Annotated in this window: 100 protein-coding genes, 1 tRNA gene, 2 pseudogenes and 1 riboswitch (2 of these 104 only partly in view); of the genes and pseudogenes, 59 read left to right on the top strand and 44 right to left on the bottom strand. The window is 71.1% G+C overall.

Annotation, left to right across the window (positions count from 1 at the left end; translation table 11 throughout):
• Both RLT58_RS03930 and RLT58_RS03925 read left to right on the top strand, forming a co-directional pair.
• Positions 1–23 carry the end of a M14 family metallopeptidase gene (locus RLT58_RS03930; protein ID WP_311308971.1) on the top strand. It extends 1300 nt beyond the left edge of the window, so only the last 23 of its 1323 coding nucleotides appear in the window; the start codon falls outside the window, past its left edge; it ends in the stop codon at positions 21–23.
• A 74-nt stretch (positions 24–97) separates the two neighbouring features.
• Positions 98–1858, top strand: coding sequence for a BCCT family transporter (locus RLT58_RS03925; RefSeq protein WP_311308970.1), 1761 nt, complete (start codon positions 98–100; stop codon positions 1856–1858).
• Positions 1859–1888: 30 nt separating this feature from the next.
• On the opposite strand, the gene RLT58_RS03920 is transcribed toward RLT58_RS03925, so the two are convergent.
• Positions 1889–2812, bottom strand: coding sequence for an FAD-dependent oxidoreductase (locus RLT58_RS03920; RefSeq protein WP_311308969.1), 924 nt, complete (start codon positions 2810–2812; stop codon positions 1889–1891).
• Between the two features lie 120 nt (positions 2813–2932).
• Here RLT58_RS03920 and RLT58_RS03915 point away from each other — a divergent pair, with 120 nt between their 5' ends.
• The 4 genes from RLT58_RS03915 to RLT58_RS03900 all read left to right on the top strand — a co-directional run bounded on the left by RLT58_RS03915 (position 2933) and on the right by RLT58_RS03900 (position 8184).
• Complete coding sequence (locus tag RLT58_RS03915) at positions 2933–4570, top strand: ABC-F family ATP-binding cassette domain-containing protein (RefSeq protein WP_311308968.1); 1638 nt, start codon at positions 2933–2935, stop codon at positions 4568–4570.
• 221 nt (positions 4571–4791) lie between these two features.
• Positions 4792–6267 carry a chlorohydrolase family protein gene (locus tag RLT58_RS03910; protein ID WP_311308967.1) on the top strand — a complete coding sequence of 492 codons (1476 nt, stop codon included), beginning with the start codon at positions 4792–4794 and terminating at the stop codon, positions 6265–6267.
• Entirely contained in the window at positions 6264–6932 is a 669-nt protein-coding gene (locus RLT58_RS03905) for a GntR family transcriptional regulator (protein WP_311308966.1), read from the top strand. Before RLT58_RS03910 ends, RLT58_RS03905 begins: the two co-directional genes overlap by 4 nt.
• Positions 6933–6975: 43 nt before the next feature.
• Complete coding sequence (locus tag RLT58_RS03900) at positions 6976–8184, top strand: amidohydrolase (protein ID WP_311308965.1); 1209 nt, start codon at positions 6976–6978, stop codon at positions 8182–8184.
• 77 nt (positions 8185–8261) lie between these two features.
• On the opposite strand, the gene RLT58_RS03895 is transcribed toward RLT58_RS03900, so the two are convergent.
• From RLT58_RS03895 to RLT58_RS03865, 7 genes are all read right to left on the bottom strand, one after another.
• Positions 8262–9293 carry an ABC transporter ATP-binding protein gene (locus tag RLT58_RS03895; RefSeq protein ID WP_311308964.1) on the bottom strand — a complete coding sequence of 344 codons (1032 nt, stop codon included), beginning with the start codon at positions 9291–9293 and terminating at the stop codon, positions 8262–8264.
• Positions 9290–10366: an ABC transporter ATP-binding protein gene (locus RLT58_RS03890; RefSeq protein ID WP_311308963.1), complete on the bottom strand. Its 1077-nt coding sequence runs from the start codon at positions 10364–10366 to the stop codon at positions 9290–9292. Before RLT58_RS03890 ends, RLT58_RS03895 begins: the two co-directional genes overlap by 4 nt.
• Complete coding sequence (locus tag RLT58_RS03885; RefSeq protein WP_311308962.1) at positions 10363–11271, bottom strand: ABC transporter permease; 909 nt, start codon at positions 11269–11271, stop codon at positions 10363–10365. Before RLT58_RS03885 ends, RLT58_RS03890 begins: the two co-directional genes overlap by 4 nt.
• The gene (locus RLT58_RS03880; protein ID WP_311308961.1) at positions 11268–12242 is read right to left on the bottom strand and encodes an ABC transporter permease; all 975 of its coding nucleotides are present in this window, start codon (positions 12240–12242) and stop codon (positions 11268–11270) included. The genes RLT58_RS03885 and RLT58_RS03880 overlap by 4 nt, the downstream gene beginning before the upstream one ends.
• The gene (locus tag RLT58_RS03875; protein ID WP_311308960.1) at positions 12239–13849 is read right to left on the bottom strand and encodes an ABC transporter substrate-binding protein; all 1611 of its coding nucleotides are present in this window, start codon (positions 13847–13849) and stop codon (positions 12239–12241) included. The genes RLT58_RS03880 and RLT58_RS03875 overlap by 4 nt, the downstream gene beginning before the upstream one ends.
• A gap of 385 nt (positions 13850–14234) precedes the next feature.
• Positions 14235–16691 carry a Tex family protein gene (locus RLT58_RS03870; RefSeq protein ID WP_311308959.1) on the bottom strand — a complete coding sequence of 819 codons (2457 nt, stop codon included), beginning with the start codon at positions 16689–16691 and terminating at the stop codon, positions 14235–14237.
• A gap of 152 nt (positions 16692–16843) precedes the next feature.
• Positions 16844–17701 carry an SCO6745 family protein gene (locus RLT58_RS03865; RefSeq protein ID WP_311308958.1) on the bottom strand — a complete coding sequence of 286 codons (858 nt, stop codon included), beginning with the start codon at positions 17699–17701 and terminating at the stop codon, positions 16844–16846.
• A gap of 135 nt (positions 17702–17836) precedes the next feature.
• Between RLT58_RS03865 and RLT58_RS03860 the strand changes: the two genes are divergently transcribed.
• Both RLT58_RS03860 and RLT58_RS03855 read left to right on the top strand, forming a co-directional pair.
• Positions 17837–18820 (top strand): GlxA family transcriptional regulator, encoded by a 984-nt coding sequence (locus RLT58_RS03860; RefSeq protein ID WP_311308957.1) that lies wholly within the window; start codon positions 17837–17839, stop codon positions 18818–18820.
• 23 nt (positions 18821–18843) lie between these two features.
• Positions 18844–19506, top strand: coding sequence for a DJ-1/PfpI family protein (locus tag RLT58_RS03855; protein WP_311308956.1), 663 nt, complete (start codon positions 18844–18846; stop codon positions 19504–19506).
• On the opposite strand, the gene RLT58_RS03850 is transcribed toward RLT58_RS03855, so the two are convergent.
• Entirely contained in the window at positions 19466–20242 is a 777-nt protein-coding gene (locus tag RLT58_RS03850; protein ID WP_311308955.1) for an enoyl-CoA hydratase/isomerase family protein, read from the bottom strand. The genes RLT58_RS03855 and RLT58_RS03850 overlap by 41 nt on opposite strands.
• Positions 20243–20322: 80 nt before the next feature.
• Between RLT58_RS03850 and RLT58_RS03845 the strand changes: the two genes are divergently transcribed.
• Together RLT58_RS03845 and RLT58_RS03840 are read left to right on the top strand one after the other, a co-directional pair.
• A complete protein-coding gene (locus tag RLT58_RS03845; RefSeq protein ID WP_311308954.1) occupies positions 20323–20946 on the top strand; it encodes an HdeD family acid-resistance protein in 624 nt (207 codons plus the stop codon).
• 134 nt (positions 20947–21080) lie between these two features.
• Complete coding sequence (locus tag RLT58_RS03840) at positions 21081–21536, top strand: ATP-binding protein (RefSeq protein WP_311308953.1); 456 nt, start codon at positions 21081–21083, stop codon at positions 21534–21536.
• A 23-nt stretch (positions 21537–21559) separates the two neighbouring features.
• Here the strand turns inward: RLT58_RS03840 and idi are convergent, their stop codons facing one another.
• From idi to RLT58_RS03825, 3 genes and pseudogenes are all read right to left on the bottom strand, one after another.
• A complete protein-coding gene (gene idi / locus RLT58_RS03835) occupies positions 21560–22153 on the bottom strand; it encodes an isopentenyl-diphosphate Delta-isomerase (protein WP_311308952.1) in 594 nt (197 codons plus the stop codon).
• A gap of 145 nt (positions 22154–22298) precedes the next feature.
• Positions 22299–22802 (bottom strand): annotated as a pseudogene (locus RLT58_RS03830) (GNAT family N-acetyltransferase); the annotation flags it as partial.
• A 181-nt stretch (positions 22803–22983) separates the two neighbouring features.
• Complete coding sequence (locus RLT58_RS03825) at positions 22984–23925, bottom strand: cation diffusion facilitator family transporter (protein ID WP_311308951.1); 942 nt, start codon at positions 23923–23925, stop codon at positions 22984–22986.
• Between the two features lie 421 nt (positions 23926–24346).
• On the opposite strand from RLT58_RS03825, the gene RLT58_RS03820 reads away from it, so the two are divergent.
• The 19 genes from RLT58_RS03820 (at position 24347) to RLT58_RS03730 (ending at position 45518) form a co-directional block, all read left to right on the top strand.
• A complete protein-coding gene (locus RLT58_RS03820; protein WP_311308950.1) occupies positions 24347–26140 on the top strand; it encodes a DUF5941 domain-containing protein in 1794 nt (597 codons plus the stop codon).
• Positions 26137–26874, top strand: coding sequence for a phosphocholine cytidylyltransferase family protein (locus RLT58_RS03815; protein ID WP_311308949.1), 738 nt, complete (start codon positions 26137–26139; stop codon positions 26872–26874). The genes RLT58_RS03820 and RLT58_RS03815 overlap by 4 nt, the downstream gene beginning before the upstream one ends.
• Complete coding sequence (locus RLT58_RS03810; RefSeq protein WP_311308948.1) at positions 26862–27923, top strand: iron-containing alcohol dehydrogenase family protein; 1062 nt, start codon at positions 26862–26864, stop codon at positions 27921–27923. The genes RLT58_RS03815 and RLT58_RS03810 overlap by 13 nt, the downstream gene beginning before the upstream one ends.
• Positions 27901–28680 carry a CDP-alcohol phosphatidyltransferase family protein gene (locus RLT58_RS03805; RefSeq protein WP_311308947.1) on the top strand — a complete coding sequence of 260 codons (780 nt, stop codon included), beginning with the start codon at positions 27901–27903 and terminating at the stop codon, positions 28678–28680. Before RLT58_RS03810 ends, RLT58_RS03805 begins: the two co-directional genes overlap by 23 nt.
• 8 nt (positions 28681–28688) lie before the next feature.
• On the top strand, positions 28689–29561 hold the full coding sequence (locus RLT58_RS03800) for a glycosyltransferase family 2 protein (RefSeq protein WP_311314407.1): 873 nt from the start codon (positions 28689–28691) through the stop codon (positions 29559–29561).
• Positions 29562–29666: 105 nt separating this feature from the next.
• Positions 29667–30596: an ABC transporter permease gene (locus RLT58_RS03795; RefSeq protein WP_311308946.1), complete on the top strand. Its 930-nt coding sequence runs from the start codon at positions 29667–29669 to the stop codon at positions 30594–30596.
• A complete protein-coding gene (locus RLT58_RS03790; RefSeq protein WP_311308945.1) occupies positions 30589–31374 on the top strand; it encodes an ABC transporter ATP-binding protein in 786 nt (261 codons plus the stop codon). Before RLT58_RS03795 ends, RLT58_RS03790 begins: the two co-directional genes overlap by 8 nt.
• A 444-nt stretch (positions 31375–31818) precedes the next feature.
• Positions 31819–32739 (top strand): squalene synthase HpnC, encoded by a 921-nt coding sequence (gene hpnC / locus RLT58_RS03785; RefSeq protein WP_311308944.1) that lies wholly within the window; start codon positions 31819–31821, stop codon positions 32737–32739.
• Between the two features lie 29 nt (positions 32740–32768).
• Positions 32769–33689, top strand: a complete 921-nt coding sequence (gene hpnD / locus RLT58_RS03780) for a presqualene diphosphate synthase HpnD (protein WP_311308943.1) — start codon at positions 32769–32771, stop codon at positions 33687–33689.
• Positions 33690–33808: 119 nt separating this feature from the next.
• Complete coding sequence (gene hpnE, locus RLT58_RS03775) at positions 33809–35197, top strand: hydroxysqualene dehydroxylase HpnE (protein WP_311308942.1); 1389 nt, start codon at positions 33809–33811, stop codon at positions 35195–35197.
• Positions 35194–36297 carry a polyprenyl synthetase family protein gene (locus RLT58_RS03770; RefSeq protein ID WP_311308941.1) on the top strand — a complete coding sequence of 368 codons (1104 nt, stop codon included), beginning with the start codon at positions 35194–35196 and terminating at the stop codon, positions 36295–36297. Before hpnE ends, RLT58_RS03770 begins: the two co-directional genes overlap by 4 nt.
• 107 nt (positions 36298–36404) lie before the next feature.
• Complete coding sequence (shc, locus tag RLT58_RS03765) at positions 36405–38408, top strand: squalene--hopene cyclase (RefSeq protein WP_311308940.1); 2004 nt, start codon at positions 36405–36407, stop codon at positions 38406–38408.
• Entirely contained in the window at positions 38408–39067 is a 660-nt protein-coding gene (locus tag RLT58_RS03760) for a phosphorylase family protein (RefSeq protein ID WP_311308939.1), read from the top strand. The genes shc and RLT58_RS03760 overlap by 1 nt, the downstream gene beginning before the upstream one ends.
• A gap of 5 nt (positions 39068–39072) precedes the next feature.
• On the top strand, positions 39073–40092 hold the full coding sequence (gene hpnH, locus RLT58_RS03755; protein WP_311308938.1) for an adenosyl-hopene transferase HpnH: 1020 nt from the start codon (positions 39073–39075) through the stop codon (positions 40090–40092).
• 4 nt (positions 40093–40096) lie between these two features.
• A complete protein-coding gene (ispG, locus tag RLT58_RS03750) occupies positions 40097–41263 on the top strand; it encodes a flavodoxin-dependent (E)-4-hydroxy-3-methylbut-2-enyl-diphosphate synthase (protein ID WP_311308937.1) in 1167 nt (388 codons plus the stop codon).
• A 26-nt stretch (positions 41264–41289) separates the two neighbouring features.
• Entirely contained in the window at positions 41290–43218 is a 1929-nt protein-coding gene (dxs, locus tag RLT58_RS03745; RefSeq protein WP_311308936.1) for a 1-deoxy-D-xylulose-5-phosphate synthase, read from the top strand.
• The gene (locus tag RLT58_RS03740) at positions 43215–44612 is read left to right on the top strand and encodes an aspartate aminotransferase family protein (RefSeq protein WP_311308935.1); all 1398 of its coding nucleotides are present in this window, start codon (positions 43215–43217) and stop codon (positions 44610–44612) included. Before dxs ends, RLT58_RS03740 begins: the two co-directional genes overlap by 4 nt.
• 76 nt (positions 44613–44688) lie before the next feature.
• Complete coding sequence (locus tag RLT58_RS03735) at positions 44689–45297, top strand: helix-turn-helix domain-containing protein (RefSeq protein ID WP_311308934.1); 609 nt, start codon at positions 44689–44691, stop codon at positions 45295–45297.
• Positions 45298–45341: 44 nt separating this feature from the next.
• Positions 45342–45518: a DUF6126 family protein gene (locus RLT58_RS03730; protein WP_311308933.1), complete on the top strand. Its 177-nt coding sequence runs from the start codon at positions 45342–45344 to the stop codon at positions 45516–45518.
• 13 nt (positions 45519–45531) lie between these two features.
• On the opposite strand, the gene RLT58_RS03725 is transcribed toward RLT58_RS03730, so the two are convergent.
• Positions 45532–46344, bottom strand: a complete 813-nt coding sequence (locus RLT58_RS03725) for a tyrosine-protein phosphatase (protein WP_311308932.1) — start codon at positions 46342–46344, stop codon at positions 45532–45534.
• A gap of 177 nt (positions 46345–46521) precedes the next feature.
• Here RLT58_RS03725 and RLT58_RS03720 point away from each other — a divergent pair.
• The 3 genes and pseudogenes from RLT58_RS03720 to RLT58_RS03710 form a co-directional block, all read left to right on the top strand.
• Positions 46522–47256, top strand: a pseudogene (locus tag RLT58_RS03720) (alpha-galactosidase); the annotation flags it as partial.
• A gap of 261 nt (positions 47257–47517) precedes the next feature.
• Positions 47518–47704: riboswitch (cyclic di-AMP (ydaO/yuaA leader) on the top strand.
• Positions 47705–47709: 5 nt separating this feature from the next.
• Entirely contained in the window at positions 47710–48657 is a 948-nt protein-coding gene (locus tag RLT58_RS03715) for a M23 family metallopeptidase (RefSeq protein ID WP_311308931.1), read from the top strand.
• A gap of 183 nt (positions 48658–48840) precedes the next feature.
• On the top strand, positions 48841–49686 hold the full coding sequence (locus RLT58_RS03710; protein WP_311308930.1) for an SGNH/GDSL hydrolase family protein: 846 nt from the start codon (positions 48841–48843) through the stop codon (positions 49684–49686).
• A 14-nt stretch (positions 49687–49700) separates the two neighbouring features.
• Here RLT58_RS03710 and RLT58_RS03705 read toward each other — a convergent pair whose 3' ends face one another.
• From RLT58_RS03705 to RLT58_RS03685, 5 genes are all read right to left on the bottom strand, one after another.
• Entirely contained in the window at positions 49701–50591 is an 891-nt protein-coding gene (locus RLT58_RS03705) for an STM4011 family radical SAM protein (RefSeq protein ID WP_311308929.1), read from the bottom strand.
• A gap of 7 nt (positions 50592–50598) precedes the next feature.
• Positions 50599–51963 (bottom strand): STM4012 family radical SAM protein, encoded by a 1365-nt coding sequence (locus RLT58_RS03700; protein WP_311308927.1) that lies wholly within the window; start codon positions 51961–51963, stop codon positions 50599–50601.
• Entirely contained in the window at positions 51960–52772 is an 813-nt protein-coding gene (locus RLT58_RS03695; protein WP_311314406.1) for an STM4013/SEN3800 family hydrolase, read from the bottom strand. Before RLT58_RS03695 ends, RLT58_RS03700 begins: the two co-directional genes overlap by 4 nt.
• A gap of 37 nt (positions 52773–52809) precedes the next feature.
• Positions 52810–53955, bottom strand: a complete 1146-nt coding sequence (locus tag RLT58_RS03690; RefSeq protein ID WP_311308926.1) for an STM4014 family protein — start codon at positions 53953–53955, stop codon at positions 52810–52812.
• 86 nt (positions 53956–54041) lie between these two features.
• Positions 54042–54986 carry an STM4015 family protein gene (locus tag RLT58_RS03685; RefSeq protein ID WP_311308925.1) on the bottom strand — a complete coding sequence of 315 codons (945 nt, stop codon included), beginning with the start codon at positions 54984–54986 and terminating at the stop codon, positions 54042–54044.
• Positions 54987–55162: 176 nt separating this feature from the next.
• On the opposite strand from RLT58_RS03685, the gene RLT58_RS03680 reads away from it, so the two are divergent.
• Both RLT58_RS03680 and RLT58_RS03675 read left to right on the top strand, forming a co-directional pair.
• Entirely contained in the window at positions 55163–55489 is a 327-nt protein-coding gene (locus RLT58_RS03680) for a DUF8820 family protein (protein WP_311308924.1), read from the top strand.
• A 63-nt stretch (positions 55490–55552) separates the two neighbouring features.
• A complete protein-coding gene (locus tag RLT58_RS03675) occupies positions 55553–56554 on the top strand; it encodes a DUF6745 domain-containing protein (protein ID WP_311308923.1) in 1002 nt (333 codons plus the stop codon).
• A 49-nt stretch (positions 56555–56603) separates the two neighbouring features.
• On the opposite strand, the gene RLT58_RS03670 is transcribed toward RLT58_RS03675, so the two are convergent.
• Both RLT58_RS03670 and RLT58_RS03665 read right to left on the bottom strand, forming a co-directional pair.
• Entirely contained in the window at positions 56604–57194 is a 591-nt protein-coding gene (locus RLT58_RS03670) for a TetR/AcrR family transcriptional regulator (protein WP_311314405.1), read from the bottom strand.
• A 93-nt stretch (positions 57195–57287) separates the two neighbouring features.
• On the bottom strand, positions 57288–58496 hold the full coding sequence (locus tag RLT58_RS03665) for a glutamate dehydrogenase (protein WP_311308922.1): 1209 nt from the start codon (positions 58494–58496) through the stop codon (positions 57288–57290).
• A 237-nt stretch (positions 58497–58733) separates the two neighbouring features.
• Here RLT58_RS03665 and RLT58_RS03660 point away from each other — a divergent pair, with 237 nt between their 5' ends.
• From RLT58_RS03660 to RLT58_RS03615, 10 genes are all read left to right on the top strand, one after another.
• Positions 58734–59192 carry a PPOX class F420-dependent oxidoreductase gene (locus RLT58_RS03660; protein WP_311308921.1) on the top strand — a complete coding sequence of 153 codons (459 nt, stop codon included), beginning with the start codon at positions 58734–58736 and terminating at the stop codon, positions 59190–59192.
• Positions 59193–59291: 99 nt separating this feature from the next.
• Entirely contained in the window at positions 59292–60554 is a 1263-nt protein-coding gene (locus RLT58_RS03655) for an MBL fold metallo-hydrolase (RefSeq protein ID WP_311308920.1), read from the top strand.
• 118 nt (positions 60555–60672) lie between these two features.
• Positions 60673–61677 (top strand): ArsR/SmtB family transcription factor, encoded by a 1005-nt coding sequence (locus tag RLT58_RS03650; protein ID WP_311308919.1) that lies wholly within the window; start codon positions 60673–60675, stop codon positions 61675–61677.
• 114 nt (positions 61678–61791) lie between these two features.
• On the top strand, positions 61792–62505 hold the full coding sequence (locus RLT58_RS03645) for a C39 family peptidase (protein WP_311308918.1): 714 nt from the start codon (positions 61792–61794) through the stop codon (positions 62503–62505).
• Between the two features lie 52 nt (positions 62506–62557).
• Complete coding sequence (locus RLT58_RS03640; RefSeq protein WP_311308917.1) at positions 62558–63547, top strand: alpha/beta hydrolase; 990 nt, start codon at positions 62558–62560, stop codon at positions 63545–63547.
• 318 nt (positions 63548–63865) lie between these two features.
• Positions 63866–65776, top strand: coding sequence for a sensor histidine kinase (locus tag RLT58_RS03635; RefSeq protein ID WP_311308916.1), 1911 nt, complete (start codon positions 63866–63868; stop codon positions 65774–65776).
• Positions 65777–65783: 7 nt separating this feature from the next.
• The gene (locus RLT58_RS03630; RefSeq protein ID WP_311308915.1) at positions 65784–66218 is read left to right on the top strand and encodes a roadblock/LC7 domain-containing protein; all 435 of its coding nucleotides are present in this window, start codon (positions 65784–65786) and stop codon (positions 66216–66218) included.
• 2 nt (positions 66219–66220) lie between these two features.
• Positions 66221–66592: a DUF742 domain-containing protein gene (locus RLT58_RS03625; protein ID WP_311308914.1), complete on the top strand. Its 372-nt coding sequence runs from the start codon at positions 66221–66223 to the stop codon at positions 66590–66592.
• Entirely contained in the window at positions 66570–67337 is a 768-nt protein-coding gene (locus RLT58_RS03620; RefSeq protein WP_311308913.1) for a GTP-binding protein, read from the top strand. Before RLT58_RS03625 ends, RLT58_RS03620 begins: the two co-directional genes overlap by 23 nt.
• 20 nt (positions 67338–67357) lie before the next feature.
• Positions 67358–67921, top strand: a complete 564-nt coding sequence (locus RLT58_RS03615; protein WP_399131816.1) for a GAF domain-containing protein — start codon at positions 67358–67360, stop codon at positions 67919–67921.
• A 26-nt stretch (positions 67922–67947) separates the two neighbouring features.
• On the opposite strand, the gene RLT58_RS03610 is transcribed toward RLT58_RS03615, so the two are convergent.
• The 5 genes from RLT58_RS03610 to RLT58_RS03590 all read right to left on the bottom strand — a co-directional run bounded on the left by RLT58_RS03610 (position 67948) and on the right by RLT58_RS03590 (position 76030).
• Positions 67948–69885 carry a DUF2264 domain-containing protein gene (locus RLT58_RS03610; RefSeq protein ID WP_311308911.1) on the bottom strand — a complete coding sequence of 646 codons (1938 nt, stop codon included), beginning with the start codon at positions 69883–69885 and terminating at the stop codon, positions 67948–67950.
• A gap of 30 nt (positions 69886–69915) precedes the next feature.
• Positions 69916–72348, bottom strand: a complete 2433-nt coding sequence (locus RLT58_RS03605) for a polysaccharide lyase 8 family protein (protein WP_311308910.1) — start codon at positions 72346–72348, stop codon at positions 69916–69918.
• Between the two features lie 21 nt (positions 72349–72369).
• Positions 72370–73728, bottom strand: coding sequence for a M60 family metallopeptidase (locus RLT58_RS03600; RefSeq protein WP_311308909.1), 1359 nt, complete (start codon positions 73726–73728; stop codon positions 72370–72372).
• 158 nt (positions 73729–73886) lie between these two features.
• Positions 73887–74981 carry a LacI family DNA-binding transcriptional regulator gene (locus RLT58_RS03595; protein ID WP_311314404.1) on the bottom strand — a complete coding sequence of 365 codons (1095 nt, stop codon included), beginning with the start codon at positions 74979–74981 and terminating at the stop codon, positions 73887–73889.
• 62 nt (positions 74982–75043) lie between these two features.
• Entirely contained in the window at positions 75044–76030 is a 987-nt protein-coding gene (locus RLT58_RS03590) for a hydroxyacid dehydrogenase (RefSeq protein ID WP_311308908.1), read from the bottom strand.
• A gap of 340 nt (positions 76031–76370) precedes the next feature.
• Here RLT58_RS03590 and RLT58_RS03585 point away from each other — a divergent pair, with 340 nt between their 5' ends.
• The 5 genes from RLT58_RS03585 to RLT58_RS03565 all read left to right on the top strand — a co-directional run bounded on the left by RLT58_RS03585 (position 76371) and on the right by RLT58_RS03565 (position 83710).
• Positions 76371–77384, top strand: coding sequence for an ABC transporter permease (locus tag RLT58_RS03585; RefSeq protein WP_311308907.1), 1014 nt, complete (start codon positions 76371–76373; stop codon positions 77382–77384).
• 82 nt (positions 77385–77466) lie between these two features.
• On the top strand, positions 77467–78327 hold the full coding sequence (locus RLT58_RS03580; protein ID WP_311314403.1) for a carbohydrate ABC transporter permease: 861 nt from the start codon (positions 77467–77469) through the stop codon (positions 78325–78327).
• A gap of 51 nt (positions 78328–78378) precedes the next feature.
• Positions 78379–80052 (top strand): extracellular solute-binding protein, encoded by a 1674-nt coding sequence (locus tag RLT58_RS03575; protein WP_311308906.1) that lies wholly within the window; start codon positions 78379–78381, stop codon positions 80050–80052.
• Positions 80049–81515 carry a M1 family metallopeptidase gene (locus RLT58_RS03570; protein WP_311308905.1) on the top strand — a complete coding sequence of 489 codons (1467 nt, stop codon included), beginning with the start codon at positions 80049–80051 and terminating at the stop codon, positions 81513–81515. The genes RLT58_RS03575 and RLT58_RS03570 overlap by 4 nt, the downstream gene beginning before the upstream one ends.
• Positions 81512–83710, top strand: coding sequence for a right-handed parallel beta-helix repeat-containing protein (locus RLT58_RS03565; RefSeq protein WP_311308904.1), 2199 nt, complete (start codon positions 81512–81514; stop codon positions 83708–83710). Before RLT58_RS03570 ends, RLT58_RS03565 begins: the two co-directional genes overlap by 4 nt.
• Positions 83711–83768: 58 nt before the next feature.
• Here the strand turns inward: RLT58_RS03565 and RLT58_RS03560 are convergent, their stop codons facing one another.
• Positions 83769–84494, bottom strand: coding sequence for a TetR/AcrR family transcriptional regulator (locus RLT58_RS03560; RefSeq protein WP_311308903.1), 726 nt, complete (start codon positions 84492–84494; stop codon positions 83769–83771).
• A gap of 132 nt (positions 84495–84626) precedes the next feature.
• Between RLT58_RS03560 and RLT58_RS03555 the strand changes: the two genes are divergently transcribed.
• Entirely contained in the window at positions 84627–85574 is a 948-nt protein-coding gene (locus RLT58_RS03555; protein ID WP_311308902.1) for an NAD-dependent epimerase/dehydratase family protein, read from the top strand.
• 26 nt (positions 85575–85600) lie between these two features.
• Here the strand turns inward: RLT58_RS03555 and RLT58_RS03550 are convergent, their stop codons facing one another.
• Positions 85601–86503 carry a transketolase family protein gene (locus RLT58_RS03550; protein ID WP_311308901.1) on the bottom strand — a complete coding sequence of 301 codons (903 nt, stop codon included), beginning with the start codon at positions 86501–86503 and terminating at the stop codon, positions 85601–85603.
• Positions 86504–86564: 61 nt separating this feature from the next.
• Positions 86565–87266, bottom strand: a complete 702-nt coding sequence (locus RLT58_RS03545; RefSeq protein ID WP_311308900.1) for a thiamine pyrophosphate-binding protein — start codon at positions 87264–87266, stop codon at positions 86565–86567.
• Positions 87267–87403: 137 nt separating this feature from the next.
• On the opposite strand from RLT58_RS03545, the gene RLT58_RS03540 reads away from it, so the two are divergent.
• Positions 87404–87477 (top strand) — tRNA-Pro (locus tag RLT58_RS03540).
• Positions 87478–87600: 123 nt separating this feature from the next.
• Here the strand turns inward: RLT58_RS03540 and RLT58_RS03535 are convergent.
• From RLT58_RS03535 to RLT58_RS03515, 5 genes are all read right to left on the bottom strand, one after another.
• Positions 87601–88434, bottom strand: a complete 834-nt coding sequence (locus RLT58_RS03535; RefSeq protein WP_311308899.1) for a GntR family transcriptional regulator — start codon at positions 88432–88434, stop codon at positions 87601–87603.
• A gap of 95 nt (positions 88435–88529) precedes the next feature.
• Positions 88530–89852, bottom strand: coding sequence for an MFS transporter (locus tag RLT58_RS03530; protein ID WP_311308898.1), 1323 nt, complete (start codon positions 89850–89852; stop codon positions 88530–88532).
• A complete protein-coding gene (locus tag RLT58_RS03525) occupies positions 89849–91618 on the bottom strand; it encodes a condensation domain-containing protein (RefSeq protein WP_311308897.1) in 1770 nt (589 codons plus the stop codon). Before RLT58_RS03525 ends, RLT58_RS03530 begins: the two co-directional genes overlap by 4 nt.
• Complete coding sequence (locus RLT58_RS03520) at positions 91615–92925, bottom strand: DUF6271 family protein (RefSeq protein WP_311308896.1); 1311 nt, start codon at positions 92923–92925, stop codon at positions 91615–91617. Before RLT58_RS03520 ends, RLT58_RS03525 begins: the two co-directional genes overlap by 4 nt.
• Positions 92907–93980 (bottom strand): phytanoyl-CoA dioxygenase family protein, encoded by a 1074-nt coding sequence (locus tag RLT58_RS03515; RefSeq protein WP_311308895.1) that lies wholly within the window; start codon positions 93978–93980, stop codon positions 92907–92909. The genes RLT58_RS03520 and RLT58_RS03515 overlap by 19 nt, the downstream gene beginning before the upstream one ends.
• 357 nt (positions 93981–94337) lie before the next feature.
• On the opposite strand from RLT58_RS03515, the gene RLT58_RS03510 reads away from it, so the two are divergent.
• From RLT58_RS03510 to RLT58_RS03500, 3 genes are all read left to right on the top strand, one after another.
• Positions 94338–95177: an aminoacyl--tRNA ligase-related protein gene (locus tag RLT58_RS03510; protein WP_311308894.1), complete on the top strand. Its 840-nt coding sequence runs from the start codon at positions 94338–94340 to the stop codon at positions 95175–95177.
• A 127-nt stretch (positions 95178–95304) separates the two neighbouring features.
• On the top strand, positions 95305–95547 hold the full coding sequence (locus tag RLT58_RS03505; RefSeq protein WP_311308893.1) for an acyl carrier protein: 243 nt from the start codon (positions 95305–95307) through the stop codon (positions 95545–95547).
• 13 nt (positions 95548–95560) lie between these two features.
• Positions 95561–96220 carry a 4'-phosphopantetheinyl transferase family protein gene (locus RLT58_RS03500; RefSeq protein ID WP_311308892.1) on the top strand — a complete coding sequence of 220 codons (660 nt, stop codon included), beginning with the start codon at positions 95561–95563 and terminating at the stop codon, positions 96218–96220.
• 253 nt (positions 96221–96473) lie between these two features.
• On the opposite strand, the gene RLT58_RS03495 is transcribed toward RLT58_RS03500, so the two are convergent.
• From RLT58_RS03495 to RLT58_RS03460, 8 genes are all read right to left on the bottom strand, one after another.
• Entirely contained in the window at positions 96474–97091 is a 618-nt protein-coding gene (locus tag RLT58_RS03495; RefSeq protein WP_311308891.1) for a hypothetical protein, read from the bottom strand.
• A gap of 65 nt (positions 97092–97156) precedes the next feature.
• Positions 97157–97693, bottom strand: a complete 537-nt coding sequence (locus RLT58_RS03490) for a hypothetical protein (protein ID WP_311308890.1) — start codon at positions 97691–97693, stop codon at positions 97157–97159.
• A 400-nt stretch (positions 97694–98093) separates the two neighbouring features.
• Complete coding sequence (locus tag RLT58_RS03485) at positions 98094–100505, bottom strand: glycoside hydrolase family 2 protein (protein WP_311308889.1); 2412 nt, start codon at positions 100503–100505, stop codon at positions 98094–98096.
• A 128-nt stretch (positions 100506–100633) separates the two neighbouring features.
• Positions 100634–101473 (bottom strand): carbohydrate ABC transporter permease, encoded by an 840-nt coding sequence (locus RLT58_RS03480; protein ID WP_311308888.1) that lies wholly within the window; start codon positions 101471–101473, stop codon positions 100634–100636.
• Positions 101463–102416 (bottom strand): carbohydrate ABC transporter permease, encoded by a 954-nt coding sequence (locus RLT58_RS03475; protein ID WP_311308887.1) that lies wholly within the window; start codon positions 102414–102416, stop codon positions 101463–101465. Before RLT58_RS03475 ends, RLT58_RS03480 begins: the two co-directional genes overlap by 11 nt.
• A gap of 7 nt (positions 102417–102423) precedes the next feature.
• Entirely contained in the window at positions 102424–103683 is a 1260-nt protein-coding gene (locus tag RLT58_RS03470) for an ABC transporter substrate-binding protein (protein WP_311308886.1), read from the bottom strand.
• A 15-nt stretch (positions 103684–103698) separates the two neighbouring features.
• Positions 103699–105294, bottom strand: coding sequence for an FAD-dependent oxidoreductase (locus tag RLT58_RS03465; protein WP_311308885.1), 1596 nt, complete (start codon positions 105292–105294; stop codon positions 103699–103701).
• 44 nt (positions 105295–105338) lie between these two features.
• Positions 105339–106352, bottom strand: a complete 1014-nt coding sequence (locus RLT58_RS03460; RefSeq protein WP_311308884.1) for a LacI family DNA-binding transcriptional regulator — start codon at positions 106350–106352, stop codon at positions 105339–105341.
• 772 nt (positions 106353–107124) lie between these two features.
• On the opposite strand from RLT58_RS03460, the gene RLT58_RS03455 reads away from it, so the two are divergent.
• From RLT58_RS03455 to RLT58_RS03440, 4 genes are all read left to right on the top strand, one after another.
• Complete coding sequence (locus RLT58_RS03455; RefSeq protein WP_311308883.1) at positions 107125–108366, top strand: glycosyl hydrolase family 28-related protein; 1242 nt, start codon at positions 107125–107127, stop codon at positions 108364–108366.
• Complete coding sequence (locus tag RLT58_RS03450; protein WP_311308882.1) at positions 108363–108824, top strand: hypothetical protein; 462 nt, start codon at positions 108363–108365, stop codon at positions 108822–108824. Before RLT58_RS03455 ends, RLT58_RS03450 begins: the two co-directional genes overlap by 4 nt.
• Positions 108825–109016: 192 nt before the next feature.
• Positions 109017–109334 (top strand): hypothetical protein, encoded by a 318-nt coding sequence (locus tag RLT58_RS03445; protein ID WP_311308881.1) that lies wholly within the window; start codon positions 109017–109019, stop codon positions 109332–109334.
• A 5-nt stretch (positions 109335–109339) separates the two neighbouring features.
• Positions 109340–110305 (top strand): glycoside hydrolase family 26 protein, encoded by a 966-nt coding sequence (locus RLT58_RS03440; protein WP_311308880.1) that lies wholly within the window; start codon positions 109340–109342, stop codon positions 110303–110305.
• A 59-nt stretch (positions 110306–110364) separates the two neighbouring features.
• On the opposite strand, the gene RLT58_RS03435 is transcribed toward RLT58_RS03440, so the two are convergent.
• The 3 genes from RLT58_RS03435 to RLT58_RS03425 all read right to left on the bottom strand — a co-directional run bounded on the left by RLT58_RS03435 (position 110365) and on the right by RLT58_RS03425 (position 113551).
• A complete protein-coding gene (locus tag RLT58_RS03435; RefSeq protein WP_399130829.1) occupies positions 110365–111129 on the bottom strand; it encodes a D-Ala-D-Ala carboxypeptidase family metallohydrolase in 765 nt (254 codons plus the stop codon).
• A gap of 216 nt (positions 111130–111345) precedes the next feature.
• Positions 111346–111939, bottom strand: a complete 594-nt coding sequence (locus tag RLT58_RS03430) for a C40 family peptidase (protein ID WP_311308879.1) — start codon at positions 111937–111939, stop codon at positions 111346–111348.
• A 385-nt stretch (positions 111940–112324) separates the two neighbouring features.
• Entirely contained in the window at positions 112325–113551 is a 1227-nt protein-coding gene (locus RLT58_RS03425) for an ROK family transcriptional regulator (protein WP_311308878.1), read from the bottom strand.
• A gap of 198 nt (positions 113552–113749) precedes the next feature.
• Here RLT58_RS03425 and RLT58_RS03420 point away from each other — a divergent pair, with 198 nt between their 5' ends.
• Positions 113750–113882, top strand: partial view of a substrate-binding domain-containing protein gene (locus tag RLT58_RS03420; RefSeq protein WP_311308877.1) — the 5' end (the start) only. 881 nt of this gene lie beyond the right edge of the window; only the first 133 of its 1014 coding nucleotides appear in the window; its start codon is at positions 113750–113752; its stop codon lies beyond the right edge, outside the window.

Raw genomic sequence — 113882 nt, 5'->3', positions numbered from 1 at the left:
GTCAACCCGATACCGCTTGTTGATCCCGGAAGAAGTACGGCGCGTGTGGTACTGCCTACGGAGAGCGAAATTTCAGCTTCCGTGAAAGGTGCCATTCGTGTCGCAGGACGATCAGAGAACGGGCGGCAGGGGGGATCTGTCGGTGACGGCGGATCTTCCCGGTGATCCGACCCAGGGCCGGCGCCCCACGACCGACCGGGTGGTGTTCGGCGTCACCGCGGTCCTCACCCTCGCCTTCGTGGTCTGGGGAGCCACCGCCACCGACTCGCTGGAGACCGTGTCCAGCAAGGCCCTCAACGGACTCATCCACAACGGTGGTTGGGCCTTCATGCTGGCCGCCTCCGGCTTCGTGGTCTTCGCCCTGTGGCTCGCCATCAGCCGGTACGGGAAGATCACCCTCGGCCAGGAGGACGAGGAGCCGGAGTTCCGGACGGTGTCCTGGGTCGCGATGATGTTCAGCGCCGGTATGGGCATCGGCCTGATGTTCTACGGCGTCAGCGAACCGCTGGCGCACTTCACCGACCCGCCGCCCGGCACCCACCCCGCCGACGCCGCCGAGGCGATGCAGACGGCGATGGCCACCACCCTCTTCCACTGGACGCTCCACCCCTGGGCGATCTACGCGGTGGTCGGCCTGGCCATCGCGTACAGCACCTTCCGGCGCCGCAGGCGGCAGACCATCAGCGCGGTCTTCGAGCCGCTCATCGGCCCCCGCCACGCACACGGCGGCCTCGGCCGGCTCATCGACATCCTGGCCATCTTCGCCACCCTGTTCGGCTCGGCCGCCTCGCTGGGGCTCGGGGCGCTCCAGATCGGCAGCGGCTTCCACGAGCTGAACTGGAAGGAGAAGACCGGCACCGGACTGCTGGTCCTGATCATCGCCGTGCTGACCGTGGCGTTCGTCGCCTCGGCGATCTCCGGCGTCGAGAAGGGCATCCAGTGGCTGTCGAACATCAACATGGTGCTCGCCCTGATCCTGGCCGTCTTCGTGTTCATCGCGGGCCCCACGATCATCGTGCTCGACCTGCTGCCCACCTCGGTCGCCGCCTACCTCGGTGACCTCCCGCAGCTGATCGGACGCACCGAGGCCACCGGCAAGGGGAAGGTCGCCGAGTGGCTCGGGAACTGGACGGTCTTCTACTGGGCCTGGTGGATCTCCTGGACGCCCTTCGTCGGCATGTTCATCGCCAGGATCAGCCGGGGCCGGACCATCCGTCAGTTCATCGGCGGCGTCATCCTCGTCCCGAGCACGGTCAGCCTGATCTGGTTCGCGGTCTTCGGCGGCACCGCGATCAAGCTCCAGGAGGCGGGCAAGCTGAACGGGGCCGACACCCAGGAGGCCCAGCTCTTCGGCGTGCTCCAGCAGTACCCCGTCGCCACGGTGATGAGCGTCCTGGTGATGATCCTGGTCGGCATCTTCTTCGTCTCCGGCGCCGACGCCGCGTCCATCGTCATGGGCACCCTCTCCCAGAAGGGCATCCTCGAACCCGCCAAGTGGGTCGTCGTCTTCTGGGGCGTCGTCACCGGCGCGGTCGCGGCCATCATGCTGCTCATCGGAAACGGCAAGGGTGACGCCCTGGCCGGCCTCCAGAACCTGACCATTCTGGTGGCGGCGCCCTTCACCATCGTGATGATCGGCATGTGCGTGTCCCTGATGCGGGACCTGCGCGAGGACCCGCTGATCGTCCGCCGCGAGTTCGGCGTGGAAGCCGTCGAGTCCGCGGTGATCGAGGGCCACGCCAAGTACGACGGCGACTTCGAGATCCGCATCGGCCCCGGCGGCAGCCAGATCACCACCGGGCGCCACGACAGACCCGGCGATTCGAGCTCCGGTGGCGGCTCCACCGCCGCCCCCTAGAGTCTGTCCGGCCGCAGGGCGTACGGCGGCTCAGCCCACCAGCTGGGCCGCCGCCCGCGCGCACCCCAGCGCCACGGTCACCCCCGCGCCCCCGTGTCCGTAGTTGTGCACCAGCCGCGCGCCGCCGGGCAGCGCCTCCGCCTCGATCCGGACCCCGGCGTCCCGGGCCGGCCGCAGCCCCACCCGGTGGCCGATCACCCGGGCCCCGGCGATCTCCGGCCGCACCCGCGCGCACCGGGCCACGATCTCCTCGGCCGTCCGGGGATCGGGCACCGTGCTCCAGTCGTCCGCCCCCGCCGTGCCGCCGAGCACCAGCCGGCCCGGCTGCGGGAAGAAGTAGGTCGTCTCGCTCGACGCCGGGTCCGCCTCGGTGAACCACTCGCGGATCCCCGGGTTCTCCACCATCACCAGCTGGCCGCGCACCGGCCGCACCCCGGGATCCGGGACCAGCGCCCGCGCGCCCAGCCCCGTGCAGTTGACCACCGTCGACGCCTCCGCGGCCGCCTCGTCGAACGAGGTGATCCTGCGGCGCTCGACCGAGCCGCCGGCCGCCCGCACCTGCCCCGCCAGCCAGTCCAGATGGACCGGCATGTCGATCAGCGGCAGCCGGCACCGCAGCCCCTCGGCCGTCTCCCGGACGTCCCTGAGCTCCCCGGCCCACGGCCCGAGCGCGGCGAGGCGTTCACCCCGGTGCACCCCCTCGACCAGCCGGACACCGGTCTCCGCCGGACGGGCGGCCAGCTCCTCGTACCGCCGCAGGGTGTCCAGCGACCAGTCGCCGACCCGGGCCAGCGGCTCGATCCGGTAGGGCCACCACAGGGCGCCCGCCACCGCCGACGTCGTGGCCTCGGCCGGTTCCCGGGACCAGACGCGCACCCGGTGGCCCCGCTCGGCCAGCACCAACGCCGTGCTGAGCCCACTGACGCCGCCACCCACCACGATCACTTCCGTCACTGCCGCTCCACCCCTTCGCGCCGGTCCCCGTTCCTGGCGGGACGGTAGCCGAGACCGGGCGAGGGTGCGCGGGAATCCCGGCCGGGCCCCGCTCCGGCGCCGATTAGGATCAGTACCCTGATGACTGCCACCCTCGTCGCCAAGGACCTCGCCGCCGGCCACGGCGACCGCACGCTCTTCGCCGAACTCGACCTCGTGGTCGCACCCGGCGACGTGATCGGTCTCGTCGGAGTGAACGGCGCCGGAAAATCGTCACTGCTCCGGCTGCTCGCCGGCCTCGACCAGCCGGAGGAGGGCGAGCTGCGGCTCTCCCCGCCCACCGCCACGGTCGGCCATCTGCCCCAGGAGCCCGAGCGGCGACCCGGCGAGACCGTCCGGGAGTTCCTGGCCCGCCGCACGGGCGTTGCCGAGGCCCAGGCCACGATGGACACCGCCACCCAGGCCCTCGTGGACGGGGCGCCCGGCGCCGACGACGCGTACTCCGAGTCGCTGGAGCGCTGGCTGGCCCTCGGCGGCGCGGACCTGGACGAGCGGGCCGAGGAGGTCGCGGCCGACCTCGGTCTGACCGTCGGACTCGACCTGCCGATGACCGCCCTCTCCGGCGGCCAGGCGGCCCGCGCCGGTCTCGCCTCGCTGCTGCTCTCGCGCTACGACGTCTTCCTGCTCGACGAGCCCACCAACGACCTCGACCTGGACGGCCTCGAACGGCTGGAGCGCTATGTCTCGGGGCTGCGCGCCGGCACGGTCGTCATCAGCCACGACCGCGAATTCCTGATGCGCACGGTCACCAAGGTCCTCGAACTCGACCTCGCCCAGCAGCAGATCAATCTGTACGGCGGTGGCTACGCGGCCTATCTGGAGGAGCGCGAGCGCGCCCGTCGGCATGCCCGCGAGGAGTTCGAGGAGTACGCGGACAAGCGCTCGGCGCTGGAGGGCCGCGCACTGATGCAGCGCTCCTGGATGGACAAGGGCGTCAGGAACGCGCGCCGCAAGGCCACCGACTCCGACAAGATGGCCCGCAAGTTCCGCAGCGAGTCCAGCGAGAAGCAGGCCGCTAAGGCCCGGCAGACCCAGCGCATGATCGAGCGCCTCGACGTCGTCGACGAACCGCGCAAGGAGTGGGAGCTGCGGATGGAGATCGCCTCCGCGCCCCGCTCCGGCTCGGTCGTGGCGACCCTGCGCGAGGCCGAGGTGACCCTCGGGGACTTCACATTCGGCCCCGCCTCGCTCCAGATCGACTGGGCGGACCGGGTCGCCATCACCGGGGCCAACGGGGCCGGCAAGTCGACCCTGCTGGCCGCCCTGCTCGGCCGTCTCCCGCTGGACTCGGGGCACGCGAGCCTCGGCTCGGGCGTGGTCGTCGGCGAGGTCGACCAGGCGCGGAAGCTGTTCCACGGCACGGAGTCCCTGCTGGAGGCGTTCTGCGCCGCCGTCCCCGACACCGAGCCCGCCGACGTGCGCACGCTGCTCGCCAAGTTCGGGCTGCGCGCCGACCATGTGATGCGCCCGGCGACCACGCTCTCCCCGGGCGAGCGCACCCGGTCGGCGCTCGCCCTCCTCCAGGGCAGGGGCGTCAACCTCCTGGTCCTGGACGAGCCCACGAACCACCTGGACCTGCCCGCCATCGAGCAGCTGGAATCGGCGCTGGAGTCCTACACAGGGACGCTGCTGCTGGTCACCCACGACCGCCGGATGCTGGAGGCGGTCCGCACGACACGCCGCGTCGAGGTGGCGGCGGGCAGGCTCACGGAAAGCTGACGCGGGCCGGGCTCGCGGAGCCCGGCACCCCCTGTTGGTATGCCAGAGGGTTTCCAAGAGGGTGCCCCAACTTCATCTTCGTGGGAAGATTTCTGACATACCACACTTAACTCCTGAACGGGCAAGCACTTGGTATGCCAAGTGTTAGTGTCGCCTTGCTCCGGCGCGAGGACCGCCGAACGGCCGGGGCGGTCCGGTACACCGCACCCGCAGGAGGCCCCGTGCGAACCCGCTGGCGCGCCACCCACATCCTCGGCCACCGCGACGGCGGGCACGCGCTGCTGCGGAACGGCGAGATCGTGTGGGAGGACGACACGATCGTGTACGTCGGCACGGGGTACGACGGCCCGGTGGACGAGGAACGGGACCTCGGCGAGTCGCTGGTGATGCCCGGCCTCATCGATCTGGACGCCCTCACCGACATCGACCACCTCGTCCTGGACTCCTGGGCGCCCCGCGACCGCGCCGCCGGACTCCTCTGGTCCCAGAACTACTTCGACCACCGCCGCCGGGACGTCTTCACCCCGAAGGAGCGGGCCACCGTCCGCGCGTACGCGCTCGTCCAGCTGGCCCTGCACGGCATCACCACCTACATGCCCATCGCCTCCGAGGTCCACAGCGCCTGGGCGGAGCCGTACGACGAACTCGTCGCGACGGCGCGGACCTCCCGCCGCATCGGCCTGCGCGGCTACCTGGGGCCCGCCTACCGGTCCGGCGTCAACGTCGCCCTCCCCGACGGCGGCCGGGACGTCGCCTTCGACGAGGAGCGCGGCCGCACGGGGCTGCGGGACGCCGTGCGCTTCCTCGACCACACCGCCGCCCTCGGCGACCCGCTGGTCAACGGGGTGCTGCTGCCCTGCCGCATCGAGACGCTCACCGAGGACCTCCTGCGCGAGACCGCCGCCGTCGCGCGCCACCGCGACGTCCTCGTACGCCTGCACTGCCTCCAGGGCCTGACCGAACGGGACCTCGTACGGGAACGGCACGGCACCACGCCCCTCGGACTGCTCGAACGCACCGGGCTGCTGGACACCCGGCTCCTCGTGCCGCACGGCATCGTGACCGACCGCCACCCCGATGTGCACGGCGAGGACCGGGGTGACCTGGCCACCCTCGCGGCGGCCGGCGTCTCCGTCGTCCACTGCCCGCAGACCTCGCTGCGCTACGGCCAGGTACTGCACTCCTTCGCCGCCTACCGGCGGGCCGGGATCAACCTGTGCCTGGGCACCGACTCCTTCCCGCCGGACCTGATCCGGGGCATGGACACCGGCGTCCACCTCGCCAAGGTGACCGACGGACGCGCGGACGCCGCCCCCGCCGAGCACTACGTGGAGGCGGCCACGCTCGGCGGCGCCCGCGCCCTGGGCCGCACCGACCTCGGGCGGCTGGAGCCCGGCGCCCAGGCGGACCTGGTGGCCTTCCGGCTGGACGACATCCGCGACGGCGTCCAGGACGACCCCGTCCGTACGTTTCTCCTCAACGGCACCGCGCGGCAGGCCACCCACTCCGTGGTGGCGGGACGGCCCGTGCTGACCGACGGCCGCATACCGGGCATCGACCTGGCGAACCTGCGCCGCCGGGCCCAGTCCCTGTTCGAGACAATGCGCGCGGCCTACGGCGAGCGCGACCTGCACCGCCGAGGTGCCGGCGAGCTGTTCCCGCCGACGTTCCCGCCGTACGAGGAGACCTCACGATGACCGATTCACCCGAGTCCGGTGCCTCCCATGTCGACCACGCCGAACGGACGATCCGCGCCCGCATCCTGTCCGGCGAGTACCCGCCCGGGGCGCGCCTGCGGGAGCGCGAGCTCTCCGAGGCCCTGGGCTTCTCCCGCATCCCGGTCCGCGAGGCGCTCACCCGGCTGACGGGGGAGGGGCTCGTGGTGATCTCGCCCCGGCGCGGCGCGTCCGTCCGCAACCTTTCGCTGCGCGATGTGGCGGAGCTGTTCGACCTGCGGCTGAGCCTGGAGGTGTTCGCCGCCCGCCGGGCCGCGGAGGCCTGCGCGGGCGGCCGGGGCGGCGAACGGCTGCGCGAGCTCATGGAAGCGGCCGAGGACGCCACCCGGCGCGGCGACACCCAGGAGATCCCCGCCGCCAACACCGCCCTGCACGCGGAGATCGTCGCGATGACCGGGAACCGGCTGCTCCAGGACGCCCTGCAGCCCTCGCTCGGTCTGGTGCAGTGGCTGTTCACCCTCACCGGCGGACTCGACCCGCGCGTCCAGTGCACCGAGCACCAGGACATCTGCGCGGCGATCTACGCGGGCAAGCCCGATCTGGCCGACGCCCTCGCCTACGCGCACATCGAGCGGGGGCGCGGCCCCTCCCTGGCGGCCCTCGCCGAGGTGCTGCCGCCGGAATGACCCACAACTCCATACCGTGCGACCGAACAAGGAAAGGCACCACATGCTCATCACGAACGTCCGTCCCTGGGGCGGCGAGCCCTGCGACATCGAGATCAAGGACGGCGTGATAGCCGCGCTCACCCCGCACGACCCGAGCCGCGCGGCCGGGGACACCGTGGCCGGACGGGGACGGCTCGCGCTGCCGTCGTTCTCGGATGTCCACTGCCATCTCGACTCCACCCGCATGGGCCTGCCCTTCCGCCCGCACACCGGCGCCCCCGGTGTCTGGGGCATGACGATGAACGACCGCGCCCACTGGCGCGAGGACGAGTGGAGCGTCGCCCAGCGCGCCACGTACACCCTGGGCCGGATGATCGAGCGCGGCACCACCCGCGTGCGCAGCTACGCCCAGATCGACGCGGACTGCGGTCTGGAGCGGCTGGAGGGCGTCCTCGCCGCCAAGGAGGCGCACGCCGGACGGTGCGAGGTCGAGATCATGGCCTTTCCGCAGGCCGGTCTGCTCAAGGAGAAGGGCGTGCCGGAGCTGATGGACCAGGCCATGTCCGCCGGCGCGTCCGTGGTCGGCGGCATCGACCCGTGCACCCTGGACCGCGACCCGGTGCGCCACCTCGACATCGTCTTCGACCTGGCCGAGCGCCACCGGGCCCCGGTCGACATCCACCTCCACGAGCCCGGCGCACTCGGCGTGTTCAGCGTCGACCTCATCCTGGAGCGGGTGCGCGCCCTGGACATGGCCGGTCAGGTGACCCTCTCGCACGCCTATGAACTCGGCACCGTCGACGAGGCGACCACCCGCCGCCTCATCGAGGAGTTCGCCGAGCTGGACATCGCGATGGCGACCATCGCACCGGCCCAGCAGCAGAACGCCCTGCCGATGGCGCAGCTGACCGCCGCCGGTGTGCGGGTCGGCCTGGGCGAGGACGGCCAGCGCGACTTCTGGTCGCCCTACGGCAACGGCGACATGCTGGACCGCACCTGGCAGCTCGCCTTCACCAACCGCTACCGGGCCGACGAGCTGATCGAGCACTGCGTCGCCGTCGCGAGCCGCGGCGGTGCCTCGATCCTCCACGCGGACCTGCCCCGGCTGTCGTCCGTCGCCGACCGCCCGGGCCTCGCCGTCGGCGACGCCGCCGATCTGCTGCTGGTCGAGGGCGAGACGGTGGCGTCCGCCGTGATGGACCGCAGCGACGACCGCACGGTCCTGCACGCCGGCCGGGTCGTCGCGGACGGCCTGGAACTCGTCGGCTGACCCCGCCCACCACACGCCGGAGCCCGTCCACCGACCGGTGGACGGGCTCCGGCGTGTGCGGCGTCCGGACTCCGGGGTCAGACCGCCGCTACCGCCTTCGCGGCGTCCGGCACACTGCCGTCGTCCGCGACGAGATGGCAGGCCACCTCCCGGGGCGCGCCCCCGGCGGTCAGCGTGCGCAGCACGGGCGCCTCGGTACGGCACCGGTCGGTGGCCAGCGGGCAGCGGGTGTGAAAGTGGCAGCCGGGCGGCGGGTCCAGCGGGCTGGGCAGGTCGCCGCCGAGCACGATCCGGCGCCGGCCGCGCTGCTCGGCCGGGTCGGGCACGGGCGCCGCGGACAGCAGCGCCTGGGTGTACGGATGCTTCGGTGCGGCGAACAGCTCGGCGGCCGGGGCCTGTTCGACGATCCGGCCCAGGTACATCACCGCGATGCGGTCCGCGAGATACTCCACGGCCGCCAGGTCGTGCGTGATGAACAGGCAGCCGAAGCCCCGGTCGCGTTGCAGGTCCGCGAGGAGGTTGAGGACGGAGGCCTGGACGGACACGTCGAGCGCCGAGGTCGGCTCGTCGGCCACCAGGAGCGCCGGATCGACCGCCAGGGCCCGCGCGATGGAGACGCGCTGACGCTGGCCGCCGGAGAGCTCGTGCGGGTTGCGGTCGGCCAGTTCGGGCCGCAGCCCCACCTGGGCGAGGAGTTCGTCCACCCGGCGGGCCGCCTCGGCGCGGGTCGCCAGACCGTGCAGCCGCAAGGGCTCCGCGATGATCCGGCGGATCGTCATCCGAGGGTTGAGCGAGGACGAGGGGTCCTGGAACACCAGGTGGAAGTCCTTGCGCAACGGCCTGAGCGCGCGGGGCGGGAGCGCGGTGACATCCGTGCCGTTGATCTCCACCCGGCCGTCGGTCGGACGGTCGAGCCGGACCACACAGCGCCCCACGGTGGACTTGCCGCTGCCCGACTCCCCGACGAGGCCGACGACCTCACCGGGCAGGATCGTCAACGACACCCCGTCCACGGCCTTCACGGTGCCGCCGGCCCCGTCGAAGTGCCGCTTGAGATCGCGCACGGCCAGCACGGGGGTGACGGTCGGTGCTTCGCTGCCGGCGCTCATCGGACGGCTCCCTTGTTCGCGTCGGGCCGGGACGGGCCGGACGCGGCCGCTCCGGACGGGTGGTGACAGGCGGTCGGATGCGTGCCGCCGGACCGTTCGAGCGGCGGGCGGCCGGTCAGACAGATGTCGTCGGCCGAGGCGCAACGCGGCGCGAAACTGCACCCCTTGGGCTGCTCGCGCAGATCGGGCACGAGCCCGGGTATCTCGTTCAGCCGCGCCCGGCCGCCCGCGCCCCGGCTGCCGGGACGCAGGACGGCGCCGAGCAGCCCCCGGGTGTACGGGTGCTGCGGCGCGCCGAACAGCTCGTCCACCGAGGCCTGTTCGACGGGGCGGCCCGCGTACATCACCAGGACCCGGTCCGCCGTGTCCGCGACCACCCCGAGGTCATGGGTGATCAGGACGATGGCGGTGCCGAGGCGGTCCCGCAGCGAGCGGAGCACGTCGAGGATGCCCGCCTGCACCGTGACGTCGAGGGCGGTGGTCGGCTCGTCGGCGATCAGCACCGCCGGGTCGCAGGCCACCGCGATGGCGATCATGACGCGCTGCCGCATGCCGCCGGAGAGCTGGTGCGGATATTCGTCGACCCGCTTGCGCGGCGCGGGGATGCCGACGACGCCGAGCAGTTCGACGGCCCGCTCCCGGGCCTCGCCGCGGCTCAGCCCCTGGTGCCTGCGCAGGACTTCGGTGATCTGCCGCCCGATGGTGAGCACCGGGTTGAGCGAGGTCATCGGCTCCTGGAAGATCATCGAGAGACGGCGGCCGCGCAGCGACCGCAGCTCCTTCTCGGGGGCGCCGACCAGCTCCCGGCCGTCCAGGGTGATCGACCCGCCGACCCGGGCGGTCGGCGGCAGCAGCCCCATCACGGCCATGGAGGTGACGGACTTCCCGCAGCCGGACTCGCCGACCACCGCCAGCACCTCGCCGGGCGCCAGATCGTAGGAGACGCCGTCCACGGCGTGCACGGTGCGTTCGGCGCCGTGGAAGGCCACCGACAGGTCCCGCACCCGCAGCACCGGCTCGGGGGCGCCGGCCCCGGCGGGCCGGGGGGCGGTGGACGTTTCGACTTCGGTCACCGGGAACCTCCGCGGGGGTCGAGGATGTCGCGTACGCCGTCACCGAGCAGGTTGAACGCCAGGGTGGCGAGCACGATGACCAGGCCGGGGAAGACCGCCATCCAGGGCGCGTCCGCGATGAAGGGCTGGGCGCTGGAGAGCATCACGCCGAGCGAGGGGGAGGGCGGCTGCACCCCGAGGCCGAGGAAGCTGAGCACCGCCTCGCCGATGATGGCGGACGGGATGCCGACGGTGGCCTGCACGATCAGTGTCGAGGTGGCGTTGGGCAGGATGTGGCGGAACAGGATCACCCCGTCGCCGCCGCCGTTGGCCACGGCGGCGCCGACGTAGTCCAGATGCTTGAGCCGCAGCGTCTCGGCCCGGGTGACACGGACGATCCCGGGGATCTGCGAGATGCCGATCGCGATGGTCGCGTTCTCCAGCGAGGGCCCCATGACGGCGGCGAGACCCACTGCGAGGACCAGGAAGGGGAACGCGAGCATGGTGTCGGTGAGCCGCGAGACCACCGTGTCGGCGAACCGGCCGTAGTAGCCGGCCACCAGTCCGAGCGGGACGGCGACGACGAAGGCCAGCAGCACGGCCAGCACTCCGACCTGCATGGACGCGGTGACGCCGACCAGGACCCGGGAGAGCTGGTCGCGGCCCAGGTCGTCCGTGCCGAGCCAGTGCGACCAGCTCGGCTCCATCAGCGCCGCGTCGAAGTCCGGCCGGGCCGGGTCGTAGGGGGCGAGCAGCGGTGAGAGCAGCGCGACGAGCACGAACACCGCCGACAGCACCGCCCCCACCAGCGCCAGCCGGTTGCGCCGCAGCCGGCGCAGCGAGGTGAGGAGCCGTGCGGCACGGACGCCGGGCCGCGGCGCGGGGGCCGCGGCGGCGGGCGGCGCCGTGGACGGGGCGAGGGTCATCGGGAACCTCCGAGCCGGATGCGCGGGTCGACCACCGAGTACAGGAAGTCGACCAGCAGGTTGATCAGGATGTAGGCGGCCGAGGTGAACAGGACGACGCCCTGGACCATCGCGTAGTCACGGGTGAAGACCGCGTCGATGGTGAGCTTGCCGAAGCCCGGCAGGACGAAGACCTGCTCGGTGACGACGGCACCGGAGATCAGATGGCCGAGCTGGAGACCCAGCACGGTGATGACGGTGACGAGCGAGTTGCGCAGCCCGTGCCGGCCGATCACGGCGGCCGGGCCCAGCCCCTTGGCCCGTGCGGTGCGCACGTAGTCCGAGGACATCGCGTCGATCATCGCCGCCCTGGTCTGGCGCATCACCACCGCGGCGAGACCGGAGCCGAGCACCACAGCGGGCAGCACCAGCCGCCGCAGGTTCTCCAGCGGATCGGTGCTGAACGGTACGAAACCGGAGGCGGCGAACACCGGCATGGCGATGGCGAAGACCAGTACCAGCACGATGCCGAGCCAGAACGCGGGCACCGACATGCCCAGCAGCGCGATGCCGTTGGCCAGCCACTCCTCGGGCTTTCCGCGCCGGACGGCCGCCATGACACCGGCCCCGATCCCGACGACGACGGCCATCAGCAGGGAGAGCGCGGCCAGTTCGAGCGTGATGGGCAGGGCCTGGGTGATCGAGTCGAGCACCGGGAGTCCGGTCCTGGCCGAGGTGCCGAAGTCGCCGGTGGCCGCGTTGCTGACGTAACGCCAGTACTGGACGGCGATGTTGTCGTCGAGGCCGTACTCGGAGCGGATCGCGGCCAGGACCTCCGGGGAGGTCTGTTCACCGGCCAGGGCCTGGGCGGTGTCGCCGGGCATCGCGCGCACCCCGAAGAACACGGTGATGCTGACCAGCACCATGGTCACCAGGGACATGCCGATCCGGCGGCTCACGTACGACGTGAGCAGTGGGCGGAGGGTCTTCACCGGCTCCCCTTCGTGTATCCGGCTTCCTTGACCCTGATCAGGCCGTCACCGGAGAGCTTGAGGCCGCTCACGTCCTGCGAGGCGGAGACGTAGTTGATGTTCCGGTAGAGGTAGATGACGCCGTGCTGCTTGTTGATCGCGACGGTGAGCCTGCGGTAGATCTCGCGGCGTTCGGCGATGTCCGACGTGCTGCGGCCCTCGACGATCAGGCGGTCGATCTCGGGGTCCGAGAGCTTGCCCTGGTTGTTGCTGCCGGTGGTGCCCACGAGGCTGTCGATGTTGCCCGCGGGGTCGGGCTGGCCGCCCCAGCCGCCGGTCCGCGCCTCGAAGTCGCCCGCGAGGGTCCGGGTCAGCCCGGTGGCGAACTCGGTGGGCCGCAGCCGCACGGAGAATCCGGCGTCGGCCGCCATGGCCTGTACGACCTGGCCGAGACGGCTGTCCTCCGGGGTGGTGTTGATCATCAGCTCCAGCGGCACCGGCGTCTTCACCCCGGCCGCCTTCAGCAGCCGCTTGGCCTTCGGCACGTCCCGCTTCGGGCAGGTGATCGGCGAACTGAGCGGAGTCCCCGGCGGTACGGGGCCGCAGGCCGGCTCGTACATCCCCTGGAAGACCAGCTTGTTGATCAGCGTGCGGTCCAGCGACAGGTCGAAGGCCTCCCGGACGCGCACATCGCGGCCGAAGGGGCTGTCGACGGGACTGGCCTTCTGGTCGATGCCGTGCGCGTTGCCGACGTTGAGGGTGAGCGCCATGTAGCCCAGCGAGGGGGTGTTGAGGAGCTGGAGGCCCTTCTCGCCCATCGAGTTGCGCACCTCGACCGGGCCCATCTGGTCGCCGATCTGGACGTCACCGGAGCGTATGTTGGCCATCCGGATGTTGCCGTCGGTGATCGTTTTGTAGATCACGCGGTCGAGGTGGACCTTGTCCGCGTCGTAGTACAGCGGGTCCTTCGCCAGCTCGATCCGGTCACCGACGACCCGCTTCTCGTACCGGAACGGGCCGACGCACGAGGGGTGCGTCGCGAACTTCGCCCCGTACGTCTTCAGCGCCTTGGGCGACATGATCAGCCCGGCGGTGTTGGCGAGCCGCCCCAGCAGCGGTACGTCGGGATGGCTCAGCGAGAGCCGCACGGTGTACGGGCCGACGGCCGTCACTTTCTTCACCGAGTCGATCTCGGAGGCGCGCCCGGATCCGCGCAGATGCAGATGCCGGTCGAGGGAGGTCTTCACCGCCCGGGCGTCCAGACGCGCGCCGTCACTGAAGGTGGCGTCCTTGCGGACATCGAAGGTGAAGGTCTTCCCGCCGTCGGTGATCTTCGGCATCGAGGCGGCGAGCTGCGGGACGAACTTGTTGTTCTGGTCCACGTCGTAGAGCTGCTCGCACATGGACGTGAACACGGTGCGCGCGACGAGGGTGGTCGTGAGGCTGGGGTCCAGCATGTCGGGATCGGACTTCAGCCCGATGGTGACCGTGCCGCCGTCGCGTACGGGACGCAGGTCGGTGAGCCGCGCCTGAGCGGTGGTCTCTTTGCCGGGCGGGGAGAGCGAACTGCATGCGGTGGTGATCGCCAGCAGTGCGGCCACCGACAGAGCGGCCGGAATTCGACGCATGGGATCAAGCCTCCTTGAGGACGGCAGGGCGGCAGGACGGGTACCGACGTGGGTACGCGTTGAGGCGCAACGGTATACCAAGCGCGTCGGGCCTCGATCGGGCTCCGACGGCCTTGTTTGCCGTTTTTGCAGCGTATTTGGCCACACAAAAAGGGGCGGATGCCGCAGTTGGGCACGGGCGGATTTCGTGACTCGAAACCGACTTGGTATACCGAGCGGATGTGGCGCCGGGGGTCTCATTTCAGCCCCTCCGGCGTCTGAGGAGCGGGGTCCGGGGCGGAGCCACGGACACGAGAAGGGGCGGGGCGGGGAGAAGGCCCGCCGCAGGCGAACCTCTCCCCACCCCGCCCCAAGCCCGGACCGGGTGCCGCGTACTACGTACCGCTCACCGCTTCCTGCCACCCTCCTCCGGCTTCAACAGCCCTGCCCGGCGCAACGCGTCGGCCATGGCCCCGTTCGCCGGAGCCGCACCCGAAGCAGGGCGACCGCCACCGCCGCCACCGCCGCCACCACGCCGCTCACGCCCCTGACCGCCCTGACCGCCCTGGCCGCCGCGCGCGCCCGCACCCGCGCCGCCGCCCTGCCGCTGCCCCTGGCCCTGCCGCTGCCGAGGCGGCCGCGACCCCCGCTCGCCGCCGGAGCCGGCCCCGGCGCCGCCGGAGGCGGCCCCCGCCTCGTCGTCCAGCCGCAACGTCAACGAGATCCGCTTGCGCGGGATGTCGACCTCCATGACCTTGACCCGGACGACGTCCCCCGGCTTCACCACATCCCGCGGATCCTTCACGAAGGTCCGGGACATGGCCGACACATGCACCAGCCCGTCCTGATGCACCCCGATGTCCACGAACGCGCCGAACGCCGCGACGTTCGTCACGACCCCTTCCAGCACCATCCCGTCCGCGAGGTCGCCGATCTTCTCGACACCCTCCTTGAAGGTGGCCGTCTTGAAGGCGGGACGCGGGTCGCGGCCGGGCTTCTCCAGCTCCTTCAGGATGTCGGTGACCGTCGGCAGCCCGAACTTCTCGGACACGAAGTCGTCCGCCCGCAGCGACCGCAGCACACCCGTGTTGCCGATCAGCGAGGCGACGTCGGCGCCCGTCCGCTTCACCATCGCCCGCACCACCGGGTACGCCTCCGGGTGCACGCTGGACGCGTCCAGCGGGTCGTCGCCCCGGATCCGCAGGAAGCCCGCGCACTGCTCGTACGCCTTCGGGCCCAGCCGTGCCACGTCCTTGAGGCCCTTGCGGGAGCGGAAGGGACCGTTGGCGTCGCGGTGCGCGACGATGTTCTCCGCGAGCCCAGCGCCGATGCCGGAAACCCGTGAAAGCAGTGGCGCCGAAGCGGTGTTGACGTCGACCCCGACCCCGTTCACACAGTCCTCGACGACCGCGTCCAGCGACCGCGAGAGCTTCACCTCGGACAGGTCGTGCTGGTACTGCCCGACCCCGATCGACTTCGGGTCGATCTTCACCAGCTCCGCCAGCGGGTCCTGGAGGCGGCGCGCGATCGAGACGGCCCCGCGCAACGACACGTCCATGTCCGGGAGTTCCTGGGAGGCGAAGGCCGAGGCCGAGTACACGGAGGCACCCGCCTCCGAGACCATCACCTTGGTGAGCTTCAACTCCGGATGCTTGTCGCACAGTTCACCGGCGAGCTTGTCCGTCTCGCGTGACGCCGTGCCGTTGCCGATGGCGATCAGGTCGACGTGGTGCTCCCGCGCGAGGCGCTCCAGCGTCGCCAGCGACTGGTCCCACTTGTTGGCCGGCACATGCGGGTGGATGACTTCGGTCGCCACCACCTTGCCCGTCGCATCGACGACGGCGACCTTCACACCGGTACGGAAGCCGGGGTCGAGCCCCAGCGTGGCCCGGGTCCCGGCCGGCGCGGCGAGCAGCAGATCGCGCAGGTTCGACGCGAAGACGCGTACCGCCTCGTCCTCCGCCGCCGTGCGCAGCCGCAGCCGCAGATCGATGCCGAGGTGCACCAGGATCCGGGTCCGCCAGGCCCAGCGGACCGTGTCGCCGAGCCACTTGTCGCCGGGGCGCCCCCGGTCGTTCACTCCGAAGCGCCGGGCCACCATGTTCTCGTAGCTCGACGGGCCGGGCGTGCCGGACGGCTCCTCCGGCTCCAGGACCAGGTCGAGGACGTCCTCCTTCTCGCCGCGCAGCATCGCCAGCACCCGGTGCGAGGGCAGCGCGGTGAACGGCTCGGCGAAGTCGAAGTAGTCCGCGAACTTGGCGCCCGCCTCCTCCTTGCCGTCCCGCACCCGGGCCACCAGCCGCCCGCGCGCCCACATGCGCTCACGCAGCTCGCCGATCAGGTCGGCGTCCTCCGAGAAGCGCTCGGTGAGGATGGCACGGGCCCCCTCCAGGGCCGACGCCGCGTCCGCGACGCCCTTGTCCGCGTCGACGAAGGCGGCGGCCGCGGTGAGCGGGTCCACCGAAGGGTCGTCGAGCAGCCCGGAGGCGAGCGGTTCGAGGCCGGCCTCCCGGGCGATCTGCGCCTTGGTCCGCCGCTTCGGCTTGAACGGCAGATAGATGTCCTCGAGGCGCGCCTTCGTGTCGGCGGCCCGGATCTGCGCCTCCAGCGCCTCGTCGAGCTTGCCCTGCTCCCGTACGGACTCGAGGACCGCCGCCCGGCGCTCCTCCAGCTCCCGCAGATACCTGAGCCGTTCCTCGAGCGTGCGCAGCTGCGCATCGTCGAGCATCTCGGTGGCTTCCTTGCGGTAGCGCGCGATGAACGGCACGGTCGATCCGCCGTCGAGCAGCTCGACGGCCGCCTTCACCTGTCGCTCGCGTACGCCGAGCTCCTCGGCGATCCTGCCTTCGATGGACGTCGTCACGGTTCTACCGACTCGCCTTCTCCTGCTGGCTGTGCTGGTCGGGCCCGGGGACGGCCGTTCGGACCGGCCCGGAGCCACTCGCCTGCATTGTGCCGGGTGGCCGGGCGCCGTGTCGCCCGACCGCCCGACACACCTGCCGCAGGTTGGGCCCGTCAGCCGGTGGCGGACGCCGGGAACGCGCCCGCCGCCAGCGCCGTGCCGAGGAAGCCGCGCGCCAGTTCGGTCAGCCGGGCCACCCCCGCACCGCCGAGGTGCTCGTACGGGGCGAGGTCCATCCGGTCCGTGGCCTCCTCGATGCCGGCCCGCAGCGCGGTGCCCTCCTGCGTCAACTCGCCGCTCTCGGTGAGCAGTCCGCGCTCCCGCAGCCGCGCCGACGCGTCCTCCCAGTCGGTGCGGCGCCAGCCCCGGGTGGCCAGGATCCAGCGCGGGGCCATGCCCTTGCCGGTCGCGGTGTGGCTGACCAGGGCCTCCAGCGGGTCGAGCCCGGCGGCGAGCAGCGCGGCGAGATGGGCGTCGCCCCGGTGCTCGCGCAGCAGGGTCGCCGCGTGCCAGTACGCCAGGTGCGGCTGCTCCGGCACCGGGAGATCGGCGTGCGCCGCGTACAGCGGCCGGGCGTGTCGCGTACAGCCCCCGGTCGCGTCCAGGGCGAGCCGTGCGGCCTCCGCCATCTCGGGGGAGCCGACGACCTCCTCGCCGAGCAGCCGGCGCAGCGTCGCGTCGGCGGCGCGCAGCCGGGCCGCCAGGGCCGTCTCCGGGGACGCGGTCTCCCAGACGGCGGGCACGTGCCGGGCCACCAGCTCGTGGTTGAAGTTGTAGAAGGCGGCGGTGACCGTGCCCGCGCCGACCGCGCCCAGGGCGGCCGCGCGGGCGGCGAAATACGCGGCGGAGGGGTCGTCGATCCCGATGCCGGCGAACTCCTTGCCGAGGTCGGGGGAGAAGTAGACGGTCGAGTGGACCGGGTTGAGGGCGTTGTGGCAGCGGCGTCCGGCGCGGGGCGGGAGAGTACTCATGCCCGCACGTTACCGACTGGTCGGTACGCGCCGGTACCCCGGTACCCCGGTGAGATGCGCCGCAGCGGGGCATGGCAGGAAAGGTGGGTATCTCGTCATTGCGGCCACCCCCGCCGGCCGCCCAGGATGACGGACATGAACCAGCGATCCGTCCTCGTCGTCCTCTTCGACGACGTCCAGAGCCTCGATGTGACCGGGCCCATGGAGGTCTTCGCCGGCGCCTCCCGCTTCCCCGGCATCACGTACGAGCTGCGCACCGCCTCGCTGGACGGCGCCCCGGTCCGTACGTCCTGCGGGCTCACGCTGGTCCCCGACACGAGCCTGGCCGACGCGGCGGCCCCGCACACCCTGCTGGTCCCCGGCGGCCAGGGCACCCGGGCCCCGGACCCGGCTCTCGTCGAGTGGCTCCGGACGCACGGTCCGCGCCCCGAACGGCTCGTCTCCGTGTGCAGCGGCGCGCTGCTGCTGGCGGCGGCCGGACAGCTGGACGGGCACCGGGTGACGACCCACTGGAACGTCTGCGACCACCTCGCCCGCACCTATCCGGCCGTCGAGGTGGACCCCGAGCCGATCTTCGTGCGCGACGGCCGGCTCGCCACCTCCGCGGGGGTCACCGCCGGCATCGATCTCGCGCTCGCCCTGGTCGAGGAGGACCACGGCCGGGACGTGGCGCTCGCGATCGCCCGGCATCTGGTGGTCTTCCTGCGCAGACCCGGCAACCAGGCGCAGTTCAGCGCCCAGCTCACCGCCCGTACGGCCGGCCGTGAACCACTGCGCGAGGTCCAGCACTGGATCACCGAGCACCCCGGCGAGGACCTCTCCGTCGAGGCGCTCGCCGCCCGCGCCCGGCTCTCGCCGCGCCACTTCGCCCGCGCGTTCCAGGCGGAGACCGGGGTGACGCCCGGCCGGTACGTCGACCGGGTCCGCCTCGAACAGGCCCGACGGCTCCTGGAGGACACCACCGACGCCGTCGCCCGGATCTCCCGGGACTGCGGCTACGGCACCCCCGAGGCGATGCGCCGCGCCTTCGTCAGGGCCCTCGGCACGGCGCCCGCCGAATACCGCCGCCGCTTCAGCCCGCGCACGGCCCGCACCGCCCCCACCGAACCCGCCCAGTGAACCGACCGGAAGGCAGCCCCGCCATGCAGATCGCCCTCGTCCTCTTCGACCGCTTCACCGCGTTGGACGCCGTCGGGCCCTACGAGATGCTGTCCCGCACCCCCGGAGCCGAGACCGTGTTCGTCGCCGAGCGCGCCGGTGCGGTGCGCAACGACAGCGGCAGCCTCGAACTGGTCGCCCACCGGACGCTCGACGAGGTCCCCGCCCCCGATGTGGTGATCGTGCCCGGCGGCCCCGGGCAGAGCGCCCAGATGGACAACGAGAAGCTGCTCGGCTGGCTGCGCCGGGCCGACGCGGCCAGCACCTGGACGACCTCCGTCTGCACCGGGTCGCTGCTGCTCGCCGCCGCCGGGCTGCTGACCGGGCGCCGCGCCACCTCGCACTGGCTCGCCCTGGACACCCTCAAGGAGTACGACGCCGAGCCCACCGGTGAGCGCGTGGTCGTCGACGGCAAGTACGTCACCGCCGCCGGCGTCTCGGCCGGCATCGACATGGGTCTCACCCTGCTCGGCCGGATCGCCGGCGACACCACCGCCCAGGCCGTGCAGCTCCTGACCGAGTACGACCCACAGCCCCCGTACGACGCGGGATCGCCCGAGAAGGCCCCGGCCGCGCTGGTCGAGGAGTGGCGCGCCAAGAGCCGCTTCATCCTTCGCCAGGGACCGCCGCCCCGGCAGGCCAGGTGAAGCGCGGGGTCCGGCGCTCCAGGAAGGCGGCGACCCCCTCCGCGGTGTCGCCGCTGCCGCGCGCCTCGCGCGCCCAGTGCGCGTCCCGGTCCGTCCGGCCGTCGGCGAACTCCTTGGCCGCCGCCTGGGTCAGCCGGGAACGGGACACCAGGGTCCGCGTGTAGGCGTCGACCCGCTTGTCCAGCTCGCCGGCCGGCAGCACCTCGTCCACCAGCCCGGTGCGCAGCGCCCGCTCCGTACCGATCAGCTCCGCCGAGAACAGCAGGTGCTTGGCCGTCGCCGGCCCCGTCAGCGCGACCAGCCGCCGGGTGGAGGAGGCGGCGTAGACGATCCCCAGCCGGGCCGGTGTGACGCCGAAGGACGCCCCCTCCTCCGCGAACCGCAGATCGCAGGCGGCCGCCAGCTGGCTGCCCCCGCCGACGCAGTAGCCGCGCACCGCCGCGAGCGTCGGCAGGGGGAAGGCGGCCAGGGCCTCCTCCGCCGCCACCGCGAGGGACTGCGGGTCGCCCGAGGGGTCGCGCAGCGAGGAGATGTCCGCGCCGGCGCAGAAGGTGTCCCCGGCGCCCGTCAGCACCAGGGCGCGCACCGAGGGATCGGCGGCCAGCCGGTCCAGCAGCACGGGCAGCGACTGCCACATGGCGGCCGTCATCGCGTTGCGCTTGGCGGGGTTGCTGATGACGACGGTGGCGACGCCGTCCGTGACGGTGTGCTCCAGCCTCGGTTCCGTACGGTCCATACGCCGGATGCTATCCAGGCGGTTCGAACCTATGATCAAGAAGGGGTCGCGCAGCAGACACGCACCGTGAGGAGCCAGCCGTGGCCGATCCCGCAAAAGAGGGCAGGAAGCTCAACCGCAGTTTCGGCGGTCTGGCCCTGCTCGGCATCCTGCTCGTCGTCGCCGGCCTGGTCGGCCTCGTCTACACGGGCGTCGCGACGCTCACCTCGATGCTCCTGTTCGGCTGGCTGCTGCTGATCGGCGGCCTGGTCGGGCTGCTGCACGCCATCCAGTCGCGCGGCACCAACTACTTCTGGCTGGGCGTGGTGGTCGCGGCCCTGAACATCGCCGCCGGGCTCGTCGTCATCCGCCACCCGCACGGCACGGCCGAGGCGCTGACCATGTTCGCCGCCCTGCTCTTCCTGACCGGAGGAGTGTTCCGCCTGGTCGGCAGCGTGGTGGTGCGCGGCCCCCAGTTCGGCTGGACGCTGCTCCAGGGCGCCTTCGGCCTGCTGCTGGGGCTGCTGGTCCTCTTCGACTGGCCGCACAGCAGCCTCTACGTGCTCGGCCTGTTCTTCTCGCTGGCGCTGCTCTTCGACGGGCTCGGGCTCATCGCCATCGGCATCGGGGGCCGCCGTATCGTCTCGATGGTCTCGGACCAGATGGCGCCCGGGGGAGAAACGGACCGCCTCACGAAAGACGAGCAGAAGCGGTCCGAAGGCTGACTTTCCTGCATCTATTCGGTCAAGTTCTGTCGATACGAATCGACTTCTGTTCAGTGGTACGGACCGGACCGACTACGCCCCGCACTCTGTACTCGACGTGCAGTCACCACCGAGTGGAGAGCGGGTACCGGACTATGGAGAGCCGCGGGAGTGTCCCCGCCCGGCCCGTGTCGTACGAGGGAGTCTGGCGGTTCACCGCCCCGGCGACGGACGTCTCCGTACCCCAGGCCCGGCACGCCGTACGCGACCTGCTGGAGCGCCAAGGCGTGCCGCTCGACGAGGACATCGCCCAGGGCCTGCTGCTCATCGTGTCCGAGCTGGTCACCAACGCCGTGAAGCACGCCGCGCTGCTCTCGCCGGAGCTGGCGGTGGAGGTGGCGGTGGAGGCCGACTGGATCCGGGTGTCCGTCGAGGACAACCACCCGTACCGCCCGACGGCGCTGGAGACGGACTACGCGCAGACCGGCGGGCGCGGTCTGCTGCTGGTCCGCGAGATCACCCGGGAGGCGGGCGGCACCTGCGACGTCGAGCACACCGCGGGCGGCGGAAAGGTCATCTGGGCGGCCCTGCCGCTCAGCCCCGGCCTGTGACCCTTCCGCGGCGGCGGTCGTGACTACCAGCCGGCGGCCGGTCCGGTCAGCTCGCGGATCGCGGGCCGGGCCGCGTCGAGCACGGTCATGAACCACGCGGAGAACGGCGCCCGGGCGTGCCGCTCGGCCAGCTCCGCCGAGGTCACGAAGTCCGTCTCGCCGACCTCCTCCGGGTCCGGGGCGAGCCGCTCCTGGGCCATGCCGACGAAGAGGTGGTTGAACTCCTGCTCCACCAGGCCCGAGGCCGGGTCCGGGTGGTTGTAGCGGACGGTGCCGGCCTCGGCCAGCAGCGAGGGCGAGATGCCCAGCTCCTCGTACGTACGCCGGGCGGCGGCGGCGAAGGGCGCCTCGCCCGGGTACGGGTGGCCGCAACAGGTGTTGGACCAGACACCGGGGGAGTGGTACTTGCCGAGCGCACGACGCTGGAGCAGCAGCCGGCCCTGCTCGTCGAAGAGGAACACGGAGAACGCCCGGTGCAGCTGCCCGGGGGCCTGGTGGGCGGCGAGCTTCTCCGCCGTGCCGATGGTGGTGCCGTTCTCGTCGACCAGTTCGAGCATGATCGCTTCTGCTGTGCCGTTCGACGAGGTGTTCGCCGCGGTGGCTGGTGTGGTCGGCATACCCATCCTTCGCTGTGGTCCCGGCCCCGTGCGCCGGTCCCGTCGAGTCCGGTCAAGTCTGCCGTACAAAAGCGGCTTGTCCGCACTTCGGGTCCTGGCATGTCCGTCCCGCCGGGCCACCCGGGCGCGGCGGTCCGACGGCACGTCAGACCCCGAATGCCGTCGGATACTCAATCGTGCCCCGCGGAACGGGCGCGGAATCATCGAGGACGAGCGCCATCATCGCCTCGTCCGGCACCTCGAACGGCGCCCGGATCCCGAACCGCGACGCCGGGACGAAACCGAACTTCGGGTAGTACTCGGGATGGCCGAGCACCAGGACCAGCGACTCCCCGTGCTGCCCGGCGGCATGGAGCGCGGCCCGCACCACGGCCTGCCCGGCGCCCCGGCGCTGATGCTCCGGGGCCGTGGCCACCGGGGCCAGTGCCAGGGCGGGTGCGCCCCCGACCCGGCAGCGCGTCAGCAGCGCATGCGCGGCCACGGAGCCGTCGGGGCCCTCGGCGACGTACGAGAGCCCGGGCAGCCAGGCCGACGGGTCGGCGCGCAGGGCGTCCACCAGATCGGCTTCGGCCCCGGTCGGGAACGCGGCAACGTTCACCGCGTGCACGGCGGCGATGTCGGCGGGTGTCTCGGGGCGGGTCCGCCAGCGGGCCTGCGCCGAGGAGGAGGGAGAAGAGGGCAAAGGCGGAGGGGTGGGGGCGTCCGGGATCTGATCGGCGTCGGTCAACGTGAGAACCCTTTCGTACACCTCTGCGAAAGCGAAAACCCTACACGGGGGATTCCTCCGGGCGTCCTTCCGGGCGGCCGGGCCGAAGGGTCCGGCCGGCGGGTCAGTGGCAGAGCTTCGCCTCGTGCTCCGCGTGGCCGCTCGGCTCCAGCTGGAAGGTGCAGTGCTCGACGTCGAAGTGGTCGCCGAGGCAGCCCTGCAGCTCGTGCAGCAGCTTCTCGTGCCCGATCGAGTCCAGCAGCTCCTGGTGCACCACCACATGGGCGGAGAGCACCGGCATGCCGGAGGTGATCGTCCAGGCGTGCAGGTCGTGCACGTCCAGCACCCCGGGCAGGGCCGTGATGTGGTCGCGTACCTCTCCCATGTCGACGCCCTGGGGTGCCGACTCCAGCAGCACGTTCAGCGTCTCCCGGAGCAGCTTCACCGTACGCGGGACGATCATCAGGCCGATGGCCAGTGAGGCGACCGGGTCCGCCGCCTGCCAGCCGGTCGCCAGGACGATGCCCGCCGAGACCAGCACCGTGACCGAGCCGAGCGTGTCGGCGAGCACCTCCAGATAGGCGCCGCGCACATTGAGACTGTCCTTCTGGCCGCGCATCAGCAGCGACAGCGACACCATGTTCGCGACCAGGCCGACCAGGGCGAAGGCGATGGTCAGCCCGCCCCGGGTCTCGGTGGGGCTGATGAAGCGCTCCACCGCCTCGAAGAGCAGATAGCCGCCCACCCCGAGCAGCAGCACACAGTTGGCCAGCGCGGCGAGGATCTCGGCGCGGGCGTAGCCGAAGGTGCGGTTCGGGCCGGCCGGCCGGTTGGCGAAATGGATCGCCAGCAGCGCCATGCCGAGGCCCAGGGCGTCGGTCGCCATGTGGGCCGCGTCGGCGATCAGCGCCAGCGATCCGGACAGCAGACCCCCGACGACCTCCATCACCGTCACGCTGAGTGTGATGGCCAGCGCGATGCGCAGCCGTCCCTTGTACGCGGCGGCGGCCGTGCCGGTGGGCGCGGGCCCCCCGTGCGTATGTCCGTGATCGTGCCCAGCCCCCATGGGGACGCCTCCCGGTCGTCTCGCGGACCCGGGCGTGATCGGCCCGGACAGTGTCAGTGAACTACGGGTGAGGGGTATCGGGCAACACGGCACTGAACACCGTTGTCAACTGTCCTGACCTGCGGAAACGATCGCAGGTCAGCGCGGTGCCCCGCCCGGGGCGGCGGCCTGCGGCGAGCGTCGGGATCCGCCGTGTTTTGTCAGGTGAGGCGGCCATCGACGATGATGATCGCGGACGGCGCGCATGATCCCGCTCCATCCGGAACGGAGCACAAACGGGCAGTGAACTCGCGCTTCCGTTCATCCGATAGCCTCTGCCGACATGCCGCCGGCCGCATCAGGCCGCACTGTCGTGTGCCGATCCGTGTCAGCACCCAAGGAGTGAGTTCGTCTGTCGACCGCCATTCTCACAGGTGCTCCGGTGCCCGGATCGTCGCTCGAAGGCGATCTGAGGTCACTGGGCTTCGACGTACGGGCAGCCGCCGACGTCACCGAAGCGGCGCGGCTGCTGTCCGCCGTCCCGGCCGATGACCGGGTCGCGCTCGTCGACCCCCGCTTCGTCGGCCACGTCCACGCCCTGCGGCTCGCACTGACCGACCCCCGGTTCCCCGCGGCCGCCGTGCCGGGCGCGCTCACCGCGCAGCCCGGGGCGCGCCCCGCCCTGGTCCGCGCCCTGCGCACGACCACCGAGGCCGTCGGCGCGGGCGTCCCCGCCGGCAGCACCGCCGTGGTCACCGACCGCACCGTGCCGGGCCGGCTGGCCGCCGCCATGGACGCCGAGGGCGCCGAGGTCCAGCGCCCCGAGCTCGGCTCGCTCGTCGCCGCCGTGCCGACGGACGAGGCGGCCCGCGCCGCCGCCCGCTCCGCCGTGGACGCCGTGGACGACGAGGCGGTCCGGCTGCGCAGCGCCGTGAAGGCCCGCGACGGCTTCTTCACCACGTACTGCATCAGCCCCTACTCGCGCTACCTCGCCCGCTGGTGCGCGCGCCGGGGCCTCACGCCGAACCAGGTCACCACCGCGTCCCTGCTCACCGCCCTGGTCGCGGCGGGCTGCGCGGCCACCGGCACCCGCGGCGGGTACGTCGCCGCCGGACTGCTGCTGCTCTTCTCCTTCGTCCTGGACTGCACCGACGGGCAGCTCGCCCGCTACTCGCTGCAGTACTCCACGATGGGCGCCTGGCTGGACGCCACCTTCGACCGCGCCAAGGAGTACGCGTACTACGCGGGACTCGCCCTCGGCGCCGCACGGGGCGGCGACGACGTCTGGGCCCTGGCGCTCGGCGCGATGGTGCTCCAGTCCTGCCGCCACGTCATCGACTTCTCGTTCAACGAGGCGAACCACGACGCGGTGGCGAACTCCAGTCCGACCGCCGCCCTCTCCGACAAGCTCGACAGCGTCGGCTGGACGGTCTGGCTGCGCCGGATGATCGTCCTCCCGATCGGCGAGCGCTGGGCGATGATCGCCGTGCTCACCGCGGTGACCACCCCGCGGATCGTCTTCTACGCGCTGCTGGTCGGCTGCTCCTTCGCCGCCTGCTACACCACCGCGGGCCGGCTCCTGCGCTCCCTGACCCGCAGGGCCAGCCGCACCGACCGCGCCGCCCAGGCTCTCGCGGACCTCGCGGACTCCGGCCCGATCGCCCGGCTCGTCGCGGCGCGCGGCCCCCGGATCCCCGGCGCCTGGACCGCCCCCGCGGTGGCCCTCGTCGGCGCCGGCGCCCTGATCGCCGCCGCGCTCCAGCAGCCGTTCGGCAGCCGGCAGACAATCATCGCCGCCGTTTTCTACGCCGTCTGCTCCGGCATAGCCGTGGCCCGGCCGCTCAAGGGCGCACTCGACTGGCTGGTGCCCCCGGTCTTCCGGGCCGCCGAATACTGCACGATCCTCGCCCTGGCCGCCCGCAGCGACATCGACGGGGCCCTCCCCGCGGCCTTCGGGCTCGTCTCGGCGGTCGCCTACCATCACTACGACACGGTGTACCGCATCCGAGGCGGCACCGGCGCCCCGCCCCAGTGGCTGGTGCGCACGATCGGCGGACACGAGGGCCGGACCCTGGTGGTGGCCGTCCTCGCCGCCGTACTCACCGGCACCTCCGGCTTCACCCTGGCACTCACCGCCCTCGCCGTCGCCGTGGCCCTGATCGTGCTGGTGGAGTCCGTCCGCTTCTGGGTGTCCTCCGGGGCGCCCGCCGTTCACGACGAAGGAGAACCCGCATGATCGGCCTCGTACTGGCAGCCGGCGCCGGCCGGCGTCTGCGCCCCTACACCGACACGCTCCCCAAGGCACTCGTGCCGGTGGACGGCGAGAAGACCGTGCTCGACCTCACTCTCGCCAACTTCGCCGAGATCGGGCTCACCGAGGTCGCGATCGTCGTCGGCTACCGCAAGGAGGCCGTCTACGCCCGCAAGGAGGAGCTGGAGGCGACGTACGGCATCGAGCTCACCCTCGTCGACAACGACAAGGCCGAGGAGTGGAACAACGCCTACTCCCTGTGGTGCGCCCGTGAGGTGCTCAAGCGCGGCGTGATCCTCGCCAACGGCGACACCGTGCACCCCGTCTCCGTCGAGAAGACGCTGCTGGCCGCGCGCGGCAAGGGCCAGAAGATCATCCTCGCCCTCGACACGGTCAAGAACCTCGCCGACGAGGAGATGAAGGTCGTCGCCGAGGACGGCAAGGGCGTCCGGCGGATCACCAAGCTGATGGACCCGGCCGAGGCCACCGGTGAGTACATCGGCGTCACCCTCATCGAGGCCGAGGCCGCCGAGGAGCTGGCCGACGCGCTGAAGACCACGTTCGAGCGCGACCCCGACCTGTACTACGAGGACGGCTACCAGGAGCTCGTCAACCGCGGCTTCACCGTCGACGTGGCCCCCATCGGCGAGGTCACCTGGGTCGAGATCGACAACCACGACGACCTCGCGAAGGGCAGGGAGATCGCGTGCCGGTACTGACCCGTCTCATCCCCTCCCCGGTCTTCGTCGACATCAGCCGGGGCGCCATGGACGACCTGGCCGGGCTCCTCGCCGACCAGCGGATCTCCGCCTCCGGCAAGCTCGCCGTCGCGATCAGCGGCGGCTCCGGACAGGCCCTGCGCGAGAAGCTCGCACCGGCCCTGCCGGGCGCCGACTGGTACTGCGTGGGCGGCGGCAACATCGACGCCGCGGTCAAGCTGGCCGACGACATCAAGGGCAAGCGCTACGACGCCGTGGTCGGCCTCGGCGGCGGCAAGATCATCGACGTGGCGAAGTACGCCGCGGCCCGGGTCGGCCTGCCGCTGGTCTCGGTCGCCACCAACCTCGCCCACGACGGCCTCTGCTCGCCCGTCGCGACCCTGGACAACGACAACGGCCGGGGCTCCTACGGTGTCCCGATGCCGATCGCCATGGTCATCGACCTCTCGGTGATCCGCGAGGCCCCGGACCGCTTCGTGCGCTCCGGCATCGGTGACGCGATCTCCAACATCTCCGCGATCGCGGACTGGGAGCTCTCGCACGAGGTCAACCACGAGCAGATCGACGGACTGGCCGCCGCCATGGCCCGTACCGCGGGCGAGGCCGTCCTGCGCCACCCCGGCACCGTCGCGGACGACGAGTTCCTCACCGTCCTCGCCGAGTCGCTGGTGCTCTCCGGCATCGCCATCTCGATCAGCGGCGACACCCGGCCCTCCTCCGGCGCCTGCCACGAGATCAGCCACGCCTTCGACCTGCTCTTCCCCAAGCGGGCCGCCAGCCACGGCGAGCAGGTCGGCCTCGGCGCCGCCTTCGCCATGCACCTGCGCGGCGCCCACGAGGAGTCGGGCCTCTTCGCCGAGGTGCTGCGCCGGCACGGACTGCCGGTCCTGCCCGAGGAGATCGGCTTCAGCCCCGACGAATTCGTCCAGGCCGTCGACTACGCGCCGCAGACCCGTCCGGGGCGCTTCACGGTCCTGGAACACCTCAACCTGTCCACCGACCAGATCAGGGACGCGTACGCCGACTATGCCAAGACCATCAGTAGCTGAACTTCGTCCGGTCGTTCACCCCCCGGGCGTCAAGGACCGGCGCAGCGGCGAGCACTGGGCGGGCCGGATCTACATGCGCGAGGTCTCGCTGCGTGTGGACCGGTACCTGGTGAACACCAGGGTCACGCCCAACCAGCTGACCTATCTGATGACGGTCGCCGGTGTGCTCGCCGCCCCGGCCCTGCTCGTGCCGGGCATCCCCGGCGCGCTGCTCGGCGTGCTCATGGTCCAGCTCTATCTGCTGCTCGACTGCGTCGACGGCGAGCTGGCCCGCTGGAAGAAGCAGTTCTCGCTCGGCGGGGTCTACCTCGACCGGGTCGGCGCCTACCTCTGCGACGCGGCGGTACTGGTCGGCTTCGGCCTGCGCGCCGCCGACCTGTGGGGCAGCGGCCGGATCGACTGGCTGTGGGCCTTCCTGGGGACCCTCGCGGCCCTGGGCGCCATCCTGATCAAGGCCGAGACCGACCTCGTCGGTGTCGCCCGCCACCAGGGCGGACTGCCGCCGGTCAAGGAGGCGGCCTCCGAGCCGCGCTCCTCCGGCATGGCGCTCGCCCGCCGCGCCGCCGGCGCGCTCAAGTTCCACCGGCTGATCCTGTGTGTCGAGGCGTCCCTGGTGATCCTGGTCGCGGCGGTGCTGGACGCGGTCCGCGACGACCTCTTCTTCAGCCGTCTCGCGGTCGCGGTCCTGGCCGGCATCGCGCTGCTGCAGACGCTTCTGCACCTCGTGTCGGTCCTGGCATCGAGCAGGCTGAAGTGAGCACCCCCATGAAACTCGGCGCGGTCGTCATCACGATGGGCAACCGCCCGGCCGAGCTGCGCGCCCTGCTCGATTCGGTCGCCGCACAGAAGGGCGACCGGATCGAGGTGGTCGTCGTCGGCAACGGCTCGCCCGTCCCCGACGTCCCCGCCGGGGTACGGACCGTCGAGCTGCCGGAGAACCTGGGCATCCCGGGCGGCCGCAACGTGGGCATCGAGGCCTTCGGGCCGTCCGGCGCCGACGTGGACGCGCTGCTCTTCCTCGACGACGACGGGCACCTGCCCCTGACCGACACCGCGGAGCTGTGCCGCCAGGCGTTCGCCGACGACCCCCGGCTCGGCATCATCAGCTTCCGGATCGCCGACCCGGAGACCGGGGTCACCCAGCGCCGCCACGTGCCGAGGCTGCGGGCCGCCGACCCGATGCGCTCGTCCCGCGTGACGACGTTCCTCGGCGGCGCCAACGCCGTACGCACGCGGGTCATCGCCGAGGTCGGCCCGCTGCCGGGCGACTTCTTCTACGCGCACGAGGAGACCGACCTCGCCTGGCGTGCGCTGGACGCCGGCTGGCTGATCGACTACCGCGCCGACATGGTCCTCAACCATCCCGCCACGGCCCCCTCCCGGCACGCCGTCTACCACCGCATGGTGGCCCGCAACCGGGTCTGGCTGGCCCGCCGCAACCTGCCCGCGCCCCTGGTGCCGGTGTACCTCGGCGTGTGGATGCTGCTGACCCTGCTGCGCAGGCCGTCCGGCCCGGCGCTGAAGGCATGGTTCGCCGGATTCCGGGAAGGCTGGACGACGCCCTGCGGACCCAGGCGCCCGATGAAGTGGCGTACGGTGTGGCGGCTGACCAGGCTCGGCCGCCCGCCGGTCATCTGAGAGGCTCGCCTCTGGGAGCATGAGGCGTATTTTTTTATCGGGACCTGTCCGCCCTGAGCCGCGCCCGCGACTGGCTGCGCATTTTGAATACGAGAGTTTCATCTGGTGAGTGACACAACCCGTGATGGTGCGGTTGCGCTGAGCAAGCCGCCATCAGCCGACGACGGCCTGAGCGCGGCCGAGCTGGCCGCGAAATACGGTCTGACGGTCAGCGGTGCCCGGCCCGGACTCCTCGAGTACATCCGCCAGCTCCGCGGGCGGCGCCACTTCATCATGGCGTTCTCCCGGGCCAAGCTGACCGCGCAGTACAGCCAGGCCAAGCTGGGTCAGCTCTGGCAGGTGGCCACCCCGCTCCTGAACGCCGCGGTGTACTTCCTCATCTTCGGCCTGATCCTCGGCACGAAGAAGGGGATGACCCAGGACGTCTTCATCCCGTTCCTGGTGACCGGGGTCTTCGTCTTCACCTTCACCCAGAGCTCGGTGATGGCCGGGGTCCGCGCGATCTCCGGCAACCTCGGACTGGTCCGGGCGCTGCACTTCCCGCGCGCCTCGCTGCCCATCTCGTTCTCGCTCCAGCAGCTCCAGCAGCTGCTGTACTCGATGATCGTGCTGGTCGCGGTGACGGTGGCCTTCGGCAGCTATCCCCGGCTGTCCTGGCTGCTGGTGGTCCCCGCCCTGGCGATGCAGTTCTTCTTCAACACCGGGCTGGCGCTCGTCATGGCGCGGCTCGGGGCCAAGACACCCGACCTGGCCCAGCTGATGCCCTTCGTGATGCGGACCTGGATGTACGCGTCCGGCGTCATGTTCTCCATCCCGGTGATGCTGGCGTCGAAGCCGGCCTGGATCGGCGACGTACTGCAGTACAACCCGGCGGCCATCTACATGGACCTGATCCGGTTCGCGATGATCGACGGATACGGCTCCGAGAACCTGCCGTCGCATGTCTGGGCGGTCGGGCTCGCCTGGTCCGTCCTGGTCGGCATCGTGGGCTTCGTGTACTTCTGGAAGGCAGAGGAACGGTACGGCCGTGGCTGAGGACAACACCGCGGGGCGCGTCCCCACCGTGATCGCCGACGACGTGCACATCGTGTACCGCGTCAACGGCGGCGGCGGTGGCAAGGGCGGCGCCACCGCGGCACTGAGCCGGATACTGCGCCGGGACAAGGCCGAGGAGCGCGGGGTCCGCAAGGTGCACGCCGTGCGCGGCGTCACCTTCACCTCCTACCGGGGCGAGGCCATCGGCCTCATCGGGACCAACGGCTCCGGCAAGTCCACCCTGCTGCGGGCCATCGCCGGTCTGCTGCCCACCGAGAGCGGCAAGGTCTACACGGACGGCCAGCCCTCGCTGCTCGGGGTGAACGCCGCGCTGATGAGCGACCTGACCGGCGAGCGCAACGTGGTGCTGGGCGGGCTCGCCATGGGCATGAGCCGCGAGGAGATCCGCGAGCGGTACCAGGAGATCGTCGACTTCTCCGGCATCAACGAGAAGGGCGACTTCATCACCCTGCCGATGCGCACGTACTCCTCCGGTATGGCCGCCCGGCTGCGGTTCTCCATCGCGGCCGCCAAGAACCACGACGTCCTCATGATCGACGAGGCGCTGGCCACCGGTGACCGCAAGTTCCAGATCCGCTCCGAGGCGCGCATCCGGGAGCTCCGCAAGGAGGCCGGCACGGTCTTCCTGGTGAGCCACAGCAACAAGTCGATCAGGGACACCTGTGACCGTGTGCTGTGGCTGGAAAAGGGCGAGCTGCTGATGGACGGCCCGACCGACGAGGTCCTCAAGGCCTACGAGCGGGAGACCGGCAAGTAGGGCGCCTCGGCCCCGCGCAGCGCAGCGGCCCCCGCCGGATCCTTCCGGCGGGGGCCGCGGTGTGTGTCCGGATCATGGACCGGGGCCCGGACCTCCACGCCTCGTCGTACGGCGGCCGGCAAGATCTCCTCCCGCCGGATGACGTCAATCCCCCTGAGCGGGGGGAAAGTTGGCACGGACCTACGCGGAGTTGTTTCGCGCCCCGCACCCCGGCGTATGGATGAGCGTTGTACAACGTAAGCTGTACCGGTGCTGATTCGTGGCAAGTGGGGCGATACCGCCTGGGCGGACGGCCCGTAGCCGTCCTCCGCACTCGGGAGGGCGGGCGGCGTGTCCGGAATGGGATGTTTTGTGTCAGCAGTGTAGAACGGGAGATGTGACGGCTATGACGGAAGATCTCCAGCTCCGAGGTGCTCACGCCGTCCCCGCGCAGGGCGGTCCGCAGTGACCCGTGCCCGGCAGGCGCGGCTCGATTCCGCCGTACCCGGAACCCTCGACAAGGCGGCCGACGAGAACTTCCCGGTGGCCCCCTTCTTCCTGCCGCGCGCCTGGCGCGGCGACCTGATGGCCGTCTACGGCTTCGCCCGCCTCGTCGACGACATCGGTGACGGCGACCTCGCCCCCGGCGGCGCCGACGCCCGCCACCTCGGCCTCGACGCCGCGCAGAGCGACGACCGGCTCGCGATGCTGGACGCGCTGGAACGCGATCTGCGACGGGTTTTCGCCACCACCGGCGAGAGCCCCCAGCACCCCCTGATGCAGGCGCTGCGCCCCACCGTGCGGCGCTGCCCGCTCACCCCCGAACCCTTCCTCGGCCTCATCGAGGCCAACCGGCAGGACCAGAAGGTCCGCCGCTACGGGACGTACGAGGAGCTCCTCGCCTACTGCGAGCTCTCCGCCAACCCCGTCGGCCGCCTGGTCCTCCAGCTCACCGGAACCGAGAGTCCCGAGCGCGTCCGCCGCTCCGACGCCGTGTGCACCGCACTGCAGATCGTCGAGCACCTCCAGGACGTCACCGAGGACCTCGGCCGCGACCGGATCTATCTGCCGGCCGACGACATGGCGAGGTTCCATGTCGCCGAATCCGACCTGGCGGCCCCCTCCGGGGGCGCGGCGGTGCGGTCACTGATTGCCTACGAGGCGGAACGCGCCGGGGATCTGCTGAATGAAGGCACCCCCCTGGTGGGTAGCGTCCACGGCAGGCTCAAGCTGCTTCTCGCCGGATTCGTGGGAGGGGGGCGTGCCGCCCTCACCGCGATCGCGGCCGCCGGGTTCGACGTACTGCCCGGACCGCCCAAACCCACCAAGCCCAGCCTGCTGCGCGAGGTGGGAGTTGTCTTGCGAAGAGCGCGTAGAGAGGGGTGAGCCGGACCGTGGAGGGACAGACGACGTACATGTCGGCACCGGTACAGGCCGCATACAGTTACTGCGAGGCGGTCACCGGACAGCAGGCGCGTAACTTCGCGTACGGCATCAGGCTGCTGCCGGCCGAGAAGCGGCAGGCCATGTCGGCCCTGTACGCCTTCTCCCGTCGTGTCGACGACATCGGTGACGGCGAGCTGGAGCCGGAGACCAAGCGCGTCCGCCTGGAGAGCACCCGCACCCTGCTGGACCGGGTCCGCGCCGGCGCGGTCGACGAGGACGACACCGACCCGGTGGCCGTCGCGCTCGCGGACGCCGCCCGCCGCTTCCCGCTGCCGCTCGAAGGGCTCGACGAGCTCATCGACGGCGTGCTGATGGACGTGCGCGGCGCGACCTACGAGACCTGGGACGACCTCAAGGTCTACTGCCGGTGCGTCGCCGGCGCCATCGGCCGCCTCAGCCTGGGCGTCTTCGGTACGGAGCCGGGCGCGCCCGGGGCCGAGCGGGCGGCGGAGTACGCCGACACACTCGGCCTCGCGCTCCAGCTGACCAACATCCTGCGCGACGTCCGCGAGGACGCGGGCAACGGCCGCACCTATCTGCCCGCCGACGACCTCGCGAAGTTCGGCTGCTCCGCGGGCTTCCACCGGGCCACCCCGCCCCCCGGCTCCGACTTCGCCGGACTGGTCCACTTCGAGGTCCGGCGGGCCCGCGCCCTGTTCGCCGAGGGCTACCGGCTGCTGCCGATGCTCGACCGGCGCAGCGGTGCGTGCGTCGCGGCCATGGCCGGGATCTACCGCAGACTCCTCGACCGGATCGAGCGCGACCCGGAGGCGGTGCTGCGCGGCCGGGTCTCGCTGCCCGGTCACGAGAAGGCGTACGTGGCGGTGCGCGGACTGTCCGGCCTCGACGCCCGCCACATCTCGCGGCGCACGGCCCGAGGGCGTGTCTGAATGCGTCTCACGGACATCTCGCGCACCATGTGCATCAAGGATCACCAGTCCGGGCGGCGGGCAACCCCCGGCCGGGGGGCTGCGTCCCTGACTGAAAAGAGCCGTCGAGAGGGGGACGCATGAGCGACGACGCGCCGCGTTCCTCCCGCGCGGTCGTGATCGGCGGCGGACTCGCCGGCATCACCTCCGCCCTCCGCCTGGCCGACGCCGGGCTTGACGTGACCCTGCTCGAAGGCCGGCCCCGGCTCGGCGGCCTCGCCTTCTCCTTCCGCCGCGGCGAGCTGACCGTCGACAACGGCCAGCACGTCTACCTGCGCTGCTGCACCGCCTACCGCTGGTTCCTCGACCGGGTCGAGGGCACCCGGCTCGCACCCCTGCAAAACCGTTTGGACGTGCCCGTTCTCGACGTCGGACGGCCCTCGGGCCCCCGGCTGGGACGGCTGCGCCGCAACGCGCTCCCGGTGCCCTTCCACCTCGCGGCCGGACTCGCCGCGTACCCGCACCTCTCGCTCGCCGAGCGGGCGGGCGTCGGACGCGCCGCGCTGGCGCTCGGCCGGCTCGACCCGGACGACCCCGCACTCGACGACACCGACTTCGGCAGCTGGCTCGCCCGGCACGGCCAGTCCGACCGCACCATCGAGGCCCTCTGGGACCTGGTCGGCGTCGCCACCCTCAACGCCACCGCGCCGAACTCCTCGCTGGCGCTCGCCGCGAAGGTCTTCAAGACCGGCCTGCTCTCCGAGCCCGGCGCCGCCGACATCGGCTGGGCCGCCGTACCGCTGGGCGACGTCCACGACACGCTGAGCCGCAAGGCGCTCGACTCCGCCGGTGTCCGCACCGAACTGCGCACGAAGGCCAACTCGCTGACCCGCACCGACGACGGCCGCTGGGTCGTCGACACCGGCGCCGAACGGATCGAGGCGGACACCGTCGTGCTCGCTGTACCCCAGCGCGAGACCCACGACCTGCTGCCCGAGGGCGCGCTCGACGCCCCCGAGCGGCTGCTGGAGATCGGCACCTCGCCGATCCTCAACGTGCACGTCGTCTACGACCGCAAGGTGCTGCGGCGGCCGTTCTTCGCCGCGCTCGGCTCACCGGTCCAGTGGGTCTTCGACCGTACGGAGGCCTCCGGCCTCACCGGACCCGGCCAGTACCTCGCGATCTCGCAGTCCGCGGCCGGCGAGGAGATCGAGCTGCCCGTCGCCGAGCTGCGGGCCCGCTATCTGCCCGAACTGGAGCGGCTGCTCCCGGCCGCCCGGTCCGCCGGCATCAGGGACTTCTTCGTCACCCGCGAGCGCACGGCGACCTTCGCGCCCGCCCCGGGTGTCGGCAGGCTGCGGCCCGGGACGCGCACCCGCGCACCCGACCTCTTCCTGGCCGGCGCCTGGACCGCCACCGGCTGGCCCGCCACCATGGAGGGCGCCGTCCGCAGCGGTGCCGGCGCCGCGGACGCCGCACTCCTGGCGCTCGGCCGCCCCCACGAACATCCGCTGCAGGAGGCGGCATGAGCAGTACCACCGGAACAAGAGGAGAGTCAGTGACCCCGGTGAATCCGGCTTCCGACACCGTGGCGCAGACCACGGACGTCACCGCGCTTCTGGAGCGCGGACGGGCCCTTTCCGCGCCGGTGCTCCGGGCCGCCGTTGACCGGCTCGCACCGCCCATGGACACCGTGGCCGCCTATCACTTCGGCTGGATCGATGCCCAGGGCAGGCCTGCCGACGGCGACGGCGGCAAGGCCGTCCGCCCGGCGCTGGCCCTGCTGTCCGCGGAGGCCGCCGGAGCCGCGGCCCAGGCCGGCATCCCCGGCGCCGTGGCCGTCGAACTCGTGCACAACTTCTCGCTGCTGCACGACGACCTGATGGACGGCGACGAGCAGCGCCGCCACCGCGACACGGTCTGGAAGGTGCATGGTCCCGCCCAGGCGATCCTCGTCGGCGACGCGCTCTTCGCGCTGGCCAACGAGGTGCTGCTGGAGATCGGCACCGTCGAGGCGGGCCGCGCGGCCCGCCGGCTGACCTCGGCCACCCGCAAGCTCATCGACGGGCAGGCCCAGGACATCTCCTACGAGCACCGCGAGCGGGTCACCGTCGAGGAGTGCCTGGAGATGGAGGGCAACAAGACCGGCGCCCTGCTCGCCTGCGCCTGCTCCATCGGCGCGGTGCTCGGCGGCGCCGACGACCGCACCGCCGATGTGCTGGAGGCGTACGGCTACCACCTCGGGCTCGCCTTCCAGGCCGTCGACGACCTGCTCGGCATCTGGGGGGACCCGGAGTCCACCGGCAAGCAGACCTGGAGCGATCTGCGCCAGCGCAAGAAGTCCCTGCCGGTCGTCGCCGCGCTCGCCGCGGGCGGACCGGCCTCGGAGCGTCTGGGCGAGCTGCTCGCCGAGGACGCCAAGAGCAGCGACTTCGACAGCTTCTCCGAAGAGGAGTTCGCCGCCCGTGCGGCGCTCATCGAGGAGGCGGGCGGCCGCGAGTGGACCGCCCAGGAGGCCCGTCGTCAGCATGCGGTCGCCATCGAGGCGCTGCACGGTGTCGACATGCCGGAAACCGTGCGGGCGCAGCTCACGGCGCTCGCGGACTTCGTCGTCGTACGAAAGAGATGATCACCATCTGGTCCATATGACTCGCAGTCGCCGGCCGGTGCCCCGCACGGGCGCCGGCCGACGGAGACCCCAGCACAGCAGAGGACCAACTGCACGAAGGGGAAGCCATGACAGCGACGACCGACGGAAGCACCGGGGCTGTTGACCCCCGCGCAGCCTCGGCCAGTAGACCGACTACCGAATCAACCATCGCCGCGGACGACGTACTGGCCGCCGCGCGGCGGGCCGCGGAACGCTCGGTGGAGCATCTCCTCGGCAGGCAGGACGAGCAGGGCTGGTGGAAGGGCGACCTCGCCACCAACGTCACCATGGACGCCGAGGACCTGCTGCTCCGCCAGTTCCTCGGAATCCAGGACCCCGCCACGGTCGAGGCGGCCGGCCGCTTCATCCGCGGCGAGCAGCTGGGCGACGGCACCTGGGCCACCTTCCACGGCGGTCCCGGGGAGCTCTCCACCACCATCGAGGCGTACGTGGCGCTGCGGCTGGCCGGTGACCGGCCCGAGGAGCCGCACATGGCCCGCGCCGCCGGCTGGGTCCGTGAGCAGGGCGGGATCGCCGCGAGCCGGGTCTTCACCCGGATCTGGCTGGCCCTGTTCGGCTGGTGGAAGTGGGACGATCTCCCGGAGCTGCCGCCCGAGTTGATGTTCTTTCCCAAGTGGGTCCCGCTCAATATCTACGATTTCGGCTGCTGGGCCCGCCAGACCATCGTGCCGCTCACCGTCGTCTCCGCGAAGCGGCCGGTGCGGCCCGCCCCCTTCGCCCTGGACGAGCTGCACACCGACCCCGACGTGCCGAATCCGCCCAGGCGCCCTGCCCCTGCGGCCAGTTGGGACGGTCTCTTCCAGCGCCTCGACAAGGCGCTGCACCTCTACCACCGGGTGGCGCCGCGCAGACTGCGCCGGATCGCCATGAACGCCGCCGCCCGCTGGATCATCGAACGCCAGGAGAACGACGGCTGCTGGGGCGGGATCCAGCCGCCCGCCGTCTACTCGGTCATCGCCCTGCATCTGCTCGGCTACGACCTCGACCACCCGGTGATGCGGGCCGGGCTCGAATCGCTCGACCGGTTCGCCGTGTGGCGCGAGGACGGCGCCCGCATGATCGAGGCGTGCCAGTCCCCGGTCTGGGACACCTGCCTCGCCACCATCGCGCTCGCCGACGCCGGGCTCAGCCCCGACCACCCGGCGCTCGTGAAGGCGGCGGACTGGATGCTCGCCGAGGAGATCGACCGGCCCGGCGACTGGTCGGTGCGCAGGCCCCGACTGGAGCCGGGCGGCTGGGCGTTCGAGTTCCACAACGACAACTACCCCGATATCGACGACACCGCCGAGGTGGTCCTCGCGCTGCGCCGGGTCCGTCACCCCGAGCCCGCCCGCATCGAGGCCGCCATCGAGCGCGGGGTGCGCTGGAATGTCGGGATGCAGTCCCGCAACGGCGCGTGGGGGGCGTTCGACGCCGACAACACCAGCCCGTTTCCCAACCGGCTGCCCTTCTGCGACTTCGGCGAGGTGATCGACCCGCCGTCCGCCGATGTCACCGGGCATGTGGTGGAGATGCTCGCCATCGAGGGGAAGTCCGACCACCCCGCGACCCGGCGGGGCATCGAGTGGCTGCTCGCCGAACAGGAGGCAGCCGGCGGCTGGTTCGGGCGCTGGGGCGTCAACTACGTCTACGGGACCGGGTCGGTGGTGCCCGCGCTGGTGGCCGCGGGGCTGCCCGTCTCGCACCCCTCGATCCGGCGCGCGGTCGGCTGGCTGGAGTCCGTCCAGAACGACGACGGCGGCTGGGGCGAGGACCTGCGCTCGTACAAGGAGGAGAAGTGGATCGGCCACGGGGCCTCGACCGCGTCGCAGACCGCCTGGGCGCTGCTCGCCCTGCTGTCCGCGGGACGGCGGGACAGCGTGGCCGTGGCACGCGGCGTCGCCTGGCTCACCGAGACCCAGCAGGCGGACGGCTCCTGGGACGAGCCGTACTTCACCGGGACCGGCTTCCCGTGGGACTTCTCCATCAACTACCACCTCTACCGGCAGGTCTTCCCGCTGACCGCGCTCGGCCGGTATGTGCACGGCGACCCGTTCGCGGGCCGCACGGCCGTGCCCGAGGGGGCCTGATGGGCGATGCCCGGGGGCCGGACGGCCCCGCCGCCCCGCTGCTGATCGCCTGCGCGCTCGGCATCGAACAGCTCGCCCTGCGCACCGGCAGGGCGAGGGCGGGCGCCGCCCCGGGCCCGGTGACCGTGCTGCGTACGGGCATGGGGCCCAAGGCGGCCGAAGCGGCCGTGGCCCGCGCACTGGGCGCGGACGCCGCACCGGGCACCGCGGTCATCGCCTCGGGGTTCTGCGCCGGGCTGGCGCCCGGGATGCACCCGGGCGACCTGGTGGTGGCCGACGAGACCCGGGCAGCCGGGGCGTCGGCCCCCTGTACCGGTACGGATCTGCTGGCGAAAGCGCTGGCCAGGGCCGTACCAGGACGTACCGTCCACACCGGTCCGCTGACCGGCTCCGACCATGTCGTACGCGGGCATGAGCGGGCCGAGCTGCGGGCCACCGGGGCGATCGCGGTGGACATGGAGTCCGCCGCCACTCTGCGCACCGCCCTGCGCTCCGGGCCCCGCCCGGTTGCGGCCGTACGGGTGGTCGTGGACGCTCCAGAGCATGAGCTCGTCCGCATCGGCACGGTCCGCGGTGGAATATCGGCATTCCGCGTTCTTCGTGCCGTACTACCGGCTTTTTATGAATGGCACCGATCTTTGCTGCTCCCCAGGAGGTGAGCTAGATGGCCATGCCACTCCGTCAGACCATCAAGGTTGCGACGTACCTTGCCGAACAGAAGCTCCGCAGGCGGGAGAAGTTCCCGCTGATCGTCGAGCTGGAGCCGCTGTTCGCCTGCAATCTCGCCTGTGAGGGCTGCGGGAAGATTCAGCACCCGGCCGGAGTCCTCAAGCAGCGCATGCCGGTGGCCCAGGCCGTCGGCGCGGTGCTCGAATCCGGCGCCCCGATGGTCTCCATCGCGGGCGGCGAGCCGCTGATGCACCCGCAGATCGACGAAATCGTCCGCCAGCTCGTGGCGAAGAAGAAGTACGTGTTCCTCTGCACCAACGCGATGCTGCTGCGGAAGAAGATCGAGAAGTTCACGCCGTCGCCCTACTTCGCGTTCGCCGTGCACATCGACGGGCTGCGGGAGCGGCACGACGAGTCGGTCGCCAAGGAAGGGGTGTTCGACGAGGCGGTGGCGGCGATCAAGGAGGCCAAGCGGCGCGGCTTCCGGGTCACCACGAACTCCACCTTCTTCAACACCGACACCCCGCAGACCATCATCGAGGTGCTCAACTACCTCAACGACGACCTGAAGGTCGACGAGATGATGATCTCGCCCGCCTACGCCTACGAGAAGGCGCCCGACCAGGAGCACTTCCTGGGTGTCGAGCAGACCCGCGAGCTGTTCAAGAAGTCCTTCGCGGGCGGCAACCGGGCCAGGTGGCGCCTCAACCACTCGCCGCTCTTCCTGGACTTCCTGGAGGGCAAGGCGGACTTCCCGTGCACGGCGTGGGCCATCCCGAACTACTCGCTGTTCGGCTGGCAGCGCCCCTGCTACCTGATGAGCGACGGGTACGTCCCGACGTACCGGCAGCTCATCGAGGAGACCGACTGGGACAAGTACGGCCGGGGCAAGGACCCGCGCTGCGCCAACTGCATGGCGCACTGCGGCTACGAGCCCACCGCCGTCCTGGCCACCATGGGCTCGCTCAAGGAGTCCCTGCGGGCCGCGCGGGAGACCGTCGGCGGGAACCGGTGATCTGATGACCGACGGAGAACCAGTCGTACTGGGTCTCCCCGAGCTGCCGGCCCGGCCGCTCGCGGTGCGCCGCCCCTCGCGGCGCATCCAGGTCGGGTCGGTGGCGGTCGGTGGGGATGCGCCGGTTTCGGTGCAGTCGATGACGACGACGCGTACGTCGGACATCGGTGCGACTCTGCAGCAGATCGCGGAGTTGACGGCTTCGGGTTGTCAGATCGTGCGGGTGGCGTGTCCGACGCAGGATGATGCGGATGCGTTGGCGACGATTGCTTCGAAGTCGCAGATTCCGGTGATCGCGGATATTCATTTCCAGCCGAAGTATGTGTTCGCGGCGATTGACGCGGGTTGTGCGGCGGTGCGGGTGAATCCGGGGAACATCAAGCAGTTCGACGACAAGGTGAAGGAGATCGCGCGGGCGGCGAATGACGCGGGGACTCCGATCCGGATCGGTGTGAACGCGGGTTCGCTGGATGCGCGGTTGCTGAGGAAGTACGGGAAGGCGACTCCGGAGGCGTTGGTGGAGTCGGCGCTGTGGGAGGCGTCGCTGTTCGAGGAGCATGGGTTCCGGGACATCAAGATCTCGGTGAAGCACAATGATCCGGTCGTGATGGTGAACGCGTACCGTCAGCTGGCCGCGCAGTGCGACTATCCCCTTCATCTGGGTGTGACGGAGGCGGGTCCGGCGTTCCAGGGCACGATCAAGTCCGCTGTGGCGTTCGGTGCGCTGTTGAGTGAGGGGATCGGGGACACGATCCGGGTCTCGTTGTCGGCGCCGCCGGCGGAGGAGGTCAAGGTCGGGCTGCAGATTCTGGAGTCGTTGAATCTGAAGCAGCGTCGGCTGGAGATCGTGTCGTGTCCGTCGTGCGGGCGGGCGCAGGTGGATGTGTACAAGCTCGCGGACCAGGTGAGTGCGGGTCTGGAGGGTATGGAGGTGCCGTTGCGGGTGGCTGTGATGGGCTGTGTCGTCAATGGTCCGGGTGAGGCCCGTGAGGCCGATCTGGGTGTGGCCTCCGGCAATGGGAAGGGGCAGATCTTCGTCAAGGGCGAGATCATCAAGACCGTGCCCGAGTCGAAGATCGTCGAGACCCTCATCGAGGAAGCCCTCAAGATCGCCGAGGGCATGGACGCCGCCGGGACACCATCGGGGGTCCCCGCCGTCACCGTGAGCTGAGACAGGACCAGAGAGGGGGCCCGGACATGACGCTCTTGCAGAGCATCCGGGGGCCGCACGATCTCAAGGCACTGAGCACATCACAGCTCGGCGAACTCGCCGAGGACATCAGGAAGTTCCTGGTGCAGGCCGTGGCCAGGACCGGCGGCCATCTGGGCCCCAACCTCGGGGTGGTGGAGCTGACCATCGCCCTGCACCGGGTCTTCGACTCGCCCGTGGACCGCATCCTGTGGGACACCGGCCACCAGAGCTACGTACACAAACTGCTCACCGGGCGGCAGGACTTCTCCAAGCTGCGCGGCAAGGGGGGCCTGTCCGGCTACCCCTCCCGCGAGGAGTCCGAGCACGACGTCATCGAGAACTCCCACGCCTCCACGGTCCTCGGCTGGGCCGACGGCCTGGCCAAGGCCAACGAGGTGCGGGGCCTTGAGGACCACGTCGTCGCCGTCATCGGGGACGGCGCCCTCACCGGCGGGATGGCCTGGGAGGCGCTGAACAACATCGCCGCCGCCCGGGAACGCCCGCTGATCATCGTCGTCAACGACAACGAGCGCTCCTACGCCCCGACCATCGGCGGCCTCGCCAACCACCTGGCCACCCTGCGCACCACCGACGGCTACGAACGCTTCCTGGCCTGGGGCAAGGGCGTGCTCCAGCAGACACCGGTCATCGGGCAGCCGCTGTACGAGTCGCTGCACGGCGCCAAGAAGGGGTTCAAGGACGCCTTCGCCCCGCAGGGCATGTTCGAGGACCTCGGGCTGAAGTACGTCGGCCCCATCGACGGACACGACACCGCCGCCGTCGAGTCCGCCCTGCACCGCGCGAAACGCTTCCACGGCCCGGTGCTGGTGCACTGCATCACCGAGAAGGGCCGCGGCTACGCACCCGCCCTGGAGGACGAGGCGGACCGCTTCCACACCGTCGGCGCGATGGACCCGCTGACCTGCGCCCCGCTCGCGCCCTCGGCCGGTCCCTCGTGGACCTCCGTGTTCGGCGACGAGATCGCGGCGATCGGCGCGGAGCGCCCGGACGTCGTCGCCCTCACGGCGGCGATGCTGCACCCCGTCGGGCTGACGAAGTTCGCCGAGGCGTTCCCCGACCGGGTCTGGGACGTGGGCATCGCCGAGCAGCACGCGGCGGTCTCCGCCGCCGGGCTGGCGACGGGCGGGCTGCATCCGGTCGTCGCCGTCTACGCCACCTTCCTCAACCGGGCCTTCGACCAGCTGCTCATGGACGTCGCCCTGCACAGGTGCGGGGTGACCTTCGTCCTGGACCGGGCCGGGGTCACCGGCCCCGACGGCGCCTCCCACAACGGCATGTGGGACCTGTCCGTGCTCCAGGTCGTGCCGGGGCTGCGCATCGCGGCCCCGCGCGACGCCGAGCGGCTGCGGGACGAACTGCGCGAGGCCGTCGCCGTCGACGACGCCCCGACCCTCGTCAGGTTCCCGAAGGAGTCGGTGGGGGAGCCGGTCCCCGCGATCGGCCGGATCGGCGGCATGGACGTCCTGCACCGCGCCGAGGACGCCGACGCACTGCTGGTCGCCGTCGGGGTCATGGCGCCCGTCTGTCTCCAGGCCGCCGATCTGCTGTCGGGCGCGGGCATCCGCTGCACCGTCGTCGACCCGCGCTGGGTCAAACCGGTCGACGAGGAGCTGGCCCCGCTCGCTGCGGAGCACCGGCTCGTCGCCGTCGTCGAGGACAACAGCCGGGCCGGGGGCGTCGGTTCGGCGGTCGGCCAGGCCCTGCGGGACGCCGGGGTCGACGTACCGCTGCGGACCTTCGGCATTCCCGAGCAGTTCCTCGCGCACGGCAAGCGCGCCGAGGTGCTGGCCGACATCGGACTCACCCCGGTCGAGATCGCCGGCCGGATCAGTGCCGCGCTGGCCGCCCGGGACGCGGCCACCGGCAACGGGCACGACGCCCCGGGCAACGGGCACAAGGAGAGCGGGGCATGAAGGACGACGAGCCCAAGGGCTTCGATCTGGCGCGGCTCCTCGCGGAGCGCGGCGCCGAACGCTACGAGCTGCACGCGAAGCACCTCAACCACCAGCTCCCGCGCATGCTGCACACCATCGGCTTCGACAAGGTCTACGAACGCGCCGAGGGCGCGCACTTCTGGGACGCGGAGGGCAACGACTACCTCGACATGCTCGCCGGGTTCGGCGTGATGGGGCTCGGCCGGCACCACCCCGTCGTCCGCAGGGCGCTGCACGACGTCCTGGACGCCTCGCTCGCCGACCTGACCCGCTTCGACTGCCAGCCGCTGCCGGGACTGCTGGCCGAGAGGCTGCTCGCGCACAGCCCGCACCTGGACCGGGTGTTCTTCGGCAACAGTGGTACGGAGGCCGTGGAGACCGCGCTGAAATTCGCCCGGTACGCCACCGGGAGGCCGAGGATCCTCTACTGCACGCACGCCTTCCACGGGCTGACCACCGGCTCGCTCTCGGTCAACGGCGAGTCCGGCTTCCGGGACGGCTTCGCCCCGCTGCTGCCCGACACCGCCATCGCCCTCGGCGACCTCGACGCGCTGCGGCGCGAGCTGGCCCGCGGTGACGTGGCCGGACTCGTCGTCGAGCCGATCCAGGGCAAGGGGGTGCACGCCGCGCCGCCCGGCTTCCTGCGCGAGGCCCAGGAGCTGCTGCACCGGCACAAGGCCCTGCTCATCGCCGACGAGGTGCAGACCGGCCTGGGCAGGACCGGCGACTTCTACGCCTACCAGCACGAGGAGGGGGTGGAACCCGATCTGGTCTGTGTCGCCAAGGCGCTCTCCGGCGGCTATGTGCCGGTCGGCGCGACGCTCGGCAAGGACTGGATCTTCAAGCGCGTCTACTCCTCGATGGACCGCGTCCTGGTCCACTCGGCGAGCTTCGGCTCCAACGCCCAGGCGATGGCCGCCGGCCTCGCGGTCCTCGCGGTGATGGAGGACGAGGAGACCGTGGCGCACGCGCGCCGCACCGGTGACCTGCTGCGCGAGCGGCTGGCCGCGCTGGTCGACCGCTATGAGCTGCTGCACGAGGTGCGCGGGCGCGGGCTGATGATCGGCATCGAGTTCGGCCGGCCCACCTCGCTCAAGCTGCGCAGCCGCTGGACCATGCTCCAGGCCGCCCGCAAGGGGCTCTTCGCGCAGATGGTGGTCGTACCGCTGCTCCAGAAGCACCGGATCCTCACCCAGGTCTCCGGCGACCACCTCGAAGTGATCAAGCTGATTCCGCCGCTGGTGATCGACGAGGCGGACGTGGACCGGTTCGTGAGCGCCTTCACCGCCGTGATGGACGACGCGCACAGCGGCGGCGGACTGATGTGGGACTTCGGCCGGACCCTGGTGAAACAGGCGGTCGCCAACCGCTGACCGGCGGCCGATCGAGGGGTTTTGCCTCGGAGGCAAGAAAGTTGCCTCCGAGGAAAGATCCTGGCCCAATGGAGGCATGAATCCTCCGGATGCGGGGGCGGCCGACGAGCTGCCCGGTGTCGCCCCTCGCCTGCGCGACCTGCGCCGCGGCCGCGGTCTCACCCTGGAGACCGCCGCCCAGCGGGCCGGACTCTCGCCCGCCCATCTGTCCCGGCTCGAGACCGGCCGGCGTCAGCCCTCGCTGCCCATGCTGCTGGGCCTCGCCAGGATCTACGGTACGACGGTCTCCGAGCTGCTGGGCGAGATGCCCCCGGAACGTGACGCGATCGTCCGGAGCCGGGGCTTCGAGGGCCCCGAGGCCGACGGCTGGATGTACCAGCAGGCCGGCGGCTCCGGACGGGCCATGCAGGCGCTGCGCGTCCGGGTCCCGCACGGCGCCCAGGGCGATCTGGTGCGCGTCCACCCCGGCGAGGAGTGGCTGTACGTCCTGGCCGGGCGGCTCCGGGTGACCCTGGGCGAGACGGTCCACGACCTCGCCCCCGGGGACAGCGCGCACTTCGACTCGCTCACCCCGCACCGGATCGAGGCCCCCGTCCCCGAGGGCGCCGAGCTGCTCTTCGTCCACACCCTGCTGCAGAGCCCCGCCGCCGAGCTGTGTCTCGGCAGCGGCATCCACCGTCGCTGAGGCGTAGCCGCCACCGGCCCGCCGGTGGCCAGAGAGGACCCGTCATGTCCGATTCCGAGAACTACGACCCGCTCACCCCGGCCCGGACGAAGGCGTACGACCCGCAGGAGAAGAAGATGCCGCGCGGGCTCGTCATCCGGCTCTTCGCCTATCTGGTGGCGGGGCATGTCATCGCCGGCTTCCTCTACCTGCTGTTCGCGGTCGGGATGCACAACCAGTAGCCCCGCGCGCCGCTCAGCCCTCGTCGAGGAGCCGTTCGCGCAGCCGCTCGCGCGTGGCGGGGGCGAGCTTCAGCCCGTCGGAGAGATAGCGGTCGGTGCTTCCCCAGGTCTCGTCGATGGCGGCGAAGGCGGCGGCGAGGTAGTCGGGCTGGGCACCGAAGAGCGGGTTGAGCAGCTCCATCACCTCGGGTGACATCCCGGCCGCGGAGGTGTCGCTGCGCTTGACGCGGTAACGGCGGTGCGCGTCGTTGGACTTGAGGTAGTCGGCCTCGATGGCCTCGCGCTCGACGCCGAGGGCGAGCAGGGAGACCGCGATGGAGAGCCCCGCCCGGTCCTTGCCGGCCGCGCAGTGCATCAGGGCGGGGACGCTGTCCTCGGCCAGTGCGTGCAGCACCCGGCTGTGTTCGGCGGTCCGCTCCAGGATGATCGTGCGGTACGAGGCGACCATGCGGGCCGTCCCCTTGCCGTCGGCGAGGATCGAACGCAGCTCGGTCATGTTGCCGTCGCGCACCATCCGCCAGAACTCCGCGCCGTCCGCCGGGTCGCTGAGCGGGATGCTCACGTTGCGCACGCCGGGCAGCTCCACGTCGAGGCCGTCCAGCTTGTGGTCGGCCGCGTTGCGGAAGTCGAAGACCGTGTGCAGCCCGAGACCGGTCAGGAAGGCGGTGTCCTCGGGGGTGGCGTGCGCGAGGTGACCGCTGCGGTAGAGCCGTCCGTAGCGCACCCGGCGGCCGTCCGTGGTGGGCAGCCCGCCCACGTCACGGAAATTGCGGATCCCGGCCAGTTCGGGTTCCGTCGACGGGGTCTGCGGCAGCTGCTGCGTCACGGTCGCTCCTGGAGAATCTGCCACCGGCGCGGCTCGCCGACGGGTCCACTCTCGTGACGATACGACATTGATTCCACCGCCAATCATCTCGGGCGGCGTCCCCCTTTCCGGTGTGCGCGAGGCATTGCCCTCCCTCTCCGCCCGGTCGATGATGTGCGGAACTGTGTGAATTTGTGCCGCTGCTTCACCGATGCCGGCTGGCCGGGCGAGGAGTATCCGCAGAGGCTCTGGACCGAGCATGTGCACGGCCTCTACGCGCTGATCGACCGGCTGCGGGCCGCCCACCCCGGGGTCGCCTTCGAGTCCTGCTCGGGCGGCGGCGGCCGGATCGACCTGGGGATCCTCTCCCGTACGGACCAGGTGTGGACCTCGGACAACACCGATCCGCTGGACCGGCTCGCCATCCAGGAGGGCTTCGGGCAGATCCACCCGGCGCGGGTGATGGCGGCGTGGGTCACGGACAGCCCGAACGGCCAGCTGAACGGCCGGGTGTCCTCGCTGCGCTTCCGGTTCGTGAGCGCCATGGCCGGGGTGCTCGGCGTCGGCGGCGACCTCGCGGAGTGGAGCGACGCGGAGCTGGCCGAGGCGCGGGGCTGGGTGGAGCTGTACAAGGAGATCCGTCCCGTGGTGCAGCTGGGGGAGCTGTACCGGCTGCGTCCGCCACGCGGCGGGCTGAGCGCGGTGCAGTACGTACGGGGTGCGGAGACCGTCGTACTGATGTGGCTGGAGGCCCAGCGGTACGGGGAGCGGCCGCCGGCCCTGCGGCTGCGCGGGCTGGACCCGGAGGCGGCCTATGTCTGCGTGGACTCGGGGGTGGTGCACCACGGTTCGGCGCTGCTTCACCAGGAGGGGCTGCACACCGGGCTGCGCGGCGATCTCGATGCGGGGGTGCTGCGGCTGCGTCGCGCATGAGGGCGCGACATGTCCGTATTGAGGCTTTTAGTCGAACATGCCCTGCTTATAAGGGAGATGATCACCCTCTCGTGAGCGGGATCATATCCGTGACGGTGTGTGGCGGCGCGCCGGGCGGGTACTCCGTGCGCCGCGCGGAAAGCCAAGATCCGTAATCCACGGAGTGTGACGGGAATTCCGCGCCGGATTTCCGGTGCGGAATGCGGCGCGGAACCCATGGCTTGTTTCCGCCGTCCCGGCTCGCTTACGTTCCATGTCAATCCGGATGGAACGCCTAATCCTGCCGCCGTCCGGAATTCGCACCCACTCACCGTGTGGCAGGAGCGGGGGAACCAGGTAAGCCGCCGACCGGGAGATCCGGCCGGCTCGGGGTGAAGCCGCGCCAGGCGCGGCCGGGCATCTCCAGCCCGAACCCGACAGCTCACCTCGCAGGCGCCGGAGAGGAAATCCTTCATGCCCAATTCGGGTAAGCACCGCCGTCCCAAGTCCAGCACCATCGCCCGCGGCGTCGTCGCCGCGAGCGCCGGCGGAGCCGTCATCGCGCTTCCGCTGCTCGGCGCCACCGGTGCCCACGCCGCAGAGCAGACCGCCCCGGCCACCTCGAAGTCGGCCGCCGCGCACACCACGCCGGCCAAGGCCGCGAAGAAGCACTCCGGCACCACGACCTACTCCGTGGTCTCCGGCGACTACCTCTCCAAGATCGCCGCCGAGCACAAGCTCAAGGGCGGCTGGGAGAAGCTGTACCAGGACAACCGCGAGGTCGTCGGCGACAACCCGAGCCTGATCTTCCCGGGCATGAAGCTGACGCTCGGCGGCAAGAGCTGGGGCCACGCCTCGACCACCTCCACCCCGTCGAAGGCCGCCCCGAAGGCCGCTCCCAAGGCCCCGGCCAAGACCGAGACGAAGGCGTCCACCGCCTCCGACTCGTCCGCCTCTTCCTCCTCCGACGCCTCGTCGTCCAAGGAGACCTCGGCCCCGGCGACCCAGAGCAACGACTCCGGTTACGTCCACCCGGTCCCGGGCAACCACACCACCGCCTACCGCGCCTCCGGCTCCAACTGGTCCAGCGGCAGCCACACCGGCATCGACTTCCCCGTCGCCACCGGCACCAGCGTGAAGGCCATCACCTCCGGCACCGTCGTCACCGCCGGCTGGGGCGGCGCGTACGGCAACGAGGTCGTCATCAAGCACGCCGACGGCCACTACTCGCAGTACGGCCACATGTCCTCGCTCTCCGTCTCGGCGGGCCAGACCGTGACCGCGGGCCAGCAGGTCGGCCTCTCCGGCGCCACCGGCAACGCCACCGGCCCGCACCTGCACTTCGAGATCCGCACGGGCCCGGCCTACGGCTCGGACATCGACCCGATCGCCTACCTGGCGGCCCACGGGATCAACGTCTGATCCGAGCGGTACCGGCCCGGTGATCCGGGCCGCGGCAAGGCAGAGAGGGGCGGTGCGCGGCGGCGCACCGTCCCTCTGCTTATTCCCCCTTTACCGAAAACTGACCGGGTGGTCTATCTCACCACCCGTCAACCCCATATTACGGTCGCGTAGGTCACATTCGGCGGTGCAGGATATGCGCTTGTGGCAGACGATTCGAGAAACATCCGACAGGGCGTCATCAACCGACAGGGCGCCATCGAGTCGTACGCGGCGATTGGCGACAGCTTCACCGAGGGAGTCGGTGACCCCGGCCCGGACGGAACGTTCGTCGGCTGGGCTGACCGGCTCGCGGTACTCCTCGCGGACCAGCTCCCGGCCCCCGACGCGGCGACCGAGGCCGCGGGCTCCGCACACGGAAACTTCCGCTACGCCAATCTCGCCGTACGAGGACGCCTCCTCGACCAGATAGTCGAGGAGCAGGTGCCCCGCGCCAAGGAACTCGCCCCCGATCTGGTGAGCTTCTGCGCAGGCGGCAACGACATCATCCGGCCCGGCACCGACCCCGACGACGTGGCCGAACGCTTCGAGCGGGCGGTCGCCGAGCTGACGCAGTCCGTCGGCACCGTCATGGTCACCACCGGCTTCGACACCCGCGGCGTTCCGGTGCTGCGCCATCTGCGCGGCAAGATCGCCACGTATACCGCCCATGTGCGGTCCATCGCCGACCGCTACGACTGCCCGGTCCTCGACCTGTGGTCGCTGCGCTCCGTGCAGGACCGGCGCGCCTGGGACGGCGACCGGCTGCATCTGTCCCCCGAGGGACACACCCGGGTCGCGCTGCGCGCCGCCCAGGTCCTCGGCCTCGACGTACCTGCCGACCCCGACCAGGAGTGGCCGCCGCTGCCCCAGCGGGGAACGCTGGAGGTCCGGCGCGACGACATCCACTGGGCGCGCGAATACCTGGTGCCCTGGATCGGGCGGCGGCTGCGCGGCGAGTCCTCCGGGGACCACGTCGAGCCGAAGCGGCCCGACCTGCTCCCGCTCTGACGCATCCGCTGTCCTCAGCCGCCGGACCCACCCGTCGGGGCGGCCGGGGACAGCGGATGCGCCGGTATGCGCTCCAGCACACCGCCCGCGAAGACGTCGTACAGCGGCAGCGTCTCCAGATGCACATAGCCGATGTGGCAGTCGCAGACGGCGAGCGGACAGGCCCTCGGCCCCAGCGCCCTGCGGTAGCTGCCGTCGTACAGATTGCCCAGCTCGGCCCGGACGAAGTGGCAGCGGCGCACCGTCCCGTCCCCGTCCACCGAGATCACCGACTCACCGGTCCGGCAGGGCAGCCCGGCCGAGCGGTGCGGATGGCGGCTGTAGGGGAACAGCGGGTCGATCGCGGTCCACCGCTCCGCCTCCTCGTCCGTATAGGTGTGCCCCTCGGCGGCATTGACCCAGAGGTAGACCTGCCCGGGGAGCGCCGCCCGCAGCCGCCGCGCCTCGCCGAGGTGCTCGTCGAGACCGACGACCCCGACGCTGTGCCGGATCCCGAGGGACGTCAGCTCCGCGCACCGGTCGAGAAAGCGCTCGTACGGGGTCTGCCCCGGGTGGTACGTGCACCACAGTGCGATCTTCTCGCGGCCGGCCGCCCCCGCCTCGGCCAGCCACCGCGTCCGGCCGCTCAGATTCGTCTGGATCGCGACCCGGCGCACCTGTTCGAGCCCGGCCAGCCCGGTCATCGCCCGGCGGTACCAGGAGCGGACCAGGCCCTCGCCCCACGGGGTGAACAGCACCGAGATCCGGTCCCCGGTCTGCTCGGCCACCCACGCGGTGAACCGCTCCAGCGCGGCCCGGTCCGCCAGCAGCTGCGCCCGGCTGTCGCGCCGCTTGGCGAACGGGCAGTACGGGCAGTCGTAGTCGCACGAGGCCAGCGGGCCCCGGTAGAGGATCGTCAGCTCCACGCCGGGCTCACCTCACCTCGTACGCGGCCATCGCGGCCCGTACGGCGGGGGAGAAGAGTTCGGGGCCCAGCGCGTCGGAGTGGGCGAGTCCCTCCGGCGACAGCCGCAGCAGCCCCTCGGCTGCCGCGCCCTGATCGAGCCAGCCCCGCGCCTCGAAGCCGGCCGTCTCCGCCGGGAAGTCCTCGTACGGGGAGGTGCCGAACCGCTCGCGGTAGCCGGACAGCTCCATCCCCCCGGCCTGCAGCACCGACTGGAGGAGATGGCGGCGCCGCGCCTCGTCCCCGTCCGTGTACCGCCCCACCTCGGCGTGCGAGAAGTCCTCGGTGGCCGTGTACGCGTCGATGATCGTGCGCACCCTGCGCATCTCCACGGCGTAGTCGAAGGAGTAGTGCAGCCGCGAGGTGTACGAGCGGGCGCCGCAGCCCAGACCGATCATGCCGTCCGTCTGGCAGGCGTAGTCGTCGGGGCCGTCCGTGCGCGGGGCGTCGGCGCGGCGGAACATCCGCATCGAGACCTGCTCGTAGCCGTGGGCCAGGAGGTGGTCGCGGCCGGACCGGTAGAGGCGCAGCCGCTGCTCGTCCCAGGCCGCGTCCGCCGCGGCCGGGTCACCGGCGCCGAGCCGGCCCAGCGCGGTCAGCGGACGGACGTAGAGCGGGTAGAGGTACAGCTCCTCAGGCCGCCAGCCGAGCGCCGCGTCCAGCGAGGTGCGCCAGCTCTCCTCGGTCTGTCCGTCGATGCCGTAGATCAGGTCGATGTTGAGGACGGGTACCGAGGTGTCCCGGATCAGGCCGAGCGCCTTCTCCACATCGGCGCGGCGCTGCGGGCGGACCGCCGCCCGGGCCTCGGCCTCCACGAAGCTCTGCACCCCGATGCTGATCCTGGTCGTCCCCCGGTCGGCGAGGACGGCCAGCCGGTCGGCCGTCGCGGTCGACGGGGACGTCTCCACGGACAGCGGCACGGACCGCAGATCGGCGTCCATGCGCTTCTCCGCTATGTCGCACAGCCGCTCCAGCTCCCCCGCCGTCAGAAAGGTCGGCGTCCCGCCGCCGAACGCCGCCGCGGCGAAACGCACCGGCTCCCCGTCGCCCAGCGCGTCCCGTACGGCTGTCGCCTGCCGGTCCAGCGCGTCGAGATAGCGCGTGGTCAGCTCGTCGGGCGCGCCGATCCGGGTGAAGAGATTGCAGAAGCCGCAGCGGACCTCGCAGAACGGTATGTGCAGATAGAGGGAGAGCGCGTCCTTGCGTTCGCCGGCCCACAGGTCCCGCAGCGCGGGGCGCCCGCCGGGCAGCCGGCCGAGCGGCTCGTACGCCGTCTTGTGCGGATAGGCGTACACATAGCTCTGATACGGGCGGACGGAGTGCGGACTGGTCATCGTGCGGTCCCCGGTTCCAGGAAGAAGTGGGCGTACGGAACGGTCCAGACGGACTCGTGGCCCAGCCGGTGACCGGTGTAGCCGTCGTCGCCGTACGCCGTGCCGTGGTCCGAGCAGACGATGGCGAAGGCGCGGCGACGGCTGCTCACGGCGGCGAAGAGCCGGCCGATGTGGGCGTCGACGTACTCCAGCGCGGCGGCGTGCGTCGCGCGGCTGTCGCCGTCGTCGCGGGTGGCCCCGGGCCGGTGGAACCAGTTCGGCTGGTGCAGGGCGGCGACGTTGACGAAGAGGAACAGCCGCTGTCCGTGCGGCAGCCCGGCGACGACCTGCTCGGCGCGGGCCACCTGCGCCTCGAACGAGGTGGGCGATGCGACACCGAACTCGGGTTCCCAGTGCGCCTCCTGGAACAGGCCGGGGAGCACCGAGCCCAGCGGTGCCCGCTGGTTGAAGAACCCCACCCCGCCGACGCACACCGTGCGGTACCCCGCCCCGGCCAGGCCCGACACCAGGTCGGGGGTGTCGAAGACGAAGGTGCGCTCGGCGGTCGTCTCGCTGCCGGCGAACCGTGCGGCGAACAGCCGGGGGTGCGGGCCGGGCGTGGCCGGGGTGGGCAGGAACCCCGCGAAGATCGCCTGGTGCGAGGCATAGGTGAAGCTCCCCGGGGCGTGCCGCTTCTCCCAGACGCCGCCCGGCAGATGCCGGGCCAGGTTAGGGATGCGCCCGGCGGCGGCCAGCTCCGCCGCGACGTCGTGGCGCAGGGTGTCCAGGGTGACGAGCAGCAGATCGTGGCTGCCCACGACCTCGCTCATGTCGGGGTCCACGGCGTCCGGGACGGGGAAGGGGGTTTCAGGGGGCAGCGATGCCACGGTGACGGTTCCTTGCTCGGTTCAGTACGGCGGCGACCTGCGCCGCATAGGTGTCCAGGCCCTCGGCGCCGCTGCCCGGCAGTCCGGTCAGCCCCGGCAGAAGGTCACCGAAGGCGTTGACCTCGCCGACGGCGAAGCGCCGCCAGCCGGTCGAAGGCAGCAGGTCGACGCCGACGCACATCGTGTCCGGGAAGGCGGCGGCCGCCCGCTCGCACACCGCCAGCGCCCCGCCCCAGCTGCCGCCCGCTGCCTCGACGGCCGACCGCACCTCGGCCAGATCGCCGCGTGCGCCGCCCAGATGCAGATTGGTCATGGGGGAGCGGCTGGTGCGGACCACGGCATGGGTGGCGCGGCCGTCCACCACCACGACCCGCAGGTCCGCGACCCGGCCGCGCTGCGACGCCTTCGGCAGCCAGCGCTCGATGTGCAGGCCGTCCGGCGCGAGCGCGTCCACGATCGCCGCGACCTCGCGCTCCGTCGTACAGCGCCTGACCCGCAGGGAGTTGTGGAGCCGGCCGCCGGGCTCCCGCTCCACCGATGTGGTCGCCCGGACCCGGCCGGGACCGGCCGTCTCCACGGCCAGCACCCCGGAGGCGGAGGAGCCGTGCGCCGGCTTCACGAACGCGCGCGGCATGCGGTGGTCCGCCATCAGCGCCCGCACCTCGGCCCACCCCCGCACGGGCGGCGCGCCCGGCCCCGACGTCGGGGAGGCGGGGACGGGCACCCCGGCGGCGTCCAGCACCCCGTGGCACAGCCGCTTGTCGAACAGCACCGCGATGTCACCGGGACTGTCCAGCAGCCGGGCGCCCGCGGCCGTCGTGGCACGGCCCACCTCCCTTACGGCGGCGGTGAACCGCGCGTACCAGAGCGCCGAGCCCTCCACCCTCGTCGGGTCCTCGACATCCCGCAGCAGCCGTTCGACCCCGGCGTCCTCGCCCGGAGACTCGATGCGGACGGTCTCCCCGGCCAGGAAGGCCGCCCGCCCGTCCAGCACGTCGAGCCAGGACACCGTGCGCGCCGGCGGCAGCCCGGCGGCCCGCACGGCGTTCTGGAAGAGGCCCACCCGCCGGCTGCCGGGGTTGCCGACGACCGCCAGGCGCGGCGCGCTACTCGCCGGCCGCGACATGCTCGCCGGCCGCGACAGGACGGGGCGGACGCGTCCGCGGCAGTCCGCGGAAGGTCCCGGGGCGGTCGGTACGGCTCATCGCGGGATCACTCCGACACCGTGACGTACCGGCCGGCCGGGCCCCGGTCGTCCCACGGCTCGCAGCGGTCCGACAGGTCCACCCGCACCCCGTGCGGCTCCAGGGCCCCGGCGACGCGGCGCTCCATCGGTTCGGTCAGGAAGTGGTGGTGCAGATCGAGCGTTTCGAGGTGGGTCAGCGGCTGGCCGTCCAGCAGCGCCGCCGCGCCCTCGTCGCCGAGCGTGCCGCAGGACAGGTCCAGGGTGCGCAGCCGCGCCACCAGCGGGGCCGAGGCGATGGCGGCCGCGATCTCGTTCTCCACCTCGCTGTTGCGCAGACCGAGGTGGTGCAGGGCGGGGAAGCGCGTCCCGGACAGCAGCGGGGCGAGGTCCGCCACATCGGTGTCGCCGCCGTAGGCAGAGACCCCGAGCCACAGGTCGAGCCGCTCCAGGGCGGGCAGTTCACTGTCCAGCACCCCGCGCACCACCTGTACCGGCAGCCCGCCCGTCTCGATGGTCAGCGAGCGCAGCCGCTCGTGCCGGGTGGGAGGGAAGACCAGCTCCGATCCGCCGCGCACCCCGAGCTCCACCAGCGCCGGGAAGGCGGCGAGCAGTTCGGTCACATCGCTCTGCTCGATCCAGGAGATCTCCGCCTCCTCCATCGTCAGATCGCCGACGAAGACCGCTTCCAGCGAGGTCAGCCGCTCGGCGGCGGCGATGACGAGACCGATCGGGTACGCCGACGTCTCCTCGTACGACTCGCCCCACTGCCCGATGATCAGCGCGCGGACACCGGCCGGGTCCACCTCCGCCAGGAACGCGTTGAACTCCTCTTCCCAGGTGCCGTCGTCCTCGTACGGCTCGATCGAGACGCGCCAGGCCGCCGCACCGGCGGCGGGCCGACCGGTCGCCCCGGACTTGAAGTCCACGGCCGGAAGGCCGAGCAATGCGTGCAGGTGGTCCACATCGGACATGGCCCTGAGCTCCTGATGACGACGACGGGTTGGTGTCCGCAAGGTCTATCAAGGCCCACTGACAACGGCGCGACCGGGCCCCGCCGACGGCGGCTCGACGACCGATTGTCAGACCCCCGCCGTAGCGTTTTCCACGTGGCCGGCACAGCGGGTGCCGCCTCGGAGGGGAGACGTCTGTGTACCGGCAGGGCGATGTACTGATCATGCCGCTGGAGGAGTCCGCGGTGCCGCCGAATCTCGTGGACGCCCCGGGCGAACTGCGGGACGCGCGCGGCCGGCTGGTGCTCGCGCTCGGCGAGGTCACGGGACACGCGCACGCGGTGCCCGGGCCGGGACGGCTGATCCGGGAGAGCGGGGTGTTCGGCCCGATGCTCCTCCACCTCCCCGAGGGCGGCCGCGTGGTGCACGAGGAGCATGCGGTGATCCCGCTGCCGAAGGGCTGGTTCCGCGTGGTGCGCCAGCGGGAGTACGCGCCGGGGGCGGTCCGCGTCGTCGCGGACTGAGGAGCCGTGCTCATCCAGCAGCGAGTGAAGACCGGAACACAGGGACAGGGGACGGGGAAACCGATGCAGTACGTGGACTCTTGGCGGGGCGTGGCGGCGGCGACCGGCGCGGCGGACCGGGCGGCGGCCGAGGACGGGGTGCGGCTCGCCTACCGCAGCGCGGGCCTCGCGGAGCCGGAGGAGTTCGTCTGGGCCGACTCGCCCAGGGCGGCCGTGGAAGCCGTGGAGAAGCTGACCGGCGCGGGCCGCTCCGTGCGTGACGAGGTGCGGACCCGCCCCTGGGCCCAGGAGCGGCGCCGGATGTACGACGAGCTGGGCCCGGCCGGCTGGTCCGCGCTGTGGTCCGCGACCGGCGCCCAGCTCTGGGAGACAACGGCGGCCCTCGCCGACCGGATACGGGCGGGTGTCGTGGCCGACCTCACCGAGAAGCCGGAGGACGAGTCGGACATCCGCCTGGTGCTGCTCGATGCGGTCCTCGGCCAGCACGACGCGGCCTGGCTCGCCGCGTTCGACGGCCGGGGCGACCGGCTCGGCGGACTGGCGGCCGTCGCAAGGAACGCCGGCTGGTGGTGGCCCTACGAGCGGGCCGTGGTCATCAGCGAACGCCCCGAGGAACTGCACCGGGACGAGGCAGGCCGGCTGGACCGGGGCGACGGCCCGGCCCTTTCCTACCCGGACGGATTCGCCCTGTACGCCTGGCGCGGCATGCCGGTGCCGCCCGCCTTCCTGGCGGAACTGGCGGCGCTGACCCCCGAGCGGATCCGCGCCGAGGAGAACGCGGAGCTGCGCCGCGTGATGCTGGAGTTCTACGGCTACGACCGCTACCTCACCGAGTCCGGCGCCGAGCCGGTCCACCGGGACGAGACGGGCGTCCTCTGGCGGGTCGCGCTCGACGGCGACGAGGACGTGGTCATGGTCGAGGTGGTCAACTCGACACCCGAGCCGGACGGGACCCACCGCACGTACTGGCTGCGGGTGCCGCCCAGGACCAGGACGGCCAAGGAGGGGGTCGCGTGGACCTTCGGGCTCCAGGGCGAGACCTACGCACCGCTGCGGCAGACCTGAGCGGGCAGGGGGACCGCGCCGGGCGGTTCCGGGCCGCCGGCCCCGGGTCTCAGGCCGTCAGGGTCTCGTGGTCGATGCCCAGTTCGCGGGCGAGCGCCTGCTCGGTCCACTCCAGCATCGTGGCCCGGGAGAGCGGACCCGCGTACGAGGTCATCTGCACCGCCAGGCCGTCCAGCAGCGCGGTCAGCCGCCAGGCCACGGACATCGGGTCGTCGCAGTGGAACTCGCCCGCCGCCGCGCCCTCCTCGATGACCTCGGCCAGCTCCGCCTTCCACTGCTGGTCGAGATCGCCCGCCACATTGCGCAGCGTGGGATCCCGCAGGGAGGCCGCCCAGCCCTCGATCCACAGCCGCCAGCCCTTGGCCTGGCCCGTCGGCGCGTACCAGCGGACGGCGGCGCGCAGCCGGCGTACCGCCGTGGTGCGACGGCTCAACAGCTTGCGCAGATGGGCGAGATCCAGCTCGGCGGCGTGCGCGAAGGCGGCCGCGACCAGCTTCTCCTTGGTGGAGAAGTGGTACAGCACCAGGGCGTTGCTCACGCCGAGCACGGACGCCACATCGGCGATGCGCACCGCCGCGACACCCCGTACCTCGATCTGCTCGACGGCAGCGCGCAGCAACTCCTCGCGTCGCTCCGCCACACCCAACCGCACTCTTGCCACGCCGTCACCCTAACCAATGCCCACGTGGGGACAGCAGGGCGATGCGTGCGTGAGGGGCCCCGGGCCCCTGGGTCAGCGGTACCAGCCGAAGCGTTCGGCCATGACCGGCAGCCGGTCCGCGACGACGGCGTGCGCCGCGGCGCGCGGGGTGCAGCCGTCCGCCGCCGCGCGGTCGAGCACCAGGCCGACGAGGTCCCGCATCGAGCGCCGGATGTGGGCGAACGCCTCGTCCGCGTCGGCGCCGATGTCGCCGAACAGGGTCCACCACCACCAGGCGTTGGTCCCGGAGTTGACGACCACGTCGGGCAGCACGGTGATCCCGCGCTCCGCGAGCAGGGCCTCGGCCTCCGGGAGCACCGGCATATTGGCGGCCTCGACGACCCAACGGGCCTTGACGGCTGCCTGGTTCACGGCGTCCACCGCGTAGGAGACGGCCGCCGGTACGAGCAGCTCGGCGTCCTGGGCCAGCCAGGCCTCGGCCGGCAGCTCCCGGTCCGCGCCGCGCAGGGCGCCCCGGTCCACCGTGCCGTAGGCGTCCCGGGCGGCGAGCAGCGCCTCGACGTCCAGCCCGGCCGGGTTCACGATCGTGCCCTTGATGTCGGCGACCGCGACCACCCGGAGCCCGGCGCGGGAGAGGAAGCGGGCGGTCGCCCCGCCCATCGTGCCCAGGCCCTGCACGGCGACCCGGGCGCCCTCGCGGGGAACCCCGGCCCGTTCCAGCGCCGCGAGCGCCGACTCGGCGACCCCGCAGCCGCCGACCAGCTCGTCCAGCCCGATGCCGTCCACCTCGACGGCGAAGGCGTCGGCCAGCCGCTGCCGGGCGACCGGCTCGTCGTCCAGCAGCGGGTACACCGCCTGGACCGTGGAGACGAGACCCGCCTCCGCTGCGGCGCGGTCGACCAGGTCCTGGGTCAGGCCCAGGTCCTCGCCGGTCGTCCAGATGCTCTCGATGTACGGGCGCATGGCGCGCAGATAGCGCACCAGGACGCCGTAGGCCGCCGGGTCGCGGGGGTCGCAGTCGATGCCGCCCTTGGCGCCGCCGAGCGGTATGTAGCGGGCCCCGGCCCGGTCCGCGTCGAAGTGGAGCGCCTCCTTCATCGTCATTCCCCGGGCCAGCCCGGCCACCTCGTCCAGGGTGCAGCCCCGCCGCATCCGCAGCCCGCCGCTGGACACCCCGCGCACCAGCCGGTCGACGACGAGGTGCCCCTGGTGCCCGGTGGCGTGATCAGTCCAGGTCAGGGAGATCAGCGGGGCGGGCGGGGACACGGGCTGCGTCGTCATCCGGGGGCACTCCTCGGTCACCGCCCGGCGCCGACCGGCGACCGGGCTCGATTACTGAACCGTCGGTCAGTATCGGGAAGCGGGGGAGCCGCTGTCAATCCGGAGCCCGCCGGTTACCGGCCGTGATCATGGCGGCCGGTGCGGGCGGGGCGCCGGGATGGCCGGATCCGGCGCCCGGCGGGGCGGCCCGCAGACCCGAGGCGGAATCCTGCGCACCGCTCGGGCGTTGGATTCGGCATGACGGGATTCGATGCCACAAAGGGGTTCGACGCACGCCAGGAAGCGCTGCTCGGACTGTTCTCCGAGAACGACGGCGGCGTACTGGTCACGCTCAAGCAGGACGGCAGGCCCCAGCTGTCCAATGTCAACCACTTCTACTACCCCGACGAGCACATCGTCCGGGTCTCCATCACCGAGGGCCGTGCGAAGACGCGGAACCTCCGGCGGGACCCCAGGGCGAGCTACCACGTCACCAGCCAGGACCGCTGGGCCTGGACCGTCGCGGACGGCACCGCCGAGCTGAGCCCCCCGGCCGCCGACCCCGGGGACGACACCGTGGCCGAGCTGATCGGCCTCTACCGTGACGTGAAGGGCGAGCACCCCGACTGGGACGACTACCGCGCGGCCATGGTCAGGGACCGGCGCGTCGTCCTGCGTCTCCACGTCGAGCACGTGTACGGGCAGGAACGTGGCTGAGGCGGCCCCGGCGGAACGCCATCCCGTTGGGTGTACCGCTCTCGCACAGTCGTACCCCCTGTCCATAATGAGACGACACCGACTCCCTCAGGAGATCTTGTGACCGGCGCTGACAACAGGCTTCCGCTCCGCACCCGGCTGCGTGCGCTGCGCCCCGCGGCCTTCGGGGCCGACCCGGGCGGCGCCCGCATGGAGCGCATCCGCAATTCCCCGAACTTCGCCGACGGTGTCTTCCAGAACCCGGTCGGGGCCCGGATCAGGCCCTCCGGGTCCGCCCTCGAATTCGCGAAGGTCTACTTCCGCAAGGAGGAGCGGGTCCTCAGATCGCCGGTCGGCACCATCCCCGTGCACGCGACGACGCTGGCGGACCTCGCCGCGCCCCCCGCCTCCGGGCTGCGGATCACCTGGATGGGCCATTCCAGCGTGCTCGCCGAGATCGACGGCCGGCGCGTGCTGTTCGACCCCGTCTGGGGCGAGCGCTGTTCGCCCTTCGCGTTCGCCGGCCCCAAGCGCCTGCATCCCGCACCCCTGCCGCTCGGGGTGCTCGGCCCGGTCGACGTCGTCGTGATCTCGCACGACCACTACGACCACCTCGACCTCCCCACGATCCGCGCCCTCGCCCGTACGGAGACGGTCTTCGCGGTCCCGCTCGGGGTCGGCGCGCACCTGGAGAGCTGGGGCGTCCCGCCGGAGCGGATCCACGAGCTCGACTGGAACGAGACCACGACGGTCGCAGGGATCAGCCTCACCGCCACCCCGGCCCGGCACTTCTGCGGCCGGGGGCTGCGCAACCAGCAGCACACCCTCTGGGCGTCCTGGGCCGTCGCGGGTCCCGAGCACCGGATCTACCACAGCGGTGACACCGGCTACTTCCCCGGATTCAGGACCATCGGTGCCGAGCACGGGCCGTTCGACGTCACCATGATCCAGATCGGCGCGTACAGCCAGTTCTGGCCCAAGGACCGGACGGACAGCAAACCCGAACCCGGCGCCTGGCCCGACATCCACATGAGCCCCGACGAGGGGGTACAGGCGCATCTGGACCTCCAGGGCGACGACCCCGCGGCCGGCGTCATGCTGCCGATCCACTGGGGGACGTTCAACCTCGCGCTGCACCCGTGGGCCGAACCGGCCGAATGGTCCATGCGCGCCACCCAGTTCGCCGGCGTGACGATGGCCTCCCCGCGGCCGGGTCAGCCCTTCGAGCCCGCCGACCCGCCGCCCGTCGACCCGTGGTGGCGTGCCGTCGCCGCCGAGCCGGCACCCGGCTGGGGCAACTGGCCCCCGGTGCATGTACAGCTCCCCGGCGGAGCCAGGTCCACGGCGCCCGACCGCGACCGGGACCGCGCGCCCCAGGCCTGACCGACGCCGACGCCGACGACCGCCGTCCGAGGATGCTCCGACGGCGGTCGAACGGCGGTCGAACAACGGTACGCTGCCGGGAGGGGGCCGGACACCGCCACGTCCCGAGGGAGCGGCCATGTTACGGGTGCACTTCACGTCCGAGGACCTGGCGCGGGTCCGGGTGGCGCCCGGCCCGGACTTCCTCTGGGAGATCAGCAACAGCGTGCAGACCCTGCAACGCCGCGACGGCGAAAGGGTGTTCGGCACCTGGCGGCGCTGGGTGCGGCCACGGCTCTCGGCCGGACCCCGGCTGCTCTCCTCCCTGCTGCCCCCGCACGGCTACTCCCCGGACTTCCTCACCCCCACCTGCGGCGACCGCGCCACCCTGCAGGCCTCGGTCGACACCCTGCTGAGCACCCCGCGCCCCCGGCTGCGCACCGAGCTGACCCAGCTCGCCTCCTCGCTCCAGCTCCCCAGCTGGGTCAGGTCACTGGCCGGTGGTGACGCGGAGACCCTGCGGCAGCTGGGCGGAGCCCTGCGTACCTACCAGCGGGAGGCGCTCGCGCCGTACTGGCGCCGCGTCCACGCCGATGTCGAGGCCGACCGCGCCGTCCGGCTGCACAGCCTCCTGGACGGCGGCACGGAGGGGCTGCTGACCGGGCTCGGACCGCAGTTCCGCTGGCGGGCGCCGGTGCTGGAGGTGACCTACCCGGTCGAGCAGGACCTTCATCTGCGCGGGCGCGGCCTGGTGCTGCAGCCCTCGTTCTTCTGCTGGCCCACCCCGATCACGCTGGCCGACGGGGATCTGCCGCCCGTTCTGGTCCATCCGATCCAGCACACCCCGGACTGGGCCGGGCCCGCCCGCCCCGCCGAGGACGCCGGTCCGCTGGGACCGCTGCTCGGGCACACCCGCGCGGGCATCCTGCGGGCGACCCGCACGGGCTGCTCGACCGTCGAGGCCGCCCGGCTCCTGGACGTCACCCACCCCGCCGTCAGCCAGCATCTGAACGTGCTGAGAGCGGCGGGACTGGTCACCACCGTGCGCAGAGCCGGACGCTCCCTCCATGTCGCGACCGCCGAGGGGCGCGCCCTGCTGGCCGCCGAGGAGCGCGCCCACGGCAGGCCCTCGCCGTCGGTGTGACGGCCCCTCAACTCCACGCGTAAGCCTGAACTTTCGTCCCTTGCGCAGGCTCCGGGCCAGGAACGACGCTGAGGCACGCCGTCGCAGGGCCCACCCCCACCCTCAGGAGCCTTCATGCGCAGGAGACTTGTGTCCACCGCCATCGCCGCGGCCGCCGTCGGAGCCCTGCTCCACCCCGGCACGGCCCTGGCCTCGTCCGCACCGCACAGCACCTCCGTATCCGTGCTCGCGCACGGCTCGTCCGCCGGGACCGCCGTCGTCAGCGGGCACAACCAGCCGGGCACCCGGCTCAAGGTGGACGGCGGGTCCACCGAGACCGCTCACTGGCTGGACATCGACTACCAGGTCCAGGAGACCGGCTACTGGTGCGGCCCGGCCGCCACCCGCATCGCGCTCTCCGCCCGGATCGCCCCGCCGAGCCAGGCCGATCTCGCCCGGCAGCTCGGCACCACCGAAGCCGGCACCGACCACATCGGCCAGGTCACCGGCGTGCTCAACGCCAACCTCGGCGGCGGCTGGTACGAGACCAAGGAGATGCCGAACGACCCGCCCACGCAGGCCCAGCGGGACCTGCTCTGGTACGACGTGGTCTTCGACATCGACCGCAACTACCCCCTGGTCACCAACATCGTCGCCCCGCCCGGCAACCAGCCCCCCGGCTATCCGTCGAACCAGACGATCTACCACTACTTCACCGTCATCGGCTACGACGACGCCGACCGCACCGTCCTCATCGCCGACCCCGCCTCCTTCAGCGGCAATCAGATCTACTGGCTCTCCTTCGACCAGCTCGCCACGCTGATCCCGCCGAAGGGCTACTCGGCATGACGGCCCGCCGCAGCCCCCTCCACGTCAACATCCACCGCACCGAGGAGCCCAGGTGAGTGACCTCCGTCCCAGCCGCCGCGACGTCATCAGGGCAGCCGGCGGGATCTCCGCCGCCGCAGCCCTCGGCGCCGGCGGCATCCTCGCCTCCGCCTCGCCGGCCAGTGCCGCCGGTGACGGATTCGGACTGCGCATCGTGGACCGCAACGAGGGCGACGCGCGCATGTGGTACTACCGGTTCGCGACCGACGCGATCGGCTGGAACCCCGGCGTGAACGTCCTGCTCCCCGACGGCTACCACACGAGCGGCCGCCGCTACCCGGTCCTCTACCTGTTCCACGGGGGCGGCACCGACCAGGACTTCATCACCTTCGACCGGGTCGGCATCCGCGCCTGGACGGCCGGCAAGCCGCTCATCGTGGTGATGCCCGACGGCGGACACGCGGGCTGGTACTCCAACCCGGTCAGCTCGAACACCGGCCCCCGCAACTGGGAGACCTTCCACATCGCCCAGCTGCTCCCGTGGATCGACGCCAACTTCCGTACGTACGCCGAGTACGACGGCCGCGCGGTCTCCGGGTTCTCCATGGGCGGCTTCGGGGCGCTGAAGTACGCGGCCAAGTACTACGGCCACTTCGCCTCGGTGAGCGCGCACTCCGGGCCCGCCAGCCTGCGCCGGGACGCCGGGCTGGTCGGGCACTGGGCCAACGCCTCGTCGGCGGCCCTCGACCTGGCCGGCGGCACGGTCTACGGCGTGCCGCTGTGGGACGAGGCGAGGGTCAGCGCCGACAACCCGGTCCAGCGCATCGAGAGCTACCGCAACAAGCGGGTCTTCCTCGTCGCGGGGACCAGCCCCGACCCGGTCAACTGGTTCGACCGGATCAACGAGGACCAGGTGCTCGCCGGACAGCGCGAGTTCCGGTCGCTGCTCGGCGCGGCGGGCATCCCGCACGAGGCGCACGAGGAGCCCGGCGGACACATCATCCGCGAGTCCGTGTTCCGCCACGACCTCGACGGCATCGTCGCGCGGCTCCGCAAGGCGTAACGCGCACGCACACACCGGGGGCGGGCCCCCTCGACCGCGGTCGAGGGGGCCCGCCCCCGGTGTGTGCGTCAACAGCCGTCACAGGATGGACTATTCGGTCGCTCGTGCGAGAGGTCATACCAGAGCGGGACGGATGGCGGGCAAGTTCTACAACTGCCCGTCGCACCCTCGTCCCGGGCGACTACCGTGTGTGCCCGGTGATCAACGGTGGGCTCATATTCTCCGAGCCTGCCCGGCCGATGACCCGAGAATGACCGACCACCGTAGGTGCCACCACATGAATGCCGATTCCTGGGGCCCCACGTACCGAGGACGCTGATGTCTCAACTTCGCGCACCCGACGCGCGACCGGAACGACGAGAGGGCGGGCGGCACGGCCGACCGGGTGCCCGTTCCCACTCGGCCGCGGCCAGACCGCGCGCTGCCCGGCCGTCCCCCGAGGCGCGCATACGCCCCCAACTGCTGCGGACCGCCGTGCTGCCGGCCGTCGCCGTCGCCCTGGCCGGTGCCGCGGCCGTCATCTTCACCGCACGGGCGGGCCGCGCCAGGCCGTCCACGGAGCTGTGGATCGCGCTCGGCGCCGCCGGCGCGCTCGCGCTCGCCTCGGTGATCGCCGCCTCGCTGGCCGCCAACCGGGTCGCCACCACGGTCCTCGGCCGCTGCCTGGCCCTGCGCCGCGCCAGCGCCCAGGGCCAGGCCGACCTGCAACGGGTGGTGGAGCAACTGCGCAACGGCGAACCCGTGCCCGCGCGCCGCCCCCCGCAGAACGTCGCCCCCGGCAGCGACGCCTTCGAGCTGCTGGCCCAGGAGCTCGGCCGCCAGCAGGAGGCCGCCGTGGCCGCCGTCGTCCAGGCGTCCCGGCTCAACGAGCACACCGGCGAGGACCAGAAGGTCGAGGTCTTCGTCAATCTCGCCCGCCGCCTCCAGTCGCTCGTGCACCGCGAGATCCAGCTCCTCGACGAGCTGGAGCACGAGGTCGAGGACCCGGACCTGCTCAAGGGCCTCTTCCACGTCGACCACCTGGCCACCCGCATCCGCCGGCACGCCGAGAACCTCGCCGTGCTCGGCGGCGCTGTCTCCCGCCGCCAGTGGAGCAACCCGGTCACCATGACCGAGGTGCTGCGTTCGGCGATCGCCGAGGTCGAGCAGTACCCGCGGGTCAAGCTCGTCCCGCCGATCGACGGCACCCTGCGCGGGCACGCCGTGGCCGACGTCATCCACCTGCTGGCCGAACTGGTCGAGAACGCCACCGTGTTCTCCGCCCCGCACACCCAGGTGCTGCTGCGCGCCCAGCACGTCACCGCCGGACTCGCCCTCGAGGTCGAGGACCGGGGGCTCGGCATGCCGGGCGACGAGCGGAAGCGGATGAACGCCCTGCTCGCCGACCCCGACCAGGTCAATGTCGCCCGTCTGCTCCAGGACGGCCGGATCGGACTGTTCGTGGTCGCCTCGCTGGCCCGCCGGCACGGCATCGCCGTACGGCTCCAGAGCAACATCTACGGAGGCACGCAAGCCGTACTCGTCCTCCCGCAGACCCTGCTCGGAGCCGACGACGACACCTCCGGCAGCACCGGCGAGGTGCCGGCGCCCCCGCCGGGCCCCGTGCACCGCCCGCCGCCCCAGGACGACACCGCCTCGCACCGGAAGCCGGCCCCCGCGCCCGCACCCGAGCCGGAGCGCCGGCCGTACGTCCCCAGCCAGCAGCTCCGGCTGCACCAGCCCCCGCAGCAGAACCGGGCGCAGGGCGAGGCACCACCGCTCCCGCTCCGCGCCGAGCGCCTCGACCGCCCGGCCCCGGCCGAGCCCGCCCCCGACAGCGGGCCCGCCGACGACGCCCGGCCGGCGCTCGCACCGGAGACCGGGGTGGTCCGCGGCACCATGGGCCGGCCCCAGCTCCCCAGGCGTGCCAACCAGGAGCACCTGGTCCCGCAGCTCAGGGAGGCACCGGCACCGCGTTCGGAGGAGGAGCCCACCCTGCACGACCCCGGGCTCGTCGCCGCCTTCCGGCGCGGGATCGACCTCGCCGAGGCACGGGCCGAGTCCGAGGCGGAGCCCGTCCAGGACACCGGCTCCGGCTTCGCCACCGACCCGGGCGGCGCGCCGGGGACGGGCCGCTCACCGCTGGAGCCGCTCCCGGTCCGCGGCGCGGCCGCACCCGTGGAACTGCTCGGGGCCGGCGCCTACCACAGCGAACAAGACCCACTCGAAGCGAATCCGACCAAGGAGTAGATGCACCATGGCGACCGATATGCCGTCCGGTCAGGTCTCGGACCTCGACTGGCTGCTGAGCGGGCTGGTCCAGCGCGTGCCGTACACGCGCAGCGCGGTCCTGCTCTCCGCCGACGGGCTGGTGAAATCCCTCCATGGCATGGACGCCGACAGCGCCGACCACATGGCGGCGCTGGCCGCCGGTCTGTACTCGCTGGGCCGCAGTGCCGGCGCGCGGTTCGGGGACAACGGGGAGGTGCGCCAGGTGGTGGTGGAACTGGACTCGACGCTGCTCTTCGTCGCCACCGCCGGCTCGGGCACCTGTCTGGCCGTGCTCGCCGGCCGCAACGCCGACGCCGCCGTCCTGGGCTACGAGATGACCATGCTGGTCAAGAGCGTCCGGCCGTATCTGATGACGCCGGTGAGACAAGCGGCCGGGGTGCCGGGCGCCGCGGGGATGTGAGCATGCCGGCCACACAGGACGGGCCGTTGCTCGACGATGCGGCAGGCCGCCTCATCCGCCCCTACACCGTGAGCAACGGCCGCACCCGTCCCACCACCGTGCTCGACCTGCTGTCCCTCGTGATGGCCACCGGGACGGTCCCGCAGACGCATCTGGGCCCCGAGCACTCCGTGGCGCTGGGGCTGTGCGACGGACCCACCTCGGTGGCCGAGATCGCCGCCCATCTGCGGCTGCCCGCCGTCGTGACCAAGGTGCTCCTCTCGGACCTGGTCGACTGCGGAGCCGTCACCGCGCACCCGCCCGCTTTCCATGACATGCCCACCGACCGATCCCTGCTGGAGGCAGTGCTCGATGGCTTACGACGACAGCTCTGACGGCTTCGACGGCTCCGCCCCCTACACGGGCACCGGAAGCCCCGGACACGTCGGCTACGCGGACGGCCCGGCGGACGGAGGCTACGCGCACATCCCCGCCCCCGCCGGACACCCCGAGGCCCCCGCCACCCCCGAGGGCTTCCCCGTCGCGCTCAAGGTGCTGGTCGCGGGCGGATTCGGGGTCGGCAAGACGACGTTCGTCGGCGCGGTCAGCGAGATCGCGCCCCTGAGCACGGAAGAGCTGCTGACCCAGGTCAGCGCGGCGACCGACAGCCTCGAAGGCATCGAGTCCAAGACCTCCACCACGGTGGCGATGGACTTCGGCCGCATCACCCTGGACGAACAGCATGTGCTCTACCTGTTCGGCACACCCGGCCAGGAGCGCTTCTGGTTCATGTGGGACGAGCTCTCCCAGGGCGCGCTGGGGGCCGTGGTGATCGCGGACACCCGGAGACTGGAGGAGTGCTTCGCGGCCGTCGACTTCTTCGAGCGGCGCGGCATCGGATTCATCGTCGCCGTCAACGAGTTCGACGGCGCCTTCCGGTACGGCCCCGAGGAGGTGCGGGCCGCGCTCGACCTGGCGCCGGAGGTCCCGGTCGTCCTGTGCGACGCCCGGATCGCCAGCTCCGGCACCGGCGCGCTCGTCACCCTGGTCCAGCACCTCATCAACGCCACCGCCGAACCGGCCCCGCTGACCGCCCACGGCAGCTACGGCACGTACGGCAGCTACGGAGCACATCCGTGATCCCGCACGCACTCGGCCGGATGCTGCTCACCCCCGTGGACAACGAGGCGCCCGTCCGGACCCAGCGGCTGCGCAGCCTCGGTCTGGGCGAGCGGGCCGACGCCTCGTTCGACAACTTCGACGCCTTCGCCGACCGGGTGGCCGAAGTGACGGACGTGCCCTTCTCGATGGTCAACTTCATCGACGGGAACCGGCAGTTCTTCGCCGGGCTGCACACCCCCGCCGGGACCCGCAAGGGCTCGGACCTGGGGGCCACGGCGGCGAGCAGCGGCCGCAGCGGGCGGTACGTCGCCCTCGACCACGGCTACTGCCCGCATGTGGTCGTCCGGCGCAAGGCGCTGGTGCTGGAGGACGTCTGCGACTACCCGCGGTTCGCCGGGAACCCGGTCGTCGACGACATAGGCATCCGCTCCTATCTGGGGGCGCCGCTCATCGACCGCACGGGGGTCGCGCTGGGAGCCGTCTGTGCCGTGGACACCGTGCCCCGCCCCTGGGGCCGGGCCGGGCTCGACACGATCAAGTCCCTCGCCCAGGAACTGGTCGGACACCTGCACCGCCGGGAGGACAACGCCTTCGGACTCTGACACCCCGCCAGCGCACACCCCCGCCCTCAGACCTCGACCGTACGGCCGTCCAGGAAGGTCAGCGTCACCGCCTCGCCCTCCACCCGCACCCGCACGGCCGTGCGCAGCACCTCCGGGTGGATGCGGTCGCGCGAGAGCACCACGAGCGAGACATGCACGCTCGACCCGCCCGGACGGGGCGCGCTGCGCAGATACGGGACCGCCGAGTGGGGCCCGTACGCGTTGGACTCGACATCGCGGGCGACCGCGCCCCCCTCGACGCCGCCGTCCCAGCCGTACAGGGCGACCACCGCACTGGTCAGCCCCTCGGCGGTACGGGCCAGCGCCCAGTCCGGCCCCGACGAGGCGAACGGGCTCCGCGCGTCCGCGACGGCGTGACCGCCCTCCCGGACCACCGCGCCCTCGGGCGCCTCGACCCGGTGCACCCGGATCTCCCACGGACCGTGCAGCACACTCGTTGTCTCAATCCGGTAGGCCCGCTCGTCACCGGGCAGCCGCGCCGCCGACCAGGAGGCGGCAACCCGGTCCTCGCAGCGCAGCGGATGGATACGGCGGCGGCGGGACGGGGTGCCGTCGGGGGCGATCAGCGCCAGATGGCCGTCGACGGTGCGGGCGAGCGCGTGCGGCGCGGACTCGGGTGCCGTCGCCGTCGAGTACGCGAGCTTGGCGTAGTGCGGATCGTCCTCGCCCGCGCCGAGGTCCGGGTCCGCCCCGGCGTCGAGGTCCGCAGGGGAGGGGGCGGGCGGATTGTGGTCGCTGCCGTGGTTGACCAGCCGGACGATCCCGTCGTGCCGGGTACCGTGGAGCAGCCAGCCTGGCGCCGGCAGCGCCGTGCAGGTGTCGGACTCCTCGACGGGCAGCGGGAGTTCCCGCACCGTCCACACCGGATGGCCGGCGGGCAGGAGAAGCCCGAGGAACCCCTTGCTCGCCCAGTACGGCGAGGCGGGACCGGAGTACGGCTGGGTGGACGGCAGGAAGGTGTCGTACCAGCCGAGCGTCAGCAGCCCCCGTTCGTCCGGCACCCCGCGCTCCGCGAAGTGCCGCAGGGTGCCGGAGGCGAGCCGGCGGGTGAGGCCGGGCGCGAGCGGAGTGCAGTCCGCGAGCGCGCCCATCCACACCGGGGCCAGGGCGGCGAAGCGGTACGCGAGCGAACGGCCCTGGTGCACCGGGGCGCCGTCGGCCCCGAAGAAGTGCGGGTAGTCCTCCAGGAACCGGCTCAGGCGCTGCCGGTAGACGGCCGCCCGGCCGCCGTCGCCGTCCGGACCCGCGATCCGCGCCCACAGGAGCGGGTACAGATGCATGGCCCAGCCGATGTAGTAGTCGAAGTTGCGGCCGTCCCCGTCGGTGTACCAGCCGTCACCGACGTACCAGTCCTCGATCCTGTCCAGGCCGCCCTCGATGTCGGCGCGGATGTACGGGGCGCCCACCGAGGCCAGGAACTGTTCGGACACCACCTGGAACAGCCGCCAGTTGTTGTCCCAGGTACGGCCGCCGACGAACCCGGAGAACCAGTCGACGACCCGCTCCTGCACCCGGGCGTCCAGCCGGTCCCAGATCCACGGCCGGGTCTCGTGCAGCGCCACCGCGACGGACGCCGCCTCCACCATCTGCTGGGAGCAGTCCGTCAGGCGCGGCCACGCCTCCCCGCTCGCCGGGTCCGTGCCGGCCGCGAGACCGGCCGCGTACCGCTCGGTCAGCGCGGGGTCGACCGCCCCACCCGCGCCCGCGATCCGGCAGGCGGCGAGCAGGAACGACCGGGCGAAGCCCTCCAGACCGTCGGAGACCACACCGGACCAACTGCCGCGCCCCGGCAGCCGGTACTGGGCGAACCCCGGTGTCGCGTACGGCACCAGCGCGTCCAGCATCCGGTCGGCGGTCGCCTCCCAGTGCGCCCGGGTCCAGCCGGTGCGGGACGACAGGATCCGGTCGGTGGGCGGCAGCTGCAGATGCGGGGCGACGGACATGGTGGTGCTGCTCCTGGTTCGGTGGGGTGGTTACTGGACGAGTTCGGCGTGGTGGGTGTGGCCCCGGGAGCCCCCGACGGCCACGGTGAGCCGGGGCCTGCGTCCCGGGACGAGGGTCACGGTGTCGTCGGCCCGGGTCACCGCCCGGACGCGGAAGGGCAGTTCGACCGTGACGTCGGTCCCGGTCCGGCCGGGGTCGGCGACCGCGACGGACACCTGCGCACCCCGCCGCCGCACCAGGACGGTGGCCGGTCCGGACGCGGTGATCCCGGCCGCCGTGCCCGCGCCCCAGAAGTGCACCGCCGTCAGACCGGTCCTGCGGTCCTCCACGGCCTGGGCGGTGGCGTCGTTGGCGACGATCCGCACCGGCCGGGAGGCCGACCACACGGCGGTCGCGGCGGCCGAGGCGCCGGGCAGCAGCGCATAGGCATACGAGGAGCCGGCGGGGGAGGAGCCGTGGTCGACCCAGAGGGTGAGATAGCGGCGGGTGACCGGGTCGGCGCTGCCTCCCGTGTCCGCACCGGTGTTGATGGCCCGCCAGGTGCCGGTGCGTTCCTCGCGCAGGGTGCGCAGGGCCCCGCCGCCCGGCAGGACATAGCCGCCGACGCCGTCGATGTGCGCCCACCGGGCCCGGCCGAACGAGCCCGCCCTGCCCTGTTCCAGGGGTTGCGGAATGCCGTCGACCAGCAGCCGGTTGCGGCCGGACGCCCCGAGATTGCGGTTCTCGATCACCGTCTCGACCGTGCGCCCGTCGCTCGCGGTGATGCCGGAGCCGAGTGCGACGACCGCGTTGTCCAGCAGGAACCACGCCTTCCGGGCGCGCAGGGTGCTGCCGGGGGCCCCGATCAGCTCCATCGCGGCGGCGCCGTGGCGGCCGTCCAGTGCGGCGCCGCCCGCCACCGCGTTCGACGGCCGGTAGGTGGAGGTGCCGGCGCCCGTGCCGAGGTCGTCGCGCGGGCGGGTGTCGACCGTGGTCCCCGGGAGGCGGTACGGGTCGACGGTCGGCCAGAAGCCGTCGTTGAACTGCCCGAGGCCGTCGCCGTCGTACAGATAGGTCATGCCGTCGCCGGTGTACCAGCCGTGCAGGTTCTCGCCGTTGCCCGCCTCGTACGCGGAGATCCGCTTCGACGACAGTGACAGGGCGCAGGCCCAGCCGGGGCGGCGGTGCACGACGCGGTCCATGTCGGCGAAGACGAAGCTGCCCGTGGTGCGGGCCTCGGGACGGATGTCCGGGTCGGCCAGGGCGGCTTTGGCCAGGGCGAGTTGGGGGAGCGTGGTCAGGGCGGCGAAGGGGGTGGTGCGGTTGCGGGTGAGCCAGCCCTTGGCGAGCGCCCGCCAGCGGCCGGCCAGGTCCGCCGGGGCTCCGGTCGCCAGGAGCAGGATCGCCGCGACGGCGGTCGCCCCGTCCCGGTGGTCGCCCGCGCGCTCGCGCGAGACGGCGCGGCCGCGCACGGTGTCCATCATCAGCCCGTCGAAGATCACCGGGGCGAAGCTCCGCTCGACGGCCTCGTACATCACCGAGACCTCCGGGTCGGTGACCGCCCACGGGGAGCCGGCGAGCAGCGAGAGCAGCCAGGCGGCGCCCCCGAGCAGTACCGTGCCGTAGGAGCCGGTGTACGCGACCACCTCGTGCTGGACGAACGAGCCGTCCTCGTAGAACCCGTCGCCCGAACTCGTATAGCGGAAAAGGCTGTTGCGGCCCGCGTCGCGTACGTCGGAGAGCGCGTCGCGGGCGGAGGCCACCTTGGCCGCGTCCCTGCCGAGCAGTCCGCGCAGCGCGACGATCACGGCCTTGTCGGTGCGGTTGGCGCCGGTCTCGGCGAGGGTGGGGGAGTTGGTGCGGCGGTCCGCGTCCGGGCAGAAGCGGTCGACGACGGCGAGGTAGTCCGTGAGGTCGGCCGCGGGCAGCCGCTCGCGCAGCAGGACGCAGCAGTCCATCAGGGCGCGCGGCGCGCCGATCTCCCAGAACCACCAGTTGCCGGTCTCGCGGGCGTCCGGACGGTAGGCGGTGTCGTAGGTGAACCGGAGCGCGGCGAGCAGCGCCTCGGCCGCCTCCGTGCTGCCCGAGAGCGTGGTGCCGGGGGTGGCCCACGCGGTGGCGAGCGTGCGCAGCCGTGTGTAGCTCTGGCCGAAGTTCCCCGGTTCGGTCAGGGGCGCGAGATCGGCCCACAGCGCGGAGCGTCCGGCGTCGCGGTCCAGGGTGTCCCACAGCCCGGCCGCAGCCGAGTCCAGGGCGGTGACCCCGGCCGCGAAGTCGGGGTCGGCGGCGTCGAACGCGCCGCCGGTCAGCAGGGTTTCGGCCCGGTCCAGCAGTCCGTCGAAGTCCACGTCGGAGGCCTCCTCCGCCTGCGGTGCCGCGGGTGCCGTCGCTGTCCCGTGCGCCGCCCACGCCGGGCCGGCCGCCAGGGCGACGGAGACGGTGGCGCCGCCCGCCGCGAGAAGGGTCCTTCTGCTCAGGTGCATGGTGACTCCTTGTCCGCGGGATCAGTCGGTGAGCGTGCTGGGGTCCACGGGCGGCTGCGGGAGGTTCAGGGCAGCGAGTTCCGCCCGGCCGGTGGCGTCGATGGGGAAGGCCCAGGTGTGCACGAAGAAGTCCGTCAGGTCGTAGCCCGCGATCCGGCTGGAGTAGGTGGCCAGCGCCCGGTAGCGCTTGGCGTCCTGCGTGTAGTCCGACTGCGGGTTCTCCTCGCGCACCAGCTTGTGCAGCCGGGGCCAGAAGCCGTCCCCGAAGGCCAGCTCCAGCTGACGCAGCGGGACGAGCTTCTCGTAGGCGCCGAAGGACTTCTCGTACGTCAGCCCGTCCGTGCCGAACTTCGCGCGGGCGGTCTGGAACGCGGTGAGACCGGTCACCGGGTCGACGGTGAGCAGGTTGGACGGCTCGCCGAGTGTGCGCTGGGCGGCCAGCGAGTAGATGTTCACCGTCACCTCGGTGAGGCCGCCGGGCTTGTACGCCATCTGCTGGTGCAGGTGGCCGAGTTCGTGGTACAGCCCCCAGCCCCGGGTGCGCAGCCCCTCCACCGTGGTGGCGCGGTCGAGATAGGCCCTCGGGAAGCCGTTGTAGCCGTGGGTCGCATAGGCGCCGACCCCGGTGGGCACCTTGCTGACCTCGGTGAAGTGGTAGGGCCCCGCCTTGCGGCGGTGCACCGGCTTCGAACCGTCGAGACCGCTGATCCGGGCGTGCGAGTCGATGATCGTCTCGACCAGCCGGAGCAGGGCTCCGTGGTCCTCGTCGCGGTAGAGGAGTGCGCCCTCGCGGGTCAGCGTCATGATCGTGTTCGGGCCGTGCAGCTCCACCCAGGGCGACGCGGTCAGGGTGTCCAGCCGGTGCCGGTACTCGGCCTCCGTGGTGCGGCCCAGGGTGAAGACGGGCATGGGGACCGCTCCGGAGCGCACCAGCACGTCCGCCCGCTCGCCGTGCCCGGTGAGCGTCAGATAGACCGGGCCGCCGTGCGGGTCGGTCACGGTGTTGGCGCCCCGGGTGAGCGGGTAGGCGCGCGGCTCGGTGATCTCGCCGTAGTAGTCCCAGGCGCCGATCCACAGGGTGGGCAGCAGACCGTGGTGCGGCCGGACGGTGAGCGAGAGCGGGGTGCCGGGCGGGACGTACAGACCGGTCGGCTGGAACTCCGAGCCGCGCAGGGCCTGGGCCAGCCGCAGCCGCTCGGCCTCGGCGCCGGGCCGGGCGGTGACGGTCAGGGAGACCGGGCGGGCGCCCGGGCGGCCGGTCGCGGCCTGCGCGGAAGCGGCGGAGGCGCCGAGGGCGGCCACCGCCCCCGCGCCTGCGGCGAGGACGGTACGGCGGCCGACGGAGGGGGAAAGCGGGGCGGCGGGGCTGGGCTGACGCATGCGGAACTCTCCCTGCAGAAACGAATGAGGGGCGGAAGCGTGCGGAACGGGGTGGAGCGTGCCGTCAGCATGTAAGCGGTTGCTGTCGAGCCGCAAGGGGAGTCGGGAAGTTACTGTGATTTTCTATGGCCAACTGTGGACAGGCGGGAAGTAACCGGTCACATACGGCTGGACCTGTCGGCCCGGGGTGCCACGGAATCGCGTACCACGATGTGGGTGCCGAGCCGCAGTGCTCCCGTGGTCGGCTCGCGCCAGTCGTCCTCGTCGCCGCCCGAGACGGCGAGCCGCACGGCCTGGCGGCCCATCTCCTCCAGCGGGACATGGACGGTGGTCAGCCGGGGGCGCAGCTCCTGGGCGACCGGGATGTCGTCGTACCCGACCAGCGAGATGTCCCTGGGCACCCGCACCCCGGCCTCCTCCAGGGCCTGGGCAGCCCCGGCCGCGACCATGTCGTTGGCCGCGAAGACTGCGGTGAAATCCGGTCCGTCGCGCAGGAGTTCCGCCATCCGCCGGTAGCCGAAGTTACGGCTGAAGGCGCCGGGCTGGGCCAGCTCGGGATCGACGGCGACGCCGCGCAGCTCCAGGGCGCGGCGGTGGCCGGCCAGCCGGTCGCGGGTGGTGGAGAGCTTGGGCGGTCCGCCGAGGTAGAGGATCCGCTCATGGCCCTGCATCAGGAGGTGGTCGGTGATGGCGAAGGCGCCGCCCTCGTTGTCGTACTCGACCGCCGCGGTCGGCGCGGCCTCGCCGAGCGGCGGCCTGCCGCACAGCACCAGCTTCGAGCCGCCCGCGTCCAGCTCCCGGGCCCGGCGGGCCAGCTCCGAGGTGTAGCCGCGGTCGGCGATCGACCCGCCGACCACCACCACCGCGTCCGCCCGGCGCTCGTGCATCAGGTCGATGAAGGCCAGCTCGCGCTGGGGGTCGCCCTGGGTGCAGCAGACCAGGCAGAGCCGGCCGCCGAGCGCGGCCTCCCGCTCCACCCCGCGTGCGATGTAGGCGTAGAAGGGGTCGATGACCTCGTTGACGATGATGCCGACGGTGCGGTTGGAGACGCCGGCCAGGGCGCGGGCGTGCGCGTTGACCACGTACCCCAGCTCGCGCATGGCCGACTCGACGCGTTCCCGGGTCGCCTCCGCGACGGGGTAGTTGCGGTTCAGGACACGGGAGACGGTGGCCGTCGAGACGCCCGCGACCCGTGCGACATCGGTGACCGTCGCCCGCCGCTGTCCGTCCGCGGCCGTGCTCTGCCGGCGCATCCGGCTCACCCCCTGGTGGCTGTTGTGTGACGCCGAGCCTAGAGCCTGTCGCGGGGCGGTGTTCATGCGATCCTCCCCAGGTCGGCCCGGTGCACCGGATGGCCGAAGGGCTCGCCGCGCGCGTACCGCGCCAGCTCGTCCACGGCGAGCGCCCCGAGCCGGCCCACCTCGTTGCCCTGGGCCCCCGCGAGATGCGGGGTGAGGAAGACGTTGGGCAGCTCCCACAGCGGATGACCGGCCGGCAGCGGCTCGGGCGAGGTGACGTCCAGGACCGCGTCGAGCCGGCCGCTGACCAGGTGCCCGGTCAGCGCCTCGGTGTCCACCAGCGGGCCGCGCGCCGTGTTGACGAGCAGTGTGCCGGGGCGCATCAGGTTGATCCGGCGCGCGTCGATCAGGCCCCGGGTCTCCGGGGTGTCGGGGGCGTGCACGGTCACCACGTCGCTGGTCGCCACGAGCGTGTCCAGGTCGGTCCTGGTCGCACCGATCAGTTCGGCCTCGGCATCGCCGACGTACGGGTCGTACAGCAGCACCCGCGCGTCCAGGACCCGCAGCAGCTCGATGACCCGGCGGCCGATCCGGGAGGCGCCCACGACGCCGACGGTCAGCCCGTGCGTGCCGAGCCAGTGCTGGCGGTCCAGGTCGGCGCCGGTGCGGTGGGTGCGGCGCGCGCGGAAGAGCCCGGCCAGCGGGAACACCCGCTTCGCACCCATGATGATCGCGGCCAGGGTGAACTCCGCGACCGGCACGGCGTTGGCGGCGGCGGCCGAGGAGACGACGATCCCCCGGTCGTACGCGGCCGGGGACAGAAACGTCTTCACGGTGCCGGCCGCGTGGATCACGGCCCGCAGCTCCGGCGCCCGGTCCAGCAGGGCCGCGTCCACCGGCGGGCATCCCCAGCCGGTGAGCAGCACCTCCGCCGACGCCAGCGCCCGCGTGGCGTCCGGCGAGTCGAACTCGCTGATCACGGACGGTTCGAGGAGATCGGCCGTCTCCTCCAGACGGGCCCGTACCGGGGGCGGGAAGACGTCGTCCAGCAGTCCGGGGCTCATGACCAGGACCGTGCGCGGGCGCCGCTCGGGCGGGGCCGCGGCATCGGTACCGGAACGAGCCGGCGCCTCTTCGGTGGTTCGCACCCTGCCTCCGGACAGTAATCGCGTTCTATGGAATGACCGGCACGCTAAGGAGCGCAACGGGGGACCGTCAAGCTCTCCCTGCCGCCAACTGCCCTGTTTCCGGCAGTATCCAGCCATTCGCGGGGGTGGATTGGCCGGTGGGGAGCAGTGCGTAACAAAGACGTTCGACCGGATCTCTTGACGCTCGGGTTAACCGCTTACTAACTTGCGGGCGCAGAAGGCTCACCAGGCGCCACCCAGCCGAACAGGACGCACCATGGCTGACACAGCACCCCCGCTGCCGCGGGAAAAGCGGCGGAAACGGGCCGATGAACCCGCCCCGCCGGACGGCCCGCCCGTCCTCGCACCACGCCGGCTCACACTCGGGCAGCGGATCAAGCGCGACCGGGTGATGCTGCTGCTCACCCTGCCCGGCCTGCTCTACTTCGTCGTCTTCCACTACGTACCGCTGCTCGGATACGTGGTGGCGTTCCAGGACTACCAGCCCTACCTCGGATACATGCACAGCGTCTGGGTGGGCTTCGCCAACTTCTCCGCGGCGTTCGCCGAACCGGCTTTCTGGAGCGCGACGTTCAACACGCTGGAGATCGCCCTCGTCCAGCTGGTGTTCTTCTTCCCGGTGCCCATCGCGCTGGCCCTGCTGCTCAACAGCATCGCCAGCGACCGCATCCGGCGGTTCGTGCAGAGCGTGGTGTATCTGCCGCACTTCATCGGCTGGGTCATCATCGTCTCGATCTTCCAGCAGATCCTGGGCGGCGCGGGGGTGCTGCCCGACGTCCTGGGCGGTCTGGGGCTGCCGCGCTACGACATGATGAGCGACCCCGACGCCTTCCCCTGGCTGCTGACCCTCCAGGTCGCCTGGAAGGACGCCGGCTGGGGCACGATCATCATCCTCGCCGCGCTCCTCAACATCGACCGGCAGCAGTACGAGGCCGCCGCCATCGACGGCGCGGGGCCCCGGCGGCGCCTGTGGCACGTGACGCTGCCGGGCATCGCCCCCGTCCTCATCCTGCTGCTGATCCTCAACCTCGGGCAGATCCTCTCCGTCGGCTTCGAGCAGATCCTGCTCCAGCGCGACGCGGTCGGCCCCGACGCCGGCGAGGTCCTCGACACCTACGTCTACTACCACGGCATCAAGGACAACGACTGGGGCGTCGCCGCCGCCGTCGGACTCGTCAAGGCGGTCATCGGCACCGCACTCGTGCTGGGCGCGAACAAGTTCGCCCACCGGCTCGGCCACGAAGGGGTGTACCGCGGTGCTGACCGCTGAGAAGACGCGCGCCAGGACCGGGAGCACCGGACCGGCGCCCCGCCCCGTTCCCGTCCGCACGTCCGACGGCCGGCCGCCGTGGATGGAGCGCCCGACCCGCCTGGGGCAGACCGCCAAGGCGGTCGCCGTCGTGGTGGTCGTCCTCGCCGTGGCCTACCCGCTGATCGGAGTCATCGGCACGAGCTTCGCCTCGCAGACCGACATCATCAAGAGCTCCGGCCTCGTCCTGTGGCCCGACCACCCCACGCTGGACGCCTACCGCACGATCTTCACCGGCGGGGTCGTCACCCGGGCGCTGTTCGTGTCCGTCGGCATCACCGTCATCGGCACCCTCGCCAGTCTCCTCGTCACCGTGGGGATGGCGTACGGGCTCTCCCGCCGCGAGGTCACCGGATCCCGCTTCATCCTGATGACCGCCCTGTTCACCATGCTCTTCAACGCGGGCATCATCCCGAACTTCCTGCTGGTCAAGGGCCTCGGCCTGTACGACACCTACGCGGCGCTCGTCATGCCCACCCTGGTCAGCGCCTTCAACCTCGTCGTCCTGCGGTCCTTCTTCATGAATCTGCCGGAGGAGCTGTACGACGCGGCGAAGGTGGACGGCGCCGGCGACTTCCGCATCCTGGTGCGCATCGTCCTGCCGCTGTCCAAGGCGGTCCTCGCCGTGATCAGCCTCTTCTACGCGGTGACGTACTGGAACGCCTTCTTCAACTCGCTCCTGTACCTCAACGACTCCGACAAATGGCCGCTGCCGATGGTGCTGCGCACCTACGTCCTCCAGGGCCAGAGCCTGAACTCGGCCTCGGCCGGTGAGGTGCTCGCCCCGCAGCAGGCCGTCCAGATGGCGGTCCTGGTGATCGCCGTCGTCCCGATCCTCTGTGTCTACCCGTTCCTCCAGCGCTACTTCACCAAGGGCGTGCTCACCGGCGCGATCAAGGGCTGAGCGCAGCCACCGCCCCCCACTCCTTCCCTTCCCTCTTCCTAGGAGATCCAGGTGCCGAGCTCCACCCCCATCAACCGCAGAGCACTGTTCCGCCTGGGCGCGGGCGTCGGTCTGGGACTGGCCGCCGCCCCGCTGCTCGCCGCCTGCGGCGACGGCGGCACGACCGCGAAGGCGGAGGCCAAGAGCGCCTCGCTGCTGCCGGACAGCGCGGTCCGCAACATCGGGCTGAAGCCGGACCTCGCCGGCACGGCCGCCGGTGTCCCGCAGGGCTTCTTCAGCTACCCCGCCAAGCCGCTCCGCGCCACCGGCAGGACCCCGCTCAAGGGTGCGAAGCCGATCAGCGCCACGATGGAGACCTTCTCCCCGCCGCCGCCCTCGCGCGGCAAGAACGCCGCCTGGCAGGAGATCGAGAAGCTCCTCGGCGGCCGGGTGGACATCACCGCCGTACCCGCCGACGACTACGGCACCAAGTTCTCCACCATGGTCGCCAGCGACAGCCTCCCCGACCTGTTCATGTACCCGGAGAGCGGCGGCGTCGACAACAAGGCCGCCTTCCTCCGGGCCAAGTGCGCCGACCTCACCCCGTACCTCGCCGGGGACAAGGTCAAGGACTACCCGAACCTCGCGGCCATCCCGAAGGGTGCCTGGCAGGGCGCGATCTTCGGCGGGAAGCTGTACGGCATCCCCATCGCCCGCACCGGAACGGCGGGCGCGGGCGTCTACCGCCACGACCTGTTCGAGGAGGTCGGCGTCACCAGCCTGGACCAGATCACCGACCTCGACCGGTTCGTCGAGGTCTGCAAGGAGCTGACCCGGCCCAAGAAGGACCAGTACGCGATCATCGCCGGTGTCACCACCATGCTGGCCATGTCCGCGGGCGCCCCCAACTTCTGGCGGCTGGACGAGAAGACCGGCAAGTTCACCGTCGACCTGGAGACCCCGGAGTACCGCACGGCGGTGGAGACGGCCCGGCTGCTGTACAAGGCCGGCTGCTACTACCCGGGCACCCTCCAGATGTCCGGGGCGCAGAAGGCCCAGTACACGGACATGTTCAAGAACGGCAAGGGCGCCTACGTCTACGACGGCATGCCCACCTATCTGGCGCCCGGTGTCGGCTACATCGCCGCGATGAAGGCGATCGACAAGAAGTTCGACCCGCGCCCGTTCGTCCCCGTCGGCAAGGACGCCGTGGCCTGGATGGACAACGTCGCGCTCCAGAACACCCACATCAGCAAGGCGTCCGGGGACCGCGTCAAGGAGATCCTGGCGTTCGCGGACTTCGCCGCCTCACCGTTCGGCAGCCTGGAGTACACCCTGATCAACTACGGGGTCGAGGGCAAGGACTTCACCCGGGACGCCAAGGGCAACCCGGCGCTCACCAAGCAGGGCACCCAGGACGTCACCGTGCCCTGGAAGTTCGCCGCCTCGGCGGTCCCGGCGATCTTCAGCGCCGACTCCGAGCAGGGCGTGCGCCACGTCCACGACACGTTCAGCAAGATGATCCCGATGATGGTGCCGGACCCGACGCTCCAGTACTCCTCGCCCACCTGGGACTCCAAGGGGTCCGGCAGCCTGGGCACCCTGAAGGGCGATGTGCTCAAGGACATCATCTCCGGCCGCAAGCCCATGTCGGCCTACGACCAGCTCGTCAAGGACTACCTGGCCAAGGGCGGCGAGCAGGCTCGCGGCGAATTCGAGGAAGCCTTCCAGAAGGGCAAGAAGTGACCACACGACGCTCGGTCCTCACACTCGGCGGGGCGGCGGTCGCCGCGGCCGTCGCCGTCCCCGCGCTCGGCTCGCCCGCCACCGCCCGGCCGCACGGCTTCGACCCGGAGCCCGGCTCCGACGGCGTCGGCGACCCGCTCTTCCCCACCCTCGGCAATGGTGGCTACCAGGTCCTCCACTACGACCTGACCTTCGACTTCACCCCGGTGACCTACGACTTCACCGGCATCGTGAAGATCAGCGCCCGGGCCACCCAGGACCTCTCCGCCTTCAACCTGGACACCGACGGCCACACCATCGACTCCGTGACCGTCGCCGGCCGCCCCGCCCGCTGGGAACTGGCCCCCGGCCAGAGCGGTCAGGAACTGACCGTCACCCCGGCCCGCCCGCTCCACGACGGCCAGGCGTTCACCACCGAGATCCGCTACCGGGGCAACGGCAAGGCACCCCGGCTCGGCCTCACCGGCTGGCAGTTCGGCGCCGACGGCGGCTTCGCGTCCGCCGCCCAGTCCTCCCGCGCCGACACCTTCCTGCCCTGCAACGACACCCCGTCCGACAAGGCGACCTGGACCTTCCACATCAGCGCCCCCCAGGGCTACGTCGCCACCGCCAACGGGGAGCTGACCCACCGCACCCCGCGCGCCGACGGCTCCACCGTCTGGCACTTCGCCCTCCGCGAGCGCATGGCGACCGAACTCATCGGGATCGCCGTCGTCAAGGGCACCTATCTGTACGGCAGCAGCCACCGCGGACTGCCGCTGCGCCACATCGTCCCGCAGGGCCAGGAGGACACGTACGGACCGATCGTGGCCCGTACCGCCGACCATCTCGCCTGGCTGGAGGCGAAGTTCGGCCGCTACCCGTTCTCCGTCTACGGCCTGCACATCTATGGCGGCTACACCGACGCGCTGGAGAACCAGACCCTTTCGCTGTTCTCCACCAACTGGTTCAAGCTCAACTCCCAAGGGCAGCCCGGCTACGAGACCACCATGGTCCATGAGCTGGTCCACCAGTGGTTCGGCGACTCCGTCACCCCGCACGACTGGCAGCAGGCCTGGCTCAACGAGGGCCCCGCCGTGTACTACGCCGGTCTGTACGGCGAGGAGCGCGGCTGGTCCGTCTTCGCGGACAAGATGAAGGCGACGTACGAGAAGCTCGACGCGGTCCGCGCCGCCGACGGCCCGCCCGGCCGGCCCAAGGCGCTCGGCGGCACCAACATCTACGACGGCGGCGCACTCGTCCTGTACGCCCTCGACCAGCGGATCGGCCGGCGCGCCTTCGACCGGGTCATGCGCGCGTGGGTGACGCGCTTCAAGGACTCCACCTACACCAGCGAGGCGTTCATCCGGCACACCGCCGAGGTCACCGGCGACCGCTCCGTCGACCCGTTCCTGCGCGACTGGCTCTTCGGGGCCGTCAACCCGCCCATGCCCGGCCACCCCGACTGGAAGGCCTCCGCGTGAACCGCCCGATGAACGCCGTACGAGGAACCGCCGCTGCCGCCACCGCCGCCGTACTGACCGCCCTGCTCACGGTCCCGGCCGCCCAGGCCGCTCCCGGCACCCGCACCCTGTACGCGGCCCCCGACGGCCGCGGCGCCTCCTGTACGGCCGCCCGCCCCTGCACCCTCGAAGGTGCGCGCGACCTGGCCCGCACGGTGACCGGACACGGCGTCCGCGTCCTGCTCAAGGGCGGTACGTACCGGCTCGACGCGCCCCTGACGCTCGGCGCCGCCGACTCCGGCACCAGCTGGGGCGCCGCCCCCGGCGCCCGCCCCGTCCTCTCCGGCGGGCAGGACATCACGGGCTGGCGGCCCAACGCCGACGGCAGCTGGAGCGCGGCCGTCCCCGACGGGGTCACCCCGCGCCAGCTCTTCGTCGACGGCGAGCGCGCCACCCGCGCCCGGGGCGAGGCCTGCCCGGCGAGCACCTGCGACGCCACCGCCACCGGCATGACCGGCGCCACCGCGACCGGCATCGACCACTGGCAGCGCCCCACGGACGCCGAAGCCGTCATCCGGATCCGCTGGCGCAACTACCACTGCCGGATCGCGGGCGTCAGCGGCGACACCCTGACGTTCGCCCAGCCCTGCTGGACCAACTCGGCGAGCGGCACCGACCGCACCGGGCCGGCCTGGGACACCACCGCCGTCGACTCCACCCGCTACGGCGGGGTCGCCTTCTTCGAGAATGTCCGCGAACTCCTCGACACACCCGGCGAGTTCGTCTGGGACTCCGGGGCGCGCACCGTCACCTACCTGCCGCGCAAGGGCGAGAACATGCGCCACGCGCGGACCGTGACCCCGCACACGGAACAACTGCTCGTCGTCGACGGCGCCCACGACGTCACCGTCACCGGGATCGGCTTCGCCTACGCGGCGTACCGGCAGCCCGGCACCGACGAGGGCTACGCGGGCATGCAGGCCGGTCTCACCCTGACCGGTGCCACCGGCCCCGTCGACCACGCGGGCCGCTACTACACCAAGCCCGCCGCAGCCCTCACCGTGCGCGGCGGGCGCCGGGTGAGCATCGACAGCGGCCGGTTCAGCCACCTCGGCGGGGCCGGCGCGATCCTGGAGGCCGGCACCAAGGACAGCTCCCTGACCCGCTCGTCCTTCACCGATCTGTCCTCGGGCGCGGTGTACGTCGGCGACACCGAGCCACTGCCCCCGGCCGCGCTCACCGGGGAGCGGAACACCGTCGCGTACAACACCATCAGCCGCTCCGGCGTCGAGTACACCGACTCGGTCGGCATCTGGGCCGGTTACGAGGCGCGGCTGACCGTCGACCACAACAGCCTGGACCACCTGCCGTACTCCGCGATCTCGGTCGGCTGGGGCTGGAACCAGCCCGAGGCGCAGAAGTCGGTGCTCCGCGACAACAAGGTCACCGCCAACCGCATCACCGATGTCATGGAGGTCGCACAGCAGCAGCACGACGGCGGCGCGATCTACACCCAGGGCGCCCAGCCCGGCACCGTCCTCAGCGGCAACTACATCAACCGCTCCGCCTACGGAAACACCGAGCGGGACGGCAACGGCATCTACCTCGACGAGCAGTCCTCGCACATCACCGTCGAGCACAACGTCATCACCCGCATCGGCTACAAGTGGGTGTCCAACTGGGCCGACTACGGCATCGAGAACACCGCGCGCGGCAACTGGACCGACACCGCCGCACCTCCGCTCGGCGGCACGGGCTCCGTCATGACGGACAACCGCACCGGCCTCGACCGGCTGCCCGCCGCAGCCCTGGCCGTCGCCGCACACGCCGGCGCCCGCGGCGGCCCGGTCGAGCAGCTGCGCACCGACCTGGCGCGCACCGGCACCGCCACCCAGTCCTCGACCGACGGCACGGCGGCCGCCGCGCTCGCCCTGGACGCCGACACCAACACGGACACCCGCACCCTTGCCGAGGCGGGCGCCTGGTGGCAGGTCGACCTTGGTGCCGTACGGCACATCCGGCAGGTGGAGGTCTGGAACGACGCCTCGTCCACCACCGCCGGCTTCGATGTCGTCACGGACGACGGAACCGTCCACGTCAGCGGGAAGGCGCTCCGCCCGACCCTGGTGAACCTGGACAGCCGGACCCGCACGGTGAAGATCGTCGCCTCCGGGACGGGCCGGGTGGGCCTGGCGCAGGTGCTCGTCCACCCCTGACCCGCGCACCGCACGACGGACGCCGCACCGGCCCCGGGCCGGTGCGGCGTCCGTCGTCTCACTCCAGCCCGAAGGCGTCCGCCAGCATCGCGGTCTGCGCCGTCAGCAGGATGTCCCCGTCGTGGCCCATCCCCGCGAACTGCCCCGCCGTCTCCAGCCCCACCGAGCCATGGAGCTGCGACCACGCGAGCAGCGCACCGGCCAGCGCGCGCGCCGCCGCCCCGGTGTCGTCGGCGGCCTCCGCCGCGTACCGGGCGACCCAGGCACCCACGGCTGCGTCCGACTCCAGCCACGCCGCCATCTGCGCCACCACCGGAGCCGCCCCCGTACCCGGCGTGCCACCCGTGAACACCGGCAGGAACGGCCCCAGCACCGCACGGGCGCGCTCCAGCGTGTCGGCCGGCGCCACATAGCCCGGCACCGGTGACCCCTGGATCAGCAGGTAGCGGTGCGGCTCACCGAGCGCCCAGGCGCGGTACGCCACCGCGAGCGCGTGCAGCCGTGCGCGCGGGCCCTGCGCCCCGGCCGCCGACCGGTCCGCCGCCGCGCCGATGGCCGCGGCGGCGTCGTCGTACGCATCCCGGATCAGGGCGTTCAGCAGATCGTCACGGCCGGCGAAGTAGCGGTACAGGGCCGGCCCCGACAGGCCCATGTCCTTGGCGATCCGGGTCAGCGCGAGCGCCGCCACCCCTCCGTCGGCGAGCTGCCGCAGCGCCGCCTCCTTGATCTCCGCCCGGGTCTGCTCCCGGTACCGGGCCCGCGGCCCCTGCTGCGCCTCGGCCATCCCGGCCCCTTCCGCTGCTCGCCAGGCATGCTCACTTCCGTTACGGAGTCTAACAGTCAGCCTTGCAAGGGGTCATCGCAAGAGTTACAGTCTCTAACGGAAGCGAGAGATCATCACGACGAGGAGTGTTCCATGACCGCAGCACGTGATCTTCAGGTAGTCCTCGGCGCCGGCCCCGCCGGTACCGCGCTCGCCGCCGAGCTGGCCCGCCGGGGCCACCCGGTCCGGCTGGTCGACCGCTCGGGCGGCGGTTCCGCTCCGGACGGCGTCCAGCGGTTCGCCGCCGATGTGTCGACCGCCGACGGAGCCCGGACGGCCGTCGAGGGAGCGGCTGTCGTCCACCACTGCGTGAACGTCGGCTACCACCTCCAGGTCGAGGTCATGCCGAGGATCCAGCGGGCCGTCCTCGCGGCCGTCGAGGCGGTCGGCGCCCGGCTCGTCGTCCTCGACACGCTCTACCCCTACGGCGAGACGCACGGCGCGGTGATGACCGAGGACACCCCGTGGAACGCGACCACCCGCAAGGGCCGGATGCGTGCGGAGCTGGACGCCCGCTACCTCGCGGCCCACGCCGAGGGCCGGGTGCGCGTCGTACTGGGCCGCTCGGCCGACTTCGTGGGGCCCGGCGTCCTCAACTCCACGCTCGGCGGCGCGGTGTTCCCGGCCGCGCTGAGCGGGGGAGAGGTCCCGGCGTTCGGCGACATGGACCTGCCGCACAGCTACACGTACATCGGCGATGTCGCGGCCGGCCTCGCGACGCTCGGTGAGAACCCGGACGGCGACGGCCGCGTCTGGCACCTGCCCACCGCCCCGGCGGTCACCACCCGCGCGATCCTGGCCCTGGTGGAGGAGCGCGTCGGCCGCCCGCTGACCCTCACCGTCGTCTCCGAGCCGAAGGCGTTCGGCCCGTTCGACGAGGTGTTCATGGCGGAGTACGCCGAGATGTTCTACCAGCACACCGAGGCGCAGATCGTGGACTCGTCGGCGATCGAGAAGGCCTACGGGCTCACCCCGAACCCGCTCCCCGCCACGATCGACGCCACGCTCGCCTGGTACGGCGAGCTGTCGGCCGCGCACTGAGCGGGCGCCGGGGCGGCGGCCCCGGCTCAGCCGCCCAGGAACTGGCCGATTCGCTCCCGCAGTCCGTGCGCGTCCAGGCCGTGGGCGGCGAGGTGCTCGTCGAGCTGTCCGTACCTGCGCAGCTCCTCGCGTCCCACCCCGAGCCCCAGGACCCGGTGGGGGAGCGCGGCGAGCGCGTCGTTGGCCGCCGCCGTCGACGTGCCCGCCAGATACGGCTCGACAACCACGACATCGGCGGCGGTCCGCCCGCCGACGGCCCGCCGCAGCCCCGCGCCGTCGAAGGGCCGCACGGTCGTCGCGTACAGCACACTCACATCGAGACCGGCCGTGGCGTCGAGCACGTTGTCGAGCATCGGTCCGACGGCGACGACCGCCCCGCGCGTGCCCTCGCGCACCGTGGTGAACCCGCCCGCTCCGCCGACGGTTGCGGCCCGCTTGTTGGACTGCATCGACAGGCGCACATAGACCCGGCCCTCACCGGCGGCGGCCTCCCGGAGCAGGGTCTCGGCCTCGTCGGGATGGCCCGGTACGTGCACGGTCCAGCCGTCCAGCGTGTCCATCAGCGCCACGTCCCCGGGCGCCATGTGCGTGAAGCCGCCGGCCGGCCAGTCGTACGAACCCCCGGCGCTGACCAGCACCCCGCCGACCCCCTGGTGGCCGAAGTCCAGCTTCACCTGCTCGAACGGCCGCTCCACCAGGAAGGAGGCGAAGGTGTGCACGACAGGGCGCATCCCGGTGAGGGCCATCCCGGCCCCGGCCCCGATGAGCAGCTGCTCCCGGATGCCGACGTTGATCACCCGGTCCGGATGGTCCCGCTCGGCCCGGGCGAAGCCGTCCCGGCTGATCTCGGCCAGCACCAGCGCCAGCCTCGGGTCCTCGTCGAGCAGCCGGGTCGTGGTGGCGATGAAACGGTCGCGCATCGTGTCCATGCGAGGTCTTCCTCTGTTTCCGTTCGGTGTGTGCGGTGGGTACGGGGACGGGCGGGCGCGCTCAGCTCTTGGGGGCGACCCGGGCGACGACGGCCCTCGGCCGGCCGGGATGCGGCGCGGTGAAGGCCGCGTACAGCGCCTCGTGGTCCCGCCCGTCCACGGAGTCGACCGACCAGCCGGCGGTCGCGAACCGCTCCGCGATCCCGCCGGGGCGGCCGTACGTCGCCGACGCGTTGTCGATCACCACGGTGTGCAGCTGATCGAGCCCGGCCGGTCCGGCGTAGGCGATCGCCTCGTGGTTGCTGCCCTCGTCCAGCTCCGCGTCCCCGGTCAGCACCCACACACGCGGCCCGGTCAGGCCCTGGGCGCGCAGCCCCAGCACGCTGCCCACGGCCAGCGGCAGTCCGTGCCCCAGCGAGCCGCTGCCGATCTCGGCGCCCGGCACCAGCAGCCGGTCGGGGTGGTGGCCGAGCGGCGAGTCGTACGCGCCGAAGCCCGGCAGCAGCTCCTCGTCGATGAATCCGTGCGCGGTGAGCACGGCGTAGTAGGCCATCGGCCCGTGCCCCTTCGACAGCAGGAAGCGGTCGCGGTCGGGTGCGTCGGCGGTTGCGGGCGTCACCCGCAGCACCCGGCTGTACAGCACCCAGAGGGCGTCCATGGTCGAGGTGGCGGCGGGGCCGTGCTTCTCGTCGCCCGTCATCAGGCTCATCAGCCGGTGCAGATCGCCGTATGCGGGCGCCGGTTCGGCAGTCGTGTTCGTCATGCGGCCCAGCGTTCAACGTCAAGCGCGGTTGAGGTCAAGCGCCACCGCCGGGGAAAGGCGTTCGTGACCACCGGCTGAAGTGCGGTATTGTTCTCATGCGCGTTCGGCCCGGGGGAAACCCCAGGTCAGGCGGGTATCGGGACGTGGCGCAGCTTGGTAGCGCACTTGACTGGGGGTCAAGGGGTCGCAGGTTCAAATCCTGTCGTCCCGACTGGAGACAGTCGCAGATCAGGGCCGGTTTCGGAGGTATCCGAAACCGGCCCTTGATCATTCCTGGGAGCCGGCCGGGTACCGGGCCTGTACTCCCGTACCGCGATCACGGGCCCCTCGGGACCTACGTCGGCTGGACGTCACCCGTCGTCGAGGACGCGATGATGCCCCGGTGCGCGAAGCCGTCCGGAGGGATGCCGGGATAGTGCCCCTCCGACGGGCGGCCCGGCGCCCCGGTGCCCAGGGCGAGCCGGGAGACGATGCGGTACCAGTCGCCCCGGTAGACGGAGCGCACGTACTCCACCGGCATGCCCGTCCTGTCCGTCGTCAGGCGCTCGATGAGGAGGGCGGGGGAGAGCAGCGGCACCTCCAGGACCTGCGCCTCCGCCTCGTTGACCACCGTCGGCTCTATGGACTGCACGGCCTCGTGGACGACCACCCGGTGGTGTTCGCGCAGATGGTCGTAGAGGTCACCGGCCTCCATCTCCGCAAGGGTCAGCCCCGGCGCCAGGCCGACCGGGATGTGCAGGTGCTCGATGGCCACCGGTGCCCCGTCCACCAGCCGTAGGCGGGCGATGTACACCAGCTCGGCCGCGGGCGGGACCCGCAGTCTGCGGCCGATGCGCGCCCCGGCCCGACCGGTGGACATCTCCAGGACGGTGCTCGACCACGTCCCCGCTGCCGGCGGAACGGCGAACGAGGACTCGGCGGCGACGAGCTCCTGGGTGATCTTGGCGGGTGCGACGAACATGCCCCGGCCGTGCTCCCGCACGAGCTGCCCCGTCGCCACCAGCTCGTCCACGGCGGCGCGCAACGTCGGCCGGGACACGCCCAGTTCGCCGCAGAGCCGGCGTTCGGACGGGATCACGTCGCCTGGTGCTCCCGACTCGATCAGTCCGAGCAGATACCCCCGGACCCGCTCGCGTTTCGGTACGGCACCCGAAGAGCCGGCCTGCATGGCTCGTTCCTCCCCGCCTCATTCGGAGATGGCTGGTCAGCCTTCCGGCCACGTCGTCGACCGTCGGCCAGTGGCTGGCAGCGCGACCGTCGGCCCTACCGGGCGGTGGGGGAGGGGTGCTCCTCATCGGTTGCCGCGCCGCCGTCGTACGGCGGGGGCGCAGCCGCCGTCACGACCTCCGCGTATTCCGGCTCCCGGCCCAGACGCCGTACCGCTGGTACGCACAGCATCGCGCCGAGGCAGACGAGCGCCATGACGGAGGAGAAGATCAGCACCTCGTTCGGGCCGAAGGCCTCGGCCGCCGGGCCTGCCAGCGCCCGGCCCACAGGGATGACCATGATGGAGCCCGCGACGTCATAGGCGGAAACCCTGCTCAGTACGGCGAGCGGAATGTGAGTCTGGACGCTGGTCGCCCACATGACGCCCCAGAAGGCGAAGCCGATGCCGCCCAGGACATGCGCGGCCGCGGTGGCGGTGAAAGACCATTCGAGCGCGGGAGCCAGCGGGTTGAGGGTGAACAACAGCATGGCGAGCGCTCCGGCGACGATGGGCCGCCGGGGCCGTACGCGCATGCCCATGAGGCCGCCGACGATGGTTCCCGCACCGTCGGCGGAGGCGATCCAGCCGAAGCCGTTGGCGCCGTGCTGCTCGGTGATGAGGGAAGCGCCCAGAGGGAGGGCCGGGCCGAAGACGAACAGGCCGAACACCGCCCAGATGCCGATGACGCCCCACAGCCAGTCCCGCGAACGGAACTCCTGCCAGCCGGTGGCGAGACGCCGCAGCATCGGCGCGTCGCCCTCGGCACGACGCGTGGCGAGCCTGCGCAGGGGCAGCAGACCGAGGGCGCTCAGCGCGTACGCGGCGGCAATCACCGCATACGACCCGGCCACGTCCCAGTACGCGACCAGGAGGCCGGCGAGGCCGGGACCGAGCAGGGCACTCATGGCCTCCGAGACACGCAGCAGCGCGTTGGCCCGCTGGATGTCCTGCGCGACCTGGGGAACCATGCTCGCCAGGCCCGGCTGGAAGAGGGCTGTGGCGGCGCCGCTGAGCGCCATCAGCGCCATGATCTGCCACAACCGGGCATCGGTGAAGGTGAGCAGCGCCCCCATGGCGATCATGGCGACCATGCGCACCAGGTCGGCGGCGACCATCATGACCTGCGGCGTGAACCGGTCGGCCAGCACGCCGCCGAACAGGACGAGCAGCACGATGGGCGCCATCCACGCGGCGAGTGCGTAGCCCACCCCCGAGGCTCCGTAACCCGTGCCGAGGACGGCGGAGGTCAGTGAGACCATGAGCATGCCGTCGGCGAGGAGAGAGGCGCTGCGCGCGGTGAAGAACAGGCGGAAGGGCCCCGACCGCCATGGGCTGGGTACGGCCCCGGCTACGGCTTCGGACTTCTCGTGGGTGGTCATGTCGCATCGGCCGCGCTTCGGCCGTTCCCTTCGGTGAGAACCGGTAGACGACGCCAGGCGTCGGTGTCACCGGGGGCGGACGGCGGAGCCGGGACGATGACGTACCAGTGGGGGGCGAGAACTTCCGGGCGGGTGGGCCGGGCATCCATCAGCGCGGCGTGCACGCGTCCGGGGGTGAGCGTGAGGTCGTCGCCCGCTGCCACGAACGCGATGAGCCGGCCCTCCGTACCGGTGACGTCCTCCCGGCCTGCGGGTTCGACGGCTACGTGCGCGGTGCCCGCGACGGCCCCGAGGGCTTCGGCGATCGCCTGCGGTGAGACCCAGCACCCGTCGATCCGGCGCCAGTCAGCGCCCCGCCGTGCGGGCCGCACACCGGTGACGTCGGTCAATGAATCCAGCGGTACGTCGTGGTCCGCCACGGCCTCCAGCAACAGCACGAGCCCCGTGAGGAACTCCTCGGCCTCGTGACGCTCGAACAGATGCCGGTCCGCCCACAGGGCGAGTCGGAGCACCGGCTCCGTGGCGTGCACGAAGGTCAGCACACGGGTGGGAAGCTCCTGGTCCGGCCCCCAGGTCAGTTCGAGGCCGGGTTCCCGCGCCTGTGTCCGTGCGTCGTCCTGGCGTGCGCCGAGGACGGTGCTGACATCGTTGAACACCACGTCACGGCCGAAGTGGCTGCCGCGGTCGTGCGTGGTGCGTTCGATCATGTCCCACAGCCGCACCGAGTCGAACCTGCTGTGCCGGTACGCGTCGAGGGCGGCGCCCCATGCCTTGCGGAGGACCGCGTCGAACGTCGGCCCCGAGAGGTCGAGCCGGAGCAGCGAATCCTGCGAGAGGGCGGTCACCGAGCGGGCGAGAGCCGGGCTGTGCCGGTTGGAGGTCGGGGCTGCGGTGACGCAGGTGCTCTGGCCCGCCCGGTGGCCCACGAGCGTGCACCAGGCGGCCAGCAGCACGGTCGGCGCCGGGCTGCCGGTGCGCGAGGCCGCAGCGGTGAGCGCTGTTCCCGCCCGTCGCGAACGCAGGGTGAGCTGTGCCTGAGCGTGGTCGCCGGGGACGACACGGGGTTCCGCGAACATGGCCTGCGGCCCGGTGCGGATGATGTGCTCCCAGTAGCGCAGCGATGCCTCGGATTTGCGCCGGCCTGCCGGCGACAGCTCGTCGAGCGCGAGATCGAGCGGTGCCAGGGCCTTCACGACCGGCAGATCACCGCCGGTGACCAGCGTGCGCCACTCCTCCTGCAGAATGGTCAGCGCACCTCCGTCCGCCGCCGCATGGCTCGCGACCAGGCAGACGTACGCGGGGACTTCCTCCACGGTGAGCAGAGTGATCCGCAGGGGGAAATCCCGGTCCAGGTGGAATCGGTCGACGCGTGCGTCGCGGGCGACCGCTTCGGCGTACTGAGCGGGCTCCGAGGGCAGTGCGTCGTGGTCGCGGACCACGACGGTGAATTCCCCTTCAGCGGCCACGGCCTGCTCGCCGAGCTCAGTGAGTGAGACGGCACCGGGGAACGTGGTGCGAAGGGACTCGTGACGTTCGACGAGGACCCGCAGTGCGTCGACCGCGCTGTGCACCGTGACGTCGGCCGGGACCGGCCAGACGTCGTGGATGTTGATCTGGACCGGGTCGTCGCGCAGGATGCACCGAATCATGTTGGCCTGGGCCATGGTCGGCGGGCCCACGCGCTCGGTGCCTCCGCCGAAGCGGGCGGTCAGGGTGCGTTGGGATGTGCGGCGGTTGTCGCCCACGACGCGCGAGTGTGATGTCATCGGTTGTTCACCGATCCTTGTTCCCTGCTGGATTTGGTCAGCGCCGGCCAGGCTTCGAGCAGCTGTACGAACTCCGCCATGTCTGCCTGTGCCTCGTTCAGGAGGTCGGCTCGGCGCTCTCCCAGGAAGTCCGCGGCGCCGGTCCAACGGCCGCCGAGCGAGCGGAAGGCGCCGTCGAGGGTGTCCAGCCGGCGCATGTCCGCCGCACGGTTCGCGTGCACGGCTGCCCGCACAAGATCCGTGACGGTTTCGGTGCGGAGCCCGCCCGCGCCGTCGACCAGGGCTGGACCTGCGGCGGTCATGGCCGCGTAGGCGCGGTGCAGTCGGGGGACGGCCAGGAAGAACTTGGCCAGCCGCACCTGGTAGGCGAGGAACCCCGCGTCGGTGCGGCGCTCCGGAGTGTGGTGGTTCACGATGTGCCGGTTGTGCAGTACGCCGGGGAGCCGGGCGCCGTACACCGCGTGCAGGAGGAAGTAGTCGCTGCCGATGGTTTCGCGGGCGGGCGGAAGCGGCAGCCGCCCGTACACCTCGCGTGTGAGGGCGACGTTGCACATGTCGACGTGCGCGGGGGAGACCCGGGCCAGGGTCGTACGGTCGCCGGTGAAGGGTGTGTCTCCCCCGCCGCGGAATGCGTTTGCCACCAACTGCGGTTTCCACAAGGGGGGAGCGTCGTCCGGTACGGACAGGGTGACGACCGTCTCGTACACGGCGGGGTCGAAGGACCGTATCTCGTCGAGGTCGACGGACATCGGCCCGATGAACGATCCGCCGACCAGGGCCACCGGCCGGTCCGCCTGGGCCGGATCCAGCCTGCTGGACGACACCCGGTCCCGTACGGCGCCGGCACGCTCGCCGAGATGGGCAAGCTCGTGCTCCAGGGGGAAGACCGGTGCGCCGTTGTGCTGCTGGTAGCTGCTGTCGGAGTCCCTGCGGTGCACCGAAGAACACCCCAGTGACTCGGCGATCAGGAACGCCCGGTTGGTGCAGGCGCCGTAGGAGACGCCTTCCGGCAGCATGAGGGCGACCAGCCGGTCCGGATCTGCGGCCCCCGAGTGCGCGGCGGTCTTCGCCAGGAAGGTGTGCTGCGCCGCCTCGTCCAGATGGTGCACGACGACACCGGCGTGTGCAGGCAGGGCCGCGAGGGTCTTGCGGTGGACGTCGCGGGCCGACGCGTCGGCGGAGTCCAGTACGAGCAGATGTACCTCGGCCCCGAACTCCCTCGCACCGTATGCGGCTTCGGCCGAGACCGCCACCAGGGTGTCGGGGCAGAGCCGGTTGGTGGGCAGGGTCAGGCAGACGCGGCGCACGCGGACTCCTCGGACGAGGGCCGGTCGTGCCAGGAGGAGAGGCCGAGAAGCCGGCTGCCGAGGCTGTTGAGCTCGGCCGTGGGGTAGCGCTTGGCCTCTGCCAGGACCGGATCGCCGACCAGAGTGCGGTTCCAGCGCGGGGTGCGCAGTTGCTCCCATGACTGGACGCGGGACTTCCGCAGCCGCTCGTGCTCCTCCAGGGCGGGCATCATCGACAGGTACTGCACGGCGCGGACCCCGCTCTCGGAGACGTTGCGGGCAACCCCGTGGGCGAGAAGGCCGTTCCAGATCAGCAGATCGCCGGGGCGCAGGTCGGGCCGGACCACGGGGAACTCCGCACGGTCCATCTCCGGGCGCAGCGGATCGCGGCCCTCCGGCTGCAGGGGGCGCCAGGTGTCGAAGCGCCGGAACAGCTCCGGGCAGCACTGGAAGCCACCGGTCTCGGGCCGGGTGTCGTTGAGCGCGATGATGCCCTGGACACGCTGAGGGGGAACGCCGAGCGTGGTGTCGATGTCCCAGTGCAGCTCGATGTCGAAGCCGCGATCGGTGGGGTCGATGAGAGCCCGGTCACGGTTGCCCCGGTTGGGCGGGTTGAGGTTGAGCCGGTCCAGGGTGACCCACAGCTCCTCCGCGTCCCACACGTCCACGAACGCGTCGTACACCCGGCTGTTCTGACGGTTTTCCCACAGCAGTTGGTGGTGGTACGCCTCGACGAATCCGTAGATGTGCAGTTGCTGATCGAGCTGGGAGCGCCAGGGGCGGTCCTCGTACCAGGTGTCGGGGCGTGTCGGATCCAGCCCCTGGAAGTCCCAGGTGAAGTCGAGCAGTTGGCGTGCGGAGTCCGGGGACACCGCCTCGCGGACGATGACGTAGCCGTACGTCTGCCAGTGCGCGAAGTCCTCCTCGGACAGGACGCGCAGGGGCCGCGACTTCTCGAGCTCGCGCAGCGTGGTCTGGGCGAGATAGGACTCCCCGTCGTTGCTGAAGTAGGGCCGGTCGGTGGCGGCCCGGTGGAGACGGGGTATCCGGGAGCGCGGTGTCGTGGTGGTGCGCATGCTGGTCCTTCGGGCGTGCGGGACCGCGGCTGCGGGGATGCCGGGCCGGGTGGTGCGGCGCGGCGGCCCGCAGACCGACGGGGCAGGGGAAGAAGTGGCTGAGCCCGCACAATGGTCTAGACCGCAAGGTCTGTCAAGTGGGTAGGCCGAAGCACGGTATGGCGACGTGTCATGCCGTCACCGTTGGTCTAGACAACATGCGTCCTGGCGTTCTAGTGTCTCCAGCCCGGGGCCGGTTCGCGGCGAGCGGAGCGCTCACCATGGCCGGCGCCTGCGCGGTGCCCGTCGACAGCGGACTCATGGACGTGCGGGCTGGTGCACGGCCGGGAGCCCCAGATCCTCCACGGAGCGAAAAACATGATCACCACCCCGTCGGCAGCCGTGCTCAACAGCCCCGGAGCGGGCCTTGTCGTCCTCGATCCCACCCGCACGGCACTGTTCCGCGGGCTCGACAGCCTGCTGTCGGGCCTGGCCGGCCGGCTCGCCGCGCCCGAGGTGCTCGGCCCGCCCCTGCTGCCCGCCGAAGGGCTCGTCCGCCTCGACTACTTCCGCAACTTCCCCCATCTCGGCGTACCCGCAGGCCGGTTGGCGTCCGAGTCGTACGAGGCGCTGGCGAGCGGAGGCACCCCGGAGGGGCTGCCCCTGACCGCGACCGGCTACTTCCTGCCGTCGGCCACCTGCTACGGCCTGCTGCTCGCCCTGGAGGGCCAGGACGTCGGCGACGACGGCCTCCGGCTGTCCGGCACCGGCCGCTGCTTCCGCAACGAGACCCACTACGAGGGTCTGCGCCGCCTGTGGGGCTTCCACATGCGCGAGGTGATCTACCTGGGAACCAGGGACGGTGCGGTGGAACACCTCCGGCGCGGCGGCGAGTTCGTGGAAGACGTGGCCGCACGTCTCGGTCTCTCCCTGACCCGCGCGACGGCCGACGACCCGTTCTACGACCGCAGTGCGTCGCGGGCGAAGCTCATGGCCCTCGACCCTGTCAAGCACGAGTACAGCGCCCCCGACGGAACGGCCATCGCCTCGGTCAACCGGCACCGCAACTTCTTCGGCGAGCGCCTGGCCATTCGGGCGGGCTCCTCGGGCGCCGCCCACAGCTCGTGTGTCGCCTTCGGCGTCGAGCGCTGGGTGCACGCGATGGTGCTCGCCCACGGAAGCGCGGAAGCGGCCCTCGCGGTCCTGGCCGACGCCTGAAACACCCTTTGTGGAGACCGCCGGGCCGCGAGGGTCCGGCGCGGGCCGGCACTGCCGCCGGCCTCCCCCGGCATCCCGGGTATCCGGGACCACACCACCCTGCTCATCCCGTAAGGACACGTACACCATGGACCTCATCACCGAGTGGATCCACGAGAAGAACCCCGGCCTGGAGGGAACCGTGGGTCCCGACGAGGACCTCATAGAAGCCCGGCTCATCGACTCCATGGACTTCCTCGAGTTCATCGACCTGCTGGAGTCGATCACGGGCGAAAGCATCGACCTCCAGATCGCCACCATCGACGACTTCCGCACCCTCAACCGCATCCAGGAGCGGTTCCTCCGCACGGCGGACGCGGCCTCGGCGTGAACACGATCGCCCCGTGACCAACGGGCCGGAGCCAGGAGCGTCCCGCCTCCCGGCGGGGCAGGGCCGAGCGCGGGCGGCCCTGGCCCGCACCAGCGAGGTCCTGGACCGCCGGGGCCTGACCGAGGACCTTCTGGCTCCATGGGAGCGACAGCGCCTGGACCGCATCCGCATCCCGGCCCGCCGCGACGACGTGATGGCGGCACGCCTGCTGGTGCGCCACCTGACGGCGCAGTACGTCGGCTGCCCGCGCCGGGAGGTCGAGATCCGGCAGCGGTGCCCCGACTGCGGAGAGTCCGGCCACGGACGCCCCTACCTTCCCACCCACCCGGGGACCGGGATCAGTCTCAGCCACGCCGACGGTCTGGTGGCGGCCGTCGTGGGTCCGGGCCCGGTGGGTGTCGACGTCGAGCAGGCACACCGCAGGCCCCCGCCGCCGGCACGCTTCGCGCGACGGTTCCCCGGTCAGGACACCGCCCTGAGGGCGGTAGCAGCCACCACCGACCCGGATGCGGCACTCCTGCGCCTCTGGGTACAGGCGGAAGCCGGATTCAAGGCCGGCGGCGGCGACCTGCGCGTGGAGACGTGGAGCGAGCGCGGGGCGGTGGCAGCCGTGGCAACGGCAAAAACGGTTCCTGTGCGGCACGTGGGCTGGGGCGGCGGACGTCGTCACTGAACACGGCGCGGCCCGTTGCGTTCGATGCGCGAGCCGCCGTTCGGCTCCCTCGCTCAGGTGGCCGTCACCCCGCCCCGCTACCGCTTGCCCGGCTGGTCATAGGGCCGGACGACAGCGGGCCCGAAGCCGGGCCGGGGCTCCACGCCAGGACAACGGCGAAGGGACCCCGGCCCGGCACAGCTCCGCGCGGACCCGACATCGGCCTGCGGGCTCCGGCTGTCCGGGAATCGGACGGGCGTGATCCCGGCTGGGGTCAGCCGCAGTGCTCGGACTTCTCCTGCTCGGTCATGGCGCGGGTGTGCTGGGTCTTGGTGCTCGACGCGTCGGGCAGCGGTCCGGTGGCCTCGAAGGGCACGTACCAGTAGTAGTGGCCGTAGAACCGGTCCGGGAAGTGCAGCTCGTACGTCCCGCGCACGCGCTGCATCTGTGCCTCACGAGTCACCCAGCCCACCTCGCCTGGGCGCACATTGACCGTGGTCATCTCCGACTCGGTGTGTGAGCTCTCCCAGGTGTGCTGGTAGGTGGTCTGGATGCTTACCTTGAACACCTCGGCGAAGCCGTAGTCGACGGACAGCGACACGCCGACGCTGTTCGACTCGCCGGTGGTGTCCGACCAGGTGACTGAGGAACTCTGGTTGTCCTGGGTGCAGTTGAAGGCGCTGTCGCCGACCTGATGGCTTTCGCCCGTGAACTCCTCCAGGTCGCCCTCGGGGTGGAAGACGCAGCTGTCGGTGCCGTTGTCGCACTTGTCGAGCAGTTCGCGGATGGTGGGCTGCTCCTCGGCCTGCGCGGCTCCGGGGACCGCCAGAAATACGCCGGCCGCAGTGGTCAGGGCCGCGAGGAATACGGAAATGCGTGCAGGTGACCTCATATGAGTCTCCGCTTGTGGGGGGATGGGTGCTGTCTGGGGCTTCAAGCGCCGGGTGGGGCCGGCGGTCAGCTGAAGCCGATGGACTGCGTGCGATCGTTCATGACCGATCCGATGGCCGGGCTGTTCTCCTTGAACGGGCCGTCACGGTCACCTCCGAGTCCCGGCTCCGGATACAGCCACAGCCAGCACTCGGCCCATGGCTGAACGGAGGAGATCCGGTTCTTCCACTCGTCCGGCAGGTCGTACTGGTAGTCGACCCATCCGTCCTTCTCGCACGGTCCGGAACCCCGGATGGTCAGGGACGATCCCCTGTACTGCTCGTCCTCGAAGAAGGTGCCCTGGATGACGTCGTCCGCCTCAAGGGACCGGAGGTCCGCGCGGAAGGCGCCGTCCGCGATCGCCGCGCCCGCTGAGGCCGGCGCATGGGTGACCTCCCCTCCCGAAGCGACCTCGATGGCCTCGGCGAAGGTCCGGTAGCAGCTCTGGTCTCCGCTGCCCAAGTCCAGGACACAGTGCTCCACGGGTCCCGTGGTGGCGTCTGCGGGGGTTGCCCCCGCCGAGGGGGTGGCCGCGGTGGCCGCCAGCACAAGGGCTGTGACCAATGTGCCTGGAATGCTCGCTGCTCGTCTCATCATGTGGGGTCTCACTTCCACCGTCGAATGGGTCACTCCTGCCTCTTGCCTCACACGGCACACGTAAACCCCTCTCGCCGACCTCAACTCGGTTTCCGTGAAGTCTGGTTGACGACAAAGGCGATGCGGGCAGATGGGGGGCACGGGTGCTCGCTGGGCAGTACATGGCCGGCACCCGTCGGTCCGGGCTGGAGAGGTCCTCCGGAAAGTGGGCACGAACCCAGGTGCATGCGTGCCCACTATCCAGAAACGTGGCCTCACGATGCTGTGCGCATCGGTCTCGGCCCGCCCCGAGAAGGAAGCCCGCTACCGATCGCTCCGTCATGGACATATCAACTCGGCCCGGTTCGGCAGCGGCGGGCTCCGGCCTCTAATCTATGGGGGTCCCGGGCTCGCCGAACTGCAGGGTCTCCCTGAATCGCACCGTTCCGGACTTCGAGGCTGTGAGCCGGAGCTGACAGGCGTCGCCGGGCGCGCTGCCGATGTCGATCCGTGTGCTGCGGGAACCGCCGATCGGAACGTTCTGCTGCGTGGAACCGGTTCGTGTGACGCTGCCGTCGGCGGCGATCAGGGTCCATGTGACGGTGATCTCTTCGGATTGGTCATCGAGGTCGCTGTTGAAGAGGTGAAGCAGACGCGAACTGTTGTATGTGTAGGTCAGGTTGTCCCGCTTCATGGCGTAGTCCACCCAGCCCTTGTCGAAGACGGCCACCGGCGCGTACGTCTTCTTCCACAGGTCCATCGGTGACGGGGAGAACTCTGTGATCACATTGTCCCTGGCCGGCTGGGTGTAGGGGTTCATGACGCTCTGCCACATGTGGTCGGCGTGGTAGCCGGGGCTGCGGATTTCATCGGCGGTCCAGGAGAGGTCGGTCGATTCCGGGCGGGCGGGGTCTGCCTCGGCCGGCAGCGCAAAGACCTTCTGGAAGCTGTAGAAGGCCAGTTGGACTTTGGCGTCGTAGTCGAGGCTCATTCGCTGCTGCCGGAAGATCCGCATGGACTTGATCACTGAGTGGTGGCGGTCGGTGTTCTGGGGTTCTATGTAGGAGGCGTTCTCCTCGTAGGTGAACCAGGTCTTCACGGTGGGATTGGTGATGTACGTGCCCATGTAGCCCCGCGAGTAGACCGTGTCTGTCTCGGCGTTCGTGGAGACGAGCTGGATGTCCGGGTTGACAGCTGGGGCTCCCGCGTAGCCGGACCGCATGCCCAGGGTGAGGTCGTCGTTGTAGATGGCGTTCTCGTTGGAGATCGACCACAGGACGATCGAGGGGTGGTTGCGGTACGAGCGGGCGATTCCGAGGACCTTGGAGACGCCGTTCTCCCAGTACCTGGCGGTCAGCGGATACTCCCAGGTGCTGATCACGATCGGGTTCTCCGCGATCAGCATCATGCCCTTCTCGTCGCAGATGTCGACGAGCTCCTTGCTCAGACCCCAACCGCGGTGGATGCGCAGGATGTTGATGTTCATCGACTTCGCGACGTCGATGACATGGGAAAAGTAGGAACGCGTCAGCGCCCAGTGACCGTTGAAGGTCAGCCCGTCGACCGCGATGTTTTCGGCCCCCTTCCCTGCGATATTGACCTCGATCGACTCGCCCCGCAGACCAGTGCGGATGCCATTGAGATAGATGCCGCGCACGTCGGGATCCTCGTCGGCGACCGCGCGCACATCACGTACTCCGAAGCGTGTGACGTGGGTGTCGAGTGTCTTCCCCGAGGTGTCGAGCAGCGAGCTGTTCAGGTTGTACAGGACCGGCTTGTCGGGCCACCAGAGATCGTAGGCGTCCCATGGCTGAGTGACCTTGACGGTCTTGGAGGATCCCGCACCGACCGTTGTGCGGGGCTGCTTTTCGAAGCTCAGCTCCGCCCTGCCGTCCGGCCACTTGGTGACGGTGTTCCTGAGCACGACGGTGGCGGCGGTGCCGCTTTCGTTGGTGATCGTCAACTCGGCGGTGAGGGTGTTGTCCTTGACGTTCGGCCGGACGAACACGTCGTCGACACGTACCGCCGGCACCGACAGCAGGGTGACGTCACCCCAGATGCCCGACTTGGCGTCGTGGTAGGAACGCGAAGGTGCGCCGTCGTGCCGGGGCCAGTACTCTCCCCGTACACCCATCGGATACTTGATCACGCTCTGCTCGTTCGGCGAGGGACCGAGCATGTTGGCGGTGATGTCCTGGACGACGACCTCAAGGGTGTTGCCGTCGGAGCCGGGCTCCACCAGATGGCTGATGTCCACGTCGAAGGGTGTGAGCGCGAACTCGTGCGAAAAGTCCGCGTCGTGGTGGCCGGCGGCATGCACCTGCGTACCGTTCACGAAGATCCAGCATCGCCAGTTCACACCGCCGAAGTGCAGCTTGACGCGATGACCGCGGAAGCTCTTCGGCACCGCGAAGGTCCGCCGGTATGTGCCCTTGTGGATGTAGTGCCAGTACTCGGGATGGTCGAACTCCCTGATGCTGTTCCACGTCATCGGGACCCGGACCTGGTGCCGGGAGCCCCAGTCGGCACGGCTGACGGAGTTGATCGCCTCACGGATGAAGGAGCGGTCGATCCCCGAGTCACTCTGCTCCCAGCCGAAGAAGGGCAGTTTGACCGCTTGGAACGTCCACTGATCACCGTTGAGCGACACGGATTCGCGGGCCTTGGCGGCAGCGGTCGTTGTCGCACCCTGTGCGGTCCCGGTGAAGCCGGGCAGCGTGGTCAGTCCGGACGCCGCCGCGGCCGTCGCGGCGGCTGTCACCAGGAAGGAGCGACGGTTCAGCCTGCTGGATTCGTGCACGATGGTTCTCTCCTCGTCGAAATGGGTTCGGACGTGCGAACACTGCGAATGGCCTCACAGCCTGCGAAGCCTCGGTGGGCGTGCCCCTGAAAGCGGTCTCCCAGGACGTCCGGGCGCGTGCCCGGCCGCTACTTGAGGCCGGTGTGGGCCAGACCTTCGACGAACTGGCGCTGGGCGACGACGAAGACGGCCAGCACCGGCAGTGCTGTCAAGGAAGCCGCCGCTAGCTGTACGTTCCACATCGGTCCGCCGTAGGCATCGACGTACTGCGTCAGGGCCTGGGGCAGCGTGAACATCTCGGGGGTGGACAGATACACGATCGGTTCGAGGTAGAGATTCCAGCTGTGCAGGAAGGTGAAGATGGCCACTGCTGCCAATGCCGGCCGGGCCAGTGGGAGGGCGATCCGGCAGAAGATCGCGAAGCGCCCCAGACCGTCCATCCTGGCGGCTTCCTCCAGCTCACCCGGCAAGGCGATGAAGAACTGCCGCATGATGAATGTCGCAAGAACACTCGGTGCGCCCAGGACGGGAACCAGGATCAACGGCCAGTGGGTATCGATCAGGCCCCACTTGTTGAACATCTGGAACAGGGGAACGATCGTCACCTCGCTCGGAATCAGCAGTCCGGTGAGAACGACGAGGAACAGAGCGTTCTGGCCGCGGAAGCGGATACGGGCGAAGGCGTAGCCTGCCAGTGACGACACCATGAGCGTGCCGAGTGTGACCAGCACCGCGATGTACATGCTGTTGACGTACTGCTGGACGAACGGCTGCCGCTCGAAGACCTTCGCATAGGCGTCCACGCCCGGGTTCTTGGGAAACAGCGAGGGCGGGAAGGCGAAGATGTCGCTCGCCGGCTTCAACGACGAGGTCACCATCCACCAGGTCGGGAAGACGAATGGCACGCACAGCACCAGCAGAAGGCCGTAGAGGACGGCCTTCGCACGGGTGGAGAGCTCAGGACTCATGGAAGACCCACTTCTTGCGCATCTGCCACTGGATCACGGTCAGCACGAGCACGATGAGGAACAACAGCACCGAGAGGGTCGCGCCGTAGCCGAAGTGGTGGAACTTGAATGCCTGCTGGTAGAGGTAGTAGACGAGCACGGTCGTCGAATCGCCGGGCCCACCTTGTGTCAGTACCGCGATCTGCGCGAAGACCTGGAGTGAGCCGACCACGGTGATGATCGACGTCAGCAGGATCGTCGGGCTGATCAGCGGCAGTGTGATCTGCCGGAACTGTCTCCAGCGGCCGGCGCCGTCCACAGTGGCGGCCTCGTACAGTTCGCGCGGCACTCCCTGGAGCGCGGCGAGGAACAGGACCATGTTCAGGCCGACGTTCTTGAAGACCTGGACGACGATGACCGAGACCATGGACCATGTCTCGTCGCGGAGCCAGTTCGGCCCCTTGACGCCGATCAGGTCGAGACCCGCGTTGATGCCGCCGTTCTTCTGGAGAAGAAATCCCCACACGATGGTCCAGGCGACCAGGGAGACCACGACAGGGGAGAAGAAGAAGGTACGGAAGGCGGTGGAGCCGCGAAGCCTCTGGTTCAGCAGCACCGCGAGGGCGAGCGCGAGCGCGAGGTTCAGCACCACCAGACCGACGGAGAAGACCGCGGTGGCCCTCAGCACCCCCGGCAGTTTGGGATCGTCGGCCAGCTGCCGGTAGTTGTCCAAGCCGACCGGGTTGAAGGTTCCGGCGAGCGTGTTCCACTCGTGGAAGCTGTACCAGAAGACCAGGGCCAGTGGGATGAGAACGAAAAGGACGCTGCCCGCGAGCTGCGGTGCGATGAAGAGGTAGCCGGCCAGCTGGTCGCGGCGGCGCATCGTCCAGAAGGGCCGCCCGGCCGGGGACTCACCGGGGCCGGAGGGCGGGGCGGCGGACCTGGCACGTTCGAGTGTCTTCACGGCCGGGTCACTTCCGCAGCTGCGGCTCGATGGCCTCGCAGACGTCCGCGAGGACCTTCTTCACGTCCGCGCCCGGCTTCCACAGGGGGTCGAGCGCCGAGCGCACGGTGTCGGAGATCTCGTCGGCGCCGGTGTGGCTGGGAAGGGTTTTGCCCTGCTTTACCCCCTTGACCACGACGTTTTCCAACTGCTCCTGCGATACCTGGGGGTTGCTCTTGGCGAGAGTGGCCGCGTCGAGCTGGAAGTTGCGTGCCTGCGGAAAGAACTTTCCGAGCTTCGCCGCATTCTCCTCATTTGTCATGAACGCGAGGAAGTTGGTGGCGGCGCTGACGTGCTTGCCCCGGGCGAAGGCGGCCAGACCGGCCTGTCCGATCACGTCGTAGGAGCCCTTCGGGCCCTCGGGCAGAGGCACGAAGTCCCAGGCGAACTTGTCCGTCAGGAGGGAGGCCCGGCTTATCTGTGCCACGGTCATGGCTGACTCCCCGGCGAAGAAGTCCGCGGAGGTGCCCGGTGCCAGCATTGACTCGTCCTTGAAGATCGAGTCGTGCAGATAGGTCATCGCCGCAGTCATCTCCGGGGAGGTGAATCCGCACGACTTGCCGTCCGCGCTCCACGCCTCGGCACCCCAGCCGTTCCAGACGCTCGCGAGGTACTTCCACTGCTTGAATTCGAAGTCGCGGATGACCATGCCGGTCTTGCCGGTCTTCTCGTGGACGGCGGCACCGGTGGCGCTGACCTGGTCCCAGTTCCACTTGCCCTGCTTGATCAGTTCGGCGGGCTCGGGTTGCCCCGCCCTCTTCAGCAGATCCTTGTTGACGAACACACCGAACGGAGAGGTGGAGAACGGGTACGCGTAGGTCTTGCCGTCCTGCTGCCACAGCTTCTTCGCCGACGGCAGCACCTCCTTGTCGTCCTTGATCTCGGCCAGGGCGCCCGAGGAGACGAAGTCCGGGGCCGAATCCTCCATGATCCAGGCGAGGTCCGGCGACTTGCCGCCGGCGACCTGCGTGGTGAGGGTGGTGGTGTAGCTCTCCAGTGGGAGGGTGTCGAACTTGATCGACTCGATATCCGGATGGGCCTTGCGGTAGTCCGTCGCTATCTCGTTCAGGATTTTCAGGTGCGCCTCGTTTCCGGTCCAGACCGTCATGCGCAACGAGACCGGTCCGCTGTCGCCGTTGGAGCCGCCGCAGGCGGTGAGGGAGAGCAGCCCGAATGCGGCGAGGCCGGCAAGGGCGGCCTTTGTGCGGGAGTGTGCGGGTGTCTTCATGCCTGGTGCTCCTGGTCAGTAGCCGCTGATGTCGGGCCAGCGGAGCTCGACGCCATGGGCGATGAGCAGACGCTGGAAGGCTTCGAGGCGGTCGGGGGAGTCGCGTACGGAGCGGGGGGTGAACCCGTGCTCGACGCAGTGGGCCGCGAGCAGACCCGCCACCTCGCCGATGTTCCACTCGACAGGGTGCAGCCGGTAGCAGCCGTTGGTGATGTGGGTGGTACCGATGTTCTTGCCTGCGGGGAGGAGGTTCTCGACTCGGCGCGGAAGCAGAGCGCCGAGCGGTATCTCGAAGGGGCTTGAGGGGATGTCGATGTAGTTGTCGCCGCCCGTCGACGGGTGCAGATCGATGCGGTACATGCCGATGCCGACGCTGTCCGGGTAGTTCGCAGCGCCCTTGCCGCCGCGCACGTCCAGTGACAGGTCCTGTTCGACGACTGTGTAGTCAGCGAGGATTCGGCGCGATTCGCGGATGTACGGCGCCTGCGCGAGGCCGTCCCTGCTGCCGGTGACATCGTGGCGCAGCCGCAGGCCGGGGAAGCCGGTGCCGCCGTCGGGCCGCGGTGCCTCGGTCTGGAGCCAGTAGAGATACGACAGTGACAACTGCTTGGCCGCCGACAGATGGGCCTCCGCGTCCGGCACGTCGATGACCGGGCCCTCCAAGTAGTCGATCATCGGCCAGTTGACCAGGGTGATATCGCTGGCGTAAGCACCTGCGGTGAAGTTGTCGCGGGCGGCGATGCGGCGGAAGGTCCACAGGTTCATGTCGCCGCCGCCGACCCGCTGGTCGGCGATCACCCCTGCCGGATCGTCACCCGGGTTGGGGGTGAAGCCACGGGTGACGATCTCCAGGGTGCGAGGATGCGGGGCGGTGAAGGAAAGCAGCGGGGCACCCCAGAAGGGCGGCTGGTAGTCACGCCAGAAGCCGTAGGAATCCGGCCGGTCGATGGTGTGGTCGCCGTCGATGTGGTCAAGGGCGAAGCAGTAGGAGACGGCCTGCATGTTCAGCGGCTGCGCGGTGTCCGGCGCGCTGGGTTCACCGGTGTCGGACTGCGCCTCGAATCCGGTGACGTACTCGGTGCCCGTCAGCGGCAGCAGTTCTCCGGTCTCGGTGGCATCCAGGATGTAGGGGGCGGTGGCAACTACCGTCTCGCCGCTGTCGCGATGGGCCAGCGTGACGGAGGTGACGCGGTCGCCGTCGCACTCCGCCGCCTGCGCGCGGTAGGGCCGCATCACTCGCAGCCGCCCTGAGCCGAGGTACGGCGCGAGCAGTTCGTCGATCACCGCGACCGCGACCCGGGGCTCGTGGCAGAGCCGGCTCACCCAGCCGGCACCGGGATTCAGGTCTCTGCGGGAGCGCGCCTCGGCGGTGAGCGGGTAGCACCGCCGGTAGTAGTCCCGTATCCCGTCTCGCAGTTGGCGGTAGGAGGCGGTGGCGCCGAACTGTTCGATCCAGGTGTGTTCGTCGGGGGGCACAGCCTGGCTGGTGAGCTGGCCGCCGAGCCAGTCGTACTCCTCGGCGAGGATCACGGAACGGCCGGCGCGCAACGCGCCGAGTGCCGCGGCGACACCACCTGTGCCGCCACCGACGACGATGACATCAGCGTGCATATGTCTTCCTTGCGGGTGAGAGGAGGGAAGTGGGCAGGAGTGGTTCAGCGAACCGGTGCGGAGAGGGTCCGGCCGTCGTTCAGGGTGCAGGCGAGCAGCCGTTGTGCCGCGGACTGCTCGCCGTGCAGTTGTTGGGCGAGCAGGTCGACAGCCTGTCGGCCCATCTCCTGGCGAGGGATGCGGAAGCCGGAGAAGTCCAGAGGGTGGTCCACCGGGGTGGTCTGGTCCCCAAGGGTGACCACGGACAGGTCCCGGGGGATGTCGAGTCCGCGCTCCGCAGCGGCCTGTGCCAGCACCACGGCGTCGTTCTGGTACTCCACGAACACCGCTGTGACGCCGGCCGCGGTGATGACCTCCAGTGCCCCGGCCGCCTCCGAGAGGTGCGGTGCATCGGCTCCGGCTGCCCGCCGGAACCCTTCGAGCCGGTCCCGCGCGGATTCGGCTCCAGTACCGGGCCCCACGAACGCGAGCCGGCGGTGGCCGAGAGTCTGCGCTCGGTGAGCCAACTGAGCAGTGGCACTGGCGTAGTCCGCGCCGACGTAGGGGACCGGTTGTCCCCCCGCGTCGTCACGGCGGCCGACGCACACGAACGGATAGTCCTCACCCACAAGCCGGCTCAGCTCGGCCGCAGGAATGTCACGGCCCAGGAGGATGCAGCCGTCCGCGACGCGCAGCCGGTTGTTCTCGTGGAAGATCCGCCGTTGTCCGTCCCGCACGGGGGCGCTCGTGAACAGCAGCAGATCGCAGCCGGCCTGCTCGGCGCTCTCCTCGATACCGTGCAGGAAGGGGTAGTAGAAGTCGGCGCTGGTGGACGGGAACACCGGCTCGTAGGTGAATACACCGATGATCTGGTTGAGCTGCTGCAGCATCCGGCGGGCCAGGGGATCGGCCGCGTAGCCGGTCTCGCGGATCACCTGGAGTACCCGGTCGCGAGTCTCGGGTGCGATGCGAGCACCTGCCTCGCCGCGGTTGTTCAGTACCAGCGAGACGGTGGTCTGGCTGACGCCCGCCAGCCTCGCGATGTCGCGTTGGGTGAGCCGTCCGAAGGCTTGAGACATGAGGTTCAGAACCTTAACGAAGAGTTGCTAATACGCATTGGCTGCGGTCGGTGACGTGAAGGTAGGCCGGTTCGAGGGATGCCGTCAAGAGGTGTTGCAGCAGAAGTAATACGGATTAGCTACCGCACGAAACAGTCTTGGGGATGCGACTGGGGCCGACGAGGGCCACATCGTCCCAGCTCATGCGTGGGGCCATCTGCCCGGACTGCTCCGCCGGCGGCACGAGTACGTCCCGGGCGCGTCGCTCCGCCCCTTGACACCGGCTCGGAAGATGACCAGCATCCCTCCACGATCCATCTGGCGTCCCGGTGGGGCAGAGGCTTCGGCACGTCAGGGCCACCGAGTTCCGCGTACCACAAGGGGTGTCATACCGCGAGCCGCGTCACGCATACCGATGTGGCCCGTCCCGGGGACATCACCCGAATGACCGTTCCGCTCCATCCCAACGCTGAATCCGAACGCCGAGACGGCCGGCGAGAATTCTCTTTCCCTCGGTGGTGAGATCACCCCTCTTCACCATTGCTGCCATCCACCGGGGCCGTCCCTGCTGAAGACCGTACGGCGCGTGCGGTGTGGGACGCGGCGACAGCCGGACTCCGCCGCGTCCTGACGCTCGGACGGCGAGGTCAGGGCCTCCCGCACCGCATGTCGTAGTGGCCGCCGCCCTCCGATGCGGAACGCAGCGCCAAGGCGGCAGCCGGCAGCGCCGTTCGACGTTCCACCTCTCGGTACCGCCACCCACCGCATCGCACACATTCTCAGGAGCCGCGTCATGTCCGACACTCCCAACACCCCGGGCCGCCCCGGCCTGAGCAGAAGAGGCCTCGTCGCCCTCGGTGCCGCGGCAGCCGCCGCACCACTGCTGCCCCTGCCCACCGCCGAGGCGACGGCCGGGGGATGGGACCCGACCGGCTATGGCTCGGTATACACCAGCCGCCCGCCGGACCCGGGCGCGGTGCTCCTCGGCAGCCCTGGCTTCGAAACCCGCGCCGACGGAACCGGCGACGACACCGCGACCCTTCAGTCCGCCATCGACGAAGCGTCGCGCCGCGGTATCGCCAACGGACTCGGCGACATCCTCTGCGGCGCCCGAGGCTTCCCCCACGGTGATGGGGGCGGTCTCGTGTTTGTCCCTGCGGGCACCTACCGGCTTTCGGCACCGATCCGGGTCCACGACTCCGTACGCGTCATCGGCTACGGCGCCCGCCGGGCTTCCTTCCTGCTGGACACGGCGACACCCGGATACGCGACGGGCACACCACGAGAGCTCTTCGGCTTCGTGCGACGCCCGCTCGGCGGCCCGGTCTCGTACGCGAACAACGACACCTTCGGTACGGCGCTGATCAACCTGGACATCCGGATCAGCCCCGGAAACCCCGACGCCATGGCCGTCCGTTCCGGTGGTGCCCAACTGTGCCTGCTCCAGGACCTGGACATCGAGGTCGGTGAAGGGCTCTGCGGCATCGACCACAACGCCAACCTCGTCCAGCGCGTCCGGATCAGGGGCGGCGAGGTCGGACTCCAGGCGTGGGCGGCCTCGGCAGGGTGGCAGACCACCCTGCTCGACTGCCGCTTCACCGACCAGCGCCGCGCCGCCGTGACCATGGGGAGCGACGCGAAGCTCGTCGTCATACGCGCCGCCGTCGCCCGGACACCGCGCGCCTTCGAATCCGCTCCGGGGCAGAGCCAGCACCTCTATATCGCCGACAGCCACCTGGACGGGATCAGCGACGTCGCCGTCGCGCTCAACGACAGCACCTCCCTTCCCGATGCCGACAACGACCTGATCCGCCTCAGTAACCAGCTCACGCTCCTCAACTGCACTGCCACCTCCACTCCCGACCTGCTCCTCCTCACGCGCAGTGGCTTACGAAGCAGTGCCCCAGGGCCGAAGGCGCACATCCGGGAACTCACCTACGGCCTCAGAGTCGAGGACGCGCTAGCGGGAGGCGAGTTCCGGCGCGAGGGCATCTGCATGTCGGCCCGGGCGTCAGCGCCGGGCGGACCCGCGTGAACCTCCGGTCCGACACCCCCGTGCCACCGCCCGTACGGGAGTGGGTGTCCGTCGTGGAGGTGGCGGGGAAGCTGGGCAGGTCCATTGGTCAGGGCAAGGACGACCTGCCGGTCTTCCAGGCCGCCGTCGACCGGCACGACACCGTCTACGTTCCCATCGGCCGCTACCTCCTGACGGACACGCTCAAGCTGCGCCCCGGGACGCGTTTGATCGGTCTGCACCCGCGCCAGACCTGGCTGCTCGCCGCCGACTCCCACCCCCACTTCTCCGACCCGGATGCACCTCGCGCGCTCGTCTCCACCCCGCGCGACGGCCGCAACAGCCTTACGGGCCTCGGCCTGGACACGGCCGAGCAGACCCCCGGAGCGGTGAACCTGCTCTGGCAGTCGGCCGACGGCTCGTACCTGGCGGACATGGCCACTCAGTTCGTCAAATGGCACCCCGAGGGAGCACCGTAGTCCGGAAACCCCGGCTACACGTATCGGGGCCGGCACAAGTACGCGATCTGGGTCCGCGGAGGCGGCGGCACCTTCGTCAACATCTGGAGCGCCAACGGGTGGGCAGAGAACGGCCTGCTGGTACAGAACACCAGCGAGCCGGCGCGACTGTACGAGCTCTCCGTCGAGCATCACGAGAGGCGGGAGGTGGTGTTGAGCCGGGTGTCCGGATGGCGGTTCCTCGGGTTGCAGACGGAGGACCACATCCACGGCTGGCGCTCGCAGGCAGTGGAGATCGAGCGTGGCACGGACATCCTCTTCGCCAACTCCGTGTTCTTCCGGGTGGCGACCGTGCTCGGCCCGAATCCCTGCAGCGTCGGGATTCACGACTGCGAGCGCATCACGCTGCGCGGCCATCGTGGATACCGCGACAAGACATCCGAATACACCCAGTGGGGCGCGGCCCTCAGCGATCGGCGCACCGGCCGAACGGTGCCCGAGGTCGAGTACACACTGATCGAGACAAGGTGACCGGCATGAGAGACATCAGCCGACGCGGCCTGCTTCTCGGCGCATCCGCAGCCGCGCTCAGCCCGGCACCCGTGTCCGTGGCCGCCCCACCCGGGCCGGCCGAGGAGGCCGTCGCACGGGCACTGGTTCCCGCCACCGGTGCCCACTTCGGCGCTTATGTCTACGAAGGCAGCAGCGCCGGGGTCTCCCAGCCGGAGAACCTGGAGTCGAAGATCGGCCGCCGACTGGGTATCAACCACTGTTTCCAGCCCGTGTCTGTGACGCTGCCGTCAGCCCGGATCGAACGGGACGTCACCGATGGGCGCGTCCCGATGCTGTCCTGGGCGGCAGGCTCCGAGACGAGGCTGCGCGAGATCGTGGCAGGTGCCCACGACGACTGGATCGACGCTCAGACGAGCGGACTCGCGGCCGTGGGCGCACCGGTGCTGATGCGGCTGACGTGGGAATTCGACCTGCGCTACAGGGATTTCGCACTGTTCACCGACATGTGGCAGTACGTGCGCGAGCGTTTCGCCGCGGCCCCGCAGGTGTCGTTCGTGTGGTGTCCTACCTGGCGAGCCTATCGGGAGACCGGCCAAGCGGAGCCGTTCTGCCCGGGGAACGCGTATGTGGACTGGGTCGGAGCGGATGGCTACGCCCGCCCCAGACCGGACAAGCCGGACTACGACTACCGCGCTTTCGACCTGATGTTTGATTTCGCGCATGCCTTCGCGGTGGACTGCGGAAAGCCGTTCATCGTCGGTGAGACCGGAGTACACCGTGCTCCGGCAGACCCGGCCCAAGCGGCGTGGCTGGCCACGGCACATGAGGTGATCAAGGCCCGGTATCCAGAGCTGAAGGCCCTCCTCTACTTTCATCGCGACGGACCCGGCGGCGACGACGACTGGCGCATCACCGTGCCGGACGGCGGCCCGGCGCAGGAGGTGTTCGCGGGTATTGCGGCGGACCCGTACTTCAACCCGGCCGGGTGAGAAGCGCCGTGCGCCTGCCTGCTCGACCGGCGCACGGCGACCTTGCGGAACTTGGGGCGTCAGATGCCGCAATTGGGCGCCGACCAGAAGCGGCCGCTGCCCCCGGCGACGTGAGTGTGGTCGTTGTGCCCCGGGTATCCCGGACCAAGAATCTCCGTGAAGCCATGGTTGCGGGCTGTTTGTGCGAGTGCGCAGAAGCCCTGTGGTCCAGCACCGAGGTCCGCCGCGTGCCCGTACATGTGACGGCTGTTGGCGGCGCCTCCAACGGCGTTGTTGCAGGACACGCTGCGGAAGCCGCCGTTGACGGTAATGGGCCGGTCGCCCATGGCATGCCGCATGGCCTGAAGCTTCCACATGGTCACCAGGGCGTTGGCACGCGCCGTCGCGGCACTGACCTTGCCCCCGGACCAGTCGGAGTTGCAGTGGTTCAGCTCGGAGTAGGCAAAGTTCACCGGTGTGCAGTCATTGTCCTGCAACTGGTAGATCTTGTTGAACGTCTGGGGTCCGGCGATGCCATCCGCCGTCAGGCCGTATGCGGACTGGAAGCGCTGCACGGCCGCCTTGGTGGCCGGGCCGAAAACGCCGTCGATGGCGAGCTGGTTTCCCGCGCCCGGGTAACCGGAAACGCGGATCTGGAGCTGTCGCACAGCCTCCCCGCCGGAGCCCTGCTGAAGGGTGCCGCTCCACGTGTAACAGGCGTCGGCCGTGCCGGCATTCCCGTATTCCGTCGAAGAGGACGCCGTTGCCGTGCTCGCGGACCCGCCGAGCGCGAAGACCGCGCCCGCCGTCATCGCGAGCAGGAGGCGGAGGTGTAGTGAGGGCATGGCCACATCCTTTGCCGTCAGTTGCTGAGGTCACAGGGCAACCCTGTATGTCAGGTGCACGTCAATGCGGCGTGATTCTCCCACGTCTGGGAGCGGATCCGCAGGAAATCCGCAGCAGGACGCGCGTTGACCATGGATCTCGGGCCTCTGGGAGGCCGCGAACTCTCATGAGCTCGGAGACGGTCCGGCCTCCCGGAAGGGGTGCTCGAGCCGGGGCTAGAAGACGCGGTGATACGTCGGGCTTCCCCAGACGTTCACCAGCGCGACCTCGCCTCGACTGCGGGAGGCGTTCCATACCTTCCCGCCGCCGGCGTAGATGCCGACATGGCCCGGCCAGTGCATGAGATCGCCGGCCGACCGGTTGGAGGCCGACACCTTCTTGACGGCCGCGGCCTGACGGGACGAGGTGCGCGGCAGCGTGATGCCTATCTGCTGATAGGCGCGCAACGTCAGCCCGGAGCAGTCGAACGTCTGGGGTCCCTCCGCACCCCAGACGTACTTCTTGCCCTTCTGCGCTGCCGCGAAGGCGATCACCTTTTGTACGCGCGCCTCGCGAGAGGAGCCGGTGGCCGCCAGCAGGGCGGACCAGGTCCTGGGGCCGACGACGCCGTCCGCTGTCAGGCTGCGGCTGGACTGGAAGGCGCGTACGGCCCGGCGGGTGGCCGGTCCGAACTTGCTGTCGACCGTCAGGCCGGCTCCGGTGGTGTTCAGTCGGCACTGGGCCTCCCGTACCGAATTACCCGTCGACCCCTCACGGATCTTGACCCGGTCGGACGTGACGCAGGAGGCGGTCGTCGAAGCGGCTGCCACGGGCTGGGACAGTGTCGCCAGGCCGCCGGCCGACAATATGGCGCACGCAAGGAAGGCCGCGGTCTGATTCTTGAGTCTCATGCTGGTCCGATCTTCAGTCGGGTCTTGAGCCGGGCGGGGCGTGTGCGAGGGCAGGCCCAAAGCGGCATGAGTTCGGCGCCTCGGTCCCACTCGCATCGGGAGTCTCGACAGTCCCAAGGCTCAGTCCGGTGAGCCTGCGCTGTCAATATCGCCTGGGCGCGGGCGACATGGCGCTCGCCGAGTAGGCCTGGGGTGAGCAACAGTCTTGAGAAAAGGCCGAGTTGAGGCTCGGCGTCCGGCGAGGGTCATTGCGTCCGCCGCACGCGCATGACGCGATGTCCCCCGCCGGACGCGCATGAACTCGTCAGGGCCGCAGGAAGGGTTGGCTGCCTGCGGCAAGCGCCACGTCCAGTACGGCGGGGGACAGCACATGGTCTCGTACGAGGAGGGCGGCTCCGGTGATTCCGGCATGCGACTTGTACCCGGTGGGGGCGATCTGCAGTTGCCGTGTGGCCAGAGGCAGTGAGCGCTGGTACACGACCTCGCGGACCCCTGCCATCAGATGGTCCCCGGTGGTGCTCAGCATTCCCCCGAGGACGATGACATCCGGATTGAGGAGGCTGGTGGCGTGGGCGACGGATTCTCCGAGTACGCGACCGGCTCTTCTGAGTGCGGCGATCGCGTGGCTGTCACCGCGTCTGACGCGATCGACGACGTGACGGGCGTCGTCGCCCTCCTGTACGTCCCGCAGGTCGCGGGCCAGCGCCCAGCCGCCGACGAGGGCTTCGAGACACCCTTGGTTGCCGCAGCGGCATTGCGGATCCCCGAAGCCGTTGATGTGGGCGTGCCCGATGTCGCCGGCGGCTCCCTGTGCCCCTCGGTGGACATGGCCTCCGATCACCATCCCGCTGCCGACGCCTGTGCCGGCCTTGATGTAGAGCAGGTTCTGCCGGTCGCTCCAGAACCGGCGGTGCTCCGCGAGGGTGAGCAGGTTGACGTCGTTGTCGATGAGGATCGGTACCTGCCACGTCTCGTGCAGGTGGCCTCGGATGTCGTAGTTGTCCCAGCCGGACATGACGGACCAGCCAAGTACACGTCCGGCCTCGTAGTCGACGGGGGCGGGCAGCCCGAAGCCGATGCCTGCCACCGGTTTGTCCCCTGCTTCGGCTTCCTCGATGACCTCACGCACCGTCGCCGTGACCCTGTCCAGCAGGGCGCGGGGGCCGTCGCCGACGGCGAGAGGCTCGACCGAGTCGGCAAGGACATTGGCGTGGAGATCGGTGACCGCCACGCGCGTGCGTGACTCGCCGATGTCCACGGCGATAACGGCACCTGCGGCGCCGTTGAGGTGGATCGACCGGGACGGGCGGCCGCGAGAAGAGGCAGTGACGTCACCCTCGCGTACCAGGTCCGCCTCGAACAGGGAGTCGAGGCGCTGGCCGACGGTTGACCGGGAGAGTCCGGTGAGCCGAGCTATGCCACTGCGCGTCCGCGCCTGGCCCGTGGTGATCAGTTCGAGGATACGGCCGGGTCCGTCGTCCGGACGCCAGGGTGTCGGGGGTGGTGCTGCCGCAGATGAAATGCCGGTCATCGCGATCACGTTCCGTTTCCGGTCGGCATGGCCTCCGACCCATTTATGTCGTTCATTGTACATAACTCTGCTATTTATGCTTGACACTCGATTTAATCATGCGCAGCATCGACGTAACATCCCCGTCACGCCGTCCTCGGAGGCAACTCCGGACCCTCGTGCCTGGCGGGTGGCCCCCGTCCATGGAGGACTGAGTCAATGAAGATCGTCCGACGCGCTGCCGGCTCTGCCGGCCTCAGAGTCTCGGCTCTCGCCCTCGCCTGTGCCTTCACCGCCGTCGCCTGCGGCGGGAACGGCGCGGGTGACACGGGAGGGAAGCCGACCATCGGCA

The organism is Streptomyces sp. ITFR-16 (genome assembly GCF_031844705.1).
In the GTDB taxonomy this organism is placed as follows: Bacteria; Actinomycetota; Actinomycetes; order Streptomycetales; family Streptomycetaceae; genus Streptomyces.
This window is presented reverse-complemented; position numbering and strand designations above follow the sequence as displayed.

What these genes read in the sequence shown, in the direction of transcription:
- RLT58_RS03860 (WP_311308957.1), top strand. Translation starts at nt 17,837, where the DNA reads ATGAACCAGCGATCCGTCCTCGTCGTCCTCTTCGACGACGTCCAGAGC.
- RLT58_RS03855 (WP_311308956.1), top strand. Translation starts at nt 18,844, where the DNA reads ATGCAGATCGCCCTCGTCCTCTTCGACCGCTTCACCGCGTTGGACGCC.
- RLT58_RS03580 (WP_311314403.1), top strand. Translation starts at nt 77,467, where the DNA reads ATGGAGCGCCCGACCCGCCTGGGGCAGACCGCCAAGGCGGTCGCCGTC.
- RLT58_RS03730 (WP_311308933.1), top strand. Translation starts at nt 45,342, where the DNA reads ATGTCCGATTCCGAGAACTACGACCCGCTCACCCCGGCCCGGACGAAG.
- RLT58_RS03470 (WP_311308886.1), bottom strand. Translation starts at nt 103,683, where the DNA reads ATGAAGACACCCGCACACTCCCGCACAAAGGCCGCCCTTGCCGGCCTC.
- RLT58_RS03700 (WP_311308927.1), bottom strand. Translation starts at nt 51,963, where the DNA reads ATGACCAGTCCGCACTCCGTCCGCCCGTATCAGAGCTATGTGTACGCC.
- RLT58_RS03560 (WP_311308903.1), bottom strand. Translation starts at nt 84,494, where the DNA reads ATGGCCGAGGCGCAGCAGGGGCCGCGGGCCCGGTACCGGGAGCAGACC.
- RLT58_RS03815 (WP_311308949.1), top strand. Translation starts at nt 26,137, where the DNA reads ATGATCGGCCTCGTACTGGCAGCCGGCGCCGGCCGGCGTCTGCGCCCC.
- RLT58_RS03620 (WP_311308913.1), top strand. Translation starts at nt 66,570, where the DNA reads ATGGCTTACGACGACAGCTCTGACGGCTTCGACGGCTCCGCCCCCTAC.
- RLT58_RS03515 (WP_311308895.1), bottom strand. Translation starts at nt 93,980, where the DNA reads ATGCGCACCACCACGACACCGCGCTCCCGGATACCCCGTCTCCACCGG.
- RLT58_RS03900 (WP_311308965.1), top strand. Translation starts at nt 6,976, where the DNA reads ATGCTCATCACGAACGTCCGTCCCTGGGGCGGCGAGCCCTGCGACATC.
- RLT58_RS03825 (WP_311308951.1), bottom strand. Translation starts at nt 23,925, where the DNA reads ATGGGGGCTGGGCACGATCACGGACATACGCACGGGGGGCCCGCGCCC.
- RLT58_RS03435 (WP_399130829.1), bottom strand. Translation starts at nt 111,129, where the DNA reads ATGCCCTCACTACACCTCCGCCTCCTGCTCGCGATGACGGCGGGCGCG.
- RLT58_RS03615 (WP_399131816.1), top strand. Translation starts at nt 67,358, where the DNA reads ATGCTGCTCACCCCCGTGGACAACGAGGCGCCCGTCCGGACCCAGCGG.
- RLT58_RS03875 (WP_311308960.1), bottom strand. Translation starts at nt 13,849, where the DNA reads ATGCGTCGAATTCCGGCCGCTCTGTCGGTGGCCGCACTGCTGGCGATC.
- RLT58_RS03715 (WP_311308931.1), top strand. Translation starts at nt 47,710, where the DNA reads ATGCCCAATTCGGGTAAGCACCGCCGTCCCAAGTCCAGCACCATCGCC.
- RLT58_RS03695 (WP_311314406.1), bottom strand. Translation starts at nt 52,772, where the DNA reads ATGAGCGAGGTCGTGGGCAGCCACGATCTGCTGCTCGTCACCCTGGAC.
- dxs (WP_311308936.1), top strand. Translation starts at nt 41,290, where the DNA reads ATGACGCTCTTGCAGAGCATCCGGGGGCCGCACGATCTCAAGGCACTG.
- RLT58_RS03625 (WP_311308914.1), top strand. Translation starts at nt 66,221, where the DNA reads ATGCCGGCCACACAGGACGGGCCGTTGCTCGACGATGCGGCAGGCCGC.
- RLT58_RS03660 (WP_311308921.1), top strand. Translation starts at nt 58,734, where the DNA reads ATGACGGGATTCGATGCCACAAAGGGGTTCGACGCACGCCAGGAAGCG.
- hpnH (WP_311308938.1), top strand. Translation starts at nt 39,073, where the DNA reads ATGGCCATGCCACTCCGTCAGACCATCAAGGTTGCGACGTACCTTGCC.
- RLT58_RS03460 (WP_311308884.1), bottom strand. Translation starts at nt 106,352, where the DNA reads ATGTCTCAAGCCTTCGGACGGCTCACCCAACGCGACATCGCGAGGCTG.
- RLT58_RS03760 (WP_311308939.1), top strand. Translation starts at nt 38,408, where the DNA reads ATGGGCGATGCCCGGGGGCCGGACGGCCCCGCCGCCCCGCTGCTGATC.
- RLT58_RS03865 (WP_311308958.1), bottom strand. Translation starts at nt 17,701, where the DNA reads ATGAGTACTCTCCCGCCCCGCGCCGGACGCCGCTGCCACAACGCCCTC.
- ispG (WP_311308937.1), top strand. Translation starts at nt 40,097, where the DNA reads ATGACCGACGGAGAACCAGTCGTACTGGGTCTCCCCGAGCTGCCGGCC.
- shc (WP_311308940.1), top strand. Translation starts at nt 36,405, where the DNA reads ATGACAGCGACGACCGACGGAAGCACCGGGGCTGTTGACCCCCGCGCA.
- RLT58_RS03630 (WP_311308915.1), top strand. Translation starts at nt 65,784, where the DNA reads ATGGCGACCGATATGCCGTCCGGTCAGGTCTCGGACCTCGACTGGCTG.
- RLT58_RS03480 (WP_311308888.1), bottom strand. Translation starts at nt 101,473, where the DNA reads ATGAGTCCTGAGCTCTCCACCCGTGCGAAGGCCGTCCTCTACGGCCTT.
- RLT58_RS03665 (WP_311308922.1), bottom strand. Translation starts at nt 58,496, where the DNA reads ATGACGACGCAGCCCGTGTCCCCGCCCGCCCCGCTGATCTCCCTGACC.
- RLT58_RS03905 (WP_311308966.1), top strand. Translation starts at nt 6,264, where the DNA reads ATGACCGATTCACCCGAGTCCGGTGCCTCCCATGTCGACCACGCCGAA.
- RLT58_RS03800 (WP_311314407.1), top strand. Translation starts at nt 28,689, where the DNA reads ATGAAACTCGGCGCGGTCGTCATCACGATGGGCAACCGCCCGGCCGAG.
- RLT58_RS03545 (WP_311308900.1), bottom strand. Translation starts at nt 87,266, where the DNA reads ATGACGAACACGACTGCCGAACCGGCGCCCGCATACGGCGATCTGCAC.
- RLT58_RS03535 (WP_311308899.1), bottom strand. Translation starts at nt 88,434, where the DNA reads ATGCAGGCCGGCTCTTCGGGTGCCGTACCGAAACGCGAGCGGGTCCGG.
- RLT58_RS03690 (WP_311308926.1), bottom strand. Translation starts at nt 53,955, where the DNA reads ATGTCGCGGCCGGCGAGTAGCGCGCCGCGCCTGGCGGTCGTCGGCAAC.
- RLT58_RS03495 (WP_311308891.1), bottom strand. Translation starts at nt 97,091, where the DNA reads ATGAGGTCACCTGCACGCATTTCCGTATTCCTCGCGGCCCTGACCACT.
- RLT58_RS03555 (WP_311308902.1), top strand. Translation starts at nt 84,627, where the DNA reads ATGACCGCAGCACGTGATCTTCAGGTAGTCCTCGGCGCCGGCCCCGCC.
- RLT58_RS03740 (WP_311308935.1), top strand. Translation starts at nt 43,215, where the DNA reads ATGAAGGACGACGAGCCCAAGGGCTTCGATCTGGCGCGGCTCCTCGCG.
- idi (WP_311308952.1), bottom strand. Translation starts at nt 22,153, where the DNA reads ATGCCGACCACACCAGCCACCGCGGCGAACACCTCGTCGAACGGCACA.
- RLT58_RS03585 (WP_311308907.1), top strand. Translation starts at nt 76,371, where the DNA reads ATGGCTGACACAGCACCCCCGCTGCCGCGGGAAAAGCGGCGGAAACGG.
- RLT58_RS03440 (WP_311308880.1), top strand. Translation starts at nt 109,340, where the DNA reads ATGAGAGACATCAGCCGACGCGGCCTGCTTCTCGGCGCATCCGCAGCC.
- RLT58_RS03530 (WP_311308898.1), bottom strand. Translation starts at nt 89,852, where the DNA reads ATGACCACCCACGAGAAGTCCGAAGCCGTAGCCGGGGCCGTACCCAGC.
- RLT58_RS03650 (WP_311308919.1), top strand. Translation starts at nt 60,673, where the DNA reads ATGTTACGGGTGCACTTCACGTCCGAGGACCTGGCGCGGGTCCGGGTG.
- RLT58_RS03425 (WP_311308878.1), bottom strand. Translation starts at nt 113,551, where the DNA reads ATGACCGGCATTTCATCTGCGGCAGCACCACCCCCGACACCCTGGCGT.
- RLT58_RS03595 (WP_311314404.1), bottom strand. Translation starts at nt 74,981, where the DNA reads ATGCGCCGGCAGAGCACGGCCGCGGACGGACAGCGGCGGGCGACGGTC.
- hpnE (WP_311308942.1), top strand. Translation starts at nt 33,809, where the DNA reads ATGAGCGACGACGCGCCGCGTTCCTCCCGCGCGGTCGTGATCGGCGGC.
- RLT58_RS03455 (WP_311308883.1), top strand. Translation starts at nt 107,125, where the DNA reads ATGTCCGACACTCCCAACACCCCGGGCCGCCCCGGCCTGAGCAGAAGA.
- RLT58_RS03550 (WP_311308901.1), bottom strand. Translation starts at nt 86,503, where the DNA reads ATGGACACGATGCGCGACCGTTTCATCGCCACCACGACCCGGCTGCTC.
- RLT58_RS03645 (WP_311308918.1), top strand. Translation starts at nt 61,792, where the DNA reads ATGCGCAGGAGACTTGTGTCCACCGCCATCGCCGCGGCCGCCGTCGGA.
- RLT58_RS03605 (WP_311308910.1), bottom strand. Translation starts at nt 72,348, where the DNA reads ATGCACCTGAGCAGAAGGACCCTTCTCGCGGCGGGCGGCGCCACCGTC.
- RLT58_RS03915 (WP_311308968.1), top strand. Translation starts at nt 2,933, where the DNA reads ATGACTGCCACCCTCGTCGCCAAGGACCTCGCCGCCGGCCACGGCGAC.
- RLT58_RS03505 (WP_311308893.1), top strand. Translation starts at nt 95,305, where the DNA reads ATGGACCTCATCACCGAGTGGATCCACGAGAAGAACCCCGGCCTGGAG.
- RLT58_RS03895 (WP_311308964.1), bottom strand. Translation starts at nt 9,293, where the DNA reads ATGAGCGCCGGCAGCGAAGCACCGACCGTCACCCCCGTGCTGGCCGTG.
- RLT58_RS03770 (WP_311308941.1), top strand. Translation starts at nt 35,194, where the DNA reads ATGAGCAGTACCACCGGAACAAGAGGAGAGTCAGTGACCCCGGTGAAT.
- RLT58_RS03840 (WP_311308953.1), top strand. Translation starts at nt 21,081, where the DNA reads ATGGAGAGCCGCGGGAGTGTCCCCGCCCGGCCCGTGTCGTACGAGGGA.
- RLT58_RS03850 (WP_311308955.1), bottom strand. Translation starts at nt 20,242, where the DNA reads ATGGACCGTACGGAACCGAGGCTGGAGCACACCGTCACGGACGGCGTC.
- RLT58_RS03805 (WP_311308947.1), top strand. Translation starts at nt 27,901, where the DNA reads ATGCCAAGACCATCAGTAGCTGAACTTCGTCCGGTCGTTCACCCCCCG.
- RLT58_RS03590 (WP_311308908.1), bottom strand. Translation starts at nt 76,030, where the DNA reads ATGAGCCCCGGACTGCTGGACGACGTCTTCCCGCCCCCGGTACGGGCC.
- RLT58_RS03525 (WP_311308897.1), bottom strand. Translation starts at nt 91,618, where the DNA reads ATGACATCACACTCGCGCGTCGTGGGCGACAACCGCCGCACATCCCAA.
- RLT58_RS03600 (WP_311308909.1), bottom strand. Translation starts at nt 73,728, where the DNA reads ATGCGTCAGCCCAGCCCCGCCGCCCCGCTTTCCCCCTCCGTCGGCCGC.
- RLT58_RS03465 (WP_311308885.1), bottom strand. Translation starts at nt 105,294, where the DNA reads ATGCACGCTGATGTCATCGTCGTCGGTGGCGGCACAGGTGGTGTCGCC.
- RLT58_RS03510 (WP_311308894.1), top strand. Translation starts at nt 94,338, where the DNA reads ATGATCACCACCCCGTCGGCAGCCGTGCTCAACAGCCCCGGAGCGGGC.
- hpnD (WP_311308943.1), top strand. Translation starts at nt 32,769, where the DNA reads ATGTCGGCACCGGTACAGGCCGCATACAGTTACTGCGAGGCGGTCACC.
- RLT58_RS03610 (WP_311308911.1), bottom strand. Translation starts at nt 69,885, where the DNA reads ATGTCCGTCGCCCCGCATCTGCAGCTGCCGCCCACCGACCGGATCCTG.
- RLT58_RS03885 (WP_311308962.1), bottom strand. Translation starts at nt 11,271, where the DNA reads ATGACCCTCGCCCCGTCCACGGCGCCGCCCGCCGCCGCGGCCCCCGCG.
- RLT58_RS03685 (WP_311308925.1), bottom strand. Translation starts at nt 54,986, where the DNA reads ATGTCCGATGTGGACCACCTGCACGCATTGCTCGGCCTTCCGGCCGTG.
- RLT58_RS03635 (WP_311308916.1), top strand. Translation starts at nt 63,866, where the DNA reads ATGTCTCAACTTCGCGCACCCGACGCGCGACCGGAACGACGAGAGGGC.
- RLT58_RS03675 (WP_311308923.1), top strand. Translation starts at nt 55,553, where the DNA reads ATGCAGTACGTGGACTCTTGGCGGGGCGTGGCGGCGGCGACCGGCGCG.
- RLT58_RS03735 (WP_311308934.1), top strand. Translation starts at nt 44,689, where the DNA reads ATGAATCCTCCGGATGCGGGGGCGGCCGACGAGCTGCCCGGTGTCGCC.